Origin of the sequence: Streptomyces stelliscabiei (genome assembly GCF_014873495.1) — a bacterium.
Taxonomy (GTDB): Bacteria; Actinomycetota; Actinomycetes; order Streptomycetales; family Streptomycetaceae; genus Streptomyces; species Streptomyces bottropensis.
In genome coordinates, this window is the sequence record NZ_JADBGF010000001.1 from 7964907 (window position 1) to 8080249 (window position 115343).

104 protein-coding genes and 1 pseudogene (2 of these 105 cut by a window edge) are annotated in these 115343 nt (G+C 72.4%); 51 read left to right on the plus strand and 54 right to left on the minus strand.

Translation table 11 applies throughout. The features are described from left to right. Both H4687_RS35080 and H4687_RS35085 read left to right on the plus strand, forming a co-directional pair. A protein-coding gene (locus H4687_RS35080; RefSeq protein WP_050398060.1) for a carbohydrate ABC transporter permease crosses the window boundary here: on the plus strand, positions 1-751 show its 3' portion. It extends 221 nt beyond the left edge of the window; only the last 751 of its 972 coding nucleotides appear in the window; its start codon lies beyond the left edge, outside the window; the stop codon is at positions 749-751. Next, entirely contained in the window at positions 748-1605 is an 858-nt protein-coding gene (locus H4687_RS35085; RefSeq protein WP_179859989.1) for a carbohydrate ABC transporter permease, read from the plus strand. The genes H4687_RS35080 and H4687_RS35085 overlap by 4 nt, the downstream gene beginning before the upstream one ends. A 36-nt stretch (positions 1606-1641) precedes the next feature. On the opposite strand, the gene H4687_RS35090 is transcribed toward H4687_RS35085, so the two are convergent. The 3 genes from H4687_RS35090 to H4687_RS35100 all read right to left on the minus strand — a co-directional run bounded on the left by H4687_RS35090 (position 1642) and on the right by H4687_RS35100 (position 4734). Next, a complete protein-coding gene (locus tag H4687_RS35090; protein WP_179859988.1) occupies positions 1642-2943 on the minus strand; it encodes an HRDC domain-containing protein in 1302 nt (433 codons plus the stop codon). Between the two features lie 176 nt (positions 2944-3119). Then, the gene (locus H4687_RS35095) at positions 3120-3779 is read right to left on the minus strand and encodes a helix-turn-helix transcriptional regulator (RefSeq protein ID WP_033529424.1); all 660 of its coding nucleotides are present in this window, start codon (positions 3777-3779) and stop codon (positions 3120-3122) included. A 325-nt stretch (positions 3780-4104) separates the two neighbouring features. Then, complete coding sequence (locus tag H4687_RS35100) at positions 4105-4734, minus strand: DUF3000 domain-containing protein (protein ID WP_050398061.1); 630 nt, start codon at positions 4732-4734, stop codon at positions 4105-4107. Between the two features lie 264 nt (positions 4735-4998). Here H4687_RS35100 and hemE point away from each other — a divergent pair, with 264 nt between their 5' ends. Next, positions 4999-6066 carry a uroporphyrinogen decarboxylase gene (gene hemE, locus H4687_RS35105; RefSeq protein ID WP_046919851.1) on the plus strand — a complete coding sequence of 356 codons (1068 nt, stop codon included), beginning with the start codon at positions 4999-5001 and terminating at the stop codon, positions 6064-6066. Positions 6067-6075: 9 nt separating this feature from the next. Here the strand turns inward: hemE and H4687_RS35110 are convergent, their stop codons facing one another. Continuing rightward, positions 6076-6885 carry a rhomboid family intramembrane serine protease gene (locus H4687_RS35110; protein ID WP_046919857.1) on the minus strand — a complete coding sequence of 270 codons (810 nt, stop codon included), beginning with the start codon at positions 6883-6885 and terminating at the stop codon, positions 6076-6078. Between the two features lie 138 nt (positions 6886-7023). Here H4687_RS35110 and H4687_RS35115 point away from each other — a divergent pair, with 138 nt between their 5' ends. Continuing rightward, positions 7024-7362 carry a hypothetical protein gene (locus H4687_RS35115; protein WP_028796580.1) on the plus strand — a complete coding sequence of 113 codons (339 nt, stop codon included), beginning with the start codon at positions 7024-7026 and terminating at the stop codon, positions 7360-7362. Between the two features lie 64 nt (positions 7363-7426). Here H4687_RS35115 and H4687_RS35120 read toward each other — a convergent pair whose 3' ends face one another. After that, positions 7427-8827 carry an FAD-dependent oxidoreductase gene (locus tag H4687_RS35120; protein ID WP_046919852.1) on the minus strand — a complete coding sequence of 467 codons (1401 nt, stop codon included), beginning with the start codon at positions 8825-8827 and terminating at the stop codon, positions 7427-7429. A gap of 44 nt (positions 8828-8871) precedes the next feature. Continuing rightward, a complete protein-coding gene (locus tag H4687_RS35125; protein ID WP_046919853.1) occupies positions 8872-9888 on the minus strand; it encodes a DUF4349 domain-containing protein in 1017 nt (338 codons plus the stop codon). Between the two features lie 211 nt (positions 9889-10099). On the opposite strand from H4687_RS35125, the gene hemG reads away from it, so the two are divergent. Together hemG and hemQ are read left to right on the plus strand one after the other, a co-directional pair. Then, positions 10100-11587: a protoporphyrinogen oxidase gene (gene hemG, locus H4687_RS35130; protein WP_046919854.1), complete on the plus strand. Its 1488-nt coding sequence runs from the start codon at positions 10100-10102 to the stop codon at positions 11585-11587. Between the two features lie 4 nt (positions 11588-11591). Beyond that, positions 11592-12323: a hydrogen peroxide-dependent heme synthase gene (gene hemQ / locus H4687_RS35135; protein WP_005481890.1), complete on the plus strand. Its 732-nt coding sequence runs from the start codon at positions 11592-11594 to the stop codon at positions 12321-12323. 52 nt (positions 12324-12375) lie between these two features. Here the strand turns inward: hemQ and H4687_RS35140 are convergent, their stop codons facing one another. The 7 genes from H4687_RS35140 to H4687_RS35170 form a co-directional block, all read right to left on the minus strand. Next, a complete protein-coding gene (locus H4687_RS35140; RefSeq protein WP_050398063.1) occupies positions 12376-13959 on the minus strand; it encodes an alpha/beta hydrolase in 1584 nt (527 codons plus the stop codon). Positions 13960-14064: 105 nt separating this feature from the next. Continuing rightward, on the minus strand, positions 14065-14832 hold the full coding sequence (locus tag H4687_RS35145) for a TIGR04222 domain-containing membrane protein (protein WP_050398064.1): 768 nt from the start codon (positions 14830-14832) through the stop codon (positions 14065-14067). Between the two features lie 142 nt (positions 14833-14974). After that, positions 14975-15748 carry a DUF4142 domain-containing protein gene (locus tag H4687_RS35150; protein ID WP_050398065.1) on the minus strand — a complete coding sequence of 258 codons (774 nt, stop codon included), beginning with the start codon at positions 15746-15748 and terminating at the stop codon, positions 14975-14977. Positions 15749-15998: 250 nt separating this feature from the next. After that, positions 15999-17345, minus strand: coding sequence for a DUF692 domain-containing protein (locus tag H4687_RS35155; RefSeq protein WP_046920307.1), 1347 nt, complete (start codon positions 17343-17345; stop codon positions 15999-16001). Positions 17346-17494: 149 nt separating this feature from the next. Next, positions 17495-18301 (minus strand): DUF4142 domain-containing protein, encoded by an 807-nt coding sequence (locus H4687_RS35160; protein WP_046920305.1) that lies wholly within the window; start codon positions 18299-18301, stop codon positions 17495-17497. 120 nt (positions 18302-18421) lie between these two features. Next, on the minus strand, positions 18422-19030 hold the full coding sequence (locus tag H4687_RS35165; protein ID WP_050398066.1) for a DUF4142 domain-containing protein: 609 nt from the start codon (positions 19028-19030) through the stop codon (positions 18422-18424). A 345-nt stretch (positions 19031-19375) separates the two neighbouring features. After that, positions 19376-20116: an aminoacyl-tRNA hydrolase gene (locus H4687_RS35170; protein WP_046919965.1), complete on the minus strand. Its 741-nt coding sequence runs from the start codon at positions 20114-20116 to the stop codon at positions 19376-19378. A gap of 70 nt (positions 20117-20186) precedes the next feature. Here H4687_RS35170 and H4687_RS46830 point away from each other — a divergent pair, with 70 nt between their 5' ends. Further along, on the plus strand, positions 20187-21146 hold the full coding sequence (locus tag H4687_RS46830; RefSeq protein ID WP_046919966.1) for an ABC transporter ATP-binding protein: 960 nt from the start codon (positions 20187-20189) through the stop codon (positions 21144-21146). After that, positions 21146-21817 carry a hypothetical protein gene (locus tag H4687_RS46835; protein WP_046919967.1) on the plus strand — a complete coding sequence of 224 codons (672 nt, stop codon included), beginning with the start codon at positions 21146-21148 and terminating at the stop codon, positions 21815-21817. The genes H4687_RS46830 and H4687_RS46835 overlap by 1 nt, the downstream gene beginning before the upstream one ends. On the opposite strand, the gene H4687_RS46840 is transcribed toward H4687_RS46835, so the two are convergent. From H4687_RS46840 to zapE, 10 genes are all read right to left on the minus strand, one after another. Next, complete coding sequence (locus H4687_RS46840; RefSeq protein WP_046919968.1) at positions 21809-22000, minus strand: hypothetical protein; 192 nt, start codon at positions 21998-22000, stop codon at positions 21809-21811. The genes H4687_RS46835 and H4687_RS46840 overlap by 9 nt on opposite strands. Positions 22001-22035: 35 nt before the next feature. Further along, positions 22036-22917 (minus strand): polysaccharide deacetylase family protein, encoded by an 882-nt coding sequence (locus H4687_RS35180; RefSeq protein ID WP_046919969.1) that lies wholly within the window; start codon positions 22915-22917, stop codon positions 22036-22038. A gap of 39 nt (positions 22918-22956) precedes the next feature. Beyond that, positions 22957-23229, minus strand: coding sequence for a DUF397 domain-containing protein (locus tag H4687_RS35185; protein ID WP_046919970.1), 273 nt, complete (start codon positions 23227-23229; stop codon positions 22957-22959). Further along, positions 23226-24047, minus strand: coding sequence for a helix-turn-helix domain-containing protein (locus H4687_RS35190; protein WP_046919971.1), 822 nt, complete (start codon positions 24045-24047; stop codon positions 23226-23228). Before H4687_RS35190 ends, H4687_RS35185 begins: the two co-directional genes overlap by 4 nt. Before the next feature lie 142 nt (positions 24048-24189). Further along, complete coding sequence (locus tag H4687_RS35195) at positions 24190-25557, minus strand: PhoX family protein (RefSeq protein WP_050398067.1); 1368 nt, start codon at positions 25555-25557, stop codon at positions 24190-24192. Between the two features lie 114 nt (positions 25558-25671). Beyond that, complete coding sequence (locus tag H4687_RS35200; RefSeq protein ID WP_050398068.1) at positions 25672-26508, minus strand: slipin family protein; 837 nt, start codon at positions 26506-26508, stop codon at positions 25672-25674. Between the two features lie 206 nt (positions 26509-26714). Further along, entirely contained in the window at positions 26715-28229 is a 1515-nt protein-coding gene (locus H4687_RS35205) for a SulP family inorganic anion transporter (RefSeq protein ID WP_046915144.1), read from the minus strand. A gap of 56 nt (positions 28230-28285) precedes the next feature. Beyond that, on the minus strand, positions 28286-28864 hold the full coding sequence (locus tag H4687_RS35210) for a carbonic anhydrase (protein WP_046915143.1): 579 nt from the start codon (positions 28862-28864) through the stop codon (positions 28286-28288). 81 nt (positions 28865-28945) lie between these two features. Continuing rightward, positions 28946-29344 carry a hypothetical protein gene (locus H4687_RS35215; RefSeq protein ID WP_046915142.1) on the minus strand — a complete coding sequence of 133 codons (399 nt, stop codon included), beginning with the start codon at positions 29342-29344 and terminating at the stop codon, positions 28946-28948. Positions 29345-29579: 235 nt separating this feature from the next. Continuing rightward, entirely contained in the window at positions 29580-30725 is a 1146-nt protein-coding gene (gene zapE, locus H4687_RS35220) for a cell division protein ZapE (protein WP_046915141.1), read from the minus strand. On the opposite strand from zapE, the gene H4687_RS35225 reads away from it, so the two are divergent. From H4687_RS35225 to H4687_RS35250, 6 genes are all read left to right on the plus strand, one after another. After that, positions 30724-31554, plus strand: a complete 831-nt coding sequence (locus H4687_RS35225; protein ID WP_192781756.1) for a pyrimidine reductase family protein — start codon at positions 30724-30726, stop codon at positions 31552-31554. The two genes, zapE and H4687_RS35225, sit on opposite strands and share 2 nt — an antisense overlap. Positions 31555-31675: 121 nt before the next feature. Further along, positions 31676-32131, plus strand: coding sequence for an indole-3-glycerol-phosphate synthase (locus H4687_RS35230; protein ID WP_046915139.1), 456 nt, complete (start codon positions 31676-31678; stop codon positions 32129-32131). A gap of 194 nt (positions 32132-32325) precedes the next feature. Continuing rightward, positions 32326-33711, plus strand: a complete 1386-nt coding sequence (gene murC / locus H4687_RS35235) for a UDP-N-acetylmuramate--L-alanine ligase (protein WP_050398069.1) — start codon at positions 32326-32328, stop codon at positions 33709-33711. A gap of 13 nt (positions 33712-33724) precedes the next feature. Next, the gene (msrB, locus tag H4687_RS35240) at positions 33725-34132 is read left to right on the plus strand and encodes a peptide-methionine (R)-S-oxide reductase MsrB (protein WP_012999892.1); all 408 of its coding nucleotides are present in this window, start codon (positions 33725-33727) and stop codon (positions 34130-34132) included. Between the two features lie 194 nt (positions 34133-34326). After that, a complete protein-coding gene (locus tag H4687_RS35245) occupies positions 34327-35568 on the plus strand; it encodes an MAB_1171c family putative transporter (protein WP_046916153.1) in 1242 nt (413 codons plus the stop codon). Between the two features lie 215 nt (positions 35569-35783). Next, complete coding sequence (locus H4687_RS35250; protein ID WP_046916156.1) at positions 35784-36542, plus strand: YoaK family protein; 759 nt, start codon at positions 35784-35786, stop codon at positions 36540-36542. Positions 36543-36608: 66 nt separating this feature from the next. Here the strand turns inward: H4687_RS35250 and H4687_RS35255 are convergent, their stop codons facing one another. The 4 genes from H4687_RS35255 to sigJ all read right to left on the minus strand — a co-directional run bounded on the left by H4687_RS35255 (position 36609) and on the right by sigJ (position 44461). Beyond that, complete coding sequence (locus H4687_RS35255; RefSeq protein WP_078907083.1) at positions 36609-37481, minus strand: helix-turn-helix domain-containing protein; 873 nt, start codon at positions 37479-37481, stop codon at positions 36609-36611. Positions 37482-37584: 103 nt separating this feature from the next. Next, positions 37585-39969: an AfsR/SARP family transcriptional regulator gene (locus tag H4687_RS35260; protein ID WP_050398071.1), complete on the minus strand. Its 2385-nt coding sequence runs from the start codon at positions 39967-39969 to the stop codon at positions 37585-37587. After that, positions 39966-42863 (minus strand): AfsR/SARP family transcriptional regulator, encoded by a 2898-nt coding sequence (locus tag H4687_RS35265; RefSeq protein ID WP_050398072.1) that lies wholly within the window; start codon positions 42861-42863, stop codon positions 39966-39968. The genes H4687_RS35260 and H4687_RS35265 overlap by 4 nt, the downstream gene beginning before the upstream one ends. 650 nt (positions 42864-43513) lie before the next feature. Beyond that, positions 43514-44461, minus strand: coding sequence for an RNA polymerase sigma factor SigJ (sigJ, locus tag H4687_RS35270; protein ID WP_046920317.1), 948 nt, complete (start codon positions 44459-44461; stop codon positions 43514-43516). A 169-nt stretch (positions 44462-44630) separates the two neighbouring features. Here sigJ and H4687_RS48205 point away from each other — a divergent pair, with 169 nt between their 5' ends. Further along, positions 44631-45620: an NAD(P)H-dependent oxidoreductase gene (locus H4687_RS48205; protein WP_046920316.1), complete on the plus strand. Its 990-nt coding sequence runs from the start codon at positions 44631-44633 to the stop codon at positions 45618-45620. 312 nt (positions 45621-45932) lie between these two features. Here the strand turns inward: H4687_RS48205 and H4687_RS35280 are convergent. Further along, positions 45933-46392, minus strand: a pseudogene (locus tag H4687_RS35280) (GNAT family N-acetyltransferase). A 292-nt stretch (positions 46393-46684) separates the two neighbouring features. On the opposite strand from H4687_RS35280, the gene H4687_RS35285 reads away from it, so the two are divergent. From H4687_RS35285 to H4687_RS35300, 4 genes are all read left to right on the plus strand, one after another. Continuing rightward, positions 46685-47920, plus strand: coding sequence for an MFS transporter (locus tag H4687_RS35285; RefSeq protein WP_233443300.1), 1236 nt, complete (start codon positions 46685-46687; stop codon positions 47918-47920). Positions 47921-48041: 121 nt separating this feature from the next. Continuing rightward, positions 48042-49817, plus strand: coding sequence for a glycoside hydrolase family 35 protein (locus H4687_RS35290; RefSeq protein WP_050398073.1), 1776 nt, complete (start codon positions 48042-48044; stop codon positions 49815-49817). After that, positions 49817-52249: a beta-galactosidase gene (locus tag H4687_RS35295; protein WP_046920023.1), complete on the plus strand. Its 2433-nt coding sequence runs from the start codon at positions 49817-49819 to the stop codon at positions 52247-52249. Before H4687_RS35290 ends, H4687_RS35295 begins: the two co-directional genes overlap by 1 nt. A gap of 332 nt (positions 52250-52581) precedes the next feature. After that, positions 52582-53688, plus strand: coding sequence for a LacI family DNA-binding transcriptional regulator (locus tag H4687_RS35300; RefSeq protein WP_050398074.1), 1107 nt, complete (start codon positions 52582-52584; stop codon positions 53686-53688). 172 nt (positions 53689-53860) lie between these two features. On the opposite strand, the gene H4687_RS35305 is transcribed toward H4687_RS35300, so the two are convergent. The 3 genes from H4687_RS35305 to H4687_RS35315 form a co-directional block, all read right to left on the minus strand. Beyond that, positions 53861-54676 carry an SAM-dependent methyltransferase gene (locus H4687_RS35305; protein ID WP_046919779.1) on the minus strand — a complete coding sequence of 272 codons (816 nt, stop codon included), beginning with the start codon at positions 54674-54676 and terminating at the stop codon, positions 53861-53863. Between the two features lie 122 nt (positions 54677-54798). Continuing rightward, positions 54799-55059, minus strand: coding sequence for a DUF397 domain-containing protein (locus H4687_RS35310; protein WP_005481932.1), 261 nt, complete (start codon positions 55057-55059; stop codon positions 54799-54801). Position 55060: 1 nt separating this feature from the next. Then, a complete protein-coding gene (locus H4687_RS35315) occupies positions 55061-55936 on the minus strand; it encodes a helix-turn-helix domain-containing protein (protein ID WP_046919781.1) in 876 nt (291 codons plus the stop codon). A gap of 477 nt (positions 55937-56413) precedes the next feature. Here H4687_RS35315 and H4687_RS35320 point away from each other — a divergent pair, with 477 nt between their 5' ends. Both H4687_RS35320 and H4687_RS35325 read left to right on the plus strand, forming a co-directional pair. Next, entirely contained in the window at positions 56414-56872 is a 459-nt protein-coding gene (locus H4687_RS35320) for an ATP-binding protein (RefSeq protein ID WP_046919778.1), read from the plus strand. A gap of 134 nt (positions 56873-57006) precedes the next feature. Next, positions 57007-57918 carry an adenosine kinase gene (locus tag H4687_RS35325; protein WP_046919777.1) on the plus strand — a complete coding sequence of 304 codons (912 nt, stop codon included), beginning with the start codon at positions 57007-57009 and terminating at the stop codon, positions 57916-57918. Between the two features lie 28 nt (positions 57919-57946). Here H4687_RS35325 and H4687_RS35330 read toward each other — a convergent pair whose 3' ends face one another. The 3 genes from H4687_RS35330 to H4687_RS35340 all read right to left on the minus strand — a co-directional run bounded on the left by H4687_RS35330 (position 57947) and on the right by H4687_RS35340 (position 59372). Further along, entirely contained in the window at positions 57947-58549 is a 603-nt protein-coding gene (locus tag H4687_RS35330) for a GTP-binding protein (RefSeq protein ID WP_050398075.1), read from the minus strand. A 44-nt stretch (positions 58550-58593) separates the two neighbouring features. Beyond that, positions 58594-59022 (minus strand): roadblock/LC7 domain-containing protein, encoded by a 429-nt coding sequence (locus H4687_RS35335; protein ID WP_020114192.1) that lies wholly within the window; start codon positions 59020-59022, stop codon positions 58594-58596. A 74-nt stretch (positions 59023-59096) separates the two neighbouring features. Further along, positions 59097-59372, minus strand: coding sequence for a hypothetical protein (locus tag H4687_RS35340; protein ID WP_050398076.1), 276 nt, complete (start codon positions 59370-59372; stop codon positions 59097-59099). A 776-nt stretch (positions 59373-60148) separates the two neighbouring features. Here H4687_RS35340 and H4687_RS35345 point away from each other — a divergent pair. Continuing rightward, positions 60149-61390: an acyl-CoA dehydrogenase family protein gene (locus tag H4687_RS35345; protein WP_046919247.1), complete on the plus strand. Its 1242-nt coding sequence runs from the start codon at positions 60149-60151 to the stop codon at positions 61388-61390. A gap of 647 nt (positions 61391-62037) precedes the next feature. Here the strand turns inward: H4687_RS35345 and H4687_RS35350 are convergent. From H4687_RS35350 to H4687_RS35375, 6 genes are all read right to left on the minus strand, one after another. Further along, complete coding sequence (locus H4687_RS35350) at positions 62038-62622, minus strand: GAF domain-containing protein (protein WP_046919246.1); 585 nt, start codon at positions 62620-62622, stop codon at positions 62038-62040. Between the two features lie 39 nt (positions 62623-62661). After that, positions 62662-63264, minus strand: coding sequence for a GTP-binding protein (locus H4687_RS35355; protein ID WP_046919245.1), 603 nt, complete (start codon positions 63262-63264; stop codon positions 62662-62664). Next, positions 63242-63610, minus strand: a complete 369-nt coding sequence (locus tag H4687_RS35360) for a DUF742 domain-containing protein (protein WP_012999871.1) — start codon at positions 63608-63610, stop codon at positions 63242-63244. Before H4687_RS35360 ends, H4687_RS35355 begins: the two co-directional genes overlap by 23 nt. Positions 63611-63615: 5 nt before the next feature. Continuing rightward, the gene (locus tag H4687_RS35365; protein WP_046919249.1) at positions 63616-64050 is read right to left on the minus strand and encodes a roadblock/LC7 domain-containing protein; all 435 of its coding nucleotides are present in this window, start codon (positions 64048-64050) and stop codon (positions 63616-63618) included. Next, positions 64037-65854, minus strand: coding sequence for a sensor histidine kinase (locus H4687_RS35370; protein WP_046919244.1), 1818 nt, complete (start codon positions 65852-65854; stop codon positions 64037-64039). The genes H4687_RS35365 and H4687_RS35370 overlap by 14 nt, the downstream gene beginning before the upstream one ends. A gap of 545 nt (positions 65855-66399) precedes the next feature. Further along, positions 66400-67371: a helix-turn-helix domain-containing protein gene (locus tag H4687_RS35375; RefSeq protein WP_046919243.1), complete on the minus strand. Its 972-nt coding sequence runs from the start codon at positions 67369-67371 to the stop codon at positions 66400-66402. A 362-nt stretch (positions 67372-67733) separates the two neighbouring features. Between H4687_RS35375 and H4687_RS35380 the strand changes: the two genes are divergently transcribed. From H4687_RS35380 to H4687_RS35410, 7 genes are all read left to right on the plus strand, one after another. Further along, positions 67734-69116 (plus strand): ATP-binding protein, encoded by a 1383-nt coding sequence (locus tag H4687_RS35380; RefSeq protein ID WP_046919242.1) that lies wholly within the window; start codon positions 67734-67736, stop codon positions 69114-69116. Continuing rightward, positions 69113-69526, plus strand: a complete 414-nt coding sequence (locus tag H4687_RS35385; protein ID WP_046919241.1) for a roadblock/LC7 domain-containing protein — start codon at positions 69113-69115, stop codon at positions 69524-69526. The genes H4687_RS35380 and H4687_RS35385 overlap by 4 nt, the downstream gene beginning before the upstream one ends. Continuing rightward, on the plus strand, positions 69523-69882 hold the full coding sequence (locus H4687_RS35390) for a DUF742 domain-containing protein (protein ID WP_046919240.1): 360 nt from the start codon (positions 69523-69525) through the stop codon (positions 69880-69882). The genes H4687_RS35385 and H4687_RS35390 overlap by 4 nt, the downstream gene beginning before the upstream one ends. Continuing rightward, the gene (locus H4687_RS35395) at positions 69860-70468 is read left to right on the plus strand and encodes a GTP-binding protein (RefSeq protein WP_046919239.1); all 609 of its coding nucleotides are present in this window, start codon (positions 69860-69862) and stop codon (positions 70466-70468) included. Before H4687_RS35390 ends, H4687_RS35395 begins: the two co-directional genes overlap by 23 nt. 50 nt (positions 70469-70518) lie before the next feature. Then, positions 70519-71808, plus strand: coding sequence for a cytochrome P450 (locus H4687_RS35400; RefSeq protein ID WP_050398077.1), 1290 nt, complete (start codon positions 70519-70521; stop codon positions 71806-71808). A 368-nt stretch (positions 71809-72176) separates the two neighbouring features. Then, complete coding sequence (locus tag H4687_RS35405) at positions 72177-72932, plus strand: SDR family oxidoreductase (protein ID WP_046918913.1); 756 nt, start codon at positions 72177-72179, stop codon at positions 72930-72932. Between the two features lie 40 nt (positions 72933-72972). Beyond that, entirely contained in the window at positions 72973-73689 is a 717-nt protein-coding gene (locus H4687_RS35410) for a TetR/AcrR family transcriptional regulator (protein WP_050398079.1), read from the plus strand. 16 nt (positions 73690-73705) lie between these two features. Here H4687_RS35410 and H4687_RS35415 read toward each other — a convergent pair whose 3' ends face one another. Next, positions 73706-73864 carry a hypothetical protein gene (locus H4687_RS35415; protein WP_167358612.1) on the minus strand — a complete coding sequence of 53 codons (159 nt, stop codon included), beginning with the start codon at positions 73862-73864 and terminating at the stop codon, positions 73706-73708. A gap of 29 nt (positions 73865-73893) precedes the next feature. Beyond that, on the minus strand, positions 73894-75141 hold the full coding sequence (locus tag H4687_RS35420) for a cytochrome P450 family protein (protein WP_046918912.1): 1248 nt from the start codon (positions 75139-75141) through the stop codon (positions 73894-73896). A 201-nt stretch (positions 75142-75342) separates the two neighbouring features. Here H4687_RS35420 and H4687_RS35425 point away from each other — a divergent pair, with 201 nt between their 5' ends. Next, on the plus strand, positions 75343-75756 hold the full coding sequence (locus H4687_RS35425) for a hypothetical protein (RefSeq protein WP_046918911.1): 414 nt from the start codon (positions 75343-75345) through the stop codon (positions 75754-75756). A gap of 89 nt (positions 75757-75845) precedes the next feature. Here H4687_RS35425 and H4687_RS35430 read toward each other — a convergent pair whose 3' ends face one another. Continuing rightward, positions 75846-76253 (minus strand): DUF6114 domain-containing protein, encoded by a 408-nt coding sequence (locus H4687_RS35430; RefSeq protein WP_257034328.1) that lies wholly within the window; start codon positions 76251-76253, stop codon positions 75846-75848. After that, complete coding sequence (locus tag H4687_RS35435; protein ID WP_012999858.1) at positions 76250-76912, minus strand: DUF6230 family protein; 663 nt, start codon at positions 76910-76912, stop codon at positions 76250-76252. The genes H4687_RS35430 and H4687_RS35435 overlap by 4 nt, the downstream gene beginning before the upstream one ends. A gap of 745 nt (positions 76913-77657) precedes the next feature. Here H4687_RS35435 and H4687_RS35440 point away from each other — a divergent pair. Beyond that, complete coding sequence (locus tag H4687_RS35440; RefSeq protein WP_046918909.1) at positions 77658-78311, plus strand: hypothetical protein; 654 nt, start codon at positions 77658-77660, stop codon at positions 78309-78311. 96 nt (positions 78312-78407) lie between these two features. Here the strand turns inward: H4687_RS35440 and H4687_RS35445 are convergent, their stop codons facing one another. After that, positions 78408-79394: a lytic polysaccharide monooxygenase auxiliary activity family 9 protein gene (locus H4687_RS35445; RefSeq protein WP_046918908.1), complete on the minus strand. Its 987-nt coding sequence runs from the start codon at positions 79392-79394 to the stop codon at positions 78408-78410. Between the two features lie 404 nt (positions 79395-79798). Here H4687_RS35445 and H4687_RS35450 point away from each other — a divergent pair, with 404 nt between their 5' ends. From H4687_RS35450 to cyc2, 4 genes are all read left to right on the plus strand, one after another. Continuing rightward, the gene (locus tag H4687_RS35450; RefSeq protein ID WP_046918907.1) at positions 79799-81610 is read left to right on the plus strand and encodes a S8 family peptidase; all 1812 of its coding nucleotides are present in this window, start codon (positions 79799-79801) and stop codon (positions 81608-81610) included. Between the two features lie 130 nt (positions 81611-81740). Next, a complete protein-coding gene (locus tag H4687_RS35455) occupies positions 81741-82340 on the plus strand; it encodes a hypothetical protein (protein ID WP_052768316.1) in 600 nt (199 codons plus the stop codon). Beyond that, positions 82333-83493 (plus strand): damage-control phosphatase ARMT1 family protein, encoded by a 1161-nt coding sequence (locus tag H4687_RS35460; protein ID WP_050398081.1) that lies wholly within the window; start codon positions 82333-82335, stop codon positions 83491-83493. Before H4687_RS35455 ends, H4687_RS35460 begins: the two co-directional genes overlap by 8 nt. Positions 83494-83624: 131 nt before the next feature. Further along, positions 83625-85832, plus strand: a complete 2208-nt coding sequence (gene cyc2, locus H4687_RS35465) for a germacradienol/geosmin synthase Cyc2 (protein WP_046918067.1) — start codon at positions 83625-83627, stop codon at positions 85830-85832. 39 nt (positions 85833-85871) lie between these two features. Here the strand turns inward: cyc2 and H4687_RS47645 are convergent, their stop codons facing one another. Beyond that, positions 85872-85994, minus strand: coding sequence for a hypothetical protein (locus H4687_RS47645; RefSeq protein ID WP_404819297.1), 123 nt, complete (start codon positions 85992-85994; stop codon positions 85872-85874). Positions 85995-86132: 138 nt separating this feature from the next. Here H4687_RS47645 and H4687_RS35470 point away from each other — a divergent pair, with 138 nt between their 5' ends. The 3 genes from H4687_RS35470 to H4687_RS35480 all read left to right on the plus strand — a co-directional run bounded on the left by H4687_RS35470 (position 86133) and on the right by H4687_RS35480 (position 89028). Next, the gene (locus tag H4687_RS35470) at positions 86133-86750 is read left to right on the plus strand and encodes a PDZ domain-containing protein (protein WP_046918066.1); all 618 of its coding nucleotides are present in this window, start codon (positions 86133-86135) and stop codon (positions 86748-86750) included. A gap of 169 nt (positions 86751-86919) precedes the next feature. Further along, positions 86920-88041, plus strand: a complete 1122-nt coding sequence (locus H4687_RS35475) for a M24 family metallopeptidase (RefSeq protein WP_046918065.1) — start codon at positions 86920-86922, stop codon at positions 88039-88041. 48 nt (positions 88042-88089) lie between these two features. Further along, complete coding sequence (locus H4687_RS35480) at positions 88090-89028, plus strand: aminoglycoside phosphotransferase family protein (RefSeq protein WP_046918064.1); 939 nt, start codon at positions 88090-88092, stop codon at positions 89026-89028. A gap of 37 nt (positions 89029-89065) precedes the next feature. On the opposite strand, the gene treZ is transcribed toward H4687_RS35480, so the two are convergent. Beyond that, positions 89066-90811 carry a malto-oligosyltrehalose trehalohydrolase gene (treZ, locus tag H4687_RS35485; protein ID WP_046918063.1) on the minus strand — a complete coding sequence of 582 codons (1746 nt, stop codon included), beginning with the start codon at positions 90809-90811 and terminating at the stop codon, positions 89066-89068. A 241-nt stretch (positions 90812-91052) separates the two neighbouring features. Here treZ and H4687_RS35490 point away from each other — a divergent pair, with 241 nt between their 5' ends. From H4687_RS35490 to H4687_RS35500, 3 genes are all read left to right on the plus strand, one after another. Beyond that, positions 91053-91604: a DUF1707 and FHA domain-containing protein gene (locus H4687_RS35490; RefSeq protein ID WP_046918062.1), complete on the plus strand. Its 552-nt coding sequence runs from the start codon at positions 91053-91055 to the stop codon at positions 91602-91604. A gap of 195 nt (positions 91605-91799) precedes the next feature. Next, the gene (locus tag H4687_RS35495) at positions 91800-93122 is read left to right on the plus strand and encodes a M14 family zinc carboxypeptidase (protein ID WP_373560608.1); all 1323 of its coding nucleotides are present in this window, start codon (positions 91800-91802) and stop codon (positions 93120-93122) included. Beyond that, positions 93119-93526 carry an SSI family serine proteinase inhibitor gene (locus H4687_RS35500; protein ID WP_046918060.1) on the plus strand — a complete coding sequence of 136 codons (408 nt, stop codon included), beginning with the start codon at positions 93119-93121 and terminating at the stop codon, positions 93524-93526. The genes H4687_RS35495 and H4687_RS35500 overlap by 4 nt, the downstream gene beginning before the upstream one ends. A gap of 4 nt (positions 93527-93530) precedes the next feature. Here the strand turns inward: H4687_RS35500 and H4687_RS35505 are convergent, their stop codons facing one another. The 3 genes from H4687_RS35505 to glgX form a co-directional block, all read right to left on the minus strand. After that, positions 93531-94784: a M14 family zinc carboxypeptidase gene (locus H4687_RS35505; protein WP_046918059.1), complete on the minus strand. Its 1254-nt coding sequence runs from the start codon at positions 94782-94784 to the stop codon at positions 93531-93533. A gap of 193 nt (positions 94785-94977) precedes the next feature. After that, on the minus strand, positions 94978-97320 hold the full coding sequence (gene treY, locus H4687_RS35510; RefSeq protein ID WP_046918058.1) for a malto-oligosyltrehalose synthase: 2343 nt from the start codon (positions 97318-97320) through the stop codon (positions 94978-94980). 105 nt (positions 97321-97425) lie between these two features. Then, positions 97426-99567: a glycogen debranching protein GlgX gene (glgX, locus tag H4687_RS35515; RefSeq protein ID WP_046918057.1), complete on the minus strand. Its 2142-nt coding sequence runs from the start codon at positions 99565-99567 to the stop codon at positions 97426-97428. Between the two features lie 327 nt (positions 99568-99894). On the opposite strand from glgX, the gene H4687_RS35520 reads away from it, so the two are divergent. From H4687_RS35520 to H4687_RS35530, 3 genes are all read left to right on the plus strand, one after another. Next, positions 99895-101142: an SAV2148 family HEPN domain-containing protein gene (locus H4687_RS35520; RefSeq protein WP_046918056.1), complete on the plus strand. Its 1248-nt coding sequence runs from the start codon at positions 99895-99897 to the stop codon at positions 101140-101142. Between the two features lie 126 nt (positions 101143-101268). After that, on the plus strand, positions 101269-101988 hold the full coding sequence (locus H4687_RS35525; RefSeq protein ID WP_046918055.1) for a 3'-5' exonuclease: 720 nt from the start codon (positions 101269-101271) through the stop codon (positions 101986-101988). Continuing rightward, positions 101985-102470, plus strand: a complete 486-nt coding sequence (locus tag H4687_RS35530) for a GNAT family N-acetyltransferase (RefSeq protein ID WP_046918054.1) — start codon at positions 101985-101987, stop codon at positions 102468-102470. Before H4687_RS35525 ends, H4687_RS35530 begins: the two co-directional genes overlap by 4 nt. Before the next feature lie 11 nt (positions 102471-102481). Here H4687_RS35530 and H4687_RS35535 read toward each other — a convergent pair whose 3' ends face one another. Next, complete coding sequence (locus tag H4687_RS35535) at positions 102482-103345, minus strand: phosphotransferase enzyme family protein (protein ID WP_046918053.1); 864 nt, start codon at positions 103343-103345, stop codon at positions 102482-102484. A 142-nt stretch (positions 103346-103487) separates the two neighbouring features. Between H4687_RS35535 and H4687_RS35540 the strand changes: the two genes are divergently transcribed. The 5 genes from H4687_RS35540 (at position 103488) to H4687_RS35560 (ending at position 109195) form a co-directional block, all read left to right on the plus strand. Next, on the plus strand, positions 103488-104435 hold the full coding sequence (locus tag H4687_RS35540) for a carbohydrate ABC transporter permease (protein ID WP_046918070.1): 948 nt from the start codon (positions 103488-103490) through the stop codon (positions 104433-104435). Beyond that, positions 104432-105265, plus strand: coding sequence for a carbohydrate ABC transporter permease (locus H4687_RS35545; RefSeq protein ID WP_046918052.1), 834 nt, complete (start codon positions 104432-104434; stop codon positions 105263-105265). The genes H4687_RS35540 and H4687_RS35545 overlap by 4 nt, the downstream gene beginning before the upstream one ends. Then, complete coding sequence (locus H4687_RS35550) at positions 105265-106548, plus strand: ABC transporter substrate-binding protein (RefSeq protein ID WP_046918051.1); 1284 nt, start codon at positions 105265-105267, stop codon at positions 106546-106548. The genes H4687_RS35545 and H4687_RS35550 overlap by 1 nt, the downstream gene beginning before the upstream one ends. A gap of 254 nt (positions 106549-106802) precedes the next feature. Further along, on the plus strand, positions 106803-108005 hold the full coding sequence (locus H4687_RS35555) for a glycosyltransferase (protein ID WP_046918050.1): 1203 nt from the start codon (positions 106803-106805) through the stop codon (positions 108003-108005). Positions 108006-108250: 245 nt separating this feature from the next. Beyond that, positions 108251-109195 (plus strand): CDP-alcohol phosphatidyltransferase family protein, encoded by a 945-nt coding sequence (locus H4687_RS35560; protein WP_046918049.1) that lies wholly within the window; start codon positions 108251-108253, stop codon positions 109193-109195. A gap of 94 nt (positions 109196-109289) precedes the next feature. On the opposite strand, the gene H4687_RS35565 is transcribed toward H4687_RS35560, so the two are convergent. After that, on the minus strand, positions 109290-111548 hold the full coding sequence (locus H4687_RS35565) for an MMPL family transporter (RefSeq protein WP_046918048.1): 2259 nt from the start codon (positions 111546-111548) through the stop codon (positions 109290-109292). A 236-nt stretch (positions 111549-111784) separates the two neighbouring features. Between H4687_RS35565 and H4687_RS35570 the strand changes: the two genes are divergently transcribed. Together H4687_RS35570 and H4687_RS35575 are read left to right on the plus strand one after the other, a co-directional pair. Then, on the plus strand, positions 111785-112333 hold the full coding sequence (locus H4687_RS35570; protein WP_046918047.1) for a DUF1697 domain-containing protein: 549 nt from the start codon (positions 111785-111787) through the stop codon (positions 112331-112333). Positions 112334-112401: 68 nt separating this feature from the next. Further along, positions 112402-113019, plus strand: a complete 618-nt coding sequence (locus tag H4687_RS35575) for a TIGR03086 family metal-binding protein (protein WP_046918046.1) — start codon at positions 112402-112404, stop codon at positions 113017-113019. A gap of 19 nt (positions 113020-113038) precedes the next feature. On the opposite strand, the gene H4687_RS35580 is transcribed toward H4687_RS35575, so the two are convergent. Together H4687_RS35580 and H4687_RS35585 are read right to left on the minus strand one after the other, a co-directional pair. After that, positions 113039-113836, minus strand: a complete 798-nt coding sequence (locus tag H4687_RS35580; protein ID WP_050398082.1) for a hypothetical protein — start codon at positions 113834-113836, stop codon at positions 113039-113041. Beyond that, positions 113833-115343: the final stretch of a WD40 repeat domain-containing protein gene (locus tag H4687_RS35585; RefSeq protein WP_046918045.1), read on the minus strand. 2476 nt of this gene lie beyond the right edge of the window; only the last 1511 of its 3987 coding nucleotides appear in the window; the start codon falls outside the window, past its right edge; its stop codon occupies positions 113833-113835. The genes H4687_RS35580 and H4687_RS35585 overlap by 4 nt, the downstream gene beginning before the upstream one ends.

The window sequence follows — 115343 nt, forward strand, 5'->3', positions numbered from 1 at the left end:
GGACGGCGTCAGCCCCGAACTGCACTACACAGGCGCCGACAACTACGTCGAGATCTTCACCCGCCCCGAGCTGTTCCAGGTCTTCTTCGTCAGCGGCTACTACCTCGTCGCGTCGGCCGTGCAGATCGTGCTCGCCCTCTACTTCGCGACGGTCCTCAGCTTCAACCTCCGCTTCCGGAACCTGTTCAAGGGCATCCTGTTCTTCCCGTACCTGATCAACGGGGTCGCGATCGGGTTCGTCTTCCTCTACTTCTTCCAGGACGGCGGCACCCTCGACTCGGTCCTGGCGCTCTTCGGCCACGAGTCCGACCGCGCCTGGCTCGGCACGCGGACGTCCGCGAACATCTCCCTCGCGAGCGTCTCCGTCTGGCGCTACATGGGCCTGAACTTCGTGCTCTTCCTCGGCGCGATCCAGTCGATCCCGGGGGAGCTGTACGAGGCCGCCGAACTCGACGGCGCGAGCCGCTGGCACCAGTTCCGCTACATCATCGCGCCCGGCATCCGCCCCGTCCTGAGCCTGAGCGTGATCCTCTCGATCTCCGGCTCCCTGGCGGTCTTCGAGATCCCGTACATCATGACGGGCGGCGCCACCGGCACCGAGACCTTCGTGATCCAGACGGTGAAGCTGGCCTTCCAGTTCAACAAGACGGGCCTCGCGTCCGCCGCCGCGGTCGTCCTGCTGCTGATCATCCTGGCGGTGACGTGGCTGCAACGCCGACTGGTCCCCGACGACAGGGTGGACCTCGTATGACGACTCTGACGACCCCGACCCCGGTGACCCGCAGGCGAGTTGCCCGCACCCTCACCTATCTGTCCCTGGTCGGCGCGTCGGTCGTGGTCCTGCTGCCCCTCCTGGTGGTGCTGCTGACCTCGCTCAAGACCGAGCGGCAGATGGCGGACGACAGCGGCGCGCTCACCCTGCCCGACAGCTTCCTGAACCTCGGCAACTACGCGACGGCCTTCCGTGACGGCGAGATGCTCGCCGCCTTCGGCAACACGGCCCTCATCCTCGCCTTCGCCGTCACCGGCACGGTCGTCATCGGTTCGATGGCGGCCTACGCGATCGACCGCTTCACCTTCCGCTTCCGGAAACCGGTCGTCGCCCTGTTCCTCGTCGCCACCCTCGTCCCCGGTGTCACCACCCAGGTCGCGACCTTCCAGATCGTCGACAGCTTCGGCATGTTCGACACCCTCTGGGCCCCGATCGCCCTCTACATGGGCACCGACATCGTCTCGATCTACATCTTCCTGCAGTTCGTGCGGTCGATCCCGATCTCACTGGACGAGGCCGCCCGCCTGGACGGCGCCAACGCCTTCACGATCTACCGGAAGGTCATCTTCCCGCTCCTGAAGCCCGCGATCGCCACGGTCGTCATCGTCAAGGGGATCACCGTCTACAACGACTTCTACATCCCCTTCCTCTACATGCCCTCCGACGACCTGGGCGTGATCTCCACGTCCCTCTTCCGCTTCAAGGGCCCCTTCGGCGCCCACTGGGAGACGATCTCGGCAGGAGCGGTCCTGGTGATCCTGCCGACCCTGATCGCCTTCCTGCTGCTGCAGAGGTTCATCTACAACGGCTTCATGAGGGGCGCGACGAAGTAGCCACCGGGCGGGGGAGGGCCGCTCCCCCGGCGGCGCCTAGGCCTCTTTCGCCTTCGCCACCGCGGACATCGCCCCCACCAGCACGGGCGTCACCAGCTCCACCTGCCAGGCCCGCGCCCCGTACCCCGCGAGCGCCGCGCTCACCGCCTCCGCGTCCAGCGACCTCGGCGGCTCCCAGCAGAGCCGCCGGACGGTGTCCGGGGTGATGAGGTTCTCCTGCGGCATGTTGAGCTGCTCGGCGAGCGCGGACACCCCGGCCCGCGCGGCGGACAGCCGGGCCGCCGCCGCGGGATCCTTGTCGGCCCAGGCCTTCGGCGGCGGCGGCCCGGTCACGGGCTGCCCGTGCGCCGGCAACGCCGAGTCCGGCAGCGCCCTGGCCCGGTCGACCGCCGCCTGCCACTGCTCCAGCTGACGCCGCCCCATCCGGTGCCCGAACCCGTTCAGCGCGGCCAGCGCCTGCGCGTTCACCGGCAGGGCCAGGGACGCCTCGACGATCGCCGCGTCGCTCAGCACCTTGCCCGGTGACACGTCCCGCCGCTGCGCGATCCGGTCCCGGGCCTCCCACATCTCCCGCACGACCGCCATCTGCCGCCGGCGCCGTACCTTGTGCATCCCGGACGTACGTCGCCACGGGTCCTTGCGGGGCTCCGCCGGCGGCGCGGAGGCGATCGCGTCGAACTCCTGGCGGGCCCACTCCAGCTTCCCCTGCCGGTCCAGCTCCTTCTCCAGGGCGTCCCGCAGGTCCACGAGGAGTTCCACGTCGAGCGCGGCGTACCGCAGCCAGGGCTCGGGCAGCGGGCGGGTCGACCAGTCGACCGCGGAGTGGCCCTTCTCCAGGACGTAGCCGAGCACGCCCTCGACCATCGCGCCGAGGCCGACCCGGGGGAACCCGGCGAGCCGTCCGGCCAGCTCGGTGTCGAAGATCCGGGTCGGGACCATGTCTATCTCGCGCAGACAGGGCAGGTCCTGGGTGGCCGCGTGAAGGACCCACTCCACGCCGGAGAGCGCCTCGCCGAGGCCGGAGAGGTCGGGGCAGGCGACGGGGTCGATGAGCGCGGTGCCCGCGCCCTCGCGGCGCAACTGCACCAGGTAGGCGCGCTGACCGTAGCGGTAACCGGACGCGCGTTCGGCGTCCACGGCGACGGGGCCGGAGCCGGCGGCGAAGGCCGCGATCACCGCGGCGAGCGAGGACGCGTCGGCGATGACGGCGGGAATGCCGTCCCGGGGCTCCAGCAAAGGGATCGGCGCCCCCGCTTCAGAAGATCCGCCGTCGTCCGGAGGGGCGCCTCCGGTGGTTCGCAGGGTCTCGTCTGCTGCGGTCTCTTGGGCGTCGGTCACCTGTCAAGGGTATCTGTGTATGGACAAGGCCCGCCGACGGAACGTTCCGCCGACGGGCCGAGCAGGGGCGTAAACCAGTCACGTATCACACGTGTCAGTGAATGTTTCCGGCGAACCGGGAGAGGCCGGACACCGGGCAACGATTGCGGTCCTTTCTGGCCGGGGTGTCCTCGGTGTCAGTGGATGATCCCGGTGCGCAGGGCCACCGCCACCATTCCGGCGCGGTCGCCGGTGCCGAGCTTGCGCGCGATTCGGGCCAAGTGGCTCTTGACCGTGAGCGCGGACAGTCCCATGGAGACGCCGATCGCCTTGTTCGACTGTCCCTCCGCGACCAGGCGCAGTACCTCGACCTCGCGGCCCGACAGCTCCCGGTAGCCGCCCGGGTGGCTCGGGGCTCCCGGGGGGCGGCGGTGCATACGGGCGGCGGAGCCGATGGGGGCGGCACCCGGGCGGGTGGGCAGTCCGATGTTGGTGCGGGTGCCGGTGACGACGTATCCCTTCACACCGCCCGCGAGGGCGTTGCGTACGGCGCCGATGTCGTCGGCCGCGGAGAGGGCGAGGCCGTTGGGCCACCCCGCCGCGCGGGTCTCGGAGAGGAGGGTGAGGCCGGAACCGTCCGGCAGGTGAACGTCCGCGACACAGATGTCACGGGGGTTGCCGACGCGGGGACGGGCCTCGGCGATGGACGAGGCCTCGATGACATCGCGGACCCCGAGGGCCCACAGGTGCCGGGTGACGGTGGACCGAACCCGTGGATCGGCCACCACCACCATCGCGGTCGGCTTGTTCGGACGGTAGGCGACCAGGCTTGCGGGCTGCTCGAGGAGAACGGACACCAGGCCTCCTGGGTGCGGGACGGGGGGCTGGTTCGCCGGGCTCGTGGGGTCGAAGCCAGGACGAACCGTACTTTCAAGGTCACAGAGGTCTTCGGCACCAAACCTCTGCTCCTTTAGAGAATGATCACGATTTAGTGAGTAACAATCCGTGCAATTCGGACACGTCTTCGATCATTCGAAGACCGAACGGTGTCGCTTCACGTCGATACAAGGCCGAAAGTGGCCGTATCGACAAAGTGATGGTTTCGATCGGCGTGGCGACACGCACGGAAGAGGACCGTGCGCCCATGGCGCACGGTCCTCTTCCGCGAAGGGTCTGGGGATCTCAGCGGGTCTGCGGCCCCCGCCGCTGCGGCAGCGTCACCACCGCCGCGTCCCCGGGGTCGACCGCCGGAGGCAGTCCCGCGATCTGGGCGAGCAGATCGCACCAGGAGGCGAGATGCGCGGCGGTGTCGGGCACCCCGCCCAACACCTCGCGCGGGGTCCATGACGCCCGGATCTCGATCTGCGACGCGGCCGGCCGCGTCGCCAGCCCGCCGAAGTAGTGCGAACTCGCCCGCGTCACGGTCCCGCTCGGCTCGCCGTACGACAGGCCCCGGGACTGCAGCGCGCCGGTCAGCCACGACCAGCAGACCTCCGGCAGCAGGGGATCCGCCGCCATCTCGGGCTCCAGCTCCGCCCGGACCAGCGTCACCAGCCGGAAGGTGCCCTGCCAGGCGTCGTGCCCGGCGGGGTCGTGCAGCAGCACCAGGCGCCCGTCGGCCAGGTCCTCGTCCCCCTCGACGACCGCGGCCTCCAGGGCGTACGCGTACGGGGCGAGCCGCTGGGGCGGTTTGGTCGACTCGATCTCGATCTCCGGCCGCAGCCGTGTGACCCGCAGCGCTTCGACGGCGGAACGGAACGGCTCCGGTGCCGCCTGACTCCCATCGCGCTCCCCCTCCTTCGCGTCGTCCATCCCGCCAGCGCCGTCCGACAGTCGTCCCTGAGCCGCAGCCATGCCGGAACATTAAGGGGAACCGGGCTCCGGCGCAGGGCAAGACACCCGTGCGCTGGGTCACTGTCGCATCGCGCTCAGCGAACGAAGGCCGCCTCGAAGGCCGCCCCGGAGGCCGCCTGGAAGGCCGGGAGCGGTGGCCGCGCGAGCGGGGGTCCCGGCCGGTGTCCCGGTTGTCCACAGCCCCGGCCGTCGGCGTCGGGGAGGCGTGCGAGACTTTGCCTCGTGAGTGCCAATGCCGGCCCCTCGGGCCACCAGCCGACCGCCACGTACGACTCAGCCTTCCTGAAGGCATGCAGGCGTGAGCCCGTCCCGCACACACCGGTGTGGTTCATGCGGCAGGCGGGGCGCTCGCTCCCCGAGTACCTGAAGGTGCGCGAGGGCATCGGGATGCTGGACTCGTGCATGCGGCCGGAACTGGTCACCGAGATCACCCTCCAGCCGGTCCGCCGGCACCACGTGGACGCGGCGATCTACTTCAGCGACATCGTCGTCCCCCTCAAGGCCATCGGCATCGACCTCGACATCAAGCCCGGGGTCGGCCCGGTCGTCGAGAAGCCGATCCGCACCCGCGCCGACCTCGCCCAGCTCCGCGACCTCACCCCCGAGGACGTCTCCTACGTCACCGAGGCCATCCGGCTCCTCACCGCCGAGCTGGGCGAGACCCCCCTCATCGGCTTCGCCGGCGCCCCCTTCACCCTCGCCAGCTATCTCGTCGAGGGCGGCCCGTCCCGCACCTACGAGAACGCCAAGGCGATGATGTACGGCGACCCCGAGCTGTGGGCCGACCTGCTCGACCGCCTCGCCGGGATCACGTCCGCGTTCCTCAAGGTCCAGATCGAGGCGGGCGCCTCGGCCGTCCAGCTGTTCGACTCCTGGGCCGGCGCCCTCGCCCCGGCGGACTACCGCCGCTCGGTGCTCCCCGCCTCCGCGAAGGTCTTCGAGGCCGTCGCCGGGTACGGCGTCCCGCGCATCCACTTCGGCGTCGGCACCGGTGAGCTGCTGGGCCTCATGGGCGAGGCCGGCGCGGACGTCGTCGGCGTCGACTGGCGCGTCCCGCTCGACGAGGCCGCCCGCCGTGTCGGCCCCGGCAAGGCGCTCCAGGGGAACCTGGACCCGACCGTCCTGTTCGCCGGCACGGAGGCCGTCGAGGCCAAGACCCGCGAGGTCCTCGACGCCGCCGCCGGTCTGGAGGGCCACGTCTTCAACCTCGGCCACGGCGTCATGCCCAGCACGGACCCGGACTCCCTGACCCGCCTCGTGGAGTACGTCCACACGCGGACGGCGAAGTAGTACCCCGGCTCACCAGCCCGGCCGCGCCCGCCTGCCGAACAGCAGGCCGCGCGGCTCGGGCGGGGGCGGGGTGCCGGGGCGCAGCGGCCAGGCCAGCAGCATGCCGGCGACGAAGCCGACGAGATGGGCCGCGTACGCCACCGTGCCGATGTCGGAGACGCCCTCGCCGGACGAGTAGAACGCCTGGAGCATGAACCAGAAGCCCAGCACCAGCCAGGCGGGCAGTCTCAGGGGCAGGAAGACCAGGAACGGGACGAGGACCCACACCCTGGCCTTCGGATAGAGCACGAGATAGGCGCCGAGCACGCCGGCGATCGCCCCGGAGGCGCCGATCAGCGGGTCCGCCGAGTCGGGGTGCGCCAGGGCGTAACCGTAGGTGGCCGCGTATCCGCAGGCCGCGTAGAAGAGCGCGAAGCGTACGGGGCCCAGCCGGTCCTCGATGTTGTTGCCGAAGATCATCAGGAACAGCATGTTGCCCAGCAGGTGCAGCCAGCCGGAGTGCAGGAACAGCGCGGACAGGACGGACAGCGCGGGCGACTTGTCGTAGCCCGGCGGGCCCAGCGCGCAGCCGCCGGACGGGGCGAGTTCGCCGGTGGGCACCAGGCGCGGCAGCTGATGCCGGATCAACTCCTGCGGTATCGCCGCGTACTGCTCCAGGAACGCCTGGGTGTGGCACAGCCGGACCGGCTCGCCGTCACCCGGTAGGGAACCGGCCAGCGCCGGCATGAAGACGAAGACGAAGACGTTCGCGGCGATCAGCGCGTAGGTCACATAGGGCGTGCGGCTCACGGGGTTCACGTCGTGCACGGGGATGACCACACCGGACATGTGCCCGGGATGGGGGGCCGGAATCAGCGCGACCGGCGGCGGCGCGGGCCTCGCGTCCGGTGCCGGTGAACGTGCGGGGCGGGTGGTGCGTATGACTCCTCAACCGCGGATCTACGTGAGGAACAGGCGATGAACGACCGAGTTACCCCGGCGATGCACGCCACCCCCGATGGTGAGGCCGAGATCTCGCTGGTGGTGCGGCTGCCCTGGGAGGACGTCGCGGCGCTCGGCCAGGAGGCCGGGCGGCTGGCGGCGCGGATGCAGCGGCCGGTGACCCTGGACGAGGCGGTCAGTCATCGACTGCGCTCGGCACGGCCGGCGGCCGCGCACGCGAAGCCGGCCACGGCACAGGCCACCGCGCCCGCCGCGGTGACGTCCTCCGCCTCCGTGTCCTCCCTGCCGGCCCGGCCGCCGGCGGAGCAGGCCCGGCAGGCCATCGACCGGATCACCGGCACGTCGGCCGTGTGACGGGATTCCCGCGCCCCCGGGAAGCAGGGGGGCGCGGCCCCGTCGGCCGGGGGCGCTCGTCGCCTCAGGCGCTCGACCTCACCGCCGTCACCGCCTTTCTCGCCGCCACCAGGATCGGGTCCCACACCGGCGAGAAGGGCGGCGCGTAGCCGAGGTCCAGGGCGGTCATCCGCTCCACCGTCATCCCTGCGGTGAGGGCCACCGCAGCGACGTCGACGCGCTTTCCCGCGCCCTCCCGGCCGACGATCTGGACGCCGAGGAGCCGCCCGGTGCGGCGTTCGGCGAGCATCTTCACCGTCATCGGGGCGGCACCGGGGTAGTACCCGGCGCGGCTGGTGGACTCGATGGTGACGGCCACGTACCGCAGGCCGGCCCGGTCGGCGTCCTTCTCGCGGAGGCCGGTGCGGGCGATCTCCAGGTCGCAGACCTTGCTGACGGCGGTGCCGACCACGCCCGGGAAGGTGGCGTAGCCGCCGCCGACGTTGGCGCCGATCACCTGGCCGTGCTTGTTGGCGTGGGTGCCGAGCGGGATGTGACGCAGGCTGCCGGAGACCAGGTCGAGGACCTCGACGCAGTCGCCCCCGGCCCAGATGTTCTCGTGCCCGCGCACCCGCATGGCCAGGTCGGTCAGCAGACCGCCGTGAGCGCCCAGCGGCAGGCCCGCCGCCTTCGCCAGCTCCGTCTCCGGGCGTACGCCGATGCCGAGGACCACCACGTCCGCCGGGTACTCGCCGTCCTTCGTGGCGACCGCGCGGACCCGGCCGTCGGCGCCGGTGCGCAGGGCGGTGACCTCGGCGTCGTCGACCATCGTGATGCCCAGGCCCGTCATGGCCTGGTGCACCAGCCGGCCCATGTCCGGGTCGAGGGTGGACATGGGCTCCCTGCCCCGGTTGACGACCGTGACCTCGTACCCCCGGTTGATGAGGGCCTCGGCCATCTCCACGCCGATGTAGCCGGCGCCGACGACCACGGCCCGGCGGCCCTCGGTGGCGGACAGGGTGTCCAGGAGGGCCTGGCCGTCGTCCAGGGTCTGCACGCCGTGCACTCCCGGGGCGTCGACACCGGGCAGGTCGGGGCGGATCGGCCGGGCGCCGGTCGCGATGACGAGCTTGTCGTACGAGGTCCATGACTCGGTGCCCGCGTCCAGGTCCCGCGCGCGCACGCGGGCGCCCTCGACATCGATCTCCACGACCTCCGTGCGCATCCGCAGATCGATGTCGCGGGCCCGGTGCTCCTCGGGCGAGCGGGCGATGAGCCGGTCCCGTTCGGGGACGTCTCCGCCCACCCAGTAGGGGATGCCGCACGCCGAGAACGAGGTGAAGTGGCCCCGCTCGAACGCCACGATCTCCAGCTCCCCGGGCCCCCGCAGCCGACGGGCCTGCGACGCGGCGGACATGCCCGCCGCGTCGCCCCCGACGACCACCAGGCGTTCCCGTGAACGTTCCTCTGTACGGCTCATGTTCATGGGAACACGCTACGGGGGCCCGGCATTTCGGCATCGCGCGGTCGTCAGTCCTGCCCCTGTCCCTCCCTCCGCCCCGGCTCCTGCCCCGGCTCCTCCTGCGTGTCCGGCGCCGCGGCCGGGAGCGAGCCTGCGGTGCCCGCCGCGCCCGCCGCCGGAGCGGGCCGGCGGGCGCGGGTGAAGCGGAGCCACAGGAACACCAGGACGGCGGTGGCCACGGCGAAGGGGAGGATCGCGGCGAGGGCCATGGCCAGCCAGCGGAACACGGCGACGAACGCGTTCCAGCCGCCCGCGAGCGCGTCCAGGAAGCCGGGCTCGTCGTCGGCCTTCGCGGCCTTCTTCACCGCGGTCTCGGACAGGGACAGCGTGATGGTGGCGAGGCTCGTGCGGTCCTTCAGGGACTTCTGCCGGCCCAGCAGGGACTCCAGGTCGGCCTGGCGGCTGCTCAGCTCGCCCTCCAGGGTGACCACGTCGCTGAGCTTGCCCGCCCGGTCCATCAGCTCACGGATCCGGGCGACGCTCGCCCGCTGCGTCCTGATCCGGCTCTCCACGTCGACGACCTGGTCGGTGACGTCCTCGGCCTTCGTCTTCCGCTCGATCAGCTTGCCGGTGCCCTCCAGTTCGCCGAGGACCTGCTCGTACTTCTCGGACGGCACGCGCAGGACGACCCGGGTGCGTTCACGGTCCTTGCCGTCACGGGTCGTCGACTCGCTGCCCACGAACCCGCCCGCGGTCTCCACGGCGGTACGGGCCTCGTCCAGGGCCTTCGGCACGTCCTTGACCCGTACGGTCAGGGTGGCGGTGCGGATGATGTGGCTGGGCGCGATCGCGGCTGGCGCGTCCGACTCACCCGCGCCGCTCCGGCCGCTGTCGGCGCCTTTGCTGTTCAGGGCACCCTCCTGTTCGGCGGACCCGTCCATCTTGCTGTCGGCGGCCGAATCGCTGGTCGCGCCGATGCCGTCCCGGGCGTCGGAGCAGCCCGCGAGCGCCAGAGCGGCCGCGAGGAACAGGGCGGCCAGGGCCCCCGCGGGCCGCCGGGAACGTCGTACGTGTGTGTGGGCCATTGCGGCGTACCCCCCGAGGGTCGTGGCAGGCGTGTTCGCCCGCCCTGCTGACGACTCTTCGACGCCGGAGGGGCCCGGAACGTTGGAGGGCACCGGTCCCGAAGCGGTCACGGTCGGGACTCGGCGGGGCCACAGCGGCTGACGAGCCCGGCACAGGGCCCGCCAGAGGACCGGCGCCATGACTGTCCGTGACATCTGAGAGGGTGGAGCCATGAGCGGATCACGTACGGACGTCGGGCGCGACGCCGGGCATGTCGTCGTCATCGGGGCCGGGATCGCGGGGCTGGCCGCCGCGCACGGGCTGCTGGACCGGGGCGCGAGCGTGACCGTCCTGGAGGCCACGGACAGAGTCGGCGGCAAGCTGCTCCCCGGCGAGATCGCGGGCGCGCGCGTCGACCTCGGCGCCGAGTCGATCCTGGCCCGCCGCCCCGAGGCCGTCGCCCTCGCGCGTGAGGTCGGTCTCGCCGACCGGCTCCAGCCGCCGGCCACCGCCTCGGCCTCCCTCTGGACCCGCGGTGCCCTGCGGCCGATGCCCAAGGGACACGTCATGGGCGTCCCCGGCACCGCGTCCGCACTCTCCGGGGTCCTGTCCGACGAGGGCCTCGCCCGGATCGAGCGCGACGCCGACCTGCCCCGCACCGAGGTCGGCGACGACGTGGCGGTCGGGGAGTACGTGGCCGCCCGCCTCGGCCGCGAGGTCGTCGACCGGCTGGTGGAACCCCTGCTCGGCGGTGTCTACGCGGGCGACGCGTACCGCATCTCGATGCGCTCGGCCGTCCCGCAGCTCTTCCAAGCGGCCCTGACCCACACCTCCCTCACCGAAGCAGTCCGGGGCATCCAGGAGCGCGCCGCCGCCGCCGGGCAGAGCGGACCGGTGTTCATGGGCATCGAGGGCGGGATCGGGCAACTGCCGCTCGCCGTCGCCGAGTCGGTGCGGGCGCGCGGCGCCGTCATCCGCACCCGGACGCCGGTGGCGGAGCTGCGCCGGGAGGCCTCCGGCGGCTGGCGCGTCGTCACCGGCGGTCCGGGCGGCGGTGGTGAGGACCGCGTCCTGCGCGCCGACGCCGTCGTGGTGGCGGTCCCCGCCCCGGTCGCCGCCGGACTGCTCCGCGCCGAGGCCCCCGAGGCCGCCGCCGAACTGGCGGGCGTGGAGTACGCCTCGATGGCCCTGGTCACCCTCGCCTACCACCGGTCCGGCCTCGGCCTCCCCGCGGGCAGCGGCTTCCTGGTGCCGCCGGTCGACGGCCGCACGATCAAGGCGTCGACGTTCTCCTCCCACAAGTGGGGCTGGATCGCCGACGAGAACCCGGACCTGCTGATCCTGCGCACCTCGGTCGGCCGGTACGGCGAGACGGCGATCCTGGACCACGACGACGCCCACCTCGTGGACGTGTCGAGGACCGACCTGCGCGAGGCCACCGGCCTGACCGCCACCCCCGTCGCGACCCGTGTCACCCGCTGGGACGACGGCCTGCCCCAGTACCCGGTCGGCCACCACGCGCGCGTGGCCCGCGTCCGCGAGCGCCTCGGCAAGCTGCCCGGCCTCGCGGTCTGCGGCGCGGCGTACGACGGCGTCGGCATCCCGGCCTGCGTCGCGAGCGCCTCCGCCGCCGTGGACCAGATCCACGGCGACCTGCGCGCGGTGCGGGACCTCACCGCCGACCCGGTGCAGAGCCTGCACGGCGGAGCGGGAGAATAGGGCCATGAGCGACGTCGCCCCCTCCACCGAGCCCGGCCGGATCCCCAACAAGGGCAAGCTGGCCAAGGACCTCAACGAGGTCATCCGCTACACCCTGTGGTCCGTCTTCCAGCTGAAGGACGTGCTGCCGGAGGACCGCACCGGTTACGCCGACGAGGTCCAGGACCTGTTCGACCAGCTCGCCGCGAAGGACGTGACCGTCCGCGGCACGTACGACGTGTCGGGGCTGCGCGCCGACGCCGACCTCATGATCTGGTGGCACGCCGAGACCAGCGACCAGCTCCAGGAGGCGTACAACCTCTTCCGCCGCACCCGGCTGGGCCGCGCGCTCACCCCGGTGTGGTCGAACATGGCGCTGCACCGCCCCGCCGAGTTCAACCGCTCGCACATCCCGGCGTTCCTCGCCGACGAGACGCCCCGCGACTACGTCAGCGTCTACCCCTTCGTGCGCTCCTACGACTGGTACCTGCTGCCCGACGAGGACCGCCGCCGCATGCTCGCCGACCACGGCAAGATGGCCCGCGGCTACCCGGACGTCCGCGCCAACACGGTCGCGTCGTTCTCGCTGGGCGACTACGAGTGGATGCTCGCCTTCGAGGCCGACGAGCTGTACCGCATCGTCGACCTCATGCGTCATCTGCGTGCCTCGGAGGCCCGGATGCACGTCCGCGAGGAGGTCCCGTTCTACACGGGCCGCAGGAAGTCGGTGGCCGAGCTGGTGGCGGGCCTGGCGTAGGTCCCGCGAGGAGTGCGGGGCCGTCGCGGCAGCGGCCCCGCGGCGCGGGCGGTCAGCTCTTGACGGCCCGCGGTGTCCCGGCGGCCCGGCCCCGCGAGGCGCTGGGCTCCGGACGCGCCGCGCAGGCCGCGTGCCGCTCCGGCAGCCGCCCCTCCAGCAGGTACGCCTCCAGATGGCCGTTGACGCACTTGTTGGTTCCCCAGGCCACCCCGTGGTTACCGGCGTCCCGCTCGGTCACCAGCACCGACCCCCACAGGCGCCGGTGCAGTTCGAGCGCCCCGTCGTACGGCGTCGCCGCGTCCCGCTCGGCCGCGAGGATCAGCGTGGGCGGCAGCTCACCGGGCCCGGTCCGCACATCGAGCGGCTGCTGACGCGGCCCCGTCCAGTACGCGCACGGCAGGTTCGTCCACACGTTGTCCCAGGTCTCGAAGGGCGCGGTGCGCGCGAGCCGGGTGTTGTCGCGGTCCCAGACCCGCCAGTCGGTGGGCCAGGGTCCGTCGTTGCACTCGACGGCCGTGTAGACGGCGCTCGTGTTCTCCTGCTCGACGGCGGCCTCCGGGTACGGACCGGCGATCTGCACCAGCGGCTTCGGGTCGCCCTTCAGATACGCGGAGAGGGCCAGGGCACGCTGCGGCCAGAGGTCGTCGTGGTACCCGGCCTGGAGGAACGCGCCCTGCAGCTGCCCCGGTCCCACCTTGCCGCCGGCGGGCCGGGCCGCCAGCAGCGCCGCCGCCCGCTCGTAGCTCCGCAGCACCTTCTCCGGGGTGTCGCCCAGCCCGTACACCGTGTGGTGCCGTGCGGCCCAGGACCGGAAGTCCGCCCAGCGCCCCTCGAACGCGGCCGACTGGCCGAGGTTGTTGCGGTACCAGATCTGCTCGGGGTCCGGGTTCACCGCCGAGTCGAAGACCATCCGGCGTACGTGGGAGGGGAACAGCGACGCGTACAGCGCGCCGAAGTACGTGCCGTACGACGCCCCCATGAACGTCAGCCGCGGCTCGCGGAGCGCGGCGCGCAGGACGTCGAGGTCCCGGGCGTTGTTGAGGGAGTGGTAGTGCCGCAGCGCGCTCCCGCCCCGCCGCGCGCACTCCCGCGCGAACTCCTCGGCCCGCGCGATCCGTTCCTTCTTGTACGCCTCCGAAGGGTGTGTCGGCGCCGGTGAGGGCCCGTGGTGCAGCCGCTCGGGGTCCCGGCAGGACAGCGGCGCCGACCGGCCGACCCCGCGCGGGGCGTACCCGACGAGGTCGTACGCGGCGCCGAGCCGTTTCCATTCCGGGAGGTGACCGAGGAGCGGGAAGAACATCCCGGAGGCGCCGGGGCCGCCGGGGTTGAAGACGAGCGCCCCCTGCCGGGCGACCTTCTTGCCCTCGGCGTCCTTGCCCGTGGCCCGGATCCGGCTGACGGTCAGCGCGATCTGTCTGCCGTCGGGGCGCGCGTAGTCGAGCGGCACCTCGACCGTCCCGCAGCGCACCCCGTCCGGCAGCCCCTCCACCGCCGGACACTTCCCGAACCGGATGCCCTCGGCCGCGGCCCGCTCCGCCACCCGGCCGGTGAGCGTGTCCCCCGCGGCCGGGGGAGCGGCGAGGCCGCTCAGCAGCAGCACCGCCGCGGCGGTCACGTGGAGAACGGCAGCCCGCATGGCGAATCCCTCCGAAGCACGACAGCGACACAGGGATGTTTGGTGCGAAAGAGGGTGAATGTAAAGCACCGTCGGACGGTGTCGGCGAGGTGTTCCCCTACGGTGTCACCGCTGTTCGAACGCCGCCCGTAACTCGGGGGACTCCACGGCCCCCACCCCCCGGACGGCCACCGAGACGAGGTCCGGGACGTCGCTCCCGCCCCGGCCCACCACGGCCTTCAGCACCCGCATCCCCTCCGGCGACGCCCACCGCGTGCCCGACGGCCCCTCGACCCTGGCGATGAGAAGGCAGCTGAGCGTCAGCACCAGCGGCAGCGCGAACCACAGCGCCACCAGCGCACGGTGTTCGGCGAAGCCCTGCGCGGGCAGCGTCGACGCCAGCGCCCCGAGGCCGCACACGCCGAGTGCCGCGCCCCGTACCTGGGTGACCGCGTCGGCGACCCCCGTCCGCGCGGCGTCCGGCACGGCCAGTCCCGCCGCGACGAGCCGGTCGGAGAGGTGCCGTACGGACTCGGCCGCGGCGGCTCTGCGGCGTACGGGCGCGATCCGGGACTGTCCGCCGGGGCCTATCGCGCCTATGACGGCGCGTTCCATGTCGTCGCGGCCGTCCGGGTCCACGACGGTCGCCCAGCCGGTGTGGGCCAGCAGGATCCGGCGCCGGCAGGCCATGGAGACGAGGGTGAGGTCGGCGACGCGCGCCGGGCCGCCGGACAGGAACGCCGCCTCGTAGAGCGTGAGCCGGTGGCAGTGGTGGACACGGTCCGCGGGGACGTCGTCGGCGGCGGCCGCCGCCCGCAGCGAGGCCAGGCACAGTCGGGCACAGGACACGCCGGCGGCGGCCCAGGCCAGGAGGAGGAAGAGGACCCAGAGCATGGCGTGTTTCTACGCGGCGGCCCGGACCCGCGGCGGGCGGTGTACGGAATCCGGAGGGAAGCTTCCCGGTCTCGTTCGTTCGTACGCCGTTACGGCCCGCAATTGGAAGGCCGTCGGGCGGCGCCCGACGCGCTCCGGGGTGCTAGCCGTCGTCCGACGGCCCGTTGGCGGCCGGCGGCAGGGTGTAGACCGACGGGGACGGGGAGGGCGTCACCGGGATCGGCGAGCCGGGGTCGTCCGGTGAGCCGGGCGGGGCCGGGGAACTGGTGAGGGGCGGGGTGCTCGCGGAGACGGTGTCGCGGGCGATCGCGTCGTAGTCGACGAGCCCGGTGGCCTCCAGGACCGTGATGTGGTCGAGGACGGTGGTGTTGGCGTCGTCGGCGAGGGCGCGGACCAGTGAGTTGCGGGTGGTGGCGCGGACCTGGGCGACCACGGAGAAGACCCTGCCGTGCGCCAGGCGCAGGATGTTCGCGAACTCGCGGTCGTAGGTCTCGCCCCGCGCCGCGTTCAGGGTGGTCAGCCACGCCTTCTGCTGGTCGTTCGGCTGGTTGGGCAGGGGCAGGTTCAGGCGCGCGGCGACGTCGCGGACGCGGGCGTCGAGGAAGGTGTGCCCCTCGATGAGGTGCTCACCGGCGGTCCGTACGCCCGCGGTGGTGCCCTTCGTCTCGGCCTGCTGTCCGGCGGGCAGCTCCCACAGTCCGGCGAGTCTGACCTTCGTGATGAAGTCCCGGTCCAGGGCGGACAGCGGGCCGTACCGTGTCGTCATGGTGGTCGCGTTGAGCACGCTGACGTCGGTGCCGGAGCGGTCCGCGTACGACCAGACCGGGAAGACCAGCGCGATGAGCGTCGCCGTCAGCCCGGCGACGATGAGTCCTGTGCCACTGAAAAGTCCCCCTCTGCCCCTGGTGCTTCGCATGGTGCCTCCTGCTCGCGGCACCGCGCGCTCATGCGCGACGGGTGCTGCTCGGCCTACGGACCGGTATGTTACTGCCCGGTCCGCGTCAACCGCCTTATGCGGAGGAATGGTTGAGGTGTGGACAAAAAGCTGTGGACGGGGTAGGCGAAGCGGTGGATCAACCGGGGCGAACGGGGTGCAAACGACGCCAAACCCGTGCGGGAGGCACGGGTTTGTTAATCGCAGCACACCTCGGGGTGAACGCCCCGGGTCAGCGGCGAAGGAGCACCCTGCGGGTGGCTCGGGCCAGCCGGGCCGTGGGGCGCCGGGACAGCGGGGCGGGGCCCGAGCGCTCCAGCCACCACCGGCGCACCTCGCGCTGGACGTCCGCGTCGCCCGGGCGGCCGGTCAGCAGGACGTGCTCGGCGAAGGACAGGGCGTCACGCCGGTAGCCGTCGGTCATCGGGTGGCCCTGCGCGTACGCCACGAACGTCGGCCGGTACGACGGGCCGAGGATCTCCGGCAGCTCCGGCGCCACCTTCGCCACGACGTCCGCCCGCTTGGCCGCGAGGGACCGGGCCTGCACCCCCAGCCGCACCCGGTCGAACCCCTCGGGCACCGGCGTCCCCGCGACCAGCGCGGACAGCAGCGCGGCCTGCGCGAGCCCGAGCCGCTGCCGGGCGACGGGCTCGGCCTCGGGTTCGGCGACGGGCTCGGCCTCTGCGGCGGGCACCGTTCCGGCGGCGGGCACCGTCGTCGCGGGGCCGCGCACCTCGGCCTTCTCCAGCACGCCGCGGATCGACTCCAGCTCCCGCTCCAGCTCGCCCGGCTCGGGGAAGTTGTCGTCGCGCTCCAGGAGGACGCCCGGCGCGGTCACGCGGGAGGCGAGGTCGGCGAGGACGTCGAGGACCTGCCGGGGGACGGGGTGGGCGTGGCTGTCGTGCCAGACGCCGTCCCGTTCGAAGCCGCCCGCGACATGGACGTACGCGATGGCCTCGACCGGCAGCTCGTCGAGCGCCTTCGCGGGGTCCTCGCCCCGGTTGACGTGGTTGGTGTGCAGGTTCGCCACGTCGATGAGGAGCCGGACGCCGGTGCGGTCGACGAGGTCGTAGAGGAACTGTCCCTCGGTCATGTCCTCGCCGGGCCAGTTGATGAGGGCGGCGATGTTCTCCAGGGCGAGCGGCACGGGCAGCGCGTCCTGGGCGATGCGGACGTTCTCGCACAGCACGTCCAGGGCGTCCCGGGTGCGCGGCACCGGCAACAGGTGCCCGGCCTCCAGCCGCGGCGACGCGGTGAGCGCGCCCCCCGCCCGGACGAACGCGATGTGCTCCGTGACGAGGGGGGCGCCCAGTGCCTCCACGCGCTCGGCGAGGGAGCGCAGGCGCTGCTCGTCGGGGCGGTCGGCGCCGCCGAGACCCAGGGAGACGCCGTGCGGCACCACCGTGACGCCGCGCTCGCGCAGGCGCAGCAGCGACTCGTGGACGTGGCCGGGACAGACGTTCTCGGCGACGACCTCGACCCAGTCGACACCGCCCGCCCGCCCGGCCATGCGCTCGACGGCGTCGGCGATCTCCGGCCGCCAGCCGATCCCCGTCCCCAACTGTGCGATCTGCTCCATCGTCCCCTCCTCGGTCACGTCGGCCACGGCTTCACCAGACCCTGTGCGTCTCCTCATGGCGGACCTGTGTTCCGGCGTGACGGAGTCATGGCCCCGAGGAACGGGGGCGAACCCCGGGGAGGGGACCTTCAGAGCAACATTTGAGCTTTCTACTGGACCGCCGGCTCGCCCTGGTCCTTGTTGATCTCCTCCGGGTCCGGACGGCCGGTGGGGACCTGGTTGCCCGGGAAGGGCGACGGGCGCGACTTCACGTCCGGGTTGGTGGACGGCTCGGCGGGGGGCGCCGCGGGCGGCACCTGACCGGCGACGGGCGGCGGCGGGCCGGTCGGGCTCGCGGTGCCGGTGACCGATTTCTGGGCGATGGTCGCGAAGTCGACCTCGCCGGTGGCCTCCAGGATCGTGATGTGGTCCAGCACGGTCTGGTTGGCGTCGGAGGCCAGCTGGCGGATCAGCGTGTTGCGGGTGGAGTTCCGCACGGAGGCGATCGCCGGGAAGATCTTGCCGTGGGCGGTCCGCAGCAGGTTCGCCCAGACCTTGTTGTAGTCGGCCTCGGTCTTCGCGGCGGTCATCTGGTCCAGGAAGCCCTGCTGCTCCGCCGTCGGCTGGTTGGGCAGTTCGACGCCCAGCTTCGCCGCGATGACCCGGGACCGCTTGTCGAGGTCGGTGTGGCCCACGATCAGGTGGTCGGCTGCCTCCCTGATGGCCTTGCTCCCGCTGCGCTCCAGGGCCTGCTGCCCGGCCGGCAGCTCCCACAGGCCCGCCAGCCGCACGCGGATGAGCAGGTCGCGGTCGCCGGGGGTGAGCGGCCCCCACTGCGTGGTCACCGTGTCACCGGTGAGCGCGGCCGCGGCCGTCGCGTTGCGGTTGGGGTACGAGTAGAAGATGGGATAGGCGACCGCGGTGAGCGTGCCGGCGATCGCCAGGGCGACGAGGACTGAGCCCTTGGAGCGTCGCAAAAGAGCCTCCCGGAGGAAACCAACTGATCGTTGGGGTCTGACTGTTGCTTGGGGTGCGGCGGGTGAGCGCCGGGTGTGCCTGGTCCGTGGCCGCCGCTCGGGGGCGGGTCCGGGGCCGCGTCAGATCGTGCCGTTGGCGATGGCGTCGAAGTCGACCTGGCCGGTCTTCTCCAGCATCGTGATGTGGTCGAGCACGGTCTGGTTGGTGTCCGAGGCCAGCTGGCGCACCAGGGTGTTCTCGGTCTGGTTCCGGATCGTCCCGATGGCCGGGAAGATCTTGCCGTGGGCGGAACGCAGCAGGTTGGCCCACACCCGGTCGAACTGGTCGTCCGTGGCGTTGTCCATCTGCTGGAGGAAGCCCTGCTGCTGCTCGTTCGGCACGTTCGGCAGCTCCACGCCCAGCTGGGACGCCACGGCCCGCACCCGTTCGTCGAGGTCCTTGTGGCCCACGATCAGGTGGTCCGCCGCCTCCTTCACCTGGGGGCTCTTCGACCGCGCCATCGCCTTCTCGGCGGCGGGCAGCTCCCACAGCCCGGCGAGCCGCACGCGGACGATCAGGTCCCGGTCGGAGGCCGTCAGCGGCCCCCACTGGGTGTTCACCGAGCCGGCGGCCATGTTGGCCTGGGCGGTGCCCGAGCGGTCGGCGTAGGACCATACCGGGAACGCCAGCGCGCCTACGGTGACGACGAGAGCCAGGCCGGCGATGAGCGAGCCGTTGAGACGCCGCAAAGTGATCCTCCCGGATGATGCCAACTGGTCGTTGGGGCAGTTGCTTGGCCAGTGCAGGAAGATACGTGCGGGGTGGCGGAGTTGTTCAACGGCTTTCGAACAGCCTGAGGGGGTCCGGTTCAGGCGGACTCGATCAGCGGGGCGCGGCGTGGGCGCCCGGCGCCGGGGAGGTGCCGACGGCGAGGGGCCGGCTGTTCGGCTGCGGGTGGGTGGGGGCTGGTCGCGCAGTTCCCCGCGCCCCTGAAAAGCAGGGGCTGCGCCCCGTGCTTTTCGTCCCTGAGCGGCAGGAGGCCCTCAAGGGGCGCGGCCCTTGACAGGGCGGGGACGGGTAAGGGGCCCGGGGGTTCAGGTGCGCAGGGCCCGGTGGTCCGCGACGACCGTGCTGGAGCCCGGGGCGACCTCCGTGAAGCCCGCGTCGCGGACGAGGGGAAGGCCGGAGGTGGTGAGGGTTTTCCAGTGGACCGGGGTGGTGGTGCGGACCGCGAGAGGGAAGTCCGCGTCCCGCCAGGTGGCGCGGGCCGGGGCGTCGAGGTCCCACCAGGCGAGCTGGGCGCCGTGACCGGCCTGGGCCATCGCCTTGCCCGCCGACATCTCGACCCCGGGGTTCAGCCAGAGCACCGGGGCGGCGGGATCGGGCTCGGTCGGCGGTTCGGGGTCGTCGAGGTCCGTGCCGGAGACCTGGAGCCGGGCCAGGTCCTTGGGCCAGCCGTCGAGCGGCACCGGCGGGAAGACCCGCACCTCCGCCGACTTGCCGGCCACGGTGATCCCCGGCAGCGCTTCGGCCCGCCGCCACTCCGCGCCCCGCGCCCGCCGGACCACCTTGCGGATCCGGGCGTCCTGCCAGCTCCGCATCGCCTCGGCCCACTCCCCGTCGCCCAGCGACCGCGCGTCGCTCAGCATCACGAGCACCGCCCGCGCCGCCGTCTCCAGCGCGTCCGTACGCGCCGGCGGAGCGCCCCGCTCGATGCGCGCGACCAGGGGCAGCACGAACTGCGGCCCCTCGTCGCGCGAGGTCCGCTCCTCCTGGAAGGGGCTGTCCTGGGCGGCAGCGGGGGCGGGGTCGGGGGTCGGGTCGCTCGTGGTCACCCGCCCAGTCTGCCAGGCGAAAAGGGCCCTGCCCCGACCCGCACCCGCCCGTCTGTACGAGGATGGGGCCATGGAACGCGAGTTACTGCTGAGGCTGGAAGGTGTCGGCCGCCGCTACGGATTCCGTGGCCCCTGGGTGCTGCGCGGCGTCGACCTGGAGATCGCGCCCGGCACGCTGACCCGGGTCGAGGGCGCGAACGGCACCGGCAAGTCGACGCTGCTCCGCGTCCTCGCCGGACTTGACGCGCCCACGGTGGGCCGGGCGACGGGGCGCCCACGCACGGCGTACGTCCCCGAACGCTTCCCCGCCGCGCTGCCGTTCACCGCCGCCGAGTACCTCACCCACCTCGGTGCCGTCCACGGCCTCGACCGCCCGGCCGCGGCACGCGCCGCCACCGAGTGGCTGGAGCGCTTCGGCGCCGCCGAGTACGCCCGTACGCCCATGGGGGAGCTGTCCAAGGGCAGCAGCCAGAAGGTCGCCGTGGCCCAGGCCCTGCTCGCCGCACCGGAGTTGCTCGTCCTCGACGAGGCGTGGACCGGCCTGGACGCCGACGCCCGTGAGGAGCTGGAGCGTGTGGTGGTCGAGCGGACCGCCGCCGGGGCCGCGGTGGTGTTCGTGGACCACGATCCGGGGCGGCTGGCGGGGGCGCCGGACGCGATCTACGCGGTGGTCGGGGGCGCGCTCGACCACCGGGAGGGGAGCGGGACTTCACGGATGGGTGCGGACGACGCCTCGGCCGCCTCCGCCGCCGCCCCTGCTGTCGTTGTCGAGGGGCGTGGCGCGTCGGGGAGGCGAGTACCGCGCCAGATCACCGAGTTGGCGACGGCGGTCGAGGAGAGCGGCTCCGGGACCCACCGGTTCACCGTCCCGGCGGCGGCCTCGGACGCGCTGCTCAGAGCTTTGCTGGAGGCCCGCCCGCCCTGGCACGTGGTGAGCCTGGGCCCGGCACCCGCGCCCCTGACGGCACCCGACTCCGCACCGGAATCCGACTCCGCACCGCAACCCGCACTGGAAGGCGAACGCGCCTGATGAACGCCCTCCTCCGCTACCAAGCGGCCCTCCTCGTACGCTCCCAGCGCTGGCTCCCGCCCGTCATCCTGTACGCGGCGTTCCTCGCCATCGGGGTGCAGAAGGGGCAGCCGGTGCTCGACTCGCTCGGCTACACGGCCGCCGCGCTGCTGCCCGTCTCCGCCTGGCTGATGCGGATCTGCGTCACCAACGAGCCTCCCGCGGCACGCAGTTGTACGGGCGCGGCGGCCGGACCCGGCCGGGCGCACCTGGCCTGCGTCCTGGTGGCGTTCTCGGCGGCAGCCCTCCTCGGCACGGCGGCCACCGTCCTCGTCGCGATCATCAGCGCCCCCACGAGCACGGACCACCAGACGCGCGTCGAGGCGCTCCCGGCGGCGGGCGCCGGCCTGCTGGCCGCGCTCGCCTGCGCCCTCCTCGGCACGGCCGTCGGCGCGCTCACGAACTGGCCCCTGCTGCGCTCGCCGGGCCGGTCCGTGCCGACCCTGCTGCTGGGTGCGCTGCTGTCCCTGGTCGTGGCCGGCTCCCCGGCCCGGATCGCGGTCACCGCTCTGGTCGACGGTTCGCGGCGGGCGGCCGTCCCGGTCCCCGTCCTGCCCCTGATCGCGGCCGGTCTGCTCGCGGCGGCCGCGACCGCCGTGGCGTGCGCCCTGACGACCCGCCGCTCAGCCTGAACAGGCGGTCCGCTCGGCCTCCCGCCACTCGCATACAGGGCACAGCGTGACCCCTTTGTGGGACTCCGGGTACTCGGTGGGCTTCCGGCACAGCACGCACTCGGCGAAGGGCTCCGCCTCGTCCGTGGCCGGGGCGGACCCCTGAGCCGCGGTTGTCTCTTCGGCTCCCCGGTAGTCGCTCATCCCTCCAGCCTAGAACGGCCGGGCCGCGTCCCGGATCAGCGCGCGACGGCCGCCGCGGCCGTCTCCGTCGTCGCCGCCGTGCCGACCAGTTCCGACACCTTCACGAACCGGTAGCCCCGCGCCCGGAGCACCGGCACGATCCTCCGTACGGCCTTCTCCGTGACCGGGGCGGCATTCCGCGTGCAGTGCATGACCACGACCGACCCCGGCCGCACTCCGTCCAGCACCTGCCGCACCACGTCGTCCGCGTCCGTCGCGAACGCGTCCCCGCTCACCACGTCCCACTGCACGGCCGTCACCCCGGACGCGCCGATGCTGCGCAGCGCGCGGCTGTCGTAGCAGCCGCCGGGGAACCGGAAGTACGGCATCGGGTCCGTCACCCCCGCTTCCCGGAACACCCGGTAGGCGCGCTCCAGATCCGCCCGCATGCGCTCCGGCGCCATGGTGGGCAGACCGTGGCAGTTCTCAGTGAAGGCGTGATGGCTGTACGAGTGGTTCGCCACCTCGAACAGAGGGTCCCGCCCGATGGACCGCGCCTGGATCGGGTACTCCTCGACCCAGCGTCCCGTCATGAACAGCGTGGCCGGAACCTTCAGCCGGCGCAGCGCCGCGATCAGTTCAGGATTGTCGAACCGCTCACCGGCGGCGGCCCTGTCGCCCTGGTCCGCGGTCATGTCCGCGTCGAAGGTGAGCGCGACGGCCTTGTCCCCCCGGGTCCGCGGGCCGTGTTCGAACACCGGGGTCAGCCCGGCCGGGCCCGGCGCGAGCGTGGGCGGACGGGACGCCATGGCCGCCGAGGGGCTGGCGGTGGCGGTGACGATGCGTGTCGAGGGCTCCGGGGTGCCGCAGCCGGAGAGGACGGCGCCGAGCACGCCGACCGCACAGAGCGCGGTGATTCTTCGTACAGGACTGATCACCGCACGAAAGTACGGCGGTGGGCTCAGCGGACAGTCGGTTCAGCTGTCGAACGGCAGGGAGTCCGGCACGAAGTCACCCGCCTGGGTGATGAAGGGGGCCCAGGCGGTGGGGGAGAGGGTCAGCTCCGGGCTGCCGGGGACCTTGGAGTCACGGACGTGGACGGCGGAGGGGAGGGTGGCGACTTCTACGCAGTCATCGCCCTCGGTGCCGCTGTACGTCGACTTTCGCCAGGCGAGCGCGATCTCTACACAGCTGTCGCCCTGGGTGCCGCTGTAGCTGCTCTTGAACCAGGCGAGTTCGGTCCTGCTCATTGCGCTCCTCGCATTCGCTCCAACAGGCCCTCGGAGTCAGCCGGGCTGAGGGCCTGCGAGCGCAGTGTCGCATACCGCTGATGGAGCAGGCGGGCCTCTTTCCCGTCGGAGATAAGCCGTCCGCTCTGCTGCCCCTCGGAGTACGCGAGTCGGCGCCCGTCTGGCAGTTCGACGAGTTGAACGGGACCGTCGAGGCAGGCGTGGTGCCTGCTGCTCAGCGGCATGATCTGCACCACGACGTTCCGGAGTCGCATGTTCTCCAGCAGATGGTCGAGCATCGCGCGTGTGACTTCCGGCCCGCCCAATTCCCGCCGGATGACGGCCTCCTCGATGATGAAGCTGAACGAGGTGTTGGGGCGCTCTCGGAGGAGCCGCTGTCGATCCATGCGAGCAATCACCTGGGCTTCGAGCTGTTCGTCGGCGAGGGGCGGAATGCTCTCCCCGAACACTGCCCGAACGTACGGCTCCGACTCCAGCAATCCGGGCACCAACCGGCACTCGTAGATGCTCAGACTGACCGCCTGACGCTCCAGGCCCGCCCACTTCCGGAACCACGAGGCCAGACCCGGCTGCCGCGACAGATGCTTGCCTGCCCTCAGCAACGCCCCCGTCCCGCCCAGCACCTCATCCGCCCGCTCGACGAACACCTCGTCCGCCATCCGCCTCCCCAGCTCGATCGAGGCGACGGTATGGACGCTGAACCGCACCAGCGGCGCGAACTGTTCCCTCGTGTGCCCGTGATGCTCCCGCAGCGCCTGCACGAACGCCCCGAACGTCTTCAGACTGTCGGACGGGTCGGGTTCCCAGTCGACGCTCATGCTCGGCCACCTCCGGGTGAGTCGGATCTCCCCACGATCAACTCACCCAGAGTCACGAACGGTTACGCGTACTGTCCATCGAACACGCATGTACGGCGACGTGCCGTACATGCGTGTTCCCCTCGACTCCGCTCGGCTCGGGTCAGGTGCGTCGCCACGGCCCCGTCACCGCGAAGGTCGTCCCCGGGGTGTAACAGTTGACGTACATCGTCCGGCCGTCGGGGGAGAAGGTGACGCCGGCGAACTCGCCCCATTCGGGGTCGGTCGGGGTGCCGATGTTCTGGGCGTTGCGGGCCATGGCATAGACCTCGCCGCGGCGGGTGACGCCGTAGACGTGCTGGGCGCCGTTGCCGTCCTCGCAGACCATGAGGCCGCCGGAGGGGGCGAGGCAGATGTTGTCGGGGGACTCGCCCGGGAGCTGGAGGTCGGTGTCGGGGCCGAAGGCGATCACCAGGGTGAGGGTGCGGTGGTCGGGGTCGTAGCGCCAGATCTGGCCGTAGTGGTCGGCGGCCGAACCGTCCGCGCTGCGGGCGAAGGACGAGACGAAGTACACGCAGCGGCCGCCCCAGTAGCAGCCTTCGAGTTTCTGCGCGTGGGTGATGCCCTTGGGGCCGAAGTCCTGGTGGCGGATGGCCGTCGTCGTGGCCAGGGGGTCGGGGACGTCGACCCACTCGATGCCGTCGAAGCGGGCTCCGGGCTCCTGGATGGGGGACAGGTCCGGTACGCCGGGCACCCGCATCGCCTGGAGCCGGCCGCCCGCGCGGAGTGAACCGAGGCCGCCCTTGGGCTTCTCGGGGAGGAAGCGGTAGAAGAGGCCGAAGGGGCGCTGGAAGGCGTCCTCCGTCTCGTAGACCACTCCGCGCTTGGGGTCGACGGCGATGGCCTCGTGCTGGAAGCGGCCCATCGCGGTCAGGGGCACGGCGCCCGAGCGGCGGGGGTCGGCCGCGTCCACCTCGAAGATGAAGCCGTGGTCCTTGGTGTAGCCGTTGGTGCCCGCTCTGTCCTCGGTCTCCTCGCAGGTCAGCCAGGTGCCCCACGGGGTGGGCCCGCCCGCGCAGTTGACGGCCGTGCCTGCGATGGCGACGCCCTCCGCGAGGACCTTGCCGCGGGCGTCGAGCGTCAGCGACGTACAGCCGCCCTTGCCCATGGGGTCGTAGGTCAGACCCTCGACCGTGGGGACCGGGACGCGGCCGGTGGCACGGTTCTCGTGGTTGCGGACGAGGTGGACCCGCCCGTGTCTGCCGGGGAAGGCTGACATGCCGTCGAAGTTGCTGGGGACCAGGCCCTCACCGGAGCGCAGGGCGTCGCCCTCGCGGGAGAGGACCTGATAGCGGAAACCTTTCGGCAGGTCGAGCAGACCGTTCGGGTCGGGGATCAGGGGGCCGTAGCCGGAGTGGCCGAGGTCGCTCTGCGCGGCGGCCGAGCCCGCGAAGAGTTCGGAGAGGGCTCCGGTGAACGCGATACCTGCGACGCCTGCGCCGGAACGGGCGAGGGCCTGACGGCGGGTCACTGACACGGGACTACCTTCCTGTTGGCGGACAGGATGTGACCCGCCTGTGTGTATCACGCGGTCACGGCCACGTGAACCACGCGCGTAGAAGGAGGCGGAGGAGTCGCCGCCGTGTCACTCGGTCGGCGGGGGCGGGGACACGGGGGGCGGGGAGGGTGCCCGGGGCGGCTGGGGCGGGTCCGGCGACGGGCCTGCCTGGGCTCGCTCCAGGAAGCGGAGCAGCTCCACGGGGAAGGGCAGGACGAGGGTGGAGTTCTTCTCCGCGGCGACCGCCACCACCGTCTGCAGCAGGCGGAGTTGGAGGGCCGCGGGCTGCTCGGACATCTGCTGGGCGGCTTCCGCGAGCTTCTTGGAGGCCTGCAGCTCCGCGTCGGCGTTGATGATGCGGGCCCGGCGTTCGCGGTCGGCCTCGGCCTGGCGGGCCATGGAGCGTTTCATGGTGTCGGGGAGGGAGACGTCCTTGATCTCCACGCGGTCGATCGTGACGCCCCACTCCACGGCGGGGCTGTCGATCATCAGCTCCAGCCCCTGGTTGAGCTTCTCGCGATTGGAGAGCAGGTCGTCGAGGTCGCTCTTGCCGATGATCGAACGCAGGGAGGTCTGGGCCATCTGGGAGACGGCGAAGCGGTAGTCCTCGACCTGGACGACGGCGTTGGCCGCGTCCACGACCTGGAAGTAGACGACCGCGTCGACGCGTACGGTGACGTTGTCGCGGGTGATGCCCTCCTGCGCCGGGACGGGCATCGTCACGATCTGCATGTTGACCTTGCGGATGTGGTCGATGCCGGGGACGACCATGGTGAACCCGGGGCTTCTGGGGGCGCCCCGCAGCCGGCCGAGGCGGAAGACCACGCCCCGCTCGTACTGCTTGACGACCCGGGCCGCGGCGGCGACGTAGACGACCGCGGCGGAGCCGACCGCCGCGGCGGTGATGAGCAGCGTCTCGACCATGACGACCCCCTTGAGTCGTCCGCTATCGGTGCGAGTACCACGATATGCCGGAGTCGGGGGGCGGGGCGACTGTCGGCCGGGGGTGGGTTTCGCTCACCGGTGCCTGCCTGCCGGGGGGCGTGGGGCGCTGCGGAGGGGGTGGCCGTGCGAACGGAGCGGCCCGGTGCCCCGGCGGGTAGGCCGGGGCACCGGGCGCCGGGGCCGGGTCAGGAGGTGCCCGAGGTCGCCTTCTCCAGTTCCGGCACCGTCATGCGTACCGGTTCCGTGCCCGTCGCGCTGTGGCGGGAGGCCCAGTTCTCCAGGGCCGTGCGGCAGGCGTGGTCGAGGTGGTGCAGGCCGGTGAGGTGGAGCTCCACCGGGCGGTCCTGGGGGAGGGACTCCAGGTTGTCGAGGATCTTCGGCAGGCGCAGGAAGGTCGCGTTGCCGGAGAGGTGGGCCTGGACGGGCCCGGCGCCCTTGTCGACGACCTCCAGCCTGATGTGCGAGGCCTCCCAGGCGGTCTTGGCCACGGAGAGGGCCAGACCGATCAGCACGCCCTCGAACATGTTGACCGCGACGATCGCCACCGCCGTGGCCACCAGGATCAGCGCCTCGCCCCGGTGGGTGCGCCACAGGGAGGCGACCTCACGGAACGGGATCAGCTTGAAGCCCGCGTGGACGAGGATGCCGGCCAGGGCGGGCAGCGGGATCAGGGCGAGGGCGCCCGGCAGCAGGGCCGCGAAGAGCAGCAGCCAGACGCCGTGCAGCACCCGGGACGCCTTCGTCCGCGCGCCGGCCTGGAGGTTGGCGGAGCTGCGCACGATCACGGCCGTCATCGGCAGCGCGCCCAGCAGCCCGCACACGGTGTTGCCCGCGCCCTGGGCCATCAGCTCCTTGTCGTAGGCGGTGCGCGGACCGTCGTGCATCCGGTCCACGGCCGCCGCGCTGAACAGGCTCTCGGCGGAGGCGATGAGGGTGAAGGCGAGGATCGTGCCGAGGATCGCCACGTCCGCCAGCCGGCCGAACGCGTCGAGGCCGGGGGGCTGGATGGCGTCCAGCAGGCCCTTCACCTCGACGTTCGCCACCGGCAGGTTGAGGGCGAGGCCGGCGAGCGTGGCCAGCAGGACCGCGACGAGGGCGCCGGGGACCAGCTGGGCCTTCTTCGGCAGGCGCTTCCACAGCACCATCACGGCGACGGTGCCCGCGCCGATCGCCAGCGAGGCCAGCGCGGCGGTGGAGCCGAGTGCGTCGGCGGCGGCGCCGGGCAGGCCCGTGATCTTGTCGATGCCGGAGGCGGGGGCCTTCAGACCGGCCGCCGCGTAGAGCTGGCCAGCGATGATCACGAGGCCGATGCCGGCGAGCATGCCCTCGACGACGGAGACGGATATCGCGCGGAACCAGCGGCCCAGCCTCAGCGCGCCCATGGCGAGCTGGAGCAGACCGGCGGCGAGCACGATCACCCCGAGGGCGGGCAGCCCGAACTGGCGTACGGCCTCGAAGACCAGCACGGTCAGACCGGCCGCCGGGCCGGAGACCTGGAGGCTGCTGCCGGGCATCAGACCGGCGACGAGACCGCCCACGATGCCGGTGACCAGGCCGAGTTCGGCCGGGACACCGGAGGCGACGGCGACGCCCACGCACAGCGGGAGGGCGACCAGGAACACGACGAGCGAGGCGCCGAAGTCCTGCCGCAGATGGGGGAACTTGGATATGAGGGGGGACGCGGACGAGGTGGGGGGCATGGAGGTCCTGGAACTCTCGGAGGGCTGTTCGGTCGTCTCGGACACCTGGCCGTCGCTCACAGGGTCTCGAACCGGTCGGTGTCCGCGCGGTGCTCGCGCACCGCACCGGTGTGGACCTCGTAGTACCAGCCACGCAGCCGCAGCCGGCCGTCCGTGAGGCGCTTCTCCACGCAGGGGTAGGAGCGCAGGCGCAGGAGCTGGCTGAGGACGTGGTTCTGCACTCCGTCGGCGACGGTCGGGTCCTCGACGGCCCCCTCGGGGCGCGGGGTGGCGTGGGTCAGCCAGTCGCGCACGGCCGGTACGGCGTCCAGGTCGTCGCCGCGCACCAGGGCGCCGACGGCGCCGCAGTGCGAGTGGCCGCAGACCACGATGTCGGTGACGCCGAGGACCTCCACGGCGTACTCGATGGTGGCCGTCTCGCCGGTGGGGCGGTCGGGGGTGTACGGGGGGACGATGTTGCCGGCGGTGCGCAGCTCGAAGAGCTCGCCGGGGCGGGCGCCCGTGATCAAGGCCGGGACGACCCGCGAGTCGGAGCAGGTGATGAACAGGACCTCGGGGGACTGGCCTTCGGCCAGCCTGGCGAACTCCTCAGGGCGCTGTCCGAAGGTACGGGCGTTGTCGATGAGGGGCTGCATGATGTGGTGACTCCTCCTGGCGCGCCTCGGTGGCGCGTCGGGCTTGCACGGCAAGGTGTGGGGGGAACGGGCCGACGTGGCTCAGCAGCGGAAGACCTGGAGGGCGGCCGGGGTGTGGGCCGCGCGGGATCTCGCCGCCCGGTGGTGCCGGGGCGAGGGCTGTTCGGGCCGGCTCGCGGCCGCCGGGTCCTCCTCCCGCGACGGACGCGCGGGGGGCCCTGGGACGGTGTGCGGTGCCGCGCGATGCCGGTCGCGGGTGCGGAGCGGACCGGTCGGGTCCTGGGCGGGTGTGCACGAGCGGTGGGTGGCCGCCTTGTCACGCACCGGCTTCGCGGTGGGGGTGTTTCCGGGCTCGGTTTTGGCCTTGGTGTGACCAGGTGTGTGCGCGGCTGCGAAGGAAGCCGCGGGAGCGAAGAACGTGAGGGTGAGCAGGACGGCGGCTAGGGCCGAAAGGGCGGTCCGGGTCGTCGTACCACGCAATAGGGGCCTCCTCCCTGGCAGTTCTCGGTGTCTCCCACGCGTCGACGGTTGCCTGACTTGGTCAACCATTGGTCAACCGCTGGTCAAGAAACACGTTAACCCTGCGAAGTTGTTTGCAGGGTTAACTTAACGTTGCGAGCTGAAGAGAGCCTGAAAAGCGAGGGCGGGTTGGCCGGAATCGACCCTTGACCTGGGGGAGTTCGTCAGGGGCGGTTCGTGATCGGCGCCGGTGGGGTCAGTGCTCCACGAGTCGCCCGGCGTCCCGCGCGAGGGCGGTGAGGCGGGATATGGCGCGGAAGTACTTCTTGCGGTAGCCGCCGTTCAGCATCTCCTCGCTGAACAACCGGTCGAAGGGCATCCCCGAGGCGAGCACGGGCACCTCGCGGTCGTACAGCCGGTCGGCGAGCACCACGAGGCGCAGGGCCGTGGACTGGTCCGGGACCGGCTGGACGTCGGTCAGGCACACCGCTTTCAGGCCGTCCGTGAGGGCGCCGTACCGGCTGGGGTGGACGCGCGCGAGGTGGCCCAGCAGATGCGGGAAATCGTCGAGCGAGGCGCCCTCGGTGGCGTACGCCGCCTTGGTGACCTCCTCGTCGGAGTACGGTGCCGGGGCCTCGGGCAGGCCGCGGTGGCGGTAGTCCTCACCGTCGATGCGCAGGGAGCGGAAGTGGGCCGACAGGCCCTGGATCTCCCGCAGGAAGTCGACCGACGCGAACCGGCCCTCACCGAGCTTGCCCGGCAGTGTGTTCGAGGTGGCGGCCAGGGCCACCCCCGCGTCGACCAGCTTGCCGAGCAGGGTCGACACGAGGACGGTGTCGCCCGGGTCGTCCAGCTCGAACTCGTCGATGCACAGCAGGCGGTGCCCGGAGAGCGTCTGGACCGTCTTCTGGAAACCGAGGGCGCCGACCAGGTTCGTCAGCTCCACGAAGGTGCCGAAGGCCTTGAGGGAGGGCTCGGCCGGGGTGGCATGCCAGAGGGAGGCGAGGAGGTGGGTCTTGCCGACGCCGTAGCCGCCGTCCAGGTAGACACCGCGGGGGCCCGCCGGGACCTTGGGGGCCTTCGCCCTGCCGAAGCCGAAGAAGCCGCGCCTGCCCGCGCCGGTCGCGTGGGCCCCGCCGAGGCCCGCGGCGAAGCCGCTCAGGACGCGGACGGCCTCGGTCTGGCTGGGCTGGTTCGGGTCCGGGAGGTAGGTGTCGAAGCGCACCGAGTCGAAGCGGGGTGGCGGCACCATCTCGGCGACGAGCCGGTCCGCGGGGACGTGGGGCTCGCGGGTGCACAGGGACGAGGGGGCCGCTTCGGGTATCGGGCCGATTCCGGACACGGTGGCTGAGGACGACGACACGGTTACCGAGTCTAAGGGTCGTGCCACACTGCACGACATGCGACGCCTGTTCCCTGTGACCGAAGAGACAGCGGCCCCGACGCGCCAAGTGGCCGGTGGTGCGCATGCGCCTGAGGTGCGAGCACCGGACGTCGTCGACCGGGAGTGGAGTCTCGGTGAGCTGGCCGCCGCGTACGCCTATCCCGAGTCGGCGTCCGGGGGGAGCGAGCCGTGGATGCGGGTCAACATGGTGTCCACGCTCGACGGCGCCGCCCAGCACGGCGGACGCTCGCAGCCGATCTCCGGCGACGCCGACATGCGGATCTTCGGCACACTGCGGGGGCTCGCGGACGTGGTGGTCGTCGGCGCGGAGACGGTACGTCAGGAGGGGTACCGTCCGGCACGGGCGCGCGAGGCGTTCGCCGAGGCGCGCCGGGCGGCCGGACAGACGCCCGCGCCGGCCGTCGCCGTGGTGAGCGCGAGCCTGGACCTGGACTTCTCGCTGCCGTTGTTCAGCTCGCCCTCGGTCCCCACCCTCCTGCTGACCGGTGCCGCCGCCGCCCCCGACCGGGTCGCCGCCGCCGAGAAGGCGGGCGTCCGGGTCGTGGTCGCCGGGGACGGCACGGGCGTCGATCCCGCGCGGGCCGTACGGGCCCTCGCCGGTCTGGGGCTGACCCGGCTGCTCGGCGAGGGCGGGCCCCGGCTGCTGGGCCAGCTGATCGCCTCCGACGTACTCGACGAACTGTGCCTGACCGTGTCGCCGATGCTCACGGCCGGGGACGCCCAGCGGATCGCCGGGGGCCCCTCCGTACCGGTGCCCAAGCGCTTCGCGCTGGCCTCGCTGCTGGAGGAGGCCGGGTTCCTGTTCGGTCGTTACCGTCGCACGTGAAAGCGGGCGGAACCTACCGTTCCGTTCAGCTTTCGCCGGGCACACTAGAACCCTGAGGAGTGAGGGCCCGCGGGGCCCTCCGATTAGAAGGGCGCCTGTGGTGTCGTTCACGAGCGTATTGATGATCGAGAAGGCTCTGACGTCGGCGGACGTGGAGTTCGTCACGACCCTGCACGGCGACGAGCGTGCCTTCTTCCATGTGCTGCTCCAGCCGCGGGGCAATCAGGCCGACCGGTTGCTGCGGGCCGTCGACGACCTCGCTCTCGGTGAGCTGGACGAGGCGGCGAAGGAAGGGGAGACGCCGGAGGGGGAGCAGGCGCTGGACGCCGGGGAGCGGGCACTGGAGGTGTCGTTGCAGGCGCTGCGAGGGGCCGGGAGTCCGGCGGAGGGGCGGCTGATCGAGGATCACCCGCTGGACGCGCTGAAGTCGCTGGTGGAGGAGGTGGGGGCCGATGAGGTGCTGGTGCTCACCGATCCCCACTACGTGGAGGAGTTCTTCCACCGGGACTGGGCTTCTCGGGCACGGCACAAGGTCGGGGTGCCGGTGTTGAAGCTGTTCTCGCACAGTCGGGCCTGAGGGCACTCGGCGCCGTAGGGGGCTGTGGCGGGTGCGGGTCCGTCGTGGCTGTTCGCGCGGTTCCCCGCGCCCCTGAACGGCGGCTGCGCCGCCTGCCAGGGGCGCGGGCCGCCGGCGGCGGTTGTAGGGGGCCCCTACGGCAGGCAATAGGCTGAGGGGGTTCATCGGCTTCGTACGTCACCTGGAGAACAGACATGGCACCCGGACTGCCTTCCGCCATGGATCGGCCGCACTTCATCGGGATCGGTGGGGCCGGGATGTCCGGGATCGCCAAGATCCTCGCGCAGCGCGGGGCGAAGGTCGCCGGAAGCGACGCCAAGGAGTCGGAGACGGCCGAGGCCCTGCGCGCACTCGGGGCGACCGTGCACATCGGGCATGCCGCCGGGCATCTCGCCGACGACGCGACCGCCGTGGTCGTCTCGTCGGCGATCCGGGCCGACAACCCCGAACTGGCCCGCGCCGCCGAGCTGGGCATCCCCGTGGTCCACCGGTCGGACGCGCTCGCCCGGCTGATGGACGGGCTGCGGCCGATCGCCGTGGCCGGGACGCACGGCAAGACCACGACGACGTCCATGCTGGCGGTGTCGCTGGCGGAGCTGGGCCTGAAGCCGTCGTACGCCATCGGCGGCGACCTCGACGTACCCGGGTCCAACGCGATGCACGGGGACGGGGAGATCTTCGTCGCCGAGGCGGACGAGAGCGACCGGAGCTTCCACAAGTACGCGCCCGAGGTGGCGATCGTCCTCAACGTCGAGCTGGACCACCACGCCAACTACGCCTCCATGGACGAGATCTACGAGTCCTTCGAGACGTTCGCCGGCAGGATCGTGCCCGGCGGCACCCTGGTGATCTCGGCCGACCAGGAGGGCGCGCGGGAGCTGACCTCCCGGCTGTCCGGCGTGCGCGTGGTGACGTACGGCGAGCGCGAGGACGCCGACGTGCGCGTGCTCTCGGTCCTCCCGCAAGGGCTCAGGAGCGAGGTCACGGTCCTGCTGGACGGACAGGAGATCACCTTCACCGTGTCCGTGCCGGGACGGCACTACGCGCACAACGCCGTGGCCGCGCTGGCGGCCGGCGTCGCCCTCGGGGTGCCGGCGGCCGAGCTGGCGCCCGCGCTGGCGGCGTACACCGGCGTGAAGCGGCGGCTCCAGCTGAAGGGCGAGGCGCGGGGCGTGCAGGTCATCGACTCCTACGCCCACCACCCGACCGAGATGACCGCCGACCTGGAGGCCATGCGGGCCGCCGCCGGCGACGCCCGGATCCTCGTGGTCTTCCAGCCCCACCTGTTCTCCCGCACCCAGGAGCTGGGCACCGAGATGGGGCAGTCCCTGGCACTGGCGGACGCCTCGGTCGTCCTCGACATCTACCCGGCCCGTGAGGACCCGGTCCCGGGAGTGACCAGCGAGCTGATCATCGGGGCGGCGCGGAGCGCGGGCGCGGACGTGACGGCCCTGCACGACAAGGCGGAGGTCCCCGGCACGATCGCGGGAATGGCGAAGCAGGGTGATCTCGTTCTCACCATGGGCGCGGGTGACGTGACGGACCTGGGCCCGAAGATCCTGGACCGTCTCGCGGAATGAGGGGCTGAGGCACATGTCGTACGACGTCGAGAAGCCGGACGAGCAGTGGCGCGCGGAGCTGACACCGGCCGAGTACGCCGTGCTGCGGCAGGCCGGCACGGAGCCCGCGTTCGTCGGTGAGTACACCGACACCAAGACCAAGGGCGTCTACTCCTGTCGCGCCTGCGGTGCCGAACTGTTCACCTCCGACACGAAGTTCGAGTCGCACTGCGGCTGGCCGTCCTTCTACGACCCGAAGGACACCGACGCGGTGGAGCTGCTGTCCGACCGGTCGCACGGCATGGTCCGCACCGAGGTGCGGTGCGCCCGGTGCGGCTCGCACCTCGGGCACGTCTTCGAGGGCGAGGGGTACGCCACCCCGACCGACCAGCGGTACTGCATCAACAGCATCTCCCTGACGCTGACCGCCGACGAGAGCTGACCTCGGCCGTCGACCCCCTTCACCCGCGGTCGCCCGGGGCCCGCGCGCCCGGGCCCCGCGCCCGTCGCCAGGGTTGACCACGTGACTATTGTGTGAAGGGTGTTGACGGGGGCGGATCGAACGGAAGACGACGCGGTCGAGCGGCCGGACGGTCAGCGGCGAGAAGGCTTTCGGACAGGGGCCGTGGGCCCGACGTGAACGGACTGGTCTACTACGTGGCGGCCGCCGTCGTGTGGACCGGCTTCGCGGTCCAGCTGCCCGGCCTGTGGCACGACCGGCGCGACCCGCTCAAGCGCGCGATGTGCACCGTGATCCTCCTCGCCGGCTGCTGCTTCGTCCTCGGCGCCCCGCCCACCGTCGGCTTCGTCAACGACACCCTCGGCGTGCCCAACGCCGCCGCGTGCCTCACCTACGGGGCGGTCAACGCCTTCTCCGCCGCCTCCCTCGTCCTGATCGTCCACTGGCGCGGGGCCGACGACCCCGCCCGGCTGCGCCGGGTCTCCCGCGGCTGGCTGCTCGCCTACACCGTGATCATCGCGGCGCAGACCGCGCTCTTCGCCGCCGGGGACGCGCCGGTCGAGCGACGCGCGGACTTCGACACCTACTACGCCGGCACACCGTTCGTCCGCGAGATGATCGTCCTCTATCTCCTGGCCCACCTGGCGGCGGCCCTCACCACCACGATCCAGTGCTGGCGCTGGACCCTCCAGATCAGCGGCTGGACACGGCGGGCCCTGGCGGTGCTCGCCGTCGGGTGGCTGTGCAGCAGCGCGTACGGCGTCGTCAAGATGACCGCCGTCGCCGCCCGCTGGGGCGGCCATCACTGGGACCCGCTGAGCACCCGGCTGGCCCCGATGCTGGCCACCGTCGGCGCCGTCCTCACCTCGGCCGGCTATGTCCTGCCGCTGCTCGGCCCGCGCATCGACAGCCTCCTCGCCTTCCTGCGGCTCGGGCCCCTCTTCCGGCTCGTCGGCGCCAGGAGCACCGGTCGCATCAGGCGCGACGTGCTGCTGTCCTGGCGCTCCCTCGGCGATGTCGAGCTGCGCCTGACCAGCCGTACGACGGCGATCCGGGACGGACTGCGGGACGTGTCCGTCCACTTCGACGAGGCCGTCCGGGAGCGGGCCTACCGCCAGGCCCTCTCCCTGGGCTCCAGCACCGGCGAGGCCGAGGCCATCGGGGACGCGGCGATGGTGGCCGTCGCGGCGCTGTCCGGCACGGGCGGCCCCACCGGGCGGCGGCGTCCGGACGCCCTGGATCCGGCCGTACTGGACAGCGTCGCCTTCGACGCCCTCGTGGGACTCGCCGCCGGCCACGCGCAACCCCCGGCCGGCGAACAGGGGCTGGACACCGGCCAGCCCTCCCTGATCCGGATGTCACGAGCGGTACGGGCGGGGGTCGTGGAGGAAGCGGTCCGGAGCGCGGCGGCAGGGTGAGTCCGGCCCGAGTGCGCTGTAGGGACCATCGCGGTGCGCTGCCGGAACACGGTGGCGGTCGCGCCCCGCACAGCTTCGAGAGCGACGCCGGTCGGACGGTCTCGCCGACCGGAACGCGGCAGCCCGAACGCGGCGGCCTTCATAGGCGAGCACGCGGCGGGCCGACGACGTGACGACGGTGCTCCGCCCGGCGGAGCGGAAGGAGTGGGCGAGTGGTGCGCAGGCTGTTGACCGACCTCGCCCACACCCTCGCACCGCCGCGCGGAGACCGGCACGGGCCGCTGCCGCCGCTGATGCTGGCCCTGACGGTGGTGACGGGGGTGGTGGACGCCGTCAGCTATCTGGGCCTCGGGCATGTCTTCGTGGCCAACATGACCGGCAACGTGGTCTTCCTGGGCTTCGCCCTGGCCGGCGCCGGCGGACTGTCCGCGCTCGCGTCCGTGGTCGCGATGGCCGCCTTCCTGGCGGGCGCGGTGGCCGGTGGCCGGTTCGCGGTCCGGTTCGCGGAGCACCGGGGGCGGCTGCTGGCGGTCGCCACCGCGTTCCAGACGGTCCTGGTCGCCGGGGCCGTCCTCACGGCGGCCCTCACCGACGGCCTCACGACCGCCTTCGCGGACGGCCGGGTCGGGGACCCCGAGTACACCCTGATCGTGCTGCTCGGCCTCGCCATGGGCCTGCAGAACGCGGCAGCACGGCGCCTCGGCGTCCCCGACCTCACCACCACCGTGCTCACCCTCACCCTGACGGGACTGGCGGCGGACACCGCCTCGGCCGGCGGCGCGGCGCCCCGGCCCGGCCGCCGGCTCCTCTCCGTCCTCGCCATGTTCCTCGGCGCGCTCGCCGGAGCGCTCCTGCTGCGGCACACCGGCCTCACGCCCACCCTGGGCCTGGCCCTGCTCCTGCTCGCGGCGATCTCCGTGGCCGCGTACCGGCTCTCGGCCGCGGACGAGGCATGGACCGGGCCGCCGGCCTGAGCCCGGGCGAACGGCCGCGCGGCCGGGGTCACGTCCTCCCGTCGGGGTCACGGCCTCCTGCCGGGGTCACGTCCTCCCGCCGGGGCGCCCCGCCGTGTCCCGCCACTCGCTCGGTGACATGCCGTACGCCGCCCGGAACACCCGGCTGAAGTGAGTGGCGCTCAAGAAGCCCCAGCGGCCGGCGACCGAGGCGATGGTGCGGCGGTTGCGGAGGCCGAGCACGAGGTCGCGGCGGCACTCCTCCAGCCGGCGGCGCTGGATCCAGCGGCCCACGGTCGTGCCCTCGTCCCGGAACAGCTTGTGCAGATAGCGCACCGAGATGTGATGAGCCCCCGCGATCACCTCGGGCGACAGGTCCGCGTCGGCCAGGTGCTCGTCGATGAACCGCAGGACACGTGCCACCATCGGCGACCGGGTGCCCGGTGCGTCCGTCACGACCCGCCCCGACCGCTCCGTGGCGAGGGTGGCCAGCAGGTTCACGGCGTTCCGGGCGAGCATCTCGCCGACCGGGGGCTCGGCGGAGACCACCGTGTCGGCCAGCTCGGACAGGAACGGCGACAGCAGCGTCCCCAGCCGGGAGGACCGGGCGACCGGGGTCGCCACGACGCGCCGCAGATCGTCGTCCTCCAGCCCCAGTTCCTCGTGCGGGACGAGGAAGACCTTCAGCCGGCAGCGCTCGGGTAGATCGGGCACCGGCGGGTGGTTCGCGTCGTAGAAGCAGATGTCGCCCGGTCGCAGGGAGACGTCCGGCATCCGCTCGACGAGCGGAACACCGCTCCCGCGCACCCCCACGAGCAGATACGCGCCGCCGGTCCGTCCCGTCAGCCGGTACGCGTCCGGCGCGGACCGTCCGTCCCCGGGCAACGCCACGGCCGCGCCGTCGAGGACGCGGATGCGTAGACCCGCCTCCTCCGCGACGCCGGTGCCGGACCTTGTCATCTCTTCTCTCCTCCACGGCAGTTCGAGCACACCGTCGGCCAGTGCACTCGGAGCGTAGGAAGGAGGATGTGAAAAAAGAGTGACCGTGAAGTGACGGCGGCCGCTACGGGGTGCCCGAAGGGGAGCCGTGGTCGAGCAGGCGGCGGCGGGCGGCACGGCGGTCCTCCGGCGCGTCGTACGTCGCGGCCAGCTCGGCGGCGAAGGCACGCAGCAGGTCGTGCTGCGCGTAGCGGCCGGGCGCGCGCTCGGCGACGAGGTGGGCGTCGGCGAGGCCGTCGAGCAGCAGCCGGGTGCGGCGGACCGGGAGCCCGGCCAGCGCCGCGGCCGACTCCGGGGTCAGGTCGCGCCCGGGGTGCAGGGACAACAGCCGGAACAGCCGGGCGCTCTGGGGGGCCAGCCGGCGGTAGGAGCGGGCGAAGGCGGTGCGGAGGTCGGGCGGATCGCTGGGGTGGGTGTCGGGTTTCGGGTCGGGGTGGGCGGGCCCGGTGTGGATGTGGGACCCCCGGTCGTGGGCGGCGGGCCCGGTGCCGGGTGTCTGTTGGGTGGGGGTGGGGCCGGAACGGGGATCGGCTGTGTGCCCGGGGGCGGCGGGGCCCGGGTGGGTGCGGGGAGTCGCCGTCGTGCCGGTGAAGGCGTCGAGGGGGTTCCCCGCGTGCCGCAGTTCGCTCACCAGGGCCGAGAGCGGGAGGTCCGGCCGGGCGGCGGCGCGGGTGGCCACGAGCGTCAGGGCCAGGGGCAGTCGGCCGCACCGGACGACGATCTCGTCGGCCGCCCCCGGCTCGGCGGCCGAGCGGGCGTGACCCGTGCGCGCCGCCAGCATCGCTCGCGCGTCCGGCGCCGACGGCAGGTCCAGGCGGAGCGGATGGGTGCCCGAAGCGATCAGACCGGACAGGGCGTGGCGACTGGTGACCAGGGTCAGACACCCGGGCGAGGCCGGCAGCAGCGGCCGTACCTGTTCGGTGTCCGCCGCGTCGTCCAGCACCACCAGCAGCCGCCGGCCGGCCAGCAGACTCCGGTACAGCCCGGCGAGGGAGTCCGTGCGGACCGGCATCCGCGCGGCGGGCACCCCGAGCGCGGCGAGCATCACGCGCAGCGCCGCCGCCGGGTCCAGCGGTGCCCGGACGGGATCGAATCCCCGCAGCCCGACGTGGAGTCGGCCGTCGGGGAAGCGTCCGGCGACCTGGTCGGCCCAGTGCAGGGCGAGGGCGGACTTCCCGACGCCGGGCATCCCGCTGATCAGCACGGTCGCCGGTGCGTCCGGAGCGGGGGCGTCCGCGGTCGGGGCCGTCCCCGCGCGGCGGGTGGCCGCGTCCGTGATCTCCGCCAGACGGCCGAGTTCGGACCGTCTGCCGACGAACGCCCCTGACCCGAGCGGCGGTCGGTCGTCGCCGCACGGTCGGGCGTCGCCGCATCGGCGGGCCGTGTCTCCCGTCGACGGCAGGGCGGACAGGACGAGCGCCGGTGCGGGGTGCGGTCCGGGCAAGGGGTCTGCCCGGTCCCCGTCCGGACCGACAGCCGGATCAGCCGGTGGACCGGCTGATGGCGGCGTGCTCGCGGAAGGCCCGGGCAGCGTGGCCGACCGGGTGGTCGCCGGGCTCGGATCCGCAGCCGCCTGGGGGCCTGCCGGTCCCCATTCCTGGCGGAGCACCCTGGTGTGCGCAGCGGCCAGATCCGTGCCGGGTGCCACCCCCAACTCCTCGGCCAGCAGCCGTCGTACGCGCTCGTACGCGGTCAGCGCCTCGGCCTGGTGGCCGGACGCGGCCAGGGCCAGGACGAGCGCGGCGTGCAACGACTCGTCGAGCGGGTCGCGTTCGAGGGCCTGTCGCAGCCGGGGCAGCACCTGCTCACTGCTTCCGCACAGGAGTGCCGCGTCGGCGGCCATCCGTGCCGTGGCGGCCAACTCGCGTTCCACTTCGGCGAAGACGGCGTGCTCCCGTACGGCGGCGGGCATCCCCATGCCGACCGGGCCCCGCCACTCGCCCAGCGCGTTCACGAAGTGCCGCGACGCCACCTCGGACCGCCCGGTGGCCGCCGCCCGCTTGCCCCGCTTGGTGAGCGCGCGGAACCGCAGCAGATCGACCTCCTCCTCGGCCGCCGCCAGCAGATAGCCCCCGGCGCGGCGCAGCAACCGGTGTCCGGGTGCCCGGGGCGGCAGCCCGGGTTCGAGCAGCCGCCGCAGTGAACCGGCGTAACGGCGCACCACGTTCCGCGCGCTGGCCGGTGCCCGCTGCGGCCAGAGCACGTCGACGATCTCGCCCGCCGGCACCGGCCGGCCCGCCCGCACCACCAACAGAGCGAGCAGGGCCCGCTGTTGCGGGAAGCCGAGGTCGAGGTCCTCCTCGTCCCGGCGGACCCGCAGGGGCCCCAGCACCTCGAACCGCAGTGACGCCCCCGCGGAGCCGGGCCGGTCGGTGGCCGCCGCGCCTCGCCCGGCCGCGCCCGGTGACTCCGCGACACCTGCCCCCGCGACACCCGGGTGGCCGGTCATCCGCACCGCTCGCTCGCGGCGATCCGTTCCCGCACCCCGTCGGCGTCGGGGTGGCCGAGGGTGATGAGGAGGGTGAGGGCCTGCTGCAGGACCTCGTGGGCGGCGCGGTGGTCGCCCATCGCGGCGTGCGTGTCACCGATGTGGACGAGGGTGCAGGCCTCCAGGTACGGCACACCCAGCTCCCGGTAGAGGGCGAGGGAGTGGCCGTAGCCCACGAGGGCGTTCGGGTGGCGGCCCAGATGGTGGTGGGCGTACGCGAGGGTGTGCCACGTGGCGGCCTGGCCGTAGCGGTCGCCGAGCCGCTGGAGCAGGACGAGGGCCTCCTGGCAGTGGCTCAGGGCCTGCGGGTACTCGCCGAGCAGCGCGTGGTACCAGCCGACGGAGTTGAGGACACTGGCGTACGCGGCGTGGCGGCCGCTGGTGCTGAACAGCTCCATGGCCAGCCGGTTGTGGTGGAGGGCGCCGGGCAGATCGCCCTCCTGGTCGCGTGTCCAGCCGATACTGCGATGGGTGTCGGCCCGTCCGATGTCGTCACCCAGGTCGGTGAACAGCCCCAGCGCGCGATCGAGGCGTGGGCGGGCGGAGCCGTACAGTCCGAGCCGGCCCTCGGCCCGGGCCAGCGCGCGCAGCCCCCGGGCCTCGTAGGCGGGCTCGGCCAGCCGCAGGGCCGCGTCGAGGGCGATCCGCTGGACCGTCGCCCAGTCGTGCCAGTGGCCCCGGCGGTCGAGGAACGGCTCCAGCGACCAGGCGAGCAGACACGCTGACCGGTCGCGGCCGGACCGGGCCGCCGCCCCGACGACGGCGAGCAGCACCGGATACTCGGCGGCCAGCCAGGCGAGCGACTGCTCGTGGCCGACGAGCGGTTCGGCGCGGACACCGGCCGGCGGCGGGCCCGGGGGCATCGGGTCGGCGTACGGGGCGAGGAGCGGTTCGGTGAGGTGCGCGCTGTGCACGTAGTACGCGTACAGCCGCTCGGTGGCCGCCTCGCGCCCGGCGTCCGGGACCTGGTCCTCCAGGAGTTCGGCCGCGTGGGCGCGCAGCAGATCGTGCAGGGCGTACCGGCCGGGGGCGGGCTCGCCCGCGAGGTGGACGTCGGCCAGCTCGGCGAGGAGCGACCGCGTCCGGCGCACGGGCAGTGCGGCCAGGGCGGCCGTCGCGGACACGGAGAAGTCCGGCCCTGGGTGCAGGGCGAGCAGGGGGAACAGGCGGGCCGCCTCGGCCGACACCGCACCCAGCGACCAGGAGAACACGGCGCCGACGTTCGCGGAGGCGTCCGTCCGGCTGAACGCGTCCAGGCTGCCGTGCGCCGCGCGCAGCTCCGCCGCGATCGCCGACAGCGGGAAGTCCGGGTGGGCGGCGGCCCGCGCGGCGACACAGGCCAGCGCCAGCGGAAGCCCGCCGCACAGCGCCGCGATCTCCGCCACCGCCCGCGCCTCGCCCGTGAGCCGCGCGGCGCCCAGCCGGCGTTCGAGGAACACCCGCGCCTGTTCGGTGTCCAGCGGCCGCAGTGCCAGCGTGTGCGCGCCGTGCGCGGACACCAGGCCCGACAACTGGTCGCGGCTGGTGACGATGGTGAGGCAGCCCGGGGTGCCCGGCAGCAGCGGCCGCACCTGTTCGGTGTCGCGCGCGTTGTCGAGCAGCACCAGGAACCGGCGCCCCGCCAACAGGCTGCGGTACAGCGCCGCCTGGGCGTCCACCCCGTGCGGCACCCGCTCCGGCGGTACACCCAGCGCGTCGAGGAAGACCCGCACCGCTTCCCCCGCCCGCATCACGGCCCCCGACGGCGCGAACCCCCGGAGGTTGACGTAGAGCTGGCCGTCCGGGTACCGGTCCGCGACGCGGTGGGCCCAGTGCACGGCGAGGGTGGTCTTGCCGATGCCGGCCATCCCGCCGATGGCGCTGATCACGACGGTCCCGGTGGGCGGCACGGCGTCGCCGGGGCCGCCGGGGCTGTCGAGGAGGGCCAGCACCCGCTCCAGCTCGGCGCGGCGGCCGGTGAAGGTCGGCAGGTCGTGGGGGAGCTGGGCGGGGACGGCGGTGGCCGGAGCGGGCGATGCCGACGAGGCCAGGACGCTCACGTGCGCGGTCTCGGCCCGGGAGGGAGCGGGCGGGGCCGCACCGGCGCCGCGTACGACCGCCGCGTGGGCGTCGCGGAGGTCCGCTCCGGGGTCGATGCCCAGCTCGTCGGCGAGCCGCGCACGGGCGGTTCGGTAGGTGCTCAGCGCCTCCGCCTCGTGCCCGGCGGCGGCCAGCGTGAGCACGAGCCGGGCCAGCAGCGGTTCGTCCAACGGAGCGTCCACGGCGGCCTGTCGGAGCAGGGGGAGGACGGCGGCGGGGGTGCCGGCGCGCAGCGCCGCGTCGGCCGCGTCCCTCAGGGCCGCCGGCCGTTCACGGTCGACCGCCGGGAACCCGGCGCGCTCCCGCACCTCTTCGGGCAGCCCCGCCCCGACGACCGGCCCCCGCCACAGGCCGAGGGCCTCGGTGAGAAGCTCCACGACCCGGCCCGGCGACGGGGGAGCGTCGGCGCCCGTCCGACGCGCCTCGTCCCGTAGCCGGCGGAACCGCAGCAGGTCCAGGGAGCCGGCGTCGACGACGAGCCGGTAGCCGCCCGCGTCCCGTATCAGCCACCGTCCGGCCGCCCGGTTGGGCAGTCCAGGCTCCAACATCCGCCGCAGCGAGCCCACATGCCGCCTGATCACATTCACCGCGCTGTCCGGCGGCCGTCGCCCCCACAACACGTCGACGATCTCGCTCACCGCCACCGGCTGCCCCGCCCGCACCAACAGCAGCGCCAGCAGCGCTCGTTCCTGCGGGCGCCCCGACGCCGCCTCCGCCCCCGCCCGTTCCACCCGGACCGGCCCCAGGACCGCGAACCGCACCGGTTCCGGCGCCAACTGGCCCTCCTTACATCTCATATCTCGTATCTCACCCGCACTCCATGACGATACGTCCCGTGCCGACGCACCCAGAGTCACGCGCCGGTCGTCATCGGCGGACGGGCCGGACCCGGCACGGTCCCTGGTGTGCCGACGCGGCGGCTCACCGGCCACGGTGATACAGCTGTTCATCGAAGCGATCTCCGGAAAGAAAGGGGGTGCGCTCGGTGAACTCGGTACGGACGCGGGGCCGTTCGGTCTCACAGGGGCGGGCGGATCCGCCGGGCGGCACGTGGTGATCGTCGGGGGGTGCCCCGGGGGTTTCGTCAAGCCGGAGGGGCGAGTTTCGGCGTCACGGACGCCCCTGTGTCTTTGAGAGCGGCGGCGCGGCGATCGACGGAATCGGCCTCACGGACACCGACGGCGCGATCCTGATCGCGACCTGCCACCGGGACTCGTTCGCAGTGCACCGCAGTTCACCCCGGTGGCGAAGCGAATCCTTCCGTGCGTCGCACTTCGGGCAGGTGTGCCGTTCGACGTCGACGGTGTCCGACCGGTCGATTGGGGAAGGCCGCCGAGGGCCCGTCACGGGCCGTCATCGGCCCGGACGTCCGCACGATGCACGTCTCGGAAGGGGGGTGCCGTGCCCGGCTGCCAGGTTCAGCCGGTCAGCCCACCGTCCACGGGCGGAGCTTGTCGGGGTTGCGCACTGCCCAGATGTGCGTGATCCGGTCGTCCGCGACGTCGAACGCATACACGGCCACGGTGACGCCTTCGTGCTCGATCACCAGACCGGCCCGGCCGTTGACCGCGCGCTCCAGGACCGTCAGGCCGCCGGACGCGCGGACGGCGAGGTCGGTGAGGTAGCGCGCGATCCCTTCGCCGCCCTCGATCGGGTGGAGCGCGGCGGCGACCACGCCACCGCCGTCCGCCGTGAGCGTCGCGCCGGGGGCGAGGAGTCTGACGAGGGCGTTGATGTCCTGTGCGTCCCACGCCTGCTTGAAGTCCCTGACGAGGCCCGCCTGGTGGGCTGCCGGGGCCGCGGGGGGCAGGGAGGCGCGGACGCGGCGCCGGGCGGAGGAGGCCAGTTCGCGGCATGCCGCCGGGGTGCGGCCGGTGATCCCGGCGATCTCGGCGAACGGGTAGCCGAAGACATCGTGCAGGATGAGTGCGACGCGCTGCGCCGGGGTCATGGCTTCGAGGGCGACGAGAAACGCCATGCCCACAGACTCGTCGAGGGTGACCCGGTCGGCCGGGTCCGCGGGATCGGTCGCGGCGGTGCCCGGGCGCCCGCTGATCCAGTCGGTCTGCTCGGGCAGCGGCTCCGGGATCCATTCGCCCATGTAACGCTCGCGCCGGACCCGCGCCGAGCCGAGGAGGTCCAGGCACACGCGGGTGGCGACCGTCGTCAGCCAGGCGCCGGGGCACTCGATGGCGTCCTGCTGCGGCCCGGACATGCCGTACCAGCGGGTGTAGGTCTCCTGGACCGCGTCCTCGGCCTCGGCCAGGGAACCGAGGAGCCGGTAGGCGAGGCCGACCAGCCGCCGCCGCTCGCTGATGACCCCGTCCAGGCCCGCGTCGGACTCGTCGTGCCGTGACTTCACGTGATCGGTCATGGTTCCGGTGGCTCCCTGATCTCGGATCGTCCCTCGGCGGTCCGACGAGACAGCACGTCCGATTGTCAGGTCTTCGACTCTCCCTGACGTTCCGCGGGGTTGTGTCGTCGTACCGCTCAGAGACGCCACCGGCCCGGAGAACCCGGGTGCGACACCTCAGGAGACAGCGATGACCAGGATCGGAATACTCATCGGCAGCACCCGCCCCGGCCGCAAGGGCGACCAGGTCGCCCGGTGGGTCCACGAGCGGGCGGTCCGCCGCGGCGACGCCGCATTCGAGGTGATCGACCTGCTCGACCACCCGCTGCCGCATCTGGACGAGCCGCTGCCCGCGCTCGCCGGGCGGTACCGGCACGGGCACACCCGGACATGGGCCGACACCATCGCCCGCTTCGACGGATTCGTCATGGTCACCCCCGAGTACAACGCCTCCATCCCTGGCGTGCTCAAGAACGCGATCGACTACCTGTACGCGGAGTGGACCCACAAGGCCGTCGGGTTCGTCTCCTACGGTGCCGCCGGGGGCACCCATGCGGCCCGGCAGCTGCGGGCACTGTGTGAGCTCCTCCAGATGGGCGCGGTGACCCCGCAGGTCTCGCTGTCCCTGCACACCGACTTCGAGGACCAGACGACATTCAAGCCGGGTGCCCACCACGTCGGCGCCCTCGACACACTGCTGGATCACGTCCTCGCCCAGAGCACGGAAGGGCGGACAGCCACCCCCACACAGCGCGAGACGGACGAAGCCGCGATCCGCCGCCACATCGACGGGATCATCGACGCGATCCAGGCCAAGGACCTTGAGGTTCTCAGGCGGCTCTACTCGACGGACGTCGTGTCCTTCGACATCGATCCGCCGCTCCAGCACGTCGGGATCGACGCGAAACTCAAGAACTGGGCGAACGTGTTCACCTTCTTCCAGGAGGTGAACTACGAGGTGCGCGACCTGATGCCCACGGTGGGCGAGGACGTGGCGTTCACACACGGCTTCGGCCGCCTCAGCGGCACGCTGCCCGACGGGACGGCGGCGGGCGGCATGTGGGTCCGGGTCACCTTCTGCCTCCGGAAGATCGACGGCGAGTGGCTGATCACGCACGACCAGGTCTCCGTGCCACTGGACATCCTGGGAGGCAAGGGGGTCGTCGACCTCGAACCGTGACATCAGCGGGCCCTGCGCCGCCCCGCCCCGCCCCGCCCGGCGGGGCGGGTGCGCGGCTCCGGTGGAGTCTGTGCTGGAGACCCGCAGTCCAGAACCCGACGGTCACCAACCCGTCCCTCAGAGAGAGCCCGCGGCGAGATCACCACCTTCCGCGACCAGCGCCCTGTCGACAGCGCACAGAGCATCCGCTGGCCGGCTCTCCCGCAGGGCGTGCCCGTCATCGGCTGACAGGCTCTCCCGCAAGGCGTGCCCGGCACCCGCTCCCGGGCGCGCCCGCACCTTCGCCGCCGCTCGCTGTCGCGCGGTGCCCGGTCAGGGGGACGCCGCCGCGTAGCACCGGACGGTCACCGTCCGGTCCGGGCCCCAGCGCCGCTCGACCGCGGCCAGGAACTGCCGGCCGAGCCGTTCGTAGAGCGCCGCCGCGGCCGTGTCGGAAGCCACCACGTCGAGCCCCGGGTGCAGGCCGCGCCGTCGCGCCTCGGCGCCGGCGCGGGCCGGCAGCGACGCGCCGAGCCCCCGGCCCCGGACCGACGGAGCGGCGAACAGGCGCCCGATCACGGCCGTCCGGTCGACGCCCACCCCCGTAACGTCGCTCCACAACCCGGGCACCGCGTCGCCACGCACCGCTCCGGGCCAGGACCACATGACCGGCGATCCGGCCGTCGAGTTCCGCCACCCAGGCGGCGACGAGCGAGGGTGGAGTCAGCCGGGCGCCGGGCCGCTCGGGCCAGTCGACCGGACAGCCGTCGCGGTCGTGGACCTCCGCGAGCACCGCGGCACAGTCGCCGAGATCACGATCGGCGCGGTAGCGGACACTCGGGGCCGTGATTTCGGCGGACTCGTTCTCGCTCGTCACCGCGGCGTCGAAGCGCGCGGCGAGGGCGGGCCGCCATCCACTTTCCCGACGGGCCTCTCGGCGCTCCCACCACCACCCCCGGCGGCCCCCGCACCCCATCCGTCACTCCCGTACCGCCCCCGCCGCACCGCCCTGCGGGGGATCTTGACGGCGGGGATGTTACCGGTAACACTTCGGGAGTCCCAGTCACGGAGAGGCGGATTCCGGCGTGCCCGCATCATCGACCGCGCAAGAGGTGAAGCCCGTCCGGCCGGCCCCGGACAGCAGGGTGTTCAGCCCGGCCGCCGTGGTCGCCTCGTGCGTCGGATTCGTCCTCATCGGCGCGCTCCAGGCGCTCTACGGGCCCGCCATCCCGGCCTTCCGCGACGACTTCGCGCTGTCGCCCTCGGCCGCCGGTCTGGGGCTCAGCGCCCACTTCGTCGGCGGGGTCGCCGGCGTCCTGCTCTTCGACCGGCTGTACGGGCGGCTGGGCAACCGGCGGCTGCTCGGCGGCTCCTACCTGCTGATGGCGCTCGGCGCGGCGGGGTTCGCGCTCGCGCCGACCTGGCCCGCCGCCCTCGGCGCCGCCCTGCTCGCCGGACTCGGCTTCGGCGGTATCGACTACGGCCTCAACCAGCTCTTCGCCGTCGGCTTCGGCCACCGCTCCACCGCCATGCTGAACGTCCTCAACGCCCACTTCGGCGTCGGCGCGATCCTCGGCCCCGCCCTGGTCGCCGCCGTGGGCGCCGAGCACTACCCGGCGCTCTTCCTCGCCTTCGCCGCCGCCAACCTGCCGCTGCTGCTGTGCCTGCGCGGCGTACGCGACCAGGTGCCCCAGCCCGGCACGACGGGCGCGGCGGGCGCGACGGACACGACCGGCGCGGCGGCGGGCGGCTCGCCCCTCGCCCGCAGCCTCGGCTCGGTGCTCGCCGTCTTCGTGGCCCTGTACGTCCTGCACGTCGGCATCGAGGCCGGCGTCGGAGGCTGGGAACCCACGCACCTGGAGACGGTCGGATACGGCGCCGGTGCCGCCGCGACCGCCACCTCCGTGTACTGGCTGATGATGACGGCCGGCCGCTTCCTGGTGGCCCCCCTGGCCCTGCGCCACGCACCGCAGACGATCATCACCGTGTCCTGCGCCGGTATGACGGTCTGCCTGCTGCTGGCCTCGGTGCCCCCGCTCGCCCCGTACGCCTACGCCGGAGTCGGCCTGTTCATCGCCCCGATCTTCCCCACCGGCCTGCCCTGGCTGAACGCGGCCGCACCCCGGGCCCGCCGGGCCGGAGCGCTCGTCATCGCCGCCTCCATGACCGGCGGAGTGGCGGCCGGCCCGGCGCTCGGCAAGGCCATCGAGTGGTCCGGCGTCCGCGCGGTCCCGCTGCTGCTCGGTGCCGTCTCCGCCCTGTGCCTGCTGGCCACGCTGTGGCTGATCCGTGCCACCCGCTCCGACCCGCCCTCCCCGTAGACGCGGTGCGGGTGCCCCTCGCCCGCCCCGCCCCGCCCCGGACACCCGGGGCCGCCGTCCTCCTCGCCCGCACGCCGGAACCGCCCTGCCACCCCGTACACCCCGCCGAAGGGAAACAGCCTTGAGCACGCCCGCTCTGACCACGACGTCCGACGGTTTCCTCCTGCACGGTGAACCGTTCCGGATCATCTCCGGCGCGATGCACTACTTCCGCATCCACCCCGACCTGTGGGCCGACCGGCTGCGCAAGGCCCGGCTGATGGGCCTGAACACCGTGGAGACGTACGTCCCCTGGAACCTCCACCAGCCCGACCCCGACAGCCCGCTCGTCCTCGACGGACTGCTCGACCTGCCCCGCTATCTGCGCCTCGCCCGCGCCGAGGGCCTGCACGTCCTGCTGCGCCCCGGCCCGTACATCTGCGCCGAGTGGGACGGCGGGGGCCTGCCCTCCTGGCTGACCTCGGACCCCGACATCCGGCTGCGCTCCAGCGACCCCCGTTTCACCGCCGCCCTCGACGGCTACCTCGACATCCTGCTGCCGCCGCTGCTGCCGTACATGGCGGCGAACGACGGCCCGGTCATCGCCGTCCAGGTCGAGAACGAGTACGGGGCGTACGGCGACGACACCGCGTACCTCAAGCACGTCCACCAGGCGCTGCGCGCACGGGGCGTGGAGGAGCTGCTGTTCACCTGCGACCAGGCGGGCTCCGGCCACCACCTGGCCGCCGGCAGCCTGCCCGGCGTCCTGTCCACCGCCACCTTCGGCGGGAAGATCGAGGAGTCACTGGCGGCGCTGCGGGCCCACATGCCCGAAGGGCCCCTGATGTGCTCGGAGTTCTGGATCGGCTGGTTCGACCACTGGGGCGAGGAGCACCACGTCCGGGACGCGGCCAGCGCCGCCGCCGACCTGGACAAGCTGCTGGCCGCCGGCGCCTCGGTCAACATCTACATGTTCCACGGCGGCACCAACTTCGGCTTCACCAACGGCGCCAACCACGACCAGTGCTACGCCCCGATCGTCACCTCCTACGACTACGACGCCGCCCTCACCGAGTCCGGCGACCCCGGTTCCAAGTACCACGCCTTCCGCGAGGTCATCGCCCGCCACGCCCCGGTCCCCGAGGAGCCGGCCCCGGCGCCCGCGCCGAAACTCACGGGCATCACCGTGGAGTTGGACCGCCGGGCACCGCTGCTGCCGTACGCCACCGGTCTCGGCACCGCGGGGGAGCGCACCGAACACCCGGTCACCATGGAGGAGTTGGGGCAGCGCTCCGGCTACGTCCTCTACCGCACCACCCTTCCCGACGCGGGCGACGGCCTGCTGCACTTCGACGGCGGGGTCGGCGACCGCGCCCAGGTCTTCGTGGACGGCGCCCCCGTCGGCGTACTGGAACGCGAACGCCACGACGAGACCCTGCCCCTGCGCGTCCCGCACGCCGGTGCCACGCTCGACGTCCTGGTCGAGAACATGGGCGGCGTCAACTACGGCCCCCGCATCGGCGCCGCCAAGGGCCTGCTCGGCCCGGTCACCTTCAACGGCACCGCCCTGCTCGGCTGGGACACCCACCGCCTCCCGCTGGCGGACCTGTCCACGGTCCCCTTCGGTCCGGCCGACGCGGCCCCGGTCACCGTCCCCGCCTTCCACCACGGCACCTTCGAGGTCGACACCCCCGCCGACACCTTCCTGTCGCTGCCCGGCTGGACCAAGGGCCAGGCCTGGATCAACGGCTTCCACCTCGGCCGCTACTGGAACCGGGGCCCCCAGCGCACCCTCTACGTCCCGGGTCCCGTCCTGCGCCCCGGTGGCAACGACCTGGTCCTGCTGGAACTCAACGCCACGACCAGCTCCCGCGCCGCGTTCACGGACACACCGGACCTGGGGCCGGTGAAGCCCTGATGACGCCGCCGCACCGGGTGCGCCTCCCGGCGCCCGGCGACCCCCCGCCGCGCGGCCGGCTCCCCTTCGCCGACGCCCCGGACGCGCCGGACCCCATCGAGGTCAACAGTCGTTGGCTGACCCGGGGCGGCCGTCCGTGGTTCCCCGTCTCCGGAGAGTTCCACTACACCCGCTACCCGGCCGGGGAGTGGGAGGAGGAGCTGCTGAAGATGAAGGCGGGCGGGGTCACGGCCGTCGCCGCCTACGTCATCTGGATCCACCACGAGGAGATCGAGGGCCGCGTCCGCTTCGACGGCGACCGCGACCTGCGGCGCTTCGCGGAACTCTGCGCGCGCCACGGCCTGGACCTGATCCCCCGCATCGGCCCCTGGGTGCACGCCGAGGTCCGGGGCGGGGGCCTGCCGGACTGGGTCCTCGACCGCACCGACGCCCCCCGCACGGACGACCCGGCCTACCTCGCCCCCGTACGCACCTGGTTCGCGGCGATCGCCGGGCAGCTGCGGGGCCTGGACCGCGCCCACGGCGGTCCGGTCGTCGCGCTCCAGATCGAGAACGAGCTGTACGACCGGCCGGACCATCTGCTGACGCTGAAGCGGACGGCCCAGGAGGCCGGCCTGGCGGCCCCCCTGTGGACGTCGACGGCCTGGGGCGGGGTGCGGCTGCCCCCGGACGAACTCCTGCCCCTGTACGGCGGCTACCCCGACGCGTTCTGGACCGAGGCGGACGGCGGCTGGCCCGACACCTGCCGCAAGCACTTCTTCTTCACCCACCAGCGCGACGACGAGGGTATCGGCGCCGACCTCCGCCCGACGACGGCACGCGGCGGGGACGGGGAGGGGCCGACGGACCGATTCCCCTGGGCCACCTGCGAGCTGGGCGGCGGCATGGCGGTGGCCTACCACCGCCGGCCCCGCGTCGAGGCCGCCGACGTCGGCGCCCTCGCCCTCACCAAGATCGGCTGCGGCTCGGTCTGGCAGGGCTACTACATGTTCCACGGCGGCACCAACCCGCCGGGGGAGCGCACCACCCTCCAGGAGTCCCACGCCACCGGCTACCCCAACGACCTCCCCCTCCTCACCTACGACTTCCAGGCCCCCCTCGGCGAGTACGGCCAGTACCGCCCCTCCTACGACGAACTCCGCCTCCAGCACCTGCTGCTGGCCGACTTCGGTCATCTGATCGCCCCGATGGCCTCCGCCGTGCCCGAGCGGCAGCCGGCGAGCCAGGACGACCGGGAGACCCTGCGGTGGGCGGTCCGGGGGGACGGCCGGTCCGGCTTCCTCTTCGTCAACAACCACCAGCCGCACGAGCCGTTGCCCGACCATCGGGGCACGACGTTCACGGTGGAGTTCCCCGACGGACCCGAGGGGCCGGAGTCCGGGGCGCTGACCCTGCCGAGCGAACCGGTCACGATCCCCCGAGGGGCCTACTTCTGCTGGCCGTTGCGGCTCGACCTCGCCGGGCTGCGGCTGGACTGGGCCACCGCCCAGCCCGTCTGCACGGTCGACGACGGCCGTGGCCGTACGGTCCTCGTCCTGGCCGCGACGGACGGGATCACCCCCGAACTCGCCCTGGACCTCCGTACGGTGACCACGGTCCGCGTGCCGTCGGGCGAGGTCACGACGGTGGGCGACCGCGTCCTGGTGACCGGGCTGCGCCCGGGTACCGACGCCCTGGTCGAGGTCGACACCACCGACGGCGGCCGGGTGGGTCTCCTGGTCCTGGACGCGGCCACGGCCCGCACCGCGTACCGGGGCCGTGCCTGGGGTGCCGAGCGGCTGGTCCTCGGTGAGGCCGGCGGCGGGGTGGTCTTCGACGCCCACGCGGACGAGGTGCGGGTCCACAGCACGGCCCCGGAGCCGTCCTTCGCCGTACTGCCGGCCCCCGAGCGCGCTCCGGTGGCGACCGGGGCGGTGGTGAAGGAGGCGGCCGACGGGGTCTTCGTCCGCTACACGCTGGTGGCGGACGACCAGGGGCGGCGCGGGTCCGACGGCGCGGACGACGCACTCCCGGTCACACTGATCCGGCCCCCGGGCGAGGCACCCCCCGTCACGACGGGTGTGCTGGGGCGGGCGAGCGTGCCGGCCGACGAGCACTTCGACACGGTGGCCGCCGAGTACGGCATCGCGACTCCGGACGACGCGCCGCCCGGCACCCTCCTGCGCGTCCACTGGACCGGCGACGTCGCCCGCGCCCACGTGGGCGGCCGCCTGGTCGCCGACCAGTTCTACTCCGGCCGCGTCTGGGACATCGGGCTCGACCGGCTGCCCGCGGACGGGGCGCGGTCGGAGGGACTGCGACTGCGGGTGCTGCCGTTGCCCGCGGGGGCCCCGGTACACGTACCGGGCCGGACGGGCGCCTCCGCCATCCCGGCGGAGATCACCCGAGCCGAGTACGTCACCCCCCGAACCTGGCCGCTGCGCCCCGGCTGACCTCGTGGGGTCCGTCGTCGGGTGCGGGTGAGTGCGGGCCGGCCGCGCAGTTCCCCGCGCCCCTGAAAGACACGGCCCCTACGGGCCTGAAACACGATGACCGAGCGGGCCTGGCTGTCGGGTGCGGGTGAGTGGGACGGACGCTCGGGGGTCGAAGGGGCGCAGCCCCTGGGTGGGGGCACCTCCCGCTCGGGCGAAGCCGGGAGTGGGGGAGGGGCGGGTAGGGGCGGCGGGGGCGAAAAACCCCGGGCCCCGCCCCCGGACCTATCCTGTGGCCCACGCAGAACACGACAGACCGGACGACAACCCTCCGCAGACAAGGAAGAAGCCGCATGCCCCGCAGCACCACGGACGGCAACGCGGCCGAACCACCCGCCAAACCCACCCGAGGCCGCAGTCGCCGCAACTTCGCCGGCTCCCGCCCGGTGATGGACGACGTCGCCCGCCTCGCCGGCGTCTCCAAACAGACCGTCTCCCGCGTCCTCAACGACAACCCGGCCGTCCGCCCGGAGACCAGGCAGGCCGTGCTGGAAGCCATGCGCACACTCGGCTACCGCCCCAGCCGCAGCGCCCGCTCCCTGGCCAGCGGCCGCACCCGCATGCTCGGCGTGATCTCCTTCGACGCCGCCCGCTACGGCCCCGCCTCCACCCTGACCGCGATCAACACGGCGGCCCAGGAAGCGGGTTACCTCGTCAGCTCCATCGCCCTCGACACGGCGGACCGGGACACCGTCGTGGAGGCGGTGGACCGGCTGTCGGCCGAGGGCGCGGACGGCATCATCGCCATCGCCCCCCAGCGCCCGGTCGCCACCGCGCTCGCGCGCGCACGCCCGGACACCCCGCTGGTGATGCTGGACAACGGCCTCGGCGACGGCACCCCCGTGGTCTCCTCGGACTTCACCGCGGGCGCCCGGCTGGCGACCGGCCATCTGCTGGGCCTCGGCCATCCCACCGTCCGGCACATCGCGGGCCCCACCGGCTGGACCTCCGCCGACCGCCGCGCCGAAAGCTGGCGCGAGACCCTGGCGAGGGCCGGCGCGCGTGTCCACGAGCCCCTCGTCGGGGACTGGAGCGCCGACTCCGGCTACGCGCTGGGCCGGCGGCTGGCGGCCGACGCGGACGTCACCGCCGTCTTCGTCTCCAACGACCAGATGGCACTCGGCCTGCTGCGCGCCCTGCACGAGGCGGGGCGCCGGGTCCCGCAGGACGTGAGCGTGGTCGGCTACGACGACATCCCGGAGGCGGCACATCTGCTGCCGCCGCTCACGACGATCCGTACGGACTACTCCGCGATCGGCACGACCGCGCTGCGCCTGCTCCTGCGCCAGCTGGACGACCCGGACGAGACGGGCGACACCGGTGCGGGCGACACTCGGGTGCGGGGCCCGGTCATCCCCGTGGAGCTGATCGTCCGTGACAGCACGGGGGCGCCCGCGTAGCCCCGCCGCCCGAGCGGCCTCCGGGCGCTCCGACGGGTGGGGCCCCCGGCCCGACATCGCTCGGATGCCGGAACCGGGGGCCCTCAGAACCCTCAGAACCCGCAGGATTCTCGGGTACCTCAGGAAGGCTCAGGCCGGCTCAGGCCGGCTCAGGCCGGCTCAGGCCGGCCGTTCACGGCTTCCTCGCGATCGCCCCGTACATCGCGATGTCCTCGTCGCGGATGTTCTCCTCGCCCGTGCCGTCCGGATGCCACTTGTGGACCTGGACGATGCCGGGCTCGACGAGTTCGAGGCCGTCGAAGAACTCGTGGGCCTCGTCGATCGTGCGCAGCCGCATGGGCATGTCGCGCGCGGCGTACTCGCGGGCGACGCGGCCCACCTCCTCGGGGGCGAACTCGGCGGTGCCGATGGTCATCGCCAGGTAGCTGCCCGAGGGGAGGGGTTCGAGGAGACGGCGGACGATACCGACCGCGTCGTCCTCGTCCAGCACGAAGTGGACGATCGCGATCACGGTGAGCGCGACCGGCTTGCTCAGGTCGAGGGTCTCCGCGAACTCGGGCGAGCCGAGCACGGTCTCCGGGTCCTGGAAGTCGGCCTCGATGTACGCGGTCCTGCCCTCGGGGGTGCTGGCCAGTAATCCCTGGGACAGGGTGAGGACGATCGGGTCGTTGTCCACGTAGACGACCCGGGACTCGGGGGCCACCGACTGGGCTATCTCGTGGAGGTTGGGGGAGGTGGGGATGCCGGTTCCGATGTCGAGGAACTGGCGCATGCCCGCCTTCTCGGCGAGCCAGCGCACCGCGCGGTTCATCCAGTCTCGGTTGGCGCGCATGTGGACCGGCAGGGCCGGCCACTCGTGCGCCATCGCGTCACCGGCCTCCTTGTCGGCCGGGTAGTAGTCCTTGCCGCCGAGGATGTAGTCGTAGATACGCGCGGAGTGCGCGTGCTCGGTGTCGATCCGGTCGGCCGGCCATCCGTTGTCGGGCAACGCCGTCCCTCCCATCAGGTCGTGTCGTACAGATAAACGGTCGGACAGGGCCGGGGGTTCGACGGACGGCAGAACCGACGGCCACACAGGTGGTGCGTCAACGAGGCGTGGCAGCAGGTTGGTCAGAGCAGGAAGTCGGCCTCGCCCGCCTTCACACCGGCCAGAAAACTGGTCATCTCACGGGGCGTGAACAGCAGCGCCGGCCCGTCCGGGTCGGTCGACTGGCGTACGGCGACCCGGCCGTCGGCGAGCTTCTTCACCTCCACGCAGGCACCGCCGGCGTCGTCGCTCCAGGGGCGGTGCCAGTCCTGCTTGCCGAGTTCGCGGGCGGGCATGCCGTTGCGGACGCCGTTGTGTACTCCGTCGGGTATGGGGTGGTGCACGTCAGAGCTCCTTGCGTAGCGCACCGAGGAGGGCCTCGGTCTTTCGGGCGGGCGCCGACTGCGCGCCCAACCGGTCCAGGGCCTCGCGGTAGACGACGACGTCGTCGCCCTTGTCGAGATAGACGGCGCCCACCAGCCCGTTGAGGTAGACGATGTCCGGCAACTCCGGTGCCCTGAAGCGGAAGAGGTGGAACGCGCCGGCCCGCATCGCCGGATGCGGGCCGTTGTGGAACGGCATGAGCTGGACCGTCACATGGGGCAGCCGGTTCAGCTCGATCAGGTGGTCGATCTGGGCGCGCATCACCTCCGGTCCGCCGACCGGCCATCTGAGCACGGTCTCGTCCATCACCACCCACAGCCGGGGCGGCTGGGGCCGGGTGAGGAGTTCCTGGCGCCTCATCCGCAGCGCCACCCGCCGTTCGGTGTCCTCGGCCGCGGCGTGCGGATTGCCGGCGCCGAGCAGGGCGCGGGCGTACTCCTCGGTCTGGAGCAGGCCGTGCACGAACTGCGCCTCGTACGCCCGGATCTGGAGCGCCGCCTGCTCCAGGCTGAGGTAGGCGGCGAACCAGTCGGGCAGTACGTCGCGGTAGGTGTGCCACCAGCCGCGTTTGTTGGCCTCGCGGACGGACTTCAGGAAGGTCTCGATCTCCTGCTGGTCCCGCACACCGTAGATCTGGAGCAGTTTCTCGACGTCCGGGAGGCGGAGCCGGGCGACCTTGGCGGCTTCCAGGCGGCGGATCGTGGAATGGCTGACTCCGATCGCCTCACCGGCCTGTTCGAACGTGAGCCCGGCGCGTGTGCGCAACTCCTCCAGCTGTCTGCCGAGGATCATGCGCAGGACGGAGGGGGCCCCGCCCCACTCGGTCTCCGCGGTCACGCCCACCACCCCCTCACGCCGAGCACTGAGGTCATGTCGCACTGCCTTACAGGTCTTGCGCGCTTTCCTTCAAGGGTTGCGCGTTGTTGTGCGAGTCGCTTCGAGAGCGCAGTCTGACACGATCTTGGCTCGATCGGTGACGACATGCGACCCGCAAAATGCAAATTTCAACTTGCTGGTTGCGAGGTGTTGTTCGCGGATGCCACAGTGGACGTACCGTCACGGCTTCGGCGAACACCGGAGCCGCGCGGCCAGGTTGGGGGAGATGTGGCCGCAACTCAGCGCTGTCCGTCATGAGTTGCCACAGCTCGCGGCGTACGGCGAGGCGGCCGTGGCACCGGCTCCCCTCCGGTGCGAAGGGCCAACGAAAGGCTTACGGCGATGGCTCCGCCCACTCTCCCCCCCTCCACGGACCGGTTAGCCCCGACCATGTACCCACCCCTTGGACCAGAGACGTACGAACCGCACAGAGCGGGCGTGTTCGGACTGCCGGCGGTGCCCGCGTCGGCGGGTGAGGCGCGCAGAACCGTGCGCGAGCTGCTCGGTGAGTGGGGGGTGCCTCCGGAGACGGCCGAGGACGTCCTGCTGATCACGTCCGAGCTGGTCACCAACGCGTTGACCCACACGGACAGCGAGTGGATCGTGTGCCGGCTGCAGTACACCGGCCCTCGGCTCCGCATCGAGGTCGAGGACCAGAACAGCGGTCACGCACAGCCTGCCCGGCGTCGCCCGGGCCCCGACGACCAGAACGGGCGTGGGCTCATGCTGGTCGGCATGCTCAGCAGCGACTGGGGGGTGCGCGACACCCCACAACGGTCCGGTCGTGTCGTCTGGGCAGAACTGCCGTCGGAGGGCCGGGAAACCCCCGAGCCCGCCCCTCCGACGGCTCCGCAACGGAACGGTGGATTCCCCATGGCCGACCCGTCCTGGACCTAGGTCCCGTCCCGCCGCACGGCTCCCCGCCCGCCGCCGCCCGTGCCGGCGGGTGACCGGCGTCCCGCTCCGGTCACCCGCCGGCCCGCCCGCACGTACGCTGCCTCCACAGTGAACCCCTCGCCGCTGGAGGCACGTTGCGCACCGAGTCCGAGATCGACGTCCTCGTGCTGGGCGGGGCGGGTGTCGACACCATCGTCTACGTGCCCGAGCTGCCGCTCCCGTTCGCCGACAGCCATCTGGTGCCGGCCATCGAGACCCGGGCGGGGCAGACCGGCGACTTCCTTTCGGTGGCCGCGCACAGCCTGGGCCTGCGGACCCACCACCTCGACCTCCTCGGCGACGACCACGAGGGCGACCTGGTCCGCGCGCTGCACCGGGACCGCGGCATCCCGCTCACCGAAGGACCCCTGCCCGGCGGCACCCGGCGCGCGGTGAACCTGGTCGGCCCCGACGGCCGCCGCTGCTCGCTCTACGACGGCAGCCGGAGCCAGGAGGTGGACGAGCTGCCGCCCGACACGGTCCGGGCCCTGGCGGGGGTCAGCCGTCATGTCCACGTGTCCATCAGCCGGCCGTGCGCGGCCTCGCTGCCCCTGCTGAGCGCGCTGGGCGTGCCCGTCTCGACCGACCTGCACGACTGGGACGGCGTCAACCCGTACCACGAGACGTTCGCCCACGCCGCCGACCTGGTCTTCCTGTCGGCGGCGGGGCTCGCGGACCCGGAGAGGACCATGCGCCGGATCACCGAGCGGGGACGCGCCCGCACCGTCGTCGCCACGGACGGGGCCCGGGGCGCGTACCACCTGGTCGACGGCGAACTGAGTCACGTCCCGCCGGTGGCCCCGCCGACGCCGGTCGTGGACTCCAACGGCGCCGGGGACGCCTTCGCGGCGGGCTACCTCCTCGGCCGGCTCACCGGCGAACCGCCGAGCCGCTGTGGTCTCTTCGGCGCGATCGCGGGCGCCTACGCCTGCACCGTCCCCTCGACCCGCACCGACGCCATCGGCCGTGCGGACCTCCTCGCCCGAGCCGGGGGACCGGTTCGCTGAACCCGGGCCCGGCTCCCCAGCCGGCCCCTCAGCCCGGCCGCAGGCCCGCCGCCACCAGCCGGGCCTCCATCTTCCGGCGGGCCGCCCCGAGCACGGCCAGCAGGAGTTCCCTGCTGGACTGGCGCTGGCGGACGTCGCAGAGAAGGACCGGCACGGTGGGCGCCAGGTCGAGCGCCTGGCGGACCTGCTCGACGTCGGCGTCGCGGCGGCCGTCGAAGCAGTTGACGCCGACCGCGAAGGGGATGGACCGCGACTCGAAGAAGTCGACCGCGGCGAAGGAGGCGTCGAGCCGCCGGGTGTCGGCGAGGACCACGGCTCCGAGGGCGCCGCTGCACAGGTCGTCCCACATGAACCAGAAACGGTCCTGGCCGGGCGTACCGAAGAGATAGAGCACCAGTTCGGGGGAGACGGTGATGCGGCCGAAGTCCAGGGCGACGGTGGTCGAGGCCTTCTTCTCCACACCCCTGAGGTCGTCCACCCGCCGGCCGGCCGCGCTGATGTGCTCCTCGGTCGCCAGCGGGGTCACCTCGCTGACCGCGCCGACCATGGTGGTCTTGCCGACCCCGAAGCCACCCGCGATGAGGATCTTCAGGGCGGTGGGTACGACGGTCTCGGAGCTGACGGACACCATCCATCACCCTTTCGACGAGTTCCGGGCCCGGCCGCAGCGGCGGCTCACGCGTCCTGCACGTAGTCGGACGGGGTCTCCGCACGGGGCGCGGCGCTCAGGTACTTGCCGACCTGCTTGACCAGGGTGCCCATCTCGAACGCCATCATCCCGACGTCCACCTCCTCCGAGGCGATCGCGGCCAGCCGCGCGCCCCGGCCCGCGGCGGTGACGAAGAGGAACGCCCGCTCCATCTGGATGACCGTCTGCTGGACCTCACCGCCGTGGAAGTGGCGGGCCACACCACGGGCCAGGCTGTACATGCCCGAGCCGACCGCGGACAGATGCTCGGCGTCGTCGAACCGGATGTCCTTCGACTTGCCGATGAGGAGGCCGTCCCCGGACAGCACGATGGCGCAGCGGATCTCGGGTATGCGTTCCACGAGCCCGTCCAGCAGCCAGTCCAGTTGGGGACCGGTTCGTACCTGCTCTGTCATGTCGTGCGTGTTCCTCACGGTCGGTCGGCGCCGGGGTGGGCGCCGGTTCGTCGGGGCGCCCAGGGAAGCGCCCGTCAGGCGGCGTCGGGGCCGGGCCGTGGTGCCGGTCGGCCGTCGGTGCTGTCGGTGTCGTCCGGTCCGGCGAGCCGGGCGCGGTCCGAGCCGCGCCGGATCGCCACCATGGCGCGCGCCATGGCGTCCGGGGAGAGGGTGTCGTCCGTGTCGTCGTGCGTTCCGTGGGCCTGGGCCTCGACGGTCCGGGGCGCGGAAGGGGTGCTCCGGGGCCGGCGGGGCAGGCTCTGGGGGAGGGGCGGGGCGGCGGCCTCGGTGCGGGGTGTGTCACCGCTCATCGTGGCCACCGAGTCGTGTCGCGCGTGGCGCCGATGCGGGGGAGGGTGCCTGGCATCTGCTTCCTCGTACGACAGCGAACGTCCGATGGCGATGGGGGCGCCGAGAGCTGTCCGGCGGCCCCCGTGCTCCGGCTGGACACACCGTCGGCGATGTCAGCGGGCGGACGGAACGGTATCAGGACCCGAGCCCCGTCGTCAGCATCCGCCGGACCGTGACTTGGCGTCAACTCGGCGCCCGACACCGCTGATTGACGGCGCCCTCGGGGTCGGCCGGGGCGGGCTCGGGGAGGTCGGGCGGAGCCGCCGCTTCCGGAGGCTGCGCCGAATGAATACTTGTCGACACGGCAGAGCCGCCGAATCGGCACGGTCCGGCCACATTCGTCACCTGCGGAGGTGGCTTGAAATGTGTGGCACCCTGATCAAACCTGCCCGGACGGCGTGTCAGTTTGGTATTTGGGGGTGCACAGCGTGGAGGGAAGGCCTGTCTCGGCGGCTGTGCCTGGTGGTCTGGTCGGCGCGTGCCCGAGTTCGGGTCGGGGCAGCCGTGCAAGTTCGGCTTGGAAAGTATCAAAATGTGGACAACATCCCTTTCCTGTCTCACATTTACGTTCAGATTTCAACGGTCAATCTTTCGGCCAAACCCTCTAAACGATCTTGGCGTTAGAGGTTGATTTGTAGACCATGTTGCAGGTCGGCCCGTCTCCCACCGGAACCACGGCTGACGCACAGCCACCGCGTCTCCCCCGGGCGCGGGGTAACGCTCAGAAGGGCACGGCGTGGAACACGTCTTCACCACCCAGGACCACGAGGATCTACGGCAGCGCGTACGGGAGTTCGCCGAGCGTGTGGTACGCCCGCTGATACCCGAGATGGAGGCCTCCCGCACCGCACTGGTGGGGCTCTCCCGGCAGATCGCCCAACAGGGCTGGATCGGCGCCACGATCGACCCGGTCTACGGCGGCATGGGCGCGGGCCACCTCGCCAAGACCGTCATCATCGAGGAACTGTCCCGTGTCAGCGGCGCGATGGGGGCCATGGTCCAGGCCTCCCAGCTGGGTGTCGCGAAGATCGTCCACTTCGGCGACGACAGCCAGAAGAGGCACTGGCTGCCGAGGATCGCCGCGGGGGACGTGCTGCCGACCATCGCGGTCACCGAGCCGGGGTCGGGGGGCCATGTGGCCGGCATGGAGAGCAGCGCGGTCCGGGACGGCGACGACTACATCCTCAACGGCCGCAAGATCTTCGTGGGCAACAGCCATGTGGGTGACGTGCACGGTGTCGTGGTCCGCACCGGTCCGGGCTCCCAGGGCATGACGGCGTTCCTCGTCGAGTCCGACCGGCCCGGCTTCTCCCTCGCCGAACAGGTGCCCTCCATGGGGCTGCACGGGTTCAGCTTCGGGGAACTCGTCTTCGACAACTGCCGGGTGCCGGCCGCCAACCGCCTCGGCGAGGAGGGCGAGGGACTGGCCGTCGCCTACTCCTCGTCGGTCCTCTACGGCCGTCTCAACCTGACGGCGGTGTCCCTGGGCATCCACCAGGCGGTGTTCGAGGAGACCGCCCGGTACTGCGGCGAGACGCAGCGCTACGGAAAGCCGCTGGGGCACCTGCCCAACATCAAGATCGAGCTGGGGCGCATGCTGCAACGCCTCACCCTCGCGCGGCAGAGCGCCTATCTCGCCGCGCATCTGCTGGACCAGGGGCGGCCCTGCGACATCGAGCTGATGTCCGCGAAACTCTTCAACGTCGAGTCGTCCATCGAGTCCGCCCAGGCGTCGGTCAAGATGCACGCGGCCTGCGGCCTGTTCACCGACCGCCCGTTGGAGCGCTACCTGCGCGACGCCTTCCACATCTACGCCCCCGCCGGCACGTCGGAGATCCAGGGCCTGAGACTGGGTGAGTTCGCCCTCGGCGAGAACAAGGGCCAGTGGTCCGAACGCCTCGCCGACCTGGTCCGCACCCCGCCGGCGGAGTCACGAGAGCCGGCACCGGACCCGGTCCCGGTCGGCGAACTGGTCTGACTCCCGCCACCGGAGCCGACCCCTGCGTCAGGCCGCCGCCGACGCGGGGGTGGCTCCTCGCGCCCCCGCGCGAACGCCCGAGGGCGCCCCGGCACACCACGAGACCCGGTCGGCGCACCACCTGCCGTCGGCCGCATGGTGGACGAAACGGGCCCGACTGCCGGGGCGCTCGCGCGGCGCGCCCCGGTCCGATGCGCCGGACGGGCCGGCCCTGCGTCGGACGGGGGCGCGCGCACCCGCGACCGTTCGACCGGTGAGCGGCGGTCGGGCGCCTCTCGGACGGGGTGTCGGGCGCGGCCCGGCGGGCGGGTGCGCGGGGCTCGGTTCGACCGGTCGGCGCTGCTCGTGCGGTGTGCGCGGGTCCGGCGGGCTTTCGCTGGTGGGGTGCGGGGCGGCGTAGCCGGCGGCCGGTGGGCCCTGGGGTCGGGCGTACATCCATGAGGGTCCGGACCGGGTGCCGTCGAACGTGCCGTCGGCCCTCGTGCGTGCCTCGACCTCGGTCGTGCCCGGGGTCTCCGCAGCGCCCGGCCCCCATGTCGCGTCCGGGACGGAGAAACCGCGGACACGATGGCGTGTCCGCGGCTTTCGTCGGGGCGGGTGGTCGGCGGTCCGGACTGTCTCGACCCGGTGGGACCGCCGGCCGGGGTTCAGCGGCCGGCGGCGATGGCGTGGATCTGGTCGGACATCTCCTGGGCCATGTGCTTGATGATCTCCAGCCGCTGCCGGCCCCAGGTGCGGGAGTCGGTGTCGACGACGCAGATCGTGCCGAGGTTGATCCCCGCCAGGGTGTCGACCAGTGGCGCGCCCATGTAGGAGCGGATGCCGATCTCGTCCACGACCGGGTTGCCCGCGAACCGCGGGTAGTCGCAGACGTCGTCGAGCACCAGCGCCGCGGTCCGCTTGACGGTGTGCGGGCAGAAGCCGTGGTCCAGGCGCATCTCCCGGCTCATCGAGCTCTCGCTCACCAGCCCCTGCGCGATGTTCACGGGTCCGGCGTCCGGCGTGTAGAGCCCGGCGAAGAACTGGCGCTTGTCGTCGACGAAGTTGACCATCGCGTACGGCGCGTCCAGCTCCAGGGCCAGCCGGCGAGCGAACGCGTCGAACTCCGCCCGGGGGGTGTTGGCGAGCCCCAACTGGGCGAGCCTGGCGGCGCGTTGCGGGCCGCCCGGATCCTCGGGGGTGAGGAGCAGGCGGTCGAGCGGTGGCTCATAGGAGGAATAGGGGCTGTTCATCGGAACTCCGTTCGAGGTCGGCCGAGTCGGGGGGAAGGATCAACGGAGCACGGGTGGCTCGTACGTCGCCACGCCGGGTGTCATGCCGAGCAGATGCTGCACGAGTTCGACGAGCACACCCGTACCGGAGCTGCAGTGCCGGGCGTCGCAGAACACGATCGGCGCGTTGGACTTCAGGCCGATGGCGTCGCGTACCTCCTCGACGGAGTACTGGTACGCCCCGTCGAACTCGTTCACTCCCACGACGAACGGGATGCCGCGCACCTCGAAGAAGTCCACCGCGGGGAAGCACGCGTCGAGCCTGCGGGTGTCGGCGAGCACCACCGCACCCAGTGCCCCGTCGGACAGCTCGTCCCACATGAACCAGAACCGTTCCTGCCCGGGGGTGCCGAACAGATACAGGACGTGCTCCGAGTCGAGGGTGATCCGCCCGAAGTCCATGGCCACGGTGGTGGTGTACTTCTCCTCCACCCCGTCGAGACTGTCGGTGCGGACACTGGCCGTGGTGATGACCTCCTCGGTGCTCAGCGGAGCGATCTCGCTGACCGCCCCCACGAAGGTCGTCTTGCCCACCCCGAACCCTCCCGCCACCAGGATCTTCAGGGCGGTCGGGAAGGGGTCAGAGCCGTGCGCGTAGGCCATTGAGCACCGCCTCCAAAACATTTCGGTTGGCGGCGGAGGCCGCCTCGACCGCACGGGGCGCCCGTGCGGTGAGCGCCTCGTGCTGCACCAGGTCGGACAACAGGACTTTGGTGACGGCGATCGGGAGGTTCATCCGCGCGGCGACCTCGACCACCGGCACCGGCCTGAGGCACAGGCCGAGCACCAGGTCGTGGTCGGGGCCGAGGTCGGCGGCCGGCCGGACGCCGGTGGCCATCACCAGGGTGAGCAGGTCGAACGACGTCGAGGGTCGAGTGCGCCCGTTGCTGACGGTGAACGGCCGGACTAACCGTCCGGCCTCCTCGTCCAGGAACAGCTCGTCCGTCATTCGCGTCACATCCCCGCGCCGGACGGCGCGTTGGGCCGGCGGGCAGGCGTGGCGAGGAACGGCTGCACGGCCCGGATCAGCATGCCCATCTCGTAGCCGAGCGTCTCGGTGTGCGTGGTCGCGTCCGCGGTGACCGCCAGCACGGCGCCGTGGCCCGCCGAGGCCACGATGAGGATGCCGTTGTGCAGTTCCACGATGACCTGCCGGACGGTGCCGCCGTTGCCCAGCACCCTGTCGTGACCGAAGGAACGGCCCAGGGAGTTGAGCCCGGAGGATATCGCCGCCAGCCGGTCGGCGTCGTCGGCGCTCAGGTCGACGTGTGCCTTGCTCAAGCCGTCGGACGACAGCAGCAGCACCTGCCGGGTGCCGGGCACGGTCTTCTTGAGGTTCTCCAGCAGCCAGTCGATGTTCTGTCCGGTGGGGTGGCTATCGCTCACCATGGTGGGGTTCTTCTCCTTGCGGTCGGGGCGGGGCCCAGCGCGCGTCGTCGACGGGGATCGCGTCGGAGGTCGCGCCGGCGAGACCGAAGCCTCGGTTGATTCCGGCCAGGAGGCCGGGACTGAAGGTGAGGTCCTGCTCGTGGGTCTCGGGACGCGGCGGGGGCCCCTGACGCAGCTCGGGCGCCAGGTGCTCCATCGCCCGGCGCTTGGGCAGTACGGGACGGGCGGGCCCGCCGGACCCGTGGGGGGCGGCGCCCGGACGCTCGTAGCCCGACGAGGGCCGGTACTCGGAGCGTACGTCGGAGACGGGCTGCGCCCGCTCGTGCCGGGCGGCCGCCGGGGGCGGCACGGGGGCGGCCGGCCGCTGCGGCACACCGGCCGGGGGACCGGCGTGGGCGGACGGGGCGGGCATCGGGCGACCCGCGTGCGACGGTACGGCGCCGGGCGGCGTCGCGTGGGACCGGGCGTCCCAGGCGGGCCCGGACGGCTGGCCCGGGTGCGGTGCGGCCGGACGCGCCTGGACCGGTGTCTGCACGGGTGCCTGGACGGGCGCCTGGACGGGTATCTGCCCCTCCTCCTCGCCCAGCAGCCCCTGCGGGAGCACCAGGATGGCCTGGACGCCGCCGTAGATGTTGCCCTGCAGCTGGACCGCGATGCCGTGCCTGCGGGCCAGGGAGGAGACCACGAACAGTCCGATCCGGCCGTCGGCGAGCAGCTTGGCGACGTCGATGCGGGCCGGGTCGGCGAGCAGCGTGTTGATCCGCTCCTGGTCCTCCTGGGGGATGCCGAGGCCGCGGTCCTCGACCTCGATGGCGATGCCGGCGGTCACCCGGCGGGAGCGCAGGAGGATCTGGGTGTCCGGGTGCGAGAACATGGTGGCGTTCTCGACCAGTTCGGCCAGCAGGTGGATGACGTCGGCGACCGCGTGGCCGCGCAGGGTGCCCTCGATGGGCGGCACCAGCTTGACGCGGGAGTACTGCTCGACCTCGGCGATGGAGGACCGCAGCACCTCGGTCAGGGTCACCGGGTTGGTCCACTGGCGGCGGGAGATCGCGCCGCCGAGCACCGCGAGGTTCTCCGCGTGCCGGCGTATTCGGGTCGCCAGGTGGTCGATGCCGAAGATGCGCCGGAGCAGGTCCGGGTCCTCGACCTGGTTCTCCAGATCGTCCAGCTCACGGATGGTGCGGTGGACGAGCGACTGCAGCCGGCGGGCCAGGTTGACGAAGACCTCGACCTTGTCGCTGTTGTCGTCGGAGGCGGACTGGAAGTAGCTCGCCGCCCAGACGAGGGCCTCCCGGGCGCGGTGCTGGGCCTCGGTGACCTCGTACTCCAGCTTCTGGTACGGGTCCTCGGCGCGCGACGCCTGGTAGGCGAAGCCGCGCGAGAGCAGGGACTCGCCCCGCTTGAGCCGGGTCAGGTCCTCGTCGAGGGCCCAGTTGCCGGTCGTGATGGTCTGCCGCAGCTTCTCGGCCCGCTTCGCGTCCGACCTGGCCCGTGACCTGGCCGCCATCACGGCACCGGCCAGACAGCCGCACCCGAGGACCGCGCCGCTCGCCAGCACACTCCAGGTGGCGGCGTCGGCGGTGCCCTCCTGCAGCCGCAGGACCGTGCCCGTGACGGCGGTGGATATTCCGGCCATGAAGGCGGCGGGGAGGACGGCGAGGCGGGTCAACCGTGGCTGGGTGGCGGAGGAGTTCGCGGAATCCGACGCCCCGGTCTTTCCGTGCCGGTGACGAGACGGGGGGGCCGTCGTGTCCGGCCGACCGTGTTGCGGGGTCGTGGCGAAGGGCGGGGGTTCAGGCATCGGAGTCCTCTCGATCAGCCAGTACGCGACAGAGTAGCGAAGAACGTCAACCAGCTGACCAGCGGTCCTGGACGCTCGGGGATGGTCTGTCACCTGAGATGCCGTCAGTGGCGGCAAGGGTCTGCGACGCCTTTTTACCGTCAATCCACGAGGCGGCGCCCCAGCAGTTCTTCACATCGGCCACCGCCCACGGCCCGGTCTGTGAAAGCGGGCCGCCGGGCGGCGGGCCACCTGCGGGTTCCTTGTCCCGGCGGTCCGTCGGGGGTGTGCGCGGCGAACAGTTCGCGCCATTCGGCCGGGATGTTGTCTCGTGTCAACTTCCTTTGTGGCATGGGGGACCGGCGGCGAAGCGTCCCCGGTCGCACAGGGCGCGCACGACGCACCCGAGGAACATTCACACCAGGTGGGCCGGAAAGTGACGGAGATCGCGGGCCGGACATGCTTTGACTAAACTTTAGACTTCAACCGACCGGTGGTCCGAGCGGATGTGGGACGCTGTTCGCGAGTTGTCCTCGCCGAATGTTTTCCGCCGAACTCCCTTGTGTTCATGTGCAGTTGGGCTGCCGTATGCTCTGGCGCATCTCCCGTGGGCTGACGTCGTAGCGTCGGCGGAAGGCCGTGCTGAGGGCGCTCGCGGACGAGAAACCGGCGGCGTAGGCGAGATCCGTGATCGTCATGTGCTCGCACTCCGCACACAGCAGACGGTCCCGGACCAGACGCAGCCGCTCCTCACGGATCAGCTCCCGGGGCGTGGTCCCCGCCTTCTGCAGGGCCAGTTGGATCTGGCGCAGCGACCAGCCGAGCGCGCGCGCCACCGCCGTCCCGTTGAGGTTCGGGTCGGCCGCGTGGTCGCGCACATAGCGGCGGACCAGGGTCTCCACCTCGCCCAACTGCCCGGGGGAGTCCGGACGGTCGTCGCCGGCGGTGAGCATGCACACCAGCTCCACGATCCGGTCGGTGACGGCGTTGAACTCCGGGTCGGTGAGGTGCTCCCGCTCCTCGTGCAGTCCGGTCAGCATCGAGCCGACGATCCGGCCGAGGCCGGATCCGAGGTCCAGGCCGCTGGCGACCGGTGACCTGGTGTTCAGCCGCCCGTCCACCTCGCGGGCCGGGATGGTCAGGATGAACGCGTCGATGGCATCGCTCTGCAGGCACTGGAAGGGCGCCGCGAAGGTGACCAGCGCGGCCGTGCCCGGGGTGAGCCGGGCCTCCCCGCCGTCCTGCCGCAGGACGATCTCGCCGCTCGTCGGCAGCAGCAGCCGGTAGTCCTCGTCCGGGTCCTGGCGCACCTGGCGCATCGTGCGGGTGTACTCGATCTCGTCGGAGCGGTACTTCACCAACTGGTACGTGTCGGTGCGCTGCCGGACGGTCTCGCCGCAGAAGTCGTCCGACCGGGCGTACCTGAATCCCATCCGGGACTGGTACGAGCCGATCCGCTCGGCCCAGAAGTCGGCACGCTCGCGCGGGTTCACCTCCTCGGTGGTCAGCGCCTCGACGCTGTAACTTCCCGCGGGCAACGCCGCTCCTCCCTGGTGCCGGCCCCCGAACGCGTGCTTGTGGTCCTTTACGGTCCTCGATGGGAGAATCTTCAATCATTGCTTGATCAAAGACAGTTACCGACCGGTCGGACCCGGAAGGCACCCTAGCGTGGCAAGCGATTGCCGTGCCGCCGGACCGAGGATGGCCGACTGTGCCGCGGGAAGAGTCACGGCATCCTCCGCGGCCCCTGCGTCCCTCGTGCGCCCTGTGACAACTTCCCTGCGCGTCACGGAAAGTACTCGCGCGGCCCCGCCGCTAGCGTCGGGCGCTCCGTCAACTCCCGTCCGGCGTCCCGCACCCGCCGACGCCAGGGACGTGAGGACGTAAGGACTCGTACTTCATGACCGAACCGATACCGCAGGCGGTGACCTGGGCGCTCGCAGCCGCTCTCCTCGCCACCGCCGTGCTCCTGCTGCGCCAGCGGGGCATCACCCGGCGGCAGCGCAGAAGCAACGCCGTCCTGGCCGACGACGCGCGGGTCCGGGAGGAGGAACTGCGTCATCTGGTCACGGTCCGTCTGCCGGCCCTCGCCGACCACTCAGGCCGGCCCGGCCCGGCCGTGGGACCGCTCGACGGGCGGCTCGCCGAGACGGAGTTCGGCAAGAACCTCGACGAGGTGCTGACCCGCTTCTCGGGGGCCGTCGAGCACGCGCGGACCCGTGCCGACCAGTCCGCCAAGGCCGCCCTGAAGGCGTCCATGCGCTCGATCCAGGCCCTCGCCAACGAGCAACAGGTCTCCATCTCCGAGATGCAGGACCGGCACGACGACCCCGACGTGCTGCGCGACCTCCTCGAAGTCGACCACACCAACGCCCAGTTCGGCCGCCGCGCCCAGGTCATCGCCGTACTGTGCGGTTCCTGGCCGGGACGGCAGCGCGCCACCTCCCCGCTCGTCGAGGTCGTCCGCGGCGCCACCTCGCGCATCCGCGACTACCGGCGCGTGCGCGTCCACGGCCAGGCCGGCATCGCCGTGGAGAGCCGCGCCGTCGAACCGGTCGTCCTCGCCGTCGCCGAACTCCTCGACAACGCCGCCCGGCACTCCCGGCCCGACACCAGGGTCGAGGTCGACGTCCAGCATGTGCACAACGGCGCGTGCGTCGTCATCGACGACGCGGGCGTAGGCATGGACGCCCAGGCCGTACGCCGCGCCACCGAGCTGCTCGACGGACACGGCGAGGTGGACGTCACCCGCCTCGGCGACCCGCCCCAGTTCGGCTTCGCCGTCATCGGGATGCTCGCCCGGCGCTACGGGTTCACCGTCTCCGTGGACACCCGCTCGCCGTACGGAGGCGTCCGTGCCGTGGCGTTCCTGCCGACCGCGCTGCTCACCCACCCGGAGCCCGCCGCCCCGGAGGCGGCGGTCGGCCTGGCATCCGGGACCGAGCCCGCCCCCCGCGCGACCCGCTCCGCCGACGCCCCCGAGAGCGCCCCCGAGAACTCCTCTGCGGACACCACCGAGGGCGGACTGCCCAGACGGCGCCGGCGCACCCCCCGGCGCACGGCCGCCCCCGAACCGCTGCCGGAGCACGCGACGGCCGAGGAGATCCCCGGCCGCTCACCCGAGGAGAACGCCCGCGTCATGGGCGCCTTCGCCCGGGGCACCCGCTTCGGCCGGGCGGCGGGACGGATCCTCGACGAGGACGAGGACGAGTACGCCCCCGACACCGCCGCGGACACCGGGCGGCCCACCCCCCACGACAACGAAGGGACCCCCCGCGCATGACCGAGCCCACGACCAACGAGCTGGGCTGGATGCTCGACGACGTGCTGAAGGTCCCCGAGGCCCGCCACGCCATCCTGCTCTCCGCCGACGGCATGCTCCGCGCCCACTCCGCCGACATCGGCCGCGACGACGCCGAGCGGCTCGCGGCCGGGCTCTCCGGACTGCAGTCGATCAGCCGCAGCACCGCCGAGTTCTGCGGCCCGCCGGAGAGTCCCTGGCGGCAGACCCTGATCGAGTTCGGGCACGGCTACGTCTTCCTGGTCGCGGCCGGTGAGGGCGCCTACCTCGCGGTGTCCACCGGCGACGAGGTCGACATGGAGTCGGTGACGTACCGCATGCACAAGCTCGTCGACCGGCTCGGCAAGCAGCTGTCCAGCCCGGCGAGGCTGGACACGGGCAGCAGGGCATGACGCCCCGCCGCCGGCCCGCGGGACGTCTGGTGCGGTCGTACGTCGTCACCGGCGGCCGCTCCCATCCGACCCGCAACACCCTCGACCTGGTCACCCTGCTGATCGCCACCGGCGACCTGCCGCTCGCCGGTCTCACCCCGGAGAAGCGCCGGGTGGCGGAGCTGTGCCGCCCCGGCGCGCTCTCCCTCGCCGAGGTCGCCGGCCTGCTGTCCCTCCCGGTCAGCGTGACCAAGGTGCTGGTCGCCGACCTCATGGACAGCGGCCACCTCGTCACCCGCGCCCCGGTCCCGGCCGCCCGGCCGTCCGACGCCGGCATCCTCCAGGAGGTCCTCGATGGGCTCCGCGCCCGCCTCTGACCACGTCCCTCTGCGGCCGACGGTGCGGACGGCGGCCAAACTGCTCGTCGTCGGTCACTTCGCGGTCGGCAAGTCCACGTTCGTCGGCACGCTCTCCGAGATCCGGCCGCTGCGCACCGAGGAGGTCCTGACCGAGGCGGGCGCCCTGATCGACGACCTGGCCGGCACCCGTGACAAGACCACCACCACGGTCGCCATGGACTTCGGCCGGCTCACCCTCGACGACTCCCTCGTGCTCTACCTGTTCGGCGCGCCCGGCCAGCAGCGCTTCACCAGGCTCTGGCAGGACATGACCCGCGGCGCGCTCGGCGCGCTCGTCCTCGCCGACACCCGGCGGCTGTCCCACTCCTTCGAGGTGATGGGCGTCCTGGAGGACCTGGGCCTGCCGTACGCCGTCGCCGTCAACGACTTCGACGGCGCTCCCGTGCACGGCCTGGACGAGGTGCGCGAGGCGCTCGACCTGCTCGACGAGACCCCGCTGGTGCGCTGCGACGCCCGTGACCCGGACTCCTCCACCCGGGCCCTGATCGCCCTCGTCGAGTACCTGCTCAGCCGCGACACCGAGACCGAACCGGAGCCCGCGTGACTTCCGCACCGCCGTCCGGGCCGCCCCCGGGCTGCCCCGCCCACCAGCCCATGTACGGACCGGAGTTCGCCGCCGACCCGGCCGCGTTCTACCGGCGGGCGCGCGCCCACGGACCCACCGCACCCGTCGAACTGGCCCCCGGTGTCCGGGCCACCCTCGTCACCTCCTACGACGCCGCGCTGCACGTGCTGCGCGGCACGGAGACGTTCGCCAAGGACGCGCGCCGCTGGAACGACCTCGCCGACGGCACGGTCCCCGCGGACAGCCCCGTCGTCCCGATGATGATGTACCGGCCCAACGCCCTGTTCTCCGACGGCGAGGAGCACCGGCGGCTGCGTGGCGCCATCACCGACAGCCTCGCCCGGGTCGAGCCCCACACCCTGCGCGGTTACGTCGAGCGCAGCGCCGACACCCTCATCGACCGGCTCGCGCCCACCGGAGGCGCCGACCTCCTCGGCGAGTACGCCCAGGTCCTGCCCCTGCTCGTCTTCAACCACCTCTTCGGCTGCCCGGCCGAGCTGGGGGTCAAGCTGGTCGAGGGCATGTCCGCGATCTTCGACGGGGTGGACGCCGGGCGGGCCGACGCCCTGCTCACCGCCACGCTCCTGGAGCTGGTCACGCTGAAGCGCAAGCGGCCGGGACCGGACGTGACCTCGTGGCTCACGCTGCACCCGGCGCGGCTCACGGACGAGGAGATGATCCACACCCTCGTCGTCCTCATGGGCGCGGGCACCGAACCCCAGCAGAACCTCATCGCCAACGCCCTGCGCCTGCTGCTGTCCGACGACCGCTTCGCCGGTGACCTGTCCGGTGGCAGCCTCCCCGTCGAGGACGCGCTCGACGAGGTGCTGTGGACCGACCCGCCGATGGCCAACTACGCCGTGCACTACCCGAAGCGGGACGTGCTCCACGAGGGCGCGCTGCTGAGGGCCGGAGCCCCGCTCGTCGTCTCCCTGGCCGCCGCCAACACCGACCCGGCCCTGGGGAACGAGCGGCGGAAGGGCAACCGGGCCCACCTGGCGTGGAGCGCGGGCCCGCACAACTGCCCCGCCCGGAGCGAGGCCCGGCTGATCGCCTCGGTGGCGGTCGAGAAGCTCCTCGACCGCCTGCCGGACATCGAACTCGCCGTACCCGCAGATGAGTTGGAGTGGCGCCCGGGCCCCTTCCACCGCGCCCTGTCCGCGCTCCCGGTGACCTTCCCGCCCACACCGGTACTCACCATCACCGCTCCTCCCACCCGCCCCGCGCCGGCCCCGAACGCCCCCGCCCCCCGGCCCCCGGCCTCCACCCACCCGCCGAGCGGCTGGACCCGACTGCTGTCCTGGTGGCGCGGCGAGTAGGGGAGTCGGCCCGTTCGGCCGGGCACCAGGGTCGCGGTCCGCTCGCAGAGGTCGCCCACGACCGGGACCGGCGCCCTTGTCGCGCGCTGGTCGAAGGGGCGGGTGTTCACCGAAGGCCACCGCTCGCCCGCTCCCCGGCCGCGACGGTCAGCCCGGCCGTCGGCCGGACGGCACCGGGTCTGCCGTACGGCGACATCGTCCCCACGGGCCCGCTCGCCTTCCCGCCGGCGTCGGCCATCTTCTCCGGCGCCGTCGAGCCCCTCCAGGCCTAAGGTAAGTGGATCGACTTGCCATAAGAGAGGCGCGGGAGTTACCTTCCTGAGGTGAGTCCATCGACTTACCTTACGTCTCGGCAAGGAACAAACACCATGAATCGTCTTGCGGGCAAGCGCGCCCTCATCACCGGCGGCACGAGCGGGATCGGTCTGGAGACCGCGCGGCGATTTGTCGCGGAGGGGGCCGACGTGCTGGTCACGGGCGTCACCCCGGCCAGCATCGACAGGGCGCGGCAGATCCTCGGGGACAAGGTGCCGGTGGTGCAGGCCGACGCACGCGATCTCGATGCCCAGCGCGGCCTGGCCGAGCAGGTGCGTCAGCACTTCGGGGAGCTGGACGTGGCCTTCCTGAACGCCGGCGTCTCGCACTGGCGGCCGTTCGAGGACCACACGGAGGACAGCTACGACCGGCTCTTCGACATCAACGTCAAGAGCGTCTTCTTCCTCACGCAGGCCCTGGTGCCCGTGCTGGCCAACCCGTCCTCGGTCATCCTCAATGCGTCCAGCAGCGCGCACGGCGGCTACGGGAACTCGAACGCCTACGCCGCGACGAAGGCGGCCGTCTCCTCCCTGATGCGGTCCTGGAACGCGGACCTGCTCAGGTCGCACGGCATCCGCTTCAACGCGGTCAGCCCCGGCCCGGTGGACACCCCGCTGTACGACAAGCTCGGGATCGAGGACCCCGCGCAGAAGGCGGCGGTCCTGGACGGGCTCAGCGCCGGCATCCCGCTGGGCCGCATGGGTCTGCCCGAGGAGGTCGCCGAAGCCGTCGTGTACCTGGCCTCCGACGCCTCCGCCTTCGCCGTGGGCCAGGACCTTATCCTGGACGGAGGCCAGACCGTCCTCTGACAGCGAGGACGCGGCCTGGAGACGGGCGAGGGGCGTGGGCATGTCGGTAACGGACCGTGACCGAGCGGAGGCCGGTGGCGACACGTGCCAGACCGGGTGTGACGCGCAGACCAAAGCCGGGTACCACGCGCAGATCAAGGCGGAGAACCGCGCGCGCATCATCCGCGCCGCCCGTGACCTCTTCCTCGACCGGGGATACGACAAGACCTCCCTGGCCCAGATCGCCAAGGAGGCCCGCGTCTCCACCGGCACCCTCTTCAAGCGGTACCCGTCCAAAGCCGCGCTGTTCGCGGCCGTCACCGCCGAACAGTGGCAGCTGGACGTGGAGTACGCCGAACCGCCCCCGCCCGGTGACCCCCGATACGGTCTGGACCACATCGGCCGCGACTACGCCTGCCTGGTCGCGCGGCCCGGCACGGCGGCGCTGTGCCGGCTCATCATCACCGAGCTTCCCCAGATGCCGGAACTCGCCGACATCGTCGGCACCGGCTTCGCCATCGACCGCGGACCCTTCTTCGACCGGCTCCGCGACTACCTGGACACCGAAGCGCAGGCCGGCACGCTCGACTTCCGTTCGGCCGACGGACAGCCGCAGTCGGCGTCCGCGGTGGCCGAACAGTTCCTCGGCATGATCTGCAGCCAGTTCCTGTGGCCGCAACTCGTCCGGACCGACTTCGTCCCGCCCAACCCCACCGACGCCGCGATCGTGGACGAAGCCGTCGCCCTCATGCTCACCCGCTACGGCACCGGATCCTGAACCCCGGACCACCGGTTCACGCAGCGAGGCGCCGCACGAGGAGGGCGTACACGGCCGGGCGTCCGGCGGTCACTACGGCGCCGACCTCGCCGGACACCATGTGGCCGCGCGCGTCGACGTACCCGCCGTCGAGGCCGACGGGGCGGAGGACCCACGCCCACGCCGTCCGGCGCACCACCGGCGTCCGTCACCGCCATCCGCCCGTCAGCCCCGGCGGACCGGCAGTCGGCGGTGGCCGTTGGAGATGAAGGACTCCACGTGGCCCAACTCCTCCTCCGGCGCTCCCAGTTCGAGGGAAGGAAAGCGTGCGAAGAGGGCCGGGAGTGCGATGCGGGCCTCCAGGCGGCCGAGCGGAGCGCCCAGGCAGTGGTGGACACCGTGGCCGAAGGCGAGGTGCTCCTTGTCGGCGCGGGTGACGTCGAAGACGTCGGCGTCCTTCCCGTGGCGCTCGGGGTCGCGCCCGGCGGCCGCGTAGGCGGCCAGGATCGGTTCGCCCTTGGCGATCACCACCCCCGCGGGACCCCCGAACTCGGCGAGGTCGAGGTCCTCCACGGCGTAGCGCAGGGGCAGGCTGGCCACCGGTGCCTCCACCCGCAGCGTCTCCTCGATCACGTCGTCCCAGGTCGCGCGGCCCTCCCGGACGTGGGCGAGCTGGTCGGGGTGGGCCAGCAGGGAGTGCACGGCCCGGTCGAGGAGGTTGACCGTGGTCTCGTGCCCGGCGCTGACCACCAGCACCAGGGTGTCGAGGAGTTCCTGCTCGCTGAGCCGGCCGTCGTCCTCGTCGCGGGCGGCGATCAGCCCGCTGGTGAGGTCGTCGCCCGGCGACCGGCGCTTGGCGGCGACGAGTTCGCCCAGCACGCCGTACATGCGCTCGTACGCGGCGGTCATCTCACCCGGCTCGGCGGAGGTGTCGAACAGCTTGTCCACCAACTCCCTGAGCACCAGCCCCTTTTCCTCCGGCAGACCGAACAGCTCGCTGATCACCTGGATCGGCAGCGGGTAGCAGAACTCCTCCCGCAGATCGACCGTCCCGCCGCGCCGGAAGCCCTCCTCGACACGGGCGAGCAGTTCCTCGGTGATCTCCTCGACGCGTGGGCGCAGCGCGGCCGTCCGGCGCGCCGTGAGTGCCTTGGAGACCAGGATCCGCAGCCGTCTGTGGTCGCCGCCGTACGCGGTGAACATGTTCTGCACGGCGACCCAGGTGAACAGCGGCCACTCCGGGGTGATCTCGCCGGAGGCCAGCCTCGGCCAGTGCTGACGCGCGTCCTTCGACACGCGGGGGTCGGTGAGCAGCCGCTTGAGCAGGTCGGGGCTGCTCACCGCCCAGGCCTCGACATCGTGCGGCCCCGGAAGCACCACCCGGGTCGCCGGGCCCCGTTCGCGGATCCGGGCGGCCTCACCGTGGATGTCACGGCCGGTCGGGTCGATCACCAGGGGGCTGGGGTGGCCCATGGGGGGTCCTCCTGCGGTCGAAAGGAGTCCAACAGCGCAACGTACGAGCCCGGTCACGCTACGGCTCGGTGGCGTGGCCCGGCGAGATCCCTCACCGCGGGCTGCGTACAAGGACAACTTCCCTGCGCGTACCCGCAAGTCGGGCTCCGGACCGGCTCCTAGGATCGGGCGCACCCCCCCCAGGAAAAGCCGGTGAGTGCCATGACCGTCAGCAGGGCCCCGCGCTGGATGTGCTCCTACAGCCGCGAAGTACGCACCGTGCCGGCCGGTCGCTGGTGGACCGCCGTGCGGGTGCCGGCCGCTCTAGGCGCCCTCGCTCTCAAGTCCCTCGGGGACGGCACGGGCGCCGTCATCGAGGACGGCTACGGCGGCATCATGTACTGGCTGGTCCCGCCGGGCGACGCGGCCGGCTGGCTTCTGCCCGGCGTACAGGTCCTCGACCGCGGCAGCCATGTGGCCGTCCCGCCCCTGCGCCGCACCTCGGGCCCCGGCCTCTACTGGCGCGTCCCGCTCTCCCACGAGAGCTACTGGACGGACGCCGAACGCCTGCGTGCGGCCCTGGCGGCGGCGATCGTCGCGACCCCCCGGAACAACAGAACCCCGCGCCCCGCCTGAGGGGACGCGGGGAACCGCGCGAACGATCACGGACAGGCACGCGCCGGCGCGAAAGGTCCGTGCACGCCGTGCACGCCGAACCGCCGGAACTAGCCGAGCTCCACGGCGTGCTTCTCGCTCTGCTGTGCCGCCCGCCTGGCCGACCGCTTCTGCCGGGGTTCCTGATCCGGCAGCCAGCCGAAGGCCAGCGTGCTGCCCACGGCGCCCATCAGCAGGCCCACCATGAAGCCGCCGATGTTGGACGTGAGCCAGGTGCCCAGGGAGAGCATGATCCCGAGGATGGAGTAGAACAGCCGCTGCGTGGGGTTGAAGAGGATCAGCAACCCGCACACGATCATCAGCGAGGGCAGGAGGTAGCCCGCCAGACCCTGCATTCCGATCTTCAGGATGACCGGCAGCGGTGCCTTCATGGTCAGCAGGATCTCGGCGCCGCCCAGTACCAGCAACACACCACCGGCGAACGGCCGGTTCCCCCTCCACTCCCGGTATCGGCTCACTTCGGGCAGCCCCCGCTCGTGAAGTTCATGTGCAGGTCGGGAAGCTTGAAGACGGCCGCGGTGGCGGCGTAGTTGTGCTGGTACAGGTTGTTGATGGTGACCGAGTCGGCCTGCTGGCCGTAGACACCGGGAGGACCCTGCTGGTCGACCTTGTCGAACGTGCTGGAGTCGCGGCCGATCTCGATGTTGTTGAACGAGGCGTCGCCCGAGATGTCGTCGGAGTCGATCGCCAGGTTCTTCACGCTCACCGGCGTGCCCTTGTTGCCGGCCGTGAGGACCAGCTGGATGCCGCCGAGGTCGACGCTCTGGCACAGGTTGGTCAGCTTGCCGTTCTTCACGACCGAGGTCACGACCAGCACCTGACCGCCGGTGTCACCCTCGTTCGGGCTGTTCTCGATCATGTGGTCGAGGGCGCCGAACTGGGCGAAGCCCTGGCCCTCCAGCTTGTCCGCGGTGACCACGAACGGCATACCGGAGATGGCGAACTGGACACCCAGAGCGCCCTGCGCGGTGAGGATCATGAGACCCGCGGCGACCGCCGTGGCCGGCACCGCCATCACGGCGGCGCGCTTCAGTCGTACCCGCCCGCGTCTTCCGGACGCTTCGGGACCCTCGGGTCTTTCGTTGGTGGACGCCGTGGCGTCCGAGGACGAGGCCATGTGTGCTCCCTGGACTTCCATGTCATTGCAGGTGGGGCTTCGACGGCACGTTGTCCTGGCGCGGACAGCGGTTGCGGCGCGACGCCCCGGAGCACCTCCCGTAGGTGCAAGGGCTTACTTGCTACGCCGCAGTAGCCATTTGGGAAGTTACCGGTGGTTACATTCAGGGGTCAAGGCGCTTGTGGCAAAAGGATGTTGGTTGTGCCGCCCCTGTGAAACGTGAACATCTCTCACCTTTGGTTTTATCGCCACGAGCCGCGAATTTCGGCCAACCCCGTGGCGATCAGGGGCGAGCAACTTGCCTACGACGCCTTGACGTTGACTCTTCCTCAGGTCTACAACTCATCGGGGTTTCCCCCACGGATCCGTGGCGCCGGATCCGACGCGCAGCGCATGCCACCGTCCCGAACCCCCCGCCGCAGGCGGGGAGTGGGTGGTACCACCTGAACGCGCTGCGCGGCCCGACGCAGCACCACCCCTCGCCGCGGTGCCGGGCACGGTCGCCTTCCCCTCCACTGGGCCGTGTCCGGACCCCGGCTGTCGCTGTCGCTGTCGATCCGTCACGTACGGAGAAGGCGTGTCACGGATCGGCAGCGACCGTACGGCGTCGTGCGGCACCGCCGCGTCACCCCCGCGCGGACGGTGTCATCCCGCGTCCCCTGTCCAGCCCCCTTCCTGAGGGCTGTCACCCGCACCTTCCGAGAGCCGTCACCCGCGGCCTCACTTCATGAGAAGAGGCACCCCCATGCGTACGCGATCCCTCCTTGCCCTCGCCGCCGGCACCGCCGCCCTGATGGTGTCCGCCGTCAGCCCCGCCTCCGCCGCCGACACCGTGCTCACCACCGGCGGCCTCGCCGGTGACGCGGTCGCGGTCGGCGACGTCCTCAACGCGTCGCTGGCGGCCGGCACGACCGGCAAGTTCTACTCCAGCGCGACGGGCACGAGCGGCGTCAACTGTGCCGCGTCGACCTTCACCGCCACGGTCACCGAGAACCCGGCCGCGCCCGGCACCGCCACCGAGCGGGTCGACGCCCACACCTTCGGCAGCTGCACCAGCAACGTCTTCGGTGTCACCGGCGTCAACAGCGTCACGGTCAACAACCTGCCGTACACCACGACCGTGACCTCGGACGGCGTCGTCACGGTCAGCCCGGCGGCCGGCTCGGTCCTGCAGACCACGGTCGTGCTGCGCACCCTGCTCGGCACCATCAACTGCGTCTACCAGGCCCCCAGCATCACCGGCACCTCCAGCAACGACGACAACAGCATCAACTTCACCGCCCAGCCGTTCACGAAGACGTCCGGCTCGTCCCTGTGCTTCGCCACCGGTTACTTCACGGCGAAGTACGCGCCCGTCACGGACGCCAACCAGGGCAACGCGACGGTCTTCACGAACTGACCCGACCCACTGGACGTCGGTTACCGGTCCGGCGGCCGGTAACCGACTCGACCGACGCGCTCCGGCGCCCGGTCGGCAGCGCGACTGTCCACCCGGTCAGTCGGCGATACGGGAGCGGCGCCTGCGTCCGCGGAGGAACAGGGCGGTGCCCACGGCGAGCACCAACGCCGTGGCTCCGCCCGCCACCAGCGGCACGGAGGTGCCGCTCCCGTCCGTCGTGGAGGCGACGGGACTGGCGGGATCGGCCGCCTGCGCGTCGGCGCCCGCGTCCGGGGGCGTCGGCGCCTGCGTGCTCTCGCTCGGCGCCGTCGTGGCGGGCCCCGACGTCCCGGCGGCCGGCTTCTCGGCCCCGGCCTCCTCGCGCTCGTCGGGCGACTTCCGTGAACTCGTGCCGCCCGTACCGGAGTCGGCCCGCTTCGCCGCCGGGAACACCACGTCCGAGCACGAGTAGTAGGTGTCGACCGTGCTCGTGTTCTGCCAGATCGTGTACAGCACATGGTGCCCGGACCGGTCCGCCGGCAGCTTCGCCGAGAACCGGTACGAGCCGTCCCGCAGCGGCGGGTCCGTGACCGAGGCGAACGGTTTCTCGGGCAGATCGGACCAGGTCAGCGGCTTCGTGGGGTCGTATCCCGGTTCGGTCAGGAACAGCTTGAAGGTGCCGGTGTGCGGAATCGTCGACCGGTACGTCAGGTTCAGCGTGCTGCCGGGGGAGAGGCGGGTCGAGGGCCAGTCGGCGCGGGCCAGGTCGAGCCCCTTGTAGGCCGCGAGCCCTCCGCTGCACAGCTGCCCGTCCGGGACGACCTCCCGGTCCCGCCCGTTCACCCCGGCGACGCGCAGGTTGTCCCACGCGGTGAAGGGGGCGCCGTTCGCGGCGACCGCCGCCCTGCACGCCGCCGAACCCTGGCTGCCGCCCTCGGGCGAGCACGCCGAGACCCGGCTCACCGGATCCGTCGGCGCGCCGTGCGCCCAGGCCGGGGTGACGGCGCCCGCGGTGAGGAGCAGCGGGGCCACGACGACGGCGGCCGCCTTCGGGACCGCGACGCGGCGGCGACCGGTGCTGCGGCGGGCGGACAAGCGGTGCATCCGATACGTCCGATCCATGGGGGGTCGAGGGCTGACGGTCCACCGTGTCGTACGGGACCCGGGGGTGCCGCGTTCAACACGGCGGCCCTGTTCGACCGGTCGGATCCGGCCAGGTACCGCGCGGCGGCCGTGCCTCGCCAAACCCGGCGAAGCGGCACATCGGGGCCCGACTCCCCCCTGGCATAGGGGAGTTCCCCAGGGGGTCGAGGGTTTTCCCCGTATCCCCGTGACCTGGGCTTTGCCTAATGTCATCGCACAGCCGAACCATAGGTAACCCCTGGTGGACGGCTCGCGCTCGGCCGGTCTTCAGCGCCGCCCCTTTCTGGACCCCCCGCCGCTTCGATGAAGAAGCGTTTCACTGCCGCTCCTCCCCTGACATGAGCAGGCCACGAAAGGCGAAGCCCTTGCGTTCCTCCACCACCCGTACCGCCGGCCGGAAGCTCATATCCGCCGCCGCGGTCTCCGTCGCCCTGGTGGCCGGTATGACCTCCTCGGTCGCCGTCGCCCAGACCCCCTCCGCCAAGGCGGACGCCGCGCCCGCCGTCGCCGGTGCCACCGAGGCCGAGCCCGGTACCACCGCCGAGCGTCTGATCGTCGGGTACAAGTCCGGCGCCGCCGAGGCCACGTCGAACAAGGCCGCCGACGCCGACGCCGCGGCCAAGGGCAAGGAGGCCGGCGAGAGCCTCGACTTCCAGCGCCGGCTCGGCAGCGGCGCGGCCCTGGTCGACCTGGGCGAGGACGTCACCAAGGCGGACGTCGCCGACGTCATCGCCGAGTACCGGGCCGACCCGCAGGTCGCCTATGTCGCTCCGGACCGCCTGAACAAGGCGCTGGCCACCCCGAACGACACCGAGTACAGCAAGCAGTGGGACCTCTACGAGGCCACCGCCGGAATGAACGTGCCGGGCGCCTGGGACAAGGTCACCGGCACCGGTGTGACGGTCGCCGTCATCGACACCGGTTACGTCGCCCACTCGGACGTCGCCGCGAACATCGTCGGCGGCTACGACTTCATCGCCGACACCACGGTCGCCAACGACGGCAACGGCCGTGACAGCAACCCGGCCGACCCGGGCGACTGGACCGCGGCCAACGAGTGCGCCGCCGGTGAACCGGCCAGCACCTCCTCCTGGCACGGCACCCACGTGGCCGGCACCATCGCCGCCGTCACCAACAACAACAAGGGTGTCGCCGGTATCGCCTACGGCGCCAAGGTCTCCCCGCTGCGGGTCCTCGGCAAGTGCGGCGGCTACGACTCCGACATCATCGACGCCATCACCTGGGCGTCCGGCGGCACCGTCTCCGGCGTGCCCGCCAACACCAACGTCGCCAAGGTCATCAACATGAGCCTCGGTGGCAGCGGCGCCTGCACCTCCGCGACCCAGAGCGCGATCACCGCCGCCGTGAACCGCGGCACCACGGTCGTCGTCGCGGCGGGCAACAGCAACGCCAACGCGGCCAACTACTCGCCGGCCAGCTGCGCCGACGTGATCTCGGTGGCCGCCCTCAACCGCGCCGGCTCCCGCTCGTACTACTCCAACTTCGGCACGACCGTCGACATCGCGGCCCCCGGCGGCGAGACCCGTACGACCGAGTCGGGCGGCATCCTGTCCACGCTGAACGCCGGCACCGCCGGCCCGGGCACGGAGTCGTACGCCTACTACCAGGGCACCAGCATGGCCGCCCCGCACATCGCGGGTCTCGCCGCGCTGGTGAAGTCGGCGAACTCCGCGCTGACCCCGGCCCAGATCGAGTCCGCGATCAAGACCAACTCGCGTGCTCTGCCGGGCACCTGCTCGGGCGGCTGCGGCGCCGGCCTCGCCGACGCGGCCAAGACGGTGCAGGCGGTGACCGGTGGAGGATCCACGGGGGGCACCACCTTCACCAACACCACGGCCGTCTCCATCCCGGACAACGGCGCCGCGATCGAGTCCTCGATCGCCGTCACCGGCCGCACCGGCAACGCGCCCTCGACGCTCCAGGTCGGCGTGGACATCACCCACACCTACCGCGGTGACCTGGTCCTGACCCTGGTGGCCCCCGACGGCTCGACCTACCCCCTCAAGGCCTCCAGCTCCGACTCCGCCGACAACCTGGTCACCACCTACTCGGTGAACGCCTCCAGCGAGGTCGCCAACGGCACCTGGAAGCTGCGCGTCCAGGACGTCGCGGCCTCGGACACGGGCCGCCTCAACAACTGGAAGCTGACCTTCTGATCCTCGGCCCCCGGGCCGAACCCCCGGCCGGACGGCCGGACCGCAGGACCGCCACCCCCCACCGCCGGCGGCCGACCGATGCGAGCGGGCATCGGCCGGCCGCCGGCTCCTGCACGGCGGGCGTTAGCGTATGCGTATGCCGACAGAGAAGCCCGAGGTGTCCGCCCACGTCCCGGCCCCGGTGGTGTGCCCCCGCTGCGGGGCCACGGGGCCGTCGGTGCGCACCGTCCCCGACGCCTGCGCCGATCCCGACTCCCGGCGCTCCGGTCTGTCCGACCGGCTCGCGAAGTCCCCGGGGGCGCATTCCAGGTTCGACAGCTTCACGCACTTCCTGGAGGGCATGGTCCTCGCCGGCATCGGCGCGGGCCTCGCCTACAGCGGTGTACAGAACGACAAACCCCTCTACACGATCGGCGGCGCGGTCCTCGCCGTCCTCCTCTTCGCCGGCACCCTCTGGGTGATCCGCGGCGAGTCCCGCGAACGCGCCACCGTCACGGCGGGCGGACCCCGCGCCGAAGTCCTGTGGCGGCCCGCCCACCACTGCGCCTCCTGCGACTCGGTCTTCTACCCCGGCGGCAGCCCGTGGCCCGGCCCCCTGACGACGGACCAGTTCCAGAAGTACGTCTGGACCGAGGCCGGCTTCCAGCAGCACATGGACGCGCGACTGACCGAGGTGGAACTCCCGCCCCGGACCCCCACCGACCCGAGGGGCACCCACGGCCATGCCTGACGCCCCCGTCGTCCACAGCGACGACCCGGCCTCCTTCCCGCACAGCGTCCTCGCCGAACGGCACCCCGCCCTCCTGCGCAAGGTCCGGGACGCCACGCCCTACGGCCCCGAACAGCGCCACGCCCTGGAGGAGTTGCTGCACAACACCCTCCACGGCACCGTCGAACCACCGGCGGACGACGACTGGTGGGACACCTGGAACGTACGCCGCCACGCCGGCCGCTCCTGGTTCACCCTCCCCTTCCTCGTCGCCGAGAGCTGCTTCTACCGCCAACTCCTGCGCGCGGTCGGCTACTTCGGCCCCGGCCCCTGGCAGGGCGTCGACCCGTTCCGCCCCTTCAAGCTCGCCGAACTCGACACCCCCGAAGCGGCCGCCGAACTCGCCGCCCTCGGACCCCTGTCGAGCCGGCCCCTCCCGGACCAGCTCACGGCCCTCCTCCACGGCTCCCTCTGGGGCAACCGCGCGGACCTGGGCTTCCGCCTCCAGACCGAGCGGGACGGCGAGGCCACCGCCGCGTCCCCCCTGGTGGCGGACGACACCGAGCCACTGCTCTCCCTGCTGACGGACGGGACCGGAACGTCTGCCGGGCGCACCCTCTGCCTGGTCGCCGACAACGCGGGCCGGGAACTGATTCCCGACCTCCTCCTCGTCGACCATCTCCTCACCCACGGTCACTTCGCCCGTGCCGTCCTGCACCTCAAGCCGTACCCGTACTTCGTCTCGGACGCCACCACCGCCGACACCCTCGACGCGGTGCACCACCTGGTCGCGGCGAAGACCGACGCGGGGCACCGCCTCCACACCGCCCTCACCGAGGGCCGCCTGACCCTGCGCACCCACCCCTTCTCCTGCGCGCCCCTGCCCTACGCGGACATGCCGCCCGACCTGCACGAGGACTTCGCCTCCGCCGACCTCACCCTGATGAAGGGCGACCTCAACTACCGCCGCCTGGTGGGTGACCGCCTCTGGCCCCCCACCACCCCCTTCGCCGAGGCCACCGCCTACTTCCCCGCCCCGGTGGCCGCCCTGCGCACCCTCAAGTCCGACGTCGTCACCGGCCTGACCCCCGAAACGGAAACGGTCCTCGTGACCGCCGAGGGCCAGCGCTGGCGCACGAGCGGGACGAGAGCGCTGATCCAGGTCCGGTTCTGACGGCGGAGCGGCTCCCGCCCCGCGTGGTCCCCGGTGCGCGGCGCGCTCGGACTCACGTCCGGATTCACGCGATGGTGTGATCATGTGCCCCTGTCCGGATGCCCGCCACGGGTCACGGGTAGGGCCCGGCCATGACGCAGCCGTTCGTACTTCCGCACTTCTACATGCCGTATCCCGCGCGGCTGAACCCCCACCTCGAACAGGCCCGTGCTCATTCCTCCGAGTGGGCGCGGGAGATGGGCATGCTGGAGGGCTCCGGTGTGTGGGACCAGGCGGACCTGGACGCGCACGACTACGGCCTGCTGTGCGCGTACACCCATCCCGACTGCGACGGCCCGGCGCTCTCGCTCATCACCGACTGGTACGTGTGGGTCTTCTTCTTCGACGACCACTTCCTGGAACTCTTCAAGCGGCCCCAGGACCGCCCCGGAGGCAAGGCCCACCTCGACCGGCTCCCCCTCTTCATGCCGCTGGACCTCTCCACCCCCGTGCCCGAGCCGCGGAACCCGGTGGAGGCGGGCCTCGCCGACCTCTGGGCCCGTACGGTGCCGTCGATGTCGATGGACTGGCGCCGCCGCTTCGCCGTGGCGACCGAACACCTGCTCAACGAGTCGATGTGGGAGCTGTCCAACATCAACGAGGGCCGGATCGCCAACCCGGTCGAGTACATCGAGATGCGTCGCAAGGTCGGCGGCGCGCCCTGGTCGGCCGGGCTGGTCGAGTACGCGACCTGCGAAGTCCCGGCCTCCGTCGCGGAGTCCAGGCCCCTGAGGGTGCTGATGGAGACCTTCTCCGACGCCGTCCACCTGCGCAACGACCTGTTCTCGTACCAGCGTGAGGTCGAGGACGAGGGCGAGAACAGCAACGGCGTGCTCGTCCTGGAGACCTTCTTCGGCTGCGGCACTCAGCAGGCCGCCGAGACGGTCAACGACATCCTCACCTCCCGGCTGCACCAGTTCGAGAACACCGCGCTCACCGAGGTCCCCGGAATCGCCCTGGAGAAGGGCCTCACCCCGGCCGAGACCGCCGCCGTCGCGGCCTACACGAAGGGCCTCCAGGACTGGCAGTCCGGTGGCCACGAGTGGCACATGCGCTCCAGCCGCTACATGAACGAGGGGGCCGCCGCCTCGCGCGGCCCGCTCGACCTCGGCGGCTCGGTCCTGTCCGGCCCCGCTCTGGTCGCCCGGGCCGGGTTCGGCACGTCCGCCGCCGATGTGGGGGCGCTGCTCGCGACCGCCGCCGCGGAACGGCTGCGGGCGCACACGCATCAGCCGTACCAGAAGGTCGGACCGTCGCGACTGCCGGACTTCTACATGCCCTTCCAGGTGGAACTCTCCCCGCACCTGGACGGCGCCCGCCCCCGCCTCACCGCCTGGGCGCACGCGACGGGCATCCTCGGCGAGGGCGTCTGGGACGAGGAGCGGCTCGCCGCCGCCGACCTGCCCCTCTGCTCGGCCGGCCTCGACCCGGACGCCACCCCCGAGCAACTGGACCTCAGCTCCCAGTGGCTCGCCTGGGGCACCTACGGCGACGACTACTACCCCCTGGTCTTCGGCCACCGCCGCGACCTCACCGCCGCCCGGCTGACCACGGCCCGGCTCTCCGACTGCATGCCCGTCGAGGGCGAGCCGGTCCCTGTCCCGGTGAACGGCATGGAACGGGGCCTGATCGACCTCTGGGCACGGACGACGGCGGGGATGACCCCGGACCAGCGGCGCGGCCTGAAGGCATCCGTCGACAAGATGACGGAGAGCTGGGTGTGGGAGGTGTTCAACCAGATCCAGCACCGCGTCCCCGACCCGGTCGACTATCTGGAGATGCGCCGCGCCACCTTCGGCTCCGACCTCACCCTCAGCATGTGCCGGATGGGCCACGGCCCACAGATCCCGGAGGCGGTCTATCGCAGCGGCCCCGTCCGCTCACTGGAGAACGCGGCGATCGACTACGCCTGCCTCGTCAACGACGTCTTCTCCTACCAGAAGGAGATCGAGTACGAGGGCGAGGTCCACAACGCGATCCTCGTCGTGCAGAACTTCTTCGGCTGCGACTACCCGACCGCGCTCGGTGTGATCCACGACCTGATGACCCAGCGCATGCAGCAGTTCCAGCACGTCGTGGCCCATGAACTACCCGTCGTCTACGACGACTTCGGGCTGACCGAAGAGGCGCGCGACATCATGGGCGGCTATGTGACCGACCTGCAGAACTGGCTGTCCGGCATCCTCAACTGGCACCGCGCGGTGGACCGTTACAAGCCGGAGTTCCTGGCCCGCCGGGCCCACGGCTTCGTCCCGGACCGCCCGCCGGTCCTGTCCTTCGCGCCGGCGCACGCGGGCTGAGCCGCGCCGGGCCGGGCACGACCCGAGCCCGCCCCGGGGTCAGGCCGGGTGGGGCGCCGCCGCCCGGGTCGCGTGCGCGACCGCGGCCCGGGCGAACGCCCGCAGGACCGGGTGCGGCCGGCCGCCGTCGCCGGCCGGCTCCGGCTGGAAGAGCGCCGCCACCGGCCTTCTCCACCGGTTGTGCCGCTGCGCGGCACGGCTTCCGGCGCAGACCGATGTGACGGGGTGTCAGTCTCACTCTTTCGTGGCTCGTCGGGCCGGGACGGCCCGGGTAGGTGTCCGGCCGGAGGTGGCGACACCATGGAACAGACCGCGTTGAGACCCAAACCCATGCCGGGCCGGGAGCCCGGCGAGGACCGCCCGTCCGGCACGGCCCGGCGCCCGCACGCCGCACCCCGCCGCGCCCGGCAACGACTGATCACCCTGCTGTTCGCCCTGGTCGTCTGTGTGGCCCTCGTCCTGTCGGGCGTGGGGCTCGGCACGATGGGCGCCACCGTGATCGGCATGAGCCGACTCGCGGAGCTGCGGGCGGACGCGCCGGAGGCCACCGCCCGGCCCGACGGCGGCCGGTCCCGGCAGGGACTCCTGTCCTCGACCCCCGGACAGGGGAGTTCGCTGCCCGCGAGCCCCAGGGCGGCCGTGCGCCCCACCCTCGGTGTCGACGTCGTCGACGCCCCCGCGGACGCCCGCGGCCCAGGGGCGCTCGTGGCCGGGGTCCATGTGCCCGGCGCCGGCTACAACGCGGGCCTGGTCCGCGGCGATGTCGTGCTGGCCCTGGGCGGCACCCGGACCGGCACGGCGGCCGACCTCGCGCGGGCGATCGGCGCCGCCCGCCCCGGTACGGCGCTCAGGCTCGCCGTACGCCACGCCAACGGCACCCGGCAGTACCTGGTGGCCGTACCGGGAGTGACCACCTGACCGTGGCGCGTCGCCCGGACAGGGGCCCACGGGGCCGGATCGCGCCGGAGGCACGAGGCCGGGGCCCCACGACAGCCGACGCCATGAAGCAATCGGCTCGCGTGCGCGGCGGCGGAGGGGCAGGATGCTGCCCGTAGGTCCAGGGAGCCCCGAGCAGACGGAGACCAGCATGACCGGCCCGCCCCCGCCCTTCACCGTCGACGACTACCGGGCCCGCATGCGGCGCGCGGCACGGGCCGCCGCGGACGCCGGGCTCGACGGGCTGCTGATCGCGCCCGGCCCGGACCTGGTGTGGCTGACCGGGTACCGGCCGCCGGAGACCGAGCGGCTGACGATGCTGGTGCTGCGCGACGGCGAGGACCCGGTGCTGGTGGTGCCCACCCTGGAGGCCCCGGACGCCGCCGGGGCACCCGGCGGCCCCGCGCTCACGCTCCGCGACTGGACCGACGGCAAGGACCCCTACGAGGCGGCCCACTCCGTCCTCGGCCCGCGCGGCAGCTTCGGCGTCAGCGACAACACCTGGGCGCTGCACCTGCTCGGTCTGCGGCGGCGGCTGCCCGGGACGACGTACACGGCGCTCACCGAGATCCTGCCGATGCTGCGGGCCGTGAAGGACGCGGCCGAGCTGCGGCGGATGGCGGCGGCGGGCGAGGCCGCGGACCGGGCGTACGAGGAGATCCGGCAGGTGCCCTTCGCCGGGCGCCGGGAGGCCGAGGTCGCGGCCGACCTCGCCGGGCTGCTGCGCCGGTCCGGGCACTCCCAGGTCGACTTCACCATCGTCGCCTCGGGCCCGAACGGCGCCAACCCGCACCACGAGGCCGGCGACCGCGTCATCCGTGACGGCGACATGGTCGTCCTCGACTTCGGCGGCCTCAAGGACGGCTACGGCTCAGACACCTCCCGGACCGTCCACGTCGGCGAACCGTCCGCCGAGGAGCGCGAGGTGCACGACCTCGTTAGGGCCGCCCAGGAGGCCGGGTTCCGCGCGGTACGGCCCGGCGCGGCCTGCCAGGACGTCGACCGGGCCGCCCGCGCCGTCATCACCGACGCCGGGTACGGCGACCGCTTCGTCCACCGCACCGGGCACGGCATCGGCGTCACCACCCATGAACCGCCGTACATGGTCGAGGGGGAGGAGCGCCCCCTCGTGCCCGGCATGTGCTTCTCGGTCGAACCCGGTGTCTATCTGCCGGGCCGGTTCGGGGTCCGGATCGAGGACATCGTGACGGTCACCGAGGACGGCGGCCGACGCCTCAACAACACCGCGCGCGAGATGGCGGTGGTCGAGTGACCGAGCGCGTACCCTCGCTGCTCTGAGCCCCCGGACGACGGCGCGACCATGACCCAGGCACCGACACCCACCGCGGACAGCGTCCGCCTGCTGGTCCGTTCCCTGCTGCGGAACGGGGCGGGCGGGGGCGGCGGCGAGCGCGCCGACGGACCCGACGTACGGCCCGTCGCCGGCGACGACACGCACCGCACCTGGTGGGTCGGCACCCGCCATGTGCTGCGCCTGACGACCGACCGGCACGCCGTCGTACGGCAGAAGCGCGAGCTGCGGCTGCGGGACCTGGTGCGTCCGCACATCGGCGTGGCCGTCCCGGTGAGCGTCGCGCACGGGGAGTGGTCCGGCGCGCTCACCTACACGCTCGACACCAGACTGCCGGGCGGCACGGCCGAGGACCACGACGTCTCCGCGGTGGGCGAGGCCGATCTGGCGGCGCTCCTCACGGGTCTGCGCGAGGTGCCGCCGCGGCAGGCCGAGGCGCTCGGGGTGCCGCGGCACGCCCCGCGCTCGCTGGAGACACTGCGCATGGCGGCGGGGCGGGCGGCGCGGGTCCTCGCCGACGCGGACGAGTTCGACGCGGGGCGGCTCGGGCAGCTGACCTCGGGGAGCGCCGCGCAGCTGACGGCGCCGGGGGCGGTCCTGGTCCACCACGGGCTGACGGGCGACCACCTCGTGGTGAGCGCGGACGGCCGGGTCCGTGGGGTCCTCGGCTGGACCGACACGGCCGTCGGCGACCCCGCCGAGGACATCGCCGGGCTCGCCACGGCCGTGGGTTCCCCGGCCGCCGTCCGCGCGGCCACCCTCGCGGGGTACGGCGCCCGGCCCTGTCTGCGTGGTCTCTGGCTGGCCCGCTGCGACACGGTCATCGCCCTCGCGGAGGGCCTGCGTGGCCGGGGCCGGGCTCCCCTCCCGGTCCTCCGCCACCGTCTGCGCCGCACCTGGGAGGCGATCCTGCTGGAGCGGGTGACGGATCTGCGGGGCGAGGACTGACGGGACGGGACCCTCGTCCTGGCGCCGGGTGCCGCGCTCACGCCACTGTCAGCACCACGCACGACTCCCCGCCCAGGGTCAGCACTCCGTCCGCGCCCGGCGCCGACACCGGGTCCCAGGACGCCAGGACCCGGGCGTGCGGGACGCCGACCGGAATCGAGGCGGTCTCCTTGCCCAGGTTGAGTGCCACGCGCACGTCACCGCGCCGGAAACCGAACCACCGGGCCTCCTCGTCGTAGGCGACCTTGACGTCGGAGAGGTCGGGGTCGGACAGGTCGGGGAAGGTGCGGCGGAGGGCGACGAGGGTGCGGTACCAGGCCAGCATCCGGGCGTGCGGCTCGCGCGCCGGCTCGGACCAGTCGAGGCAGGAGCGGTCACGGGTCGCCGGGTCCTGGGGGTCGGGCACGTCCTCCTCGGCCCACCCGTGCGCCGCGAACTCCCGGCGCCGCCCCCGCCGTACCGCCTCCGCGAGTTCCGGATCGGTGTGGTCCGTGAAGAACTGCCAGGGGGTGGAGGCCGCCCACTCCTCGCCCATGAAGAGCATGGGGGTGAACGGTCCCGTGAGGACGAGCGCGGCCGCGCAGGCCAGCAGGCCGGGGGAGAGGGTCGCGGCGAGGCGGTCCCCCTGGGCGCGGTTGCCGACCTGGTCGTGGGTCTGGGTGTAGCCCAGCAGCCGGTGCGCGGACAGGCTCGTACGGTCCAGGGGGCGGCCGTGGCGGCGCTCCCGGAAGGAGGAGTACGTGCCGTCGTGGAAGTAGCCGCCCGTCAGGGTCTTCGCCAGGCCCGCCAGGCCCGCCCGCGCGAAGTCCTCGTAGTAGCCCTGCTCCTCACCGGTCAGGGTGGTGTGCAGGGTGTGGTGGAAGTCGTCGTTCCACTGGGCGTGCAGCCCGAGCCCGCCCTGCGCGCGGGGGGTGACCAGACGCGGGTCGTTCAGGTCCGACTCGGCGATCAGGAACAGCGGGCGGTCCACCTGCTCGGCGAGCGCGTCGACGGCCGTCGACAGCTCCTCCAGGAAGTGCAGGGCACGGGTGTCCTTGAGCGCGTGCACCGCGTCCAGCCGCAGTCCGTCGAGGCGGTAGTCGCGCAGCCAGGCGAGCGCGCTCTCCAGGAAGTACGCCCGCACCTCGTCCGAGCCGGGCGCGTCCAGGTTGACCGCCGCGCCCCAGGGCGTGTGGTGCCGCTCGGTGAAGTACGGGCCGAAGACGGGCAGGTAGTTGCCGGAGGGGCCCAGATGGTTGTGCACGACGTCGAGCACGACCCCGAGACCCAGCTCGTGCGCCGCGTCCACGAACCGCTTCAGCGCCTCGGGACCGCCGTACGGCTCGTGCACGGCCCACAGCGAGACGCCCTCGTAACCCCAGCCGTGCGTTCCCGGGAACGGGCACAGTGGCATCAACTCCACGTGTGTGACGCCCAGTTCGACCAGATGCGCGAGGCGCCCGGCGGCCGCGTCCAGAGTGCCCTCGGGGGTGTAGGTGCCGATGTGCAGCTCGTACAGCACCGCGCCCGGCAGCCCGCGCCCGGACCACGCGGCGCGCCACGCGTACCGCCCGTGGTCGACGACCGCGCTCGGTCCGTCGGGGCCGTCGGGCTGCCGGCGCGAGCGTGGATCGGGCAGGACCGGGCCGTCGTCGACGGCGAAGCCGTAGCGCGTGCCGTCCGATCCCTCCGCCTCGACCGTCCACCACCCCGGCCGCCCGGGATCGCGCTCCATCGCGTGTGTCGCGCCCTCGCGGTGGAGCGTCGAACGGTCGGCCTGCGGTGCCCACACCTCGAACTGCACGGAACGCTTCTCCCTCGGCTGCCGGTGGTCCTTCTGGGTAGTCAGGGGCCGAGCCGCTCCGGGACGTACGGACACGTGCCGGAACCGCTCGCCTCCATCGTGCGCCACACGGGATCTCCGCGCGGTCGGATCGCCGCTTTCGCCCCGTGAGTCGCACCACCGGTCAGGTATGTGTCCGGGGATGGTCACCGTTTACGGCTTGTCTGGACACTCCAGGTCCCCCTGACCGACAATCACACGCGTGACGTCGTCCTTCGAGTTCCACACGTACCCCGCGCGACTGTCGGACGCCGAGCGCGACCGCGCGCTGAGGGCGCTCCGTGACGGCGTCGCACTGGGCCGTCTGTCGCACGACACGTTCATCCGGCGGATGGAGCTGGCGCTCACCGCCCGCCGCTCCGACGAACTCGCCGTGCTCGTCGCCGATCTGCCCGTCGAGAAGCGCTGGTCCCGGCTGGTGCTCGGCACCGTCGGAGCGGTCTCCGGCTTCGGTGTGAAGCTGCGCCGGGCCTGGCAGGCCGAGCGGCTTCCCAAGCTCCAGCTGCCGCACCCCGGGAGAGAGCACGCCCTGCGCATCGGCCGCGACCCCGGCAGCGGTCTTCGGCTCAGCCACGAGACGGTCTCCCGGGTGCACGCCGAGCTGAGCCGCCAGGGCGGCCTGTGGATCCTGCGCGACCTCGGCTCCACCAACGGCACCACCGTCAACGGCCGTCGGGTGATCGGCGCGGCCGTCGTGCGGGACGGCGATCAGGTCAGTTTCGGCCGCATGAACTTCCGCCTCTCCTCGGAATGACCTTCCGACCGATCCCACGGCAAAGCTCTGGCCTGGGATTTACGCAGCGAGTTTGTCAACTTCCCTGCCCTTCCAGGGTGTTGACGTGCGTTCTCGGCCATGACTGACTGTGTGTACACCATGCACACCAGGTGAACCGACGGCACCACATTCGTGGAGGTGTGTGCCCTGCCGCCACTCCTCCGCTATCCGACCGTGGACGAGTTGTCCGCCCGCGCGGCAACCCTCGTCGACCGGCATCCGCACCGCGCCCGACTGCGCCGCGTGGGCACCTCACGGGCGGGCACCCCGATGTGGCTGCTGTCCGTCGGACGGGGCGGACGCCACACCCTCGTCGTCGCCGGCCCGCACGCCAACGAGCCGGTGGGCGGGGCCACCGTCCTCCGGCTCGCCGAACGGGTGCTGGCCGACCCCCGGTTGAGCGAGGGCGCCGACACCACCTGGAACCTGCTGCTGAGCCTCGACCCCGACGGCTCCCGCCGCAACGAGGGCTGGCTGTCCGGCCCGTACACCCTCGGCCACCACTTCCGGCACTTCTTCCGCCCCGGCTTCCTGGAACAGCCCGAATGGCTGCCCGACGGCGCCGCCGGCGCCGTCATGCCCGAGACCCGCGCCCTGCTCGACCTCCAGGACGAACTGCGGCCCTTCTTCCAGTGCTCCCTGCACGGCGTCGACGTCGGCGGCGGCTTCGTCGAGCTGACCCGCGACCTGCCGGGCCTCGACCGGCGCGTCGCGTGCGCCGCCGCCCGCCTCGGCATCCCGCGCGAGCTGAGCCCGTACGACACCCTGTACTGGCCCCGCCTCGGCCCCGCCGTCTACCGCATCCCGCCCCCGCGCCGGGGCGACCTCGCCGCCGCCATCACCGAGGCCGCCGTCGAGTCCACCTGGTACCACCCGCACCACTACGGCACGGTCACCGCCGTCGTCGAGGCACCCATGTGGGGCGTGAGCGCCGTCGAGGACGGCTCCCCGTCGCCCGACGCCGACGCCGTGCTGCGCCGTGTCAGTTGCGCCCTGCGCCGCGACACCCGGCTCCTGGAGGGCATCCTCGGCCGCGTGCGCACCTCGGTGTGCGGCGGCCCGGACGCCGCCCGGTTCCTCGCCCCGGTCGACGACTACCTCCTGGTCGGGCCGGGCCTCGCCGACTCCTGGGACCCCGACGTCCACGACGTCACCGCCCGGCCGCTGCCCCCGCTCGACACCGCCCGCCTCACCACCCTCGCCATCTCCGGCCGCCGGGTCGCCCTGCGCACCGCCGGGCTGCTGCACCAGCTGGTGACCCGCGCCGGACGTGACCCGGCGGACGCGCTGCCCGAGCTGGACCGGCTCGTCGAGGAGTGGTGCGCCGACTACCGCGACGGCTACCGGGCGCGCTGGATCCCCGTCGCCCGCCAGGCGGAGTACCAGACCCGTGTGGTTCTCGCCGCGTTCGGCCTGGCGTCCGGGCGTCCGGACGGCTCCCGTTCGGGTGAGCCGGGTTGGAGTTCCGAGCCCGCCGTGCCGATGCACCGGGAATGACGAACCCCACCCGCGCGGTACGCGCCGGCCTGCTCGCCGCCCTCGCCCTCCTCAGCGTCGCCGCCTCGGCCCCCGGCCGGGCGACCGCCGTCCAGGGCGACTGGCTCTACGTCTCCCTCACCCGCGGCGACGCCCGCTCCTCCGACACCCGGGGCACCCTGCTCCTGTGCGACCCACCCCAGGGCCACGGCCGCGCCACCGAGGCCTGCGCGGACCTCCGCCGCTCCGACGGCGACATCGCCCGCATCCCCCACCGGCCCACCCTCTGCACCCAGATGTACGCCCCCGTCCGCGCCACCGCCGAGGGCCAGTGGAACGGCCGACAGGTCGCCTACGAACGGACCTTCGCCAACGCGTGCGTGATGGCGGCCCGCACGGGAGCGGTGTTCGCCCTGTCGGACTGACCCCTCAGGTCCCCGTGGCCCCCCGCGCACAGGACGCGGCGGCCAGCACCGTGCGCACCTGGTGCTCGACCTGGTCGGCCAGCGGCACCGGCCGGGCGCGGAACCGGTCGGCGAAGGACTCGCACCACTCGGCGACGAGCCCTTCGAGGAGGGGCGCCCCCGGTGCCCCGGCTTCCACCAGGACGCGCCGCAGCATCGCCGCGGCCCGCAGCGGCAGCCGGCGCCCGAAGGCGTCCACACTGCCCACGTACGCCGTCGACAGGTCCGGCGGCGGCCCGTCGGTCCAGTCCCGGGCCAGCCCCGGCACCAGGGCCAACGCCCACCGGGCGGCCCGCAGCAACGGCCCCTCGGGGCCCGGCAGCCCAGGCAGCGCCTGAGCGAGCACCCGCTCCACCTGGCCCGCGTCCGTGAGGAGCCGCCGCGCCAGATGGCGCAGCGCCGCCGCCGGGGCCGGGTGCGGGGCGATGTCGTCCACCAGGTCGCTCGCCCACATCGGCACCTCGACGACCGCCGTCAGGCCGCCGTACCGGTGGGCGTGGTACCAGGTGCTGTGCCGGGCGTCGTCCGGCATGCTCGGGTAGGCGGCGTGACCGCCGGGCCGGGGCATCACGAACACCCCCGGCCCGGACACCGGCCAGCCCGCGGCGTCCGAGGCGCCCCTCTCCACCGGTATCCCCAGCTCGGCCGCCGACTTGGCGAACGGCTCGGCCAGCCCAGGCACGTCCTTGGTCAACTGCACCCAGCTGCCGCCGAGATCGGTGCCGTGCAGGGTGACCTGGAGGTAGGGCCGCAGCTCGTCCAGCACACCGAGAAGAGCGTGCGTCTCGGGCGGCAGCCGGTCGGGCGGCAGCACCGACGGCGACCACTCCGGCTGCTCGGGACCGGCCGGCCGGAAGAACCCCAGGTGGTAGTCGAACAGGGTGCGCGGCGCCGGGGTCGTGTGCAGACTCGCCCCGTCCGGGTCGGCGCACAGCACGAAGTGCCAGGAGACACCGGACCGCAACTCCCGCTCCCGCAGGACCCGTTCGGCCAGCGCGAGCACCGTGGAGCCGCCGGTCGGCTCGTTCGCGTGGGCGCCCGCGACGACCAGGACCGCGCGTCTCGCATGGCCCACGGACAGCAGCCGCAGCGGCCGGCCCGCGCGGGACACACCGATCCGCCGCAACGCGCACAGCCCCGGCCGGCGCACCGTCAGAGTCCGTGCCGCCGCCTCCAGTTCCGCCACCGTGGGATAACCGAGCTCCGACAGCAGACCCACCCCCGTCCAGTCCACCTGGCATCAGCATCCGCACACCCGGCACGGCCGGGTGGGGGATATGCCCAGTGTCCGCCTTTATGGGGGGCGGCGCCCAGGGGCGCCCGAGCGCATTCACCGATTCCCCGTACGAGAGCCACCACTCCCCGCCCCGCCGGGGTGACGTCCCCCCGTCACTCCGGCGGGGGAGCCGCCCTCACGCGCCGACCCGCTCCAGGAGCGCGACCGGCAGTGTCCCGAAGAGGTCCGCCACCCGCACGTCGCCCGTGAACTCCCGTTCCCCGCCGAGCACCTCGGCCCACCGGCCCTCCGGCAGCGTCAGCCGGGTGTCCCGCCAGCCCCCGGCCTCCGCCAGCCGCAGCGACAGCCGTGTCACCGCCGTGACCACCTCCCCGGACCGGGCGAAGGCCACACAGTGCCCGGCCCCGGGCCCGTCCGCCGACAGCGGTACGTACGTCGCCGCGTCCCCGAACACCTCCGGCCGCCGCGCGCGCAGCCGCAGCGCGGCCGAGGTGAGCCGGAACTTCTCGGACGCGTCGGGGCCCGCGTCGCGCGGCGCGAAGGGCCGGCGGTTGTCCGGGTCCACCAGCGCCCGGTACTCGTCCTCCGTCCCCTGGTAGAGGTCCGGCACTCCGGGCATGGTCAGCTGCACCAGGGCCGCGCCGAGGCGGTTGGCCCGCACGTACGGCTCCAGCTCCTCCCGCAGCGCGGCGACCCGGGTGTCCACGGCGGGGCCCCGCGCGACGAACTCCGCCACCGCCCCTTCGTACGCCGGGTTCTGCTCGGTCCAAGAGGTGTGCAGACCGGCCTCCCGCACATGCTTCAGCAGGGCGTCCCGCAGCCGGTCGCCGTCCGCGGGCCCGAGCCCGAACGCCGTCTGCCAGGCCGCCCACGCCAGCTGCGGATCCGGCACACCGGCCCCGGCGCCGGCCCCCGTCACCTCCGCCAGGACGTCGCCCCACCGCTGCGGGCACTCCGCGAGCACCGCGATCGCCGCCCGCACATCCGCGCTGCGCTTGGTGTCGTGCGTCGACAGCACGGTCCCCGTCGCCGGCCAGTCGCGCTGCACCCGGGCGCAGTAGGCGTGGAAGTCCTCGGCCGACACGGCCGGGCTGCCCGGATCGCCCCCCACCTCGTTCGCCGAGAGCAGCGGCACATAACGGTAGAAAGCCGTGTCCTCCACCGACTTGGCCCGCAGCGCCGAGGAGGTCTGCGCGAACCGGGCCCGGAACTCCGCGTGCTCCGGCCCGTCACCGGCCCGGCCCAGCACCAGATCCCGTACGGCGTCCACCGACCGGGCCTCCTCGGGCACCACGAACAGCGCGCGCGCCTCGGCCGCGGCCTCCTCGGTGACGACGAGGGAGGCGTCCTCGGAGGTGTACGGCCGGTACACCTCCATCCGCGCGAGCAGCTCGCACAGCGCGGTGCGCAGCGCCCACGGCGCCTGGTCGCGCAGGGCGAGCAGCGGGGAGCGCTCGCACAGGCGGTGCGCCACCCGGGTGAGCCGTTCCACCTCGGCGACCAGTTCGTGCGTGAGCACCCGGTACGCGGCCCGCCGCACGGTCGACTCCCAGTCGCCGCCCCGGTCGGTCTGCGCGGCCGTGAACCGCAGGTAACGGTCCACCAGTTCATCGGCCCCCGCCGGATCCGTGAACAGCCCGTCGACGTGCCGCAGCGCGTCGTAGCCGGTGGTCCCCGCGACCGGCCAGGCCGCCGGCAGCGGCTCCCCGTCCGCCAGGATCTTCTCGACGACGGTCCACCGCCCGCCGGTCGCCCCGTGCAGCCGCCGCAGATAGGCGTCCGGATCGGCGAGCCCGTCGGGATGGTCGACCCGCAGCCCGTCGACGACGCCCTCCTCCAGCAGCCGCAGGATCTTCGCGTGGGTCGCGTCGAACACGTCCGGCTCCTCGACCCGCACCCCGATCAGCTCCGAGATGCTGAAGAAGCGCCGGTAGTTCAGCTCCGTCCGGGCCAGCCGCCACCACACCGGCCGGTACCACTGCGCGTCCAGCAGCTGCGGCAGCGGCAGCTTCTCGGTGCCCTCCCGCAGCGGGAACGCGTGGTCGTAGTAGCGCAGCTCCCGCCCGTCGACCACGAACTGGTCGATCTCCGCGCCCAGCGGCCCCCCGAGCACCGGCAGCAGCACCCGGCCGCCCTGTGCCTCCCAGTCGATGTCGAACCACCGCGCGTACGCCGACTCCGGCCCCTCCCGCAGCACCTCCCACAGCGCCCGGTTGTGCCGAGGGGCCATGGCCATGTGGTTCGGCACGATGTCCACGACGAGGCCGAGTCCGTGCTCCCGCGCGGTGCGGGCCAGCGCCCGCAGTCCCTCCTCGCCCCCGAGTTCCTCCCGCACCCGCCCGTGGTCGACCACGTCGTAGCCGTGCGCGGACCCGGGGACGGCCTCCAGCACGGGGGAGAGGTGCAGATGGGAGACGCCGAGGGAGGCGATGTACGGGACGGCGGCCGCGGCGGCGGCGAAGGGGAAGCCGGGCTGGAGCTGGATGCGGTAGGTGGCGGCAGGCACGACAGAGGTCATGCAGTCCTACGTACCCGCCCCACGACATTTGGAGCACCGTGACACGCGACGACACGTATCGCTTCCGGCGACGCGGGGGTCCTCGCGCATCACGGGGCACTCCACCTAGGCCGGCCGCCGGAAGACCACCAGACTCCGGTCCACCAGACTCACCCTCTCCCCGGCCGCCACCTTCGGCCCGTCCGCCGGAACCGCGTCCTCGCGCCCCGTGTCCACCACCATCTGCCACTGCGGCCCGTGGTTGACCGGCACCACGAACTCCAGCGGCTCGGCCGACGCGTTCACCATCAGCAGGAACGAGTCGTCACCGATCCGCTCACCGCGCGCACCCGGCTCGGAGATCGCGTTGCCGTTCAGGAACACGCTCAACGCCCCGGCCTGCGCCGAGTCCCAGTCCCGCTGCTCCATCTCCTGCCCCTGCGGTGTGAACCAGGCGATGTCCGACAGCTCGTCGTGCGTCCCCTCCACCGGCCGCCCGTGGAAGAACCGGCGCCGCCGGAAGACGGGGTGGTCCTTGCGCAGCCACACCATCGCGCGCGTGAACTCCAGCAGGTCCCCGTAGACCCCGCCCTCGTCCCCGTCCTCGCCGCTGCCGCCGTCGGACGGCCACGGCACCCACGACAACTCGTTGTCCTGGCAGTAGGCGTTGTTGTTGCCGCCCTGCGTACGCGCGAACTCGTCCCCGTGGCTGAGCATCGGCACGCCCTGCGACAGCATCAGGGTGGCGATGAAGTTCCGCATCTGGCGGACGCGCAGCGCGATCACCCCGGGGTCGTCGGTCTCGCCCTCGGCCCCGCAGTTCCAGGACCGGTTGTGGCTCTCCCCGTCCCGGTTGTCCTCGCCGTTGGCGTCGTTGTGCTTCTCGTTGTAGGAGACCAGGTCCCGCATCGTGAAGCCGTCGTGGCAGGTCACGAAGTTGATGGAGGCCAGCGGGCGCCGCCCGTCGTCCTGGTACAGGTCGGAGGAGCCGGTCAGCCGGGACGCGAACTCCGCGAGCGTGCGCGGCTCGCCCCGCCACAGGTCCCGCACGGTGTCGCGGTACTTGCCGTTCCACTCGGTCCACAGCGGCGGGAAGTTCCCCACCTGGTAGCCGCCCTCGCCGACGTCCCAGGGCTCGGCGATCAGCTTCACCTGGGAGACCACCGGGTCCTGCTGGACGAGGTCGAAGAACGACGACAGCCGGTCCACCTCGTGGAACTGCCGGGCCAGCGTCGCCGCGAGGTCGAAGCGGAAGCCGTCGACATGCATCTCGGTGACCCAGTACCGCAGCGAGTCCATGATCAGCTGCAGGACGTGCGGCGACCGCATCAGCAGGGAGTTGCCCGTGCCCGTGGTGTCCATGTAGTAGCGCGGGTCGTCCGTGAGCCGGTAGTACGACGGGTTGTCGAGGCCCTTGAAGGAGAGCGTCGGCCCCAGGTGGTTGCCCTCGGCGGTGTGGTTGTAGACCACGTCGAGGATGACCTCGATCCCCGCCTCGTGCAGCGCCCGCACCGCCGACTTGAACTCCAGCACCTGCTGTCCCCGGTCGCCCCAGGAGGCGTACGCGTTGTGCGGGGCGAAGAAGCCGATCGTGTTGTAGCCCCAGTAGTTGCCGAGGCCCATGTCGGCGAGCCGGTGGTCGTTCACGAACTGGTGTACGGGCATCAGCTCCAGTGCCGTGACGCCCAGCGCGGTCAGATGCTCGATGATCGCCGGGTGGGCGAGCGCCGCGTACGTGCCGCGCAGTTCCTCGGGCAGCCCCGGGTGGCGCATGGTGAGGCCCTTGACATGGGCCTCGTAGATCACCGTGTGGTGGTACTCGGTGCGGGGCCGCCGGTCGTCGCCCCAGTCGAAGTAGGGGTTCACCACGACGGACGTCATCATGTGGGGCGCCGAGTCGAGGTCGTTGCGCTCCTCGGGCGCCCCGAAGCGGTAGCCGTACACCTCCTCGCCCCACTTGACCGCGCCGCTGATGGCTCGCGCGTACGGGTCGAGGAGCAGCTTCGCGGAGTTGGAGCGCAGCCCGCGCTCCGGCGCGTACGGGCCGTGCACGCGGAATCCGTACCGCTGTCCCGGCATCACACCGGGCAGGTACGCGTGCCGCACGAACGCGTCCGTCTCGCGCAGTTCCACCGCCGTCTCGGAGCCGTCGTCGTCCAGCAGACACAGCTCGACTCGATGCGCGGCCTCCGAGAAGACCGCGAAGTTGGTACCGGCGCCGTCGTACGTGGCACCGAGTGGATACGCCTGTCCAGGCCAGACCTGCATGGATACGACTCTTCCAGTTGTCGCGCGCCGCTGGGGGCGACTCCGAGGGGAGTCTCCCCCAAACTGATGGAACCTCCTAGGACATACGTCCCTCCTGCCCAGTGCGGGGCACTTCGTGACGCTCCGGAGGCCGCCAGTGTCGGGTCCTCGCCGCCGACCGCCTATGAATCAGCTCACTCCCGGCCCGGCAACGGGGCGGAACAGGGCCGTCACGTCCGGTAGTTGGGAAACGACCTGCCCATCCGGCTGTATCGTCATCCGCTACCGGAGTACCCTCCTTGATCGTTGAGTAGGGGTCGGCTCAGGGGAGCGGAAGGCGGTACGCGGGTGGGCTCGGGAGGGCTGGAGCTGCCTCCTGGTGACACGGGCGACACGGGTCACGAGGGGAACTCCACGGATGTCCCGCCCGGCGCGGTGTCCCTGGCACGGCCGATGGAGACGGGATCCATCGGCCCGGAACTGGACTGGAACGCCGACGCCTGGCTCGAAGTGCGCACCCGCGCCCAGCGGGCCGGTCGCGCCTACATCTGGCTGAACCTCGTCGAACAGCGGCTGCGCGCCGTGGTGGCCGCCGTGCTGCGACCCGTCTACGAGCCCGTCCACGGCGACGACTGGGTGGTCGCCGCCGCCGGACCCGCCGGTCAGGAGTGGGTGCAGCGTGCCGTCGCCGTACGCGAGGTCAGCCGCCGCAAGGGCTATCTGCTCGACCCCGCCGACGACAACACCCTGAGCTTCCTCACCCTGCCCCAGCTGCGCGAGCTGATGGTGCAGCACTGGCCCTGCTTCGAGCCCTACATCGACGAGCGGCGCGACGTGGAACTGGCCCTGGACGAGCTGGAGGTCACCCGGAACGTCGTCTCCCGCAACCGGGCCCTGTCCGAGGCCGTCCTCGCCCAGGCCGAGCGTGCCTCGGCGAAGCTGCTGGAGATCCTGGGCGCGGGCAGCGACGTGCCCTCCGCGCGCCGGCTGCCCGTCGACGCGGTCGAGGAGCTGGTCGGCGACCGGTACGCGGACGTGGTCGGCGTCCACCCCGACCGGGTGCGGCTGCTGCGGCAGTTCCCCGCCGAGGACCTCTTCGGCGGCGCCCGCCGCCTCGACGCCATCGGCATAGGCCTGAACCTGCTCGTGCAGAACTTCTCCGGGCGGCGGCTCGTGCGGCTCGCCGAATCGGGCTGCCGGGCGCGGCTGCTCTTCCTCAACCCGGCGTCCAGCGCGGTCAAGCGACGCGAGCGTGAACTGGGCATAAAGAGGGGTGAGTTGAGCCGGGCGGTGGAGATGAACATCCTCCATATGCGCCGGGTCCGCTCGCGGCTGCGGGACCCCGACGCCTTCGAGATCCAGGTCTTCGACGAGACGCCCCGCTTCACCGCCTACCTCGTGGACGGCGACGGCTCGGACGGGGTCGCGGTCGTCCAGACGTATCTGCGCCGCACCCGGGGCATGGAGGCGCCGGTCCTCGTGCTGCGCGGCGGCCGCCGGGTCCTCAAAGCCGGCGACAGCGGCGAAGTCGGGCTTTTGGACACCTACCGGGAGGAGTTCGAAGTGGCGTGGGCGGACTCGCGACCGGTGTCGTGAGCCGGGCGTGACACGGGCCGTGACGCGGTGGCCCGGCGTCAGGCGGAACGCGGTCCTCGGATTGTCAGTGGCCCATGCGATGGTGGTGGTCACTGGGGGAAAGCATCACCAAGAAGGGGGGCCAGCATGGGTTGGCACCGGCAGCTGCTGATCGGCTTCGACCTGGAGACCACCGGGACGGACCCGCGCGAGGCGCGTATCGTCACGGGCGCGGTGATCGAGGTCAGGGACGGGGAGCCGGTCGGACACCGGGAATGGCTGGCCGATCCGGGCATGGAGATCCCGGAGGAGGCGGTGGCGGTGCACGGCATCACCAACGCCCGCGCGGTCGCCGAGGGCAGACCCGCCGACCAGGTCGCCGACGCCATCGCCGACGTCCTCGTCTCCTACTGGAAGACGGGCGTCCCGGTCGTGGCCTACAACGCGGCCTTCGACCTGAGCCTGCTCTCCGCCGAGCTGCGCCGGTACGCCCTGCCGTCCCTGCGCGACCGGCTCGGCACCGACCCGGCGCCGGTCATCGACCCGTACACGATCGACCGTTCCGTCGACCGCTACCGCCGCGGCAAGCGCAACCTCGAAGCGGTCTGCGGGGAGTACGGCGTCGCGCTCGACAGCGCGCACGACGCCACCGCCGACGCCCTGGCCGCCGCCCGGCTCGCCCGCGCGATAGCCCAGCGCCACCCGAAGGTCGCCGCCCTCGGCCCGGCCGAGCTGCACCGCCGCCAGATCGAGTGGTACGCCGAGTGGGCCGCCGACTTCCAGACCTTTCTGCGCCGCAAGGGCAACCCGGAGGCGGTCGTGGACGCGACCTGGCCGCTGCGCGAGTCGGCCGAGGAGACGGTATGACGGCCGCCGTGATCTCCCTGCGCGAAGTCCGGGACGGCGACCTGCCGTTGTACTGGGAGTTCTCCTCCGATCCGGAGGCCCGGCGGATCGCCGCCTTCACGGGGGCGTACCACTACGACCGCACGCTCTTCGACGCCCACTGGGCGAAGGTCCGTGCCGACCCCGACGTCCTGGCCCGCACGGTGCTCGCCGACGGCGAGGTCGTCGGCACCGCCGCGGTCTTCGGGCCGCCGGACGAACGCGAGGTCACGTACTGGATCGACCGCGCCCACTGGGGCCGGGGCCTCGCCACGGCCGCGCTCGGCGCCCTGATCGACCTGGTCCCCACCCGGCCCCTGTACGCCCACGCGGCCGCCGACAACACCGGCTCGATCCGCGTGCTGGAGAAGTGCGGCTTCGTCGTCACCGGCCACGACCGGGGCTTCGCCCGGGCCCGTGACGCCGAGATCGACGAGGTGGCGCTCATCCTCCGGGCCGTCTGACCGGGGGCCGCTCAGAACGGATACCAGCGGACCGTCTCGTCCCCCTCGCGCAGCGAGGCGACACGGCGTGCGAACTCGGCCGCCGCCGCCGGGTTGCTCGGCGCGTGCTGCGCCACCCAGGCGCAGCTCGCCGTCTCGCGGGCGCCGCGCAGCACCGAGCAGCCGTCCCACTCCCGCACGTCCCAGCCGTAGGTGGCCGTGAAGGTCTCGTAGTCCCGCGCCGGCAGCCCGTAGCGGTCGTGGGAGAGGGCCATGACGACGAGGTCGTGCTCGCGCAGGTCGCCGGAGAAGGTCTCCAGGTCGACGAGAACGGGGCCGTCCGGGCCGACGTGCACATTGCGGGGGAGGGCGTCGCCGTGGATCGGGCCCGGGGACAGCCGCGGGGTGAGGGCGGCCGCGGCCGCCGCGAAGCCGTCGCGCCGCTCGCGGAGGTAGGCCGCGTCCGCCGGGTCGATCGCGTCGCCGGCCAGGCGCAGCCAGCGCTCCACGCCGCCCAGCAGTTCACGGCGGGGAAGCGCGAACGGCGGGGCCGGCAGGGCGTGCACCAGCCGTAGGAGTTCGGCCACATCGCGGGGACCTGCCGGGCGTACGGCGTCGGGCAGGCGGTGCCACACGGTCACCGGGTGCCCCTCGACGAGCAGGGCCTCCGGCTCGGCGGCCCGCACGGCCGGGAGGCCCGCCTCGGCGAGCCAGGCCGCGATGCCCAGTTCGCGGCGGGCCCGATCCAGGAGTTCGGCGTCGCGGCCCACCCTGACCACCAGGTCACCGGCGGCGAACACCGCGTTCTCGCCCAGTGCGAGCAGCCGCGCGTCCCCGGCCGCACCGGGCAGCACACCGGCCGCGTCCAGTACGTCCCGCGCCCGAACCTCGTCCATCCGTCGCCTCCGTGTCCGTACGGCCGACGCTCCCCTCGGGGCGTCGGGTTCACGCCAATCGGGGCCAGTCTCGCATTCGCACAGGTCGGAGCCTGTGCGCGCTGCCTTGACGCCCTGTCATGCCCTCAGGACCATGACGGACATGACCTTGGCGACCGCGAAGCCGAAACGCACGCGACCGGCCAAGCGGCGCATCCCGGCGGACGGCCGGGAGCGGCGCCCGATCGACCACGGCGCCTGGTTCCTGGTGCTGCCCGCGCTGATCCCCATCCTGGTGCTGAGCGTCGGACCGCTGCTCTACGGGATCGCGCTGGCGTTCACCGACGCCCAGTCCGGGCGGACCGAGCCCACCCGCTGGATCGGCACCCTCAACTTCCAGGACCTGCTGCACGACACCCTCTTCTGGGAGTCGTTCCGCATCGGCCTGCTGTGGGCGTTCGGTGTCACCGTGCCGCAGTTCCTGCTGGCCCTCGGTCTCGCCCTGCTCCTGAACCAGCCCCTGCGGCTGCGCTGGCCGGCACGGGCGCTCGCGATCATCCCCTGGGCCATGCCCGAGGTGGTCGTCGGCATCATGTGGCGGCTCGTCTACAACCCCGACGCGGGCATCCTCAACGAGACCCTCCGCGACCTGGGCCTCGGCGACGGCCGCGACTGGCTGAGCGGACTGGCCACCGCCCTCCCCGCCGTCATGGTGGTCGGCGTCTGGGCGGGCCTGCCCCAGACCACCGTCGCCCTGCTCGCCGGGCTGCAGAACACCCCGCGCGAACTGCACGAGGCCGCCGCGATGGACGGCGCCGGCGCCTGGCGCCGCTTCCGCACGGTCACCTGGCCCGCCCTCAGACCCGTCGCCCTCGCGATCTCGGCGCTCAACCTGATCTGGAACTTCAACTCTTTCGCCCTGGTCTACGTCCTGACCAACGGCGGCCCCGGCGGCCGTACCCGCCTGCCGATGCTCTTCGCGTACGAGGAGGCGTTCCGCTACGGGCAGTTCGGGTACGCGGCGGCGATGGGATGCGTGATGGTCGCGGTGATCTCGATCGTCCTCGCCTTCCGTCTGGCCGGCCGGCTGAGGCGGGGTGGTGAGGAGTGAGGACCAGCAGGACCGCGCGCACCGGCCAGTACCTGGCGCTTCTCGCGTATCTCGTCTTCCTCGCGTTCCCCTTCCTCTGGCTGGTCTCCACCGCCTTCAAACCGGCGCGCGAGCTGGGCAGTCTCCATCCGACCTGGGTACCCGGGAACCCGACCCTCGCCAACTTCCGCCGGGCCTTCGACGAGCAGCCGCTGCTGGAGGCCGCGCTGAACTCCCTTCTCGTGGCGCTCGGCGCGGCCGTCGTCGCCGTACTCGTCGCGACCCCGATGGCCTACGTCATGGCCCGGCACCGCACGACGCTCTCGCGCATGGCGACCGGGTGGGTGGTGGTCAGCCAGGCGTTCCCGTTCGTGCTGGTGATCATCCCGCTGTTCCTGGTGCTGAAGAACCTGCGGCTGATCGACTCCGTGCCCGGGCTGGTCATGGTCTACGTGGTGTGGGCGCTGCCGTTCGCGCTGTGGATGCTCGTCGGCTACGTCCGGGCTGTGCCCGTCGAGCTGGAGGAGGCGGCCGCGGTGGACGGGGCCGGGAGGCTGCGGACGCTGGTGTCGGTGACGGCGCCGCTGCTGGCGCCGGGCATCGTGGCGACGGCGCTGTTCGCGTTCATCACCGCGTGGAACGAGTTCTTCTTCGCGCTGGTGCTGCTGAAGACCCCGGAGAAGCAGACCCTCCCGGTCGTCCTCACCCACTTCATCGGCGCGGAGGGCGTGGCCGACCTCGGACCCCTGGCCGCCGCGGCGTTCCTCGCGACGCTCCCCTCGCTGGTCGTCTTCGCGGTCATCCAGAAGCGGATCACGGGCGGCATGCTCGCCGGGGCGGTGAAGAGCTGATGCGCGCCCGATGGCCGGCCACGGCCCTGCTGCTGTGTCTCCTGGCCGGCGGCTGCACGGCCGGCGACGGTGACCGTGCCGACGGCCGGGTCACCCTCCGCTTCCAGTCCCTGGCCTGGCAGGAGGAGTCGGTCGCCGTCAACAAGGAGCTGGTGGAGGAGTGGAACGCCACCCACCCGGGCGTCGAGGTCGAGTACGTCCAGGGGAGTTGGGACAGCGTCCACGACCAGCTGCTCACCTCCTTCGAGGGCGGTGAGGCGCCGGACATCATCCACGACGCCTCCGACGACCTCGCGGACTTCGCGTACGGCGGCTACCTCGCCGACCTGCGCGAGCTGCTGCCCGAGCGGCTCAGGACGGACATCCCGGGGCGCAGTTGGGAGACGACGACGTTCGGGGACGGGATCTACGGCGTGCCGTTCCTCCAGGAACCGAGGGTGCTGATCGCCAACGCGACGTGGTTGCGGAAGTCGGGCGTGCGCATGCCGACCCCCGGGGACCCGTGGAGCTGGGAGGAGTTCCGCGAGGTCGTCGGGGAGCTGAGCGGCGACGGCCGGTACGGGGTCGCCTGGCCGCTGAAGGAGCCGGTGTCGGCCACCCTGAACCTCTCCCTGTCGGCGGGCGGGCAGCTGTTCCACCGGGACGCGGACGGCCGGGTCGAGGTCCGCTTCGAGGCGGCCGACGCCGTCGTCCCGAGGGCCGTGCGGGACCAGGTGAACACCGATGGGAGCGCGCCCCGCACCACGCTGGGCATGGGTGGCTCCGACACCCTGCCCGGTTTCTTCGGCGGCAGGTACGCGATGGTCCCGCTCGGCTTCTCGTACCGCCAGCAGATCGTGCAGCAGGCCCCCGAGGGCTTCGACTGGCAGGTGCTGCCCGCCCCGGCCGGCGCCGACGGCCTCACCCAGGGCGTCAGCCCGCAGACCCTCTCGGTCGCCGAGGACAGCCCGCACAAGAAGGCGGCCGCCGAGTTCATCGACTTCCTGCTGCGCCCGGAGAACATGGTTCGCCTCGCCCTCGGCGACTGGATGCTTCCGACCGGCACCGAGGCCCTGAAGGACCCGGCGCTGCGCACGAGCGAGCACGACTGGGCCGTCGGCACGGCGCTGGCCGCCCACCTCCGCTCCGCCCCCGCCCAGTCCGTGCGCGGCTACCCGGAGTGGAAGGACAAGGTCGCCACCCCCGCGTACCAGGAGTACTACAGCGGGGCGATCGGCCTGGGTGAGCTGCGGAGACGTCTGGAGCGGGACGGCAACCTGGTCCTGGCCCGATACCAGCGCTAGTGGTGCCGAGGGGGTGCGTTGTCGGGTGCGGGTGCGGGTGCGTGGGGGCTGGTCGCGCAGTTCCCCGCGCCCCTGAAAAGCAGAGGCTGCGCCCCCTGCTTTTCGGCCCGCGGTCCCACCGCCCTTCAGGCCCGCAGGGCCTGATCCTTCAGGGGCGCGGGGAACTGCGTGAGAAGCCCCACCGGACCCGCACCCGACAGCGCACCCCAAAAACCAGGTTGTACGAGACGTATCGTCTCGCATACTGTCGAGTCATGACCTCCCACATCGCCATGTTCTCCATCGCCGCCCACGGCCACGTGAACCCGAGCCTCGAAGTGATCAGGGAGCTGGTGGCCAGAGGCCACCGGGTGACGTACGCGATTCCGCCCGCCTTCGCGGAGAAGGTCGCGGAGGCCGGTGCCGAGCCGAAGCTCTGGCACTCGACGCTGCCCGGTCCCGACGCCGACCCCGAGGCGTGGGGGAGCACGCTCCTCGACAACGTGGAGCCCTTCCTGGACGACGCGATCCAGGCCCTGCCGCAGCTCGTCGAGGCGTACGAGGGTGACGAACCCGACCTGGTGCTGCACGACATCACCTCCTACCCCGCGCCCGTCCTCGCCCGCCGCTGGGGTGTGCGGGCCATCTCGCTCTCCCCGAACCTGGTCGCCTGGACCGGCTACGAGGAGGTGGCCGCGCCCATGTGGGCCGAGCCGAGGGAGACCGAGCGGGGCCGTGCCTACTACGCCCGCTTCCAGGCCTGGCTGGACGAGAACGGGATGGACACGGACCCCGACTCCTTCGGTGCTCGCCCGGGCCGCTCGCTCGTCCTCATCCCGAAGGCCCTCCAGCCGCACGCCGACCGGGTCGACGAGAGCCGTCACACCTTCGTCGGCGCCTGTCAGGGCGACCGTGCGGCACAGGGCGACTGGACGCGCCCGGCGCACGCCGAGAAGGTGCTGCTCGTCTCGCTCGGGTCGGCCTTCACCAAGCAGCCGGACTTCTACCGCGCGTGCGTGCGGGCCTTCGGCGACCTGCCCGGCTGGCACACGGTGCTCCAGGTCGGCAGGCACGTCGACCCGGCGGAGCTGGGTGAGATCCCGGCCGGTGTGGAGGTGCGGGACTGGGTGCCGCAGCTCGCGATCCTCAGGCAGGCCGACGCGTTCATCACCCACGCGGGCGCCGGCGGCAGTCAGGAAGGGCTCGCCACCGCCACGCCCATGGTCGCCGTACCGCAGGCCGTCGACCAGTTCGGCAACGCCGACATGCTCCAGTCGCTCGGCGTCGCCCGTCACCTCCCCAAGGAGGAGGCGACCGCGGACGCCCTGCGCGGGGCGGTCCTCGCCCTCGTCGACGACCCCGACGTGGCCCGCCGGCTCAAGGAACTGCAGCGGGAGATGGCGGCGGAGGGCGGCACCCGACGCGCCGCCGACCTCATCGAGGCGGAGCTGGCCGGTGGTTCGGGGCGGCGCGGATAAGTGGCGGATAGCGGGGCAAGCCGTCAGGTTCCACGTTTACCGTGAAGTCCCGGCACATTTTAGGTAACGGTCCGGTCATTTCATAACGTTGGGGTAACGCTGGCCCCGCGAGGTAGACGCATTGACTCAGTTACCGGGTTGGACCGTTACCCCCTGCGAAAGGTTGTGGTCGGCGCTTCTTGTTCCTCGGATGAACGAAACCCAAGCTGGGTGTGAATTCATTTCGAACGCCAGGAAGTTGACCCATGCGCCGAGACATACCCGACCTCGCGGAAGTGCGCCGCGTCACGCAGAAGAAGCGGGACGCCTGGTGGACCGTGCTGCTCGTCGACCCGGTCGCCACACCCCTGGTGCGGCTGACCGCGAAGTACACGAGGATCACACCCAACCAGCTCACCTGGGGTGCCTTCGTACTGGGTCTGGTCTCCGCCGCCTTCTTCGCGCTCGGCGACTGGCGCTGGCTGATCGCCGGTGCCGTCGTCTACCACCTGAGCTTCATCCTCGACTGCATGGACGGCAAGGTCGCCCGGCTCACCGGCCAGGGGTCCGTGTTCGGGGCCTGGCTCGACTTCGTCTTCGACCGCGTCCGGGTCGCCGCCTGTTCGGTGGCCCTGATGGCAGGGCAGTACCACCGCACCGGCGAGACCTTCTACATCTGGCTCGCCGCCGCCGTCATCGGCTGTGACGCCCTGCGCTACATCAACTCGCTGGAGACCTTCAAGGTCCGCCACACCATGCGCAAGCAGATCAAGGCCCGGCTGCGCGAGGCCCGCCGCGCCGAGAACGAGCGGGAACTGGCCTTCATGGAGGACCTGCTGCGCGAGAACCCCGAGGCCGACATCGAGCAGGACCTGCGCACGGCCACCGCCGAGGTCACCCAGGCCGCGCCGCAGACCCAGGTCGTCGACCTGCACCAGGAGTTCCGCCGCCGCTTCCCCGCCTACCTGCGCGTCCGGTCCTTCCTGCTGCGCCACCGGGTCCGCCCCCACCTGATCAGCGGCATCGAGTTCCAGATGGGCGTCTTCATGATCGGCCCGTTCATCGACTCCGTGATGACGGCGACCATCGTCTCCGGCGCCCTCCTGCTCGTCTTCGAGCTGGCCATCGTCTACAAGCTGCTGCTCTCCACCCGCGACTTCACCCGCACCCTGGACTCCTTCGACCGGGGGGACATGGCCGCGGCCGCCTGAGCCGCCCCGCCCGACGGGGACACGCACGGGGGTACGGACGGGGGCCGGAGGCGATGACACCGCCTCCGGCCCCCGTCCGTACCCCTCCCCGGGGTCAGACGCGTACCCTCTCGTCCTCCCGGGCGGGCAGCGGCGCGGGCTCCGGCGACTCGTCGTGGGTGAGGTCCGGCAGCCGGTTCAGCCACGTCGGCAGGTACCAGTTGCGCTCGCCCAGCAGAGCCATCACCGCCGGGAGGAGCACACCCCGGATGATCGTCGCGTCAATGAGGACGGCGGCCGCCAGGCCCACACCCATCTGCTTCATCGACTGCATGGACAGCGTCCCGAAGATCGCGAACACGGCGACCATGATGACGGCGGCACTGGTCACGACCCCCGCCGTGGTGACGACACCGTGCCGGATCGCCTCCTTCGTCGTACGGCCCCGCAGCCGGGCCTCACGGATCCGCGAGACCACGAAGACGTGGTAGTCCATCGACAGCCCGAACAGGATGACGAAGAGGAACAGCGGCAGCCAGGTGATGATCGCGCCGACGCCCTCCGCGCCCACCAGCGAGGCGCCCCAGCCGTGCTGGAAGACCGCGACGAGGATGCCGTACGCGGCGCCCACCGACAGCAGGTTCAGCACGATCGACGTGACCGCGATCGTCAGCGAGCGGAACGACAGCAGCATCAGCAGGAAGGCGAAGACCACGACGAAGGCGAAGACCGGGACGACGGCTCCGGTCAGCTGGTCGTTGAAGTCCTTGTTGCCCGCGACCTGCCCGGTGATCGGCGCCTCGACGCCGTCGACCTCGCCGAGCGTCGCGGGCCGTACCTCGTCGCGCAGCCTGTCCAGGCTCGCGCCCGCCCTGTCCTGGTCGGAGCCGCCCACCAGCGGCACGTACACGAAGGCCACGTTCTGCGCGTCGTGCACCTTGATCTCCACCGGGCCCCGCGAGGCACCCGAGGCGACGGCCTCCTTCTTGAAGTCCGCCAGCGCCACCCGTACGTCGGGGGCGTTGATGTCCTTCGCCTTCACGACCACCTCGGCCGGTTCGGAACCGCCCGGGAAGGCCTCGTTGACCCGGTTGTAGGTCTGCACGATCGGCAGCGAGTCGCCGAACTCCTGGTCCAGCGTGAGGTTCTGCGTCTTCATCCCGACCGCGGGAGCGGCCACGGCCAGCAGCGCACCGGTCGCGACCACCAGCGACAGCGCCGGCTTGGCGAGGACGACCCGCAGGACGGCGTTCCAGAAGCGGCTCTCCGCACCGGCCCCCGAGCGGCCGTTCCCGCGCCGCTTGTCCGGGTGCAGGAACGGGATGCGGCCCTTCTCGACCCGCCCGCCCAGCAGCGACAGCAGCGCCGGCAGCACCGTCACCGAACCGACCATCGCGACGGCGACGACCATCAGCGAGGCCAGGCCCATCGCCTCGAACTCGGCGAGCCCGGTGAACAGCATGCCCGCCATCGCCACGCACACCGTGACACCGGAGACGATGATGGCGCGGCCACTGGTCGCGGCGGCCACCCGCAGCGCGGTCTGCGCGTCCCGGCCCGCCGCACGCTCCTCGCGCTCACGGCGCAGATAGAACAGGCAGTAGTCGACACCGACGGCCAGACCCACCAGCAGCATCACGGAGTTGGCGGTGTCGCTCATCGGGATCACATGGCTGACGATGGCCATCAGGCCCATGGTCGCGATGATCGCGGTGACGGCCAGCGCCACCGGCAGCAGCGCCGCGACGACCGCGCCGAACGCGATCAGCAGGATGCCGAGCGCCACCGGCACGGCCGAGTACTCGGCCTTCTGGAAGTCGTCCCCGAAGGCGTCGTCGAACGTCTTCATCATCGAGGCGCCGCCGATCTCCTCGATCCGCAGCGTCCCGTGCTCCTCCTGGACGCCCTCGACGGCCTTCAGCACCGGCTCGATCCGCTCACCCGCGGTGTCCGAGGCGCCGCGCACGTCGAACTGCACCAGCGCGCTGCGGCCGTCCTTCGAGATCGTCCCCGCGGCGTACGGCGAGGTCACGTCCATGACCTTCCCGGTGTCGCCGACGGCCTTCATCACGTCGTCCACGGCGGCCCGGAACGCGGGGTCCGTGGCCCTGGTGCCGTCGCTCTTCGCCTGGATCAGGACGCTCTCACCGGCGGGCTCCTCGATCCCCGCCTCCTCGACGATGTGGGCCGCCGTGCTGGTCTCCCCCTTGAGCTGGTCGCTGTCCTTGACCTCGACCGAGCCCATCGCCGAGCCGATCCCCATCGTCAGCACGACGAACAGCACCCAGACACCGACGGCCGCCCACCGGTGCCGGGCGCTCCAGCCGCCGGCGCGGGCGGCGATCCCCCGCACCCGTACGTCTCCGTTCCCCATGACGGGCCAGCCCCCTCGATGTCGATGGCGACCCCCTGCCGCCACCTTTCGTTTCGAAGGTATGAGCTGGATAAAGGCATCTCATCGTGCTGTCCGGTGACCCCCCGCGCCTACGAGTCCTCCCCTCGGACCGCACCCCCTCCCCACCAGGGAGGACAGTGGCCCCCTACACCTATCCCGCCCTCTCGGGGCCGCCCCTCAGGGTGCACCGGCCCCGACCTGCCTATCGTGACCCCATGACGACGTACGCGGCGCTCCTGCGCGGGATCAATGTGGGCGGCAACAAGAAGGTCCCCATGGCCGACCTGCGCACCCTCCTGACCGGCCTCGGCCACACCGGCGTGGCCACCTACCTCCAGAGCGGCAACGCGGTCTTCACCAGTGACCACGGCGACGAGGACTCCCTCGCGGCCGACCTGACGGCCGCCCTCGCGGGACACTTCGGCTTCACCGTCGACGTCCTCGTCCGCGACCACGCGTATCTGGAGGCCGTGCGCGCCGACTGCCCGTTCCCGGCGGCGGAACTGGAGGGCAAGCAGCTCCACGTCACGTACCTCTCGGAAGCCGCGGAGCCGGCCCGCTTCGAGTCGATCGACCAACAGGCCTTCCTCCCCGAGGAGTTCAGGATCGGCGACCGCGCGCTCTACCTGTACGCCCCCGAGGGCCTCGGCCGCTCCAAGCTGGCGGAGGCCCTGTCCAGGCCCCGCCTCAACAAGGGCCTGATCGCCACGACCCGCAACTGGAACACGGTGGTGAAGCTGGCGGAGCTGACCGGGGCGGGCTGACCGGGACCGGCGGCCGGCTGTCGCGTTTGTTCAAGAGGACCGGGCGCGCCGTCCCTAGCGTGGGAGGCATGGAGAGCCACGACAGCACCACGCACCCGCACCACCCGTACATGCGCGCATGCGCCGCCGAGGCGGCCCGGGTCGCCCGGGGCGTCACGGCGGACCACCTCGACCGGCCCACCCACTGCGGCGACTGGGACGTCCGCGCCCTGGTCAACCACTGGGTCCTGTACACCTCGCACGGCCTCGAACACCGCGCCCTGCGCACCCCCCTGCCCGAGGAGCTGACCAAGCGCGACTTCACCGCCGCCCCCGACTGGGCCGACGCCTACGCCGCCCAGCTGGACCGCGCGGTCGCGGCCTGGGCCGACCCGGCGCTGTGGGAGGGCGACATCGACCTCGGCATGGGCCCGCTGCCCGCCGCCGACCTCGCCGGCATGGTCATCAAGGAGATGGCCGTCCACGGCTGGGACGTCGCGACCGTGACCGGTCAGTCGTTCCGCGTCCCGGACGCCGCGGCCCACTTCGTCCTCGGCGTCGTGGAGACCCATGGCGCCCTCTACCGCCAGTACGACGGCTTCGCCGACCCCGTCCCGGTACCGGCCGGCGCGCCGGTGTTCGACCGGGCGCTGGCGTCGAGCGGCAGGGACCCGGGGCAGCGGGCGCTCCCCAACGTACGTTCCTGAGACGGGAACTGATTGCCGGTCAGCGCTCGGTGATGGCCTTGGCCACAGCGGGGTGCTGGAGATAGTCGAGCACGCTGTGCGGCCACAAGGGCGCGATGCTGATCTCGGGAAGCTCCTCGACCTCGGCGAAGGCTCGGCCCAGCTCCCCCTTGGGGACGGCCACGAAATCACCGATGTCGGCGATGTTGGTCCAGCGCCGAACGCCGGCCGGTTTCGTGCCCCGGCCCCGCACAGGGCCGGGGTCCAGCCGGTGGAAGATCGCGTGGGGGAGTGCCAGCGGAGAGCCGAGCGTCAGGAACAGTTGCACGTCGAGCTGTCCGGCCAGGTCATGGAGGACCTCGTAGGCGACGACGCTGCCGAGCGAGTGCGCGACGACGACATCCGGACGATGCCGGAGCAGGTCGGCCCTGACCCGCTCGCGCACCCGTGCACGGCCGGTGGCGAAGTACCGGTTCACCTCGGGGAAGAACAGCCGGACGCTCTTCTCGACCACGGCCGGCCGCTGCCGCGTTCGCTCGGCGACCTGCCCGCAGATCCACCGGAGCCAGCCGGTCGCCCGGCCCTGGACCCCGTCCGGGTCGATCCCCCACGCCACGGCCCATTGCTCGACGAGGGCGAGTTCGTCCTCGTCGAGGTCGGTGCTCTGCTTCTGGCTGCGCAGCAGGTCGGCGTAGTACGTGGTCTGCACCTCGAGGCCGGTGGCCGTCGAACCGAGAGCCTCGCGCCATTCGGCGCGCAGACGGGCGTTGCCGAGGCGGGGAGTGGTGTCGGCCGCCTTGTAGTTGCGGACGCCGTGGACGCCGAGGATTCGGGTCATGAAGGGGGATCCTCCGACTTGGTTCCGTCACAGTTGTACACGGCGATGGCGCTGTTCACATGGACGAATATCTTGTCCGGCCCGGCGAAGCCGAAGGGGCCCGGCCATCCGGGCAGGGAAATACGGGCCGTGAGTCGCAGACTGCGGGAGTCCCAGATCTTGATCGTATTGGTCCTGGAGTTGGGATCCTGCATTGCCAGGGCGATCAGCCTGCTGTCAGGGGAGAAGACCACGTTGGAATGATGACTCACGGTTGTTCCGTTGGCGTAGGCGCCGATGCGAATGGTCTCGATCGGTGGAGTCGGGAGCGAGTCGATGCGCAAGATGTACAGGCGATCGTCGTAGTTGTGGCCTACCAGGATCCGGCTGTCCGGCGTGAAGCGGAAAGTGGGGATGCCGGTGCGCAGTTTCATCGGAACCGATCCGACTTCGCGTCCCGTGGCGGGATCACGGAGGGCCAGGCAACCCTTGTTCTTGTCGTAGGCGGCGACGAACCGACCGTCGGGCGAACCTGTTACCGCAGAGGCGTCGAACCGCGTCAGCGGGAGAGGTTCCGCCTTCTGCGTGAACGATGTCCACAGCCGCAGGCCCGATGAACCGCCGCTCACCAGCAGCGACTGATTCGACGGATGGAACACCAGAGGTCTGGAGTAACTTGCCGCGAGGCGACTGACCGTGCGTCGGGTCGCGACATCGATCAGTTCCAGTGTGTTCGACGTACCCAGGGCAAGCAGTGAGCCGTCCGCCGAACAGGTAATCGCCGCCACGCTGTTGCTAGCGTCGGCCGGTCGTATTGGTTGCGTCGGTTCGAAGTTCTCGCCGGACCAGAGCGCGACCTTCCTGTCCTGAACGGCGACGAGGTAACCACCGCGCTCGGAGAAGGCGATACCTCGTGTCGCCTCGTGGCTCAGCGGGACATCGACCTTCCAGTCTGCCGTTCGCCACAGGGTGAGTCCGCGATTGCCAGAGACGGCCAGATGCCTTCCATCGGGGCTGAACTCCACGTCGTCGGCGTCCTCGCTGCCTTCGAGCCGTGCTACTTCCGTGGGGGGACAGGTGGTGATATCCCACACGGAAGCGTCGAGGTCGGCACTGCCCACGGCGAGCCATCGGCTGTCGCGTGAGAAGGCCAGGGCTTGGACGGACCCGGTGTGGCAGCGCCACGGTTTCCCGACGAGAACGCGGTCACGTACGTTCCAGAGTTGGATGTTCCGCTGCCAGGACACTGTTCCGAAGGCCAATAGCCGACCGTCGGGGGAGAACGCGACATCGCTGACGAAGTCCTCGAGTGACTGGCCTATGGGCGGCGAGACCGGACGCCAGGTCTCTGTCTCCACGACCTGTACATCGTTGAAACCACCAGTGGCGAAGAGAGATCCGTCCGGTGAGAAGGCCGCGCGGGACAGCGGTCCGTTTGCGCTCGCGACTACGCGCGCGTTCGATTCCGCTTCACCGCCCTCCGCCCAGAGGAAAGACACAGCCGCCTGCTCCGGCTGAAAGGTCAGCT

Bases quoted from the DNA above. Each gene is read 5' to 3' on its own strand.
- H4687_RS35085 (WP_179859989.1), top strand. From the start codon at position 748: ATGACGACTCTGACGACCCCGACCCCGGTGACCCGCAGGCGAGTTGCC.
- H4687_RS35100 (WP_050398061.1), bottom strand. From the start codon at position 4,734: ATGGACGACGCGAAGGAGGGGGAGCGCGATGGGAGTCAGGCGGCACCG.
- H4687_RS35115 (WP_028796580.1), top strand. From the start codon at position 7,024: ATGAACGACCGAGTTACCCCGGCGATGCACGCCACCCCCGATGGTGAG.
- H4687_RS35120 (WP_046919852.1), bottom strand. From the start codon at position 8,827: ATGAACATGAGCCGTACAGAGGAACGTTCACGGGAACGCCTGGTGGTC.
- H4687_RS35125 (WP_046919853.1), bottom strand. From the start codon at position 9,888: ATGGCCCACACACACGTACGACGTTCCCGGCGGCCCGCGGGGGCCCTG.
- hemG (WP_046919854.1), top strand. From the start codon at position 10,100: ATGAGCGGATCACGTACGGACGTCGGGCGCGACGCCGGGCATGTCGTC.
- hemQ (WP_005481890.1), top strand. From the start codon at position 11,592: ATGAGCGACGTCGCCCCCTCCACCGAGCCCGGCCGGATCCCCAACAAG.
- H4687_RS35140 (WP_050398063.1), bottom strand. From the start codon at position 13,959: ATGCGGGCTGCCGTTCTCCACGTGACCGCCGCGGCGGTGCTGCTGCTG.
- H4687_RS35145 (WP_050398064.1), bottom strand. From the start codon at position 14,832: ATGCTCTGGGTCCTCTTCCTCCTCCTGGCCTGGGCCGCCGCCGGCGTG.
- H4687_RS35150 (WP_050398065.1), bottom strand. From the start codon at position 15,748: ATGCGAAGCACCAGGGGCAGAGGGGGACTTTTCAGTGGCACAGGACTC.
- H4687_RS35155 (WP_046920307.1), bottom strand. From the start codon at position 17,345: ATGGAGCAGATCGCACAGTTGGGGACGGGGATCGGCTGGCGGCCGGAG.
- H4687_RS46830 (WP_046919966.1), top strand. From the start codon at position 20,187: ATGGAACGCGAGTTACTGCTGAGGCTGGAAGGTGTCGGCCGCCGCTAC.
- H4687_RS46835 (WP_046919967.1), top strand. From the start codon at position 21,146: ATGAACGCCCTCCTCCGCTACCAAGCGGCCCTCCTCGTACGCTCCCAG.
- H4687_RS46840 (WP_046919968.1), bottom strand. From the start codon at position 22,000: ATGAGCGACTACCGGGGAGCCGAAGAGACAACCGCGGCTCAGGGGTCC.
- H4687_RS35185 (WP_046919970.1), bottom strand. From the start codon at position 23,229: ATGAGCAGGACCGAACTCGCCTGGTTCAAGAGCAGCTACAGCGGCACC.
- H4687_RS35190 (WP_046919971.1), bottom strand. From the start codon at position 24,047: ATGAGCGTCGACTGGGAACCCGACCCGTCCGACAGTCTGAAGACGTTC.
- H4687_RS35200 (WP_050398068.1), bottom strand. From the start codon at position 26,508: ATGGTCGAGACGCTGCTCATCACCGCCGCGGCGGTCGGCTCCGCCGCG.
- H4687_RS35205 (WP_046915144.1), bottom strand. From the start codon at position 28,229: ATGCCCCCCACCTCGTCCGCGTCCCCCCTCATATCCAAGTTCCCCCAT.
- H4687_RS35210 (WP_046915143.1), bottom strand. From the start codon at position 28,864: ATGCAGCCCCTCATCGACAACGCCCGTACCTTCGGACAGCGCCCTGAG.
- H4687_RS35225 (WP_192781756.1), top strand. From the start codon at position 30,724: ATGCGACGCCTGTTCCCTGTGACCGAAGAGACAGCGGCCCCGACGCGC.
- zapE (WP_046915141.1), bottom strand. From the start codon at position 30,725: ATGTCGTGCAGTGTGGCACGACCCTTAGACTCGGTAACCGTGTCGTCG.
- H4687_RS35230 (WP_046915139.1), top strand. From the start codon at position 31,676: ATGATCGAGAAGGCTCTGACGTCGGCGGACGTGGAGTTCGTCACGACC.
- murC (WP_050398069.1), top strand. From the start codon at position 32,326: ATGGCACCCGGACTGCCTTCCGCCATGGATCGGCCGCACTTCATCGGG.
- msrB (WP_012999892.1), top strand. From the start codon at position 33,725: ATGTCGTACGACGTCGAGAAGCCGGACGAGCAGTGGCGCGCGGAGCTG.
- H4687_RS35255 (WP_078907083.1), bottom strand. From the start codon at position 37,481: ATGACAAGGTCCGGCACCGGCGTCGCGGAGGAGGCGGGTCTACGCATC.
- H4687_RS35260 (WP_050398071.1), bottom strand. From the start codon at position 39,969: ATGACCGGCCACCCGGGTGTCGCGGGGGCAGGTGTCGCGGAGTCACCG.
- sigJ (WP_046920317.1), bottom strand. From the start codon at position 44,461: ATGACCGATCACGTGAAGTCACGGCACGACGAGTCCGACGCGGGCCTG.
- H4687_RS48205 (WP_046920316.1), top strand. From the start codon at position 44,631: ATGACCAGGATCGGAATACTCATCGGCAGCACCCGCCCCGGCCGCAAG.
- H4687_RS35295 (WP_046920023.1), top strand. From the start codon at position 49,817: ATGACGCCGCCGCACCGGGTGCGCCTCCCGGCGCCCGGCGACCCCCCG.
- H4687_RS35300 (WP_050398074.1), top strand. From the start codon at position 52,582: ATGCCCCGCAGCACCACGGACGGCAACGCGGCCGAACCACCCGCCAAA.
- H4687_RS35330 (WP_050398075.1), bottom strand. From the start codon at position 58,549: ATGGTGTCCGTCAGCTCCGAGACCGTCGTACCCACCGCCCTGAAGATC.
- H4687_RS35335 (WP_020114192.1), bottom strand. From the start codon at position 59,022: ATGACAGAGCAGGTACGAACCGGTCCCCAACTGGACTGGCTGCTGGAC.
- H4687_RS35340 (WP_050398076.1), bottom strand. From the start codon at position 59,372: ATGAGCGGTGACACACCCCGCACCGAGGCCGCCGCCCCGCCCCTCCCC.
- H4687_RS35350 (WP_046919246.1), bottom strand. From the start codon at position 62,622: ATGAACAGCCCCTATTCCTCCTATGAGCCACCGCTCGACCGCCTGCTC.
- H4687_RS35355 (WP_046919245.1), bottom strand. From the start codon at position 63,264: ATGGCCTACGCGCACGGCTCTGACCCCTTCCCGACCGCCCTGAAGATC.
- H4687_RS35360 (WP_012999871.1), bottom strand. From the start codon at position 63,610: ATGACGGACGAGCTGTTCCTGGACGAGGAGGCCGGACGGTTAGTCCGG.
- H4687_RS35365 (WP_046919249.1), bottom strand. From the start codon at position 64,050: ATGGTGAGCGATAGCCACCCCACCGGACAGAACATCGACTGGCTGCTG.
- H4687_RS35370 (WP_046919244.1), bottom strand. From the start codon at position 65,854: ATGCCTGAACCCCCGCCCTTCGCCACGACCCCGCAACACGGTCGGCCG.
- H4687_RS35380 (WP_046919242.1), top strand. From the start codon at position 67,734: ATGACCGAACCGATACCGCAGGCGGTGACCTGGGCGCTCGCAGCCGCT.
- H4687_RS35385 (WP_046919241.1), top strand. From the start codon at position 69,113: ATGACCGAGCCCACGACCAACGAGCTGGGCTGGATGCTCGACGACGTG.
- H4687_RS35390 (WP_046919240.1), top strand. From the start codon at position 69,523: ATGACGCCCCGCCGCCGGCCCGCGGGACGTCTGGTGCGGTCGTACGTC.
- H4687_RS35395 (WP_046919239.1), top strand. From the start codon at position 69,860: ATGGGCTCCGCGCCCGCCTCTGACCACGTCCCTCTGCGGCCGACGGTG.
- H4687_RS35400 (WP_050398077.1), top strand. From the start codon at position 70,519: ATGTACGGACCGGAGTTCGCCGCCGACCCGGCCGCGTTCTACCGGCGG.
- H4687_RS35405 (WP_046918913.1), top strand. From the start codon at position 72,177: ATGAATCGTCTTGCGGGCAAGCGCGCCCTCATCACCGGCGGCACGAGC.
- H4687_RS35410 (WP_050398079.1), top strand. From the start codon at position 72,973: ATGTCGGTAACGGACCGTGACCGAGCGGAGGCCGGTGGCGACACGTGC.
- H4687_RS35420 (WP_046918912.1), bottom strand. From the start codon at position 75,141: ATGGGCCACCCCAGCCCCCTGGTGATCGACCCGACCGGCCGTGACATC.
- H4687_RS35425 (WP_046918911.1), top strand. From the start codon at position 75,343: ATGACCGTCAGCAGGGCCCCGCGCTGGATGTGCTCCTACAGCCGCGAA.
- H4687_RS35435 (WP_012999858.1), bottom strand. From the start codon at position 76,912: ATGGCCTCGTCCTCGGACGCCACGGCGTCCACCAACGAAAGACCCGAG.
- H4687_RS35440 (WP_046918909.1), top strand. From the start codon at position 77,658: ATGCGTACGCGATCCCTCCTTGCCCTCGCCGCCGGCACCGCCGCCCTG.
- H4687_RS35445 (WP_046918908.1), bottom strand. From the start codon at position 79,394: ATGCACCGCTTGTCCGCCCGCCGCAGCACCGGTCGCCGCCGCGTCGCG.
- H4687_RS35455 (WP_052768316.1), top strand. From the start codon at position 81,741: ATGCGTATGCCGACAGAGAAGCCCGAGGTGTCCGCCCACGTCCCGGCC.
- H4687_RS35460 (WP_050398081.1), top strand. From the start codon at position 82,333: ATGCCTGACGCCCCCGTCGTCCACAGCGACGACCCGGCCTCCTTCCCG.
- cyc2 (WP_046918067.1), top strand. From the start codon at position 83,625: ATGACGCAGCCGTTCGTACTTCCGCACTTCTACATGCCGTATCCCGCG.
- H4687_RS35470 (WP_046918066.1), top strand. From the start codon at position 86,133: ATGGAACAGACCGCGTTGAGACCCAAACCCATGCCGGGCCGGGAGCCC.
- H4687_RS35475 (WP_046918065.1), top strand. From the start codon at position 86,920: ATGACCGGCCCGCCCCCGCCCTTCACCGTCGACGACTACCGGGCCCGC.
- H4687_RS35480 (WP_046918064.1), top strand. From the start codon at position 88,090: ATGACCCAGGCACCGACACCCACCGCGGACAGCGTCCGCCTGCTGGTC.
- H4687_RS35500 (WP_046918060.1), top strand. From the start codon at position 93,119: ATGACGAACCCCACCCGCGCGGTACGCGCCGGCCTGCTCGCCGCCCTC.
- treY (WP_046918058.1), bottom strand. From the start codon at position 97,320: ATGACCTCTGTCGTGCCTGCCGCCACCTACCGCATCCAGCTCCAGCCC.
- glgX (WP_046918057.1), bottom strand. From the start codon at position 99,567: ATGCAGGTCTGGCCTGGACAGGCGTATCCACTCGGTGCCACGTACGAC.
- H4687_RS35525 (WP_046918055.1), top strand. From the start codon at position 101,269: ATGGGTTGGCACCGGCAGCTGCTGATCGGCTTCGACCTGGAGACCACC.
- H4687_RS35530 (WP_046918054.1), top strand. From the start codon at position 101,985: ATGACGGCCGCCGTGATCTCCCTGCGCGAAGTCCGGGACGGCGACCTG.
- H4687_RS35535 (WP_046918053.1), bottom strand. From the start codon at position 103,345: ATGGACGAGGTTCGGGCGCGGGACGTACTGGACGCGGCCGGTGTGCTG.
- H4687_RS35540 (WP_046918070.1), top strand. From the start codon at position 103,488: ATGACCTTGGCGACCGCGAAGCCGAAACGCACGCGACCGGCCAAGCGG.
- H4687_RS35550 (WP_046918051.1), top strand. From the start codon at position 105,265: ATGCGCGCCCGATGGCCGGCCACGGCCCTGCTGCTGTGTCTCCTGGCC.
- H4687_RS35555 (WP_046918050.1), top strand. From the start codon at position 106,803: ATGACCTCCCACATCGCCATGTTCTCCATCGCCGCCCACGGCCACGTG.
- H4687_RS35560 (WP_046918049.1), top strand. From the start codon at position 108,251: ATGCGCCGAGACATACCCGACCTCGCGGAAGTGCGCCGCGTCACGCAG.
- H4687_RS35565 (WP_046918048.1), bottom strand. From the start codon at position 111,548: ATGGGGAACGGAGACGTACGGGTGCGGGGGATCGCCGCCCGCGCCGGC.
- H4687_RS35570 (WP_046918047.1), top strand. From the start codon at position 111,785: ATGACGACGTACGCGGCGCTCCTGCGCGGGATCAATGTGGGCGGCAAC.
- H4687_RS35575 (WP_046918046.1), top strand. From the start codon at position 112,402: ATGGAGAGCCACGACAGCACCACGCACCCGCACCACCCGTACATGCGC.
- H4687_RS35580 (WP_050398082.1), bottom strand. From the start codon at position 113,836: ATGACCCGAATCCTCGGCGTCCACGGCGTCCGCAACTACAAGGCGGCC.